The organism is Vibrio sp. TMPB1044 (genome assembly GCF_030442075.1).
In the GTDB taxonomy this organism is placed as follows: domain Bacteria; phylum Pseudomonadota; class Gammaproteobacteria; order Enterobacterales; family Vibrionaceae; genus Vibrio; species Vibrio satsumensis.
This window is the reverse complement of record NZ_JAUJED010000010.1, coordinates 1-115,343: the sequence shown is the minus strand read 5'-3', so window position 1 is coordinate 115,343 and position 115,343 is coordinate 1. Positions and strand designations below refer to the sequence as shown.

The 115,343-nt window shown below is 45.7% G+C and carries 98 protein-coding genes and 1 pseudogene (1 of these 99 running past the window's edge); 53 read left to right on the top strand and 46 right to left on the bottom strand.

Features of this window, described 5'->3' with window-relative positions; translation table 11 throughout:
• The 10 genes from rpe to pilM form a co-directional block, all read right to left on the bottom strand.
• Nucleotides 1–64, bottom strand: partial view of a ribulose-phosphate 3-epimerase gene (rpe, locus tag QQ041_RS05955; RefSeq protein ID WP_017068835.1) — the 5' portion only. It extends 611 nt beyond the left edge of the window; the window shows 64 of its 675 coding nt (coding positions 1–64); it begins with the start codon at nt 62–64; its stop codon lies beyond the left edge, outside the window.
• Nucleotides 65–268: 204 nt separating this feature from the next.
• A complete protein-coding gene (locus tag QQ041_RS05950; protein WP_017632098.1) occupies nt 269–1,114 on the bottom strand; it encodes a Dam family site-specific DNA-(adenine-N6)-methyltransferase in 846 nt (281 codons plus the stop codon).
• 69 nt (nt 1,115–1,183) lie between these two features.
• Nucleotides 1,184–2,701: an AAA family ATPase gene (locus tag QQ041_RS05945; RefSeq protein ID WP_285953311.1), complete on the bottom strand. Its 1,518-nt coding sequence runs from the start codon at nt 2,699–2,701 to the stop codon at nt 1,184–1,186.
• A 79-nt stretch (nt 2,702–2,780) separates the two neighbouring features.
• Complete coding sequence (gene aroB, locus QQ041_RS05940) at nt 2,781–3,869, bottom strand: 3-dehydroquinate synthase (RefSeq protein WP_285953310.1); 1,089 nt, start codon at nt 3,867–3,869, stop codon at nt 2,781–2,783.
• Between the two features lie 25 nt (nt 3,870–3,894).
• Nucleotides 3,895–4,413, bottom strand: coding sequence for a shikimate kinase AroK (gene aroK / locus QQ041_RS05935; protein ID WP_017061125.1), 519 nt, complete (start codon nt 4,411–4,413; stop codon nt 3,895–3,897).
• A 176-nt stretch (nt 4,414–4,589) separates the two neighbouring features.
• Nucleotides 4,590–6,308 (bottom strand): type IV pilus secretin PilQ, encoded by a 1,719-nt coding sequence (locus QQ041_RS05930; RefSeq protein ID WP_285953309.1) that lies wholly within the window; start codon nt 6,306–6,308, stop codon nt 4,590–4,592.
• Between the two features lie 35 nt (nt 6,309–6,343).
• Complete coding sequence (locus tag QQ041_RS05925; protein ID WP_210446842.1) at nt 6,344–6,862, bottom strand: pilus assembly protein PilP; 519 nt, start codon at nt 6,860–6,862, stop codon at nt 6,344–6,346.
• On the bottom strand, nt 6,849–7,478 hold the full coding sequence (locus QQ041_RS05920; RefSeq protein ID WP_146492434.1) for a type 4a pilus biogenesis protein PilO: 630 nt from the start codon (nt 7,476–7,478) through the stop codon (nt 6,849–6,851). Before QQ041_RS05920 ends, QQ041_RS05925 begins: the two co-directional genes overlap by 14 nt.
• Nucleotides 7,471–8,085 carry a PilN domain-containing protein gene (locus QQ041_RS05915; RefSeq protein WP_285953308.1) on the bottom strand — a complete coding sequence of 205 codons (615 nt, stop codon included), beginning with the start codon at nt 8,083–8,085 and terminating at the stop codon, nt 7,471–7,473. The genes QQ041_RS05920 and QQ041_RS05915 overlap by 8 nt, the downstream gene beginning before the upstream one ends.
• Nucleotides 8,069–9,094: a type IV pilus assembly protein PilM gene (gene pilM / locus QQ041_RS05910; protein ID WP_285953307.1), complete on the bottom strand. Its 1,026-nt coding sequence runs from the start codon at nt 9,092–9,094 to the stop codon at nt 8,069–8,071. The genes QQ041_RS05915 and pilM overlap by 17 nt, the downstream gene beginning before the upstream one ends.
• Before the next feature lie 151 nt (nt 9,095–9,245).
• Between pilM and QQ041_RS05905 the strand changes: the two genes are divergently transcribed.
• On the top strand, nt 9,246–11,807 hold the full coding sequence (locus QQ041_RS05905; protein WP_285953306.1) for a penicillin-binding protein 1A: 2,562 nt from the start codon (nt 9,246–9,248) through the stop codon (nt 11,805–11,807).
• Nucleotides 11,808–11,918: 111 nt separating this feature from the next.
• Here the strand turns inward: QQ041_RS05905 and oxyR are convergent, their stop codons facing one another.
• On the bottom strand, nt 11,919–12,812 hold the full coding sequence (oxyR, locus tag QQ041_RS05900; protein WP_285953305.1) for a DNA-binding transcriptional regulator OxyR: 894 nt from the start codon (nt 12,810–12,812) through the stop codon (nt 11,919–11,921).
• Between the two features lie 222 nt (nt 12,813–13,034).
• Here oxyR and QQ041_RS05895 point away from each other — a divergent pair, with 222 nt between their 5' ends.
• The gene (locus tag QQ041_RS05895; RefSeq protein WP_017061133.1) at nt 13,035–13,763 is read left to right on the top strand and encodes a glutathione peroxidase; all 729 of its coding nucleotides are present in this window, start codon (nt 13,035–13,037) and stop codon (nt 13,761–13,763) included.
• 274 nt (nt 13,764–14,037) lie between these two features.
• Nucleotides 14,038–15,504 (top strand): dihydrolipoyl dehydrogenase, encoded by a 1,467-nt coding sequence (locus QQ041_RS05890; RefSeq protein ID WP_285953304.1) that lies wholly within the window; start codon nt 14,038–14,040, stop codon nt 15,502–15,504.
• 254 nt (nt 15,505–15,758) lie between these two features.
• Here QQ041_RS05890 and QQ041_RS05885 read toward each other — a convergent pair whose 3' ends face one another.
• Nucleotides 15,759–16,106 carry a RidA family protein gene (locus QQ041_RS05885; protein WP_285953303.1) on the bottom strand — a complete coding sequence of 116 codons (348 nt, stop codon included), beginning with the start codon at nt 16,104–16,106 and terminating at the stop codon, nt 15,759–15,761.
• A gap of 87 nt (nt 16,107–16,193) precedes the next feature.
• Between QQ041_RS05885 and QQ041_RS05880 the strand changes: the two genes are divergently transcribed.
• Nucleotides 16,194–16,442 (top strand): DUF3624 domain-containing protein, encoded by a 249-nt coding sequence (locus QQ041_RS05880; RefSeq protein WP_146492428.1) that lies wholly within the window; start codon nt 16,194–16,196, stop codon nt 16,440–16,442.
• Between the two features lie 254 nt (nt 16,443–16,696).
• On the opposite strand, the gene argH is transcribed toward QQ041_RS05880, so the two are convergent.
• The 4 genes from argH to argC form a co-directional block, all read right to left on the bottom strand.
• A complete protein-coding gene (gene argH / locus QQ041_RS05875; protein ID WP_048659175.1) occupies nt 16,697–18,571 on the bottom strand; it encodes an argininosuccinate lyase in 1,875 nt (624 codons plus the stop codon).
• Between the two features lie 347 nt (nt 18,572–18,918).
• Nucleotides 18,919–20,130 (bottom strand): argininosuccinate synthase, encoded by a 1,212-nt coding sequence (locus QQ041_RS05870; protein WP_017061137.1) that lies wholly within the window; start codon nt 20,128–20,130, stop codon nt 18,919–18,921.
• A gap of 113 nt (nt 20,131–20,243) precedes the next feature.
• Entirely contained in the window at nt 20,244–21,032 is a 789-nt protein-coding gene (gene argB / locus QQ041_RS05865) for an acetylglutamate kinase (protein WP_017061138.1), read from the bottom strand.
• 12 nt (nt 21,033–21,044) lie between these two features.
• On the bottom strand, nt 21,045–22,049 hold the full coding sequence (gene argC, locus QQ041_RS05860) for an N-acetyl-gamma-glutamyl-phosphate reductase (RefSeq protein ID WP_017099991.1): 1,005 nt from the start codon (nt 22,047–22,049) through the stop codon (nt 21,045–21,047).
• Between the two features lie 154 nt (nt 22,050–22,203).
• Here argC and argE point away from each other — a divergent pair, with 154 nt between their 5' ends.
• From argE to QQ041_RS05845, 3 genes are all read left to right on the top strand, one after another.
• Nucleotides 22,204–23,340 (top strand): acetylornithine deacetylase, encoded by a 1,137-nt coding sequence (gene argE, locus QQ041_RS05855; RefSeq protein WP_285953302.1) that lies wholly within the window; start codon nt 22,204–22,206, stop codon nt 23,338–23,340.
• A 251-nt stretch (nt 23,341–23,591) separates the two neighbouring features.
• On the top strand, nt 23,592–26,228 hold the full coding sequence (gene ppc / locus QQ041_RS05850; RefSeq protein ID WP_017063683.1) for a phosphoenolpyruvate carboxylase: 2,637 nt from the start codon (nt 23,592–23,594) through the stop codon (nt 26,226–26,228).
• 349 nt (nt 26,229–26,577) lie between these two features.
• On the top strand, nt 26,578–27,117 hold the full coding sequence (locus tag QQ041_RS05845; protein WP_010435321.1) for a PadR family transcriptional regulator: 540 nt from the start codon (nt 26,578–26,580) through the stop codon (nt 27,115–27,117).
• 120 nt (nt 27,118–27,237) lie between these two features.
• Here QQ041_RS05845 and metF read toward each other — a convergent pair whose 3' ends face one another.
• From metF to QQ041_RS05830, 3 genes are all read right to left on the bottom strand, one after another.
• Nucleotides 27,238–28,137 (bottom strand): methylenetetrahydrofolate reductase, encoded by a 900-nt coding sequence (gene metF, locus QQ041_RS05840; protein WP_004729683.1) that lies wholly within the window; start codon nt 28,135–28,137, stop codon nt 27,238–27,240.
• A gap of 255 nt (nt 28,138–28,392) precedes the next feature.
• Nucleotides 28,393–30,804, bottom strand: a complete 2,412-nt coding sequence (locus QQ041_RS05835; protein WP_285953301.1) for a bifunctional aspartate kinase/homoserine dehydrogenase II — start codon at nt 30,802–30,804, stop codon at nt 28,393–28,395.
• 2 nt (nt 30,805–30,806) lie between these two features.
• Complete coding sequence (locus tag QQ041_RS05830) at nt 30,807–31,988, bottom strand: O-succinylhomoserine (thiol)-lyase (protein ID WP_285953300.1); 1,182 nt, start codon at nt 31,986–31,988, stop codon at nt 30,807–30,809.
• A gap of 208 nt (nt 31,989–32,196) precedes the next feature.
• Between QQ041_RS05830 and metJ the strand changes: the two genes are divergently transcribed.
• The gene (metJ, locus tag QQ041_RS05825; RefSeq protein WP_004415993.1) at nt 32,197–32,517 is read left to right on the top strand and encodes a met regulon transcriptional regulator MetJ; all 321 of its coding nucleotides are present in this window, start codon (nt 32,197–32,199) and stop codon (nt 32,515–32,517) included.
• A 207-nt stretch (nt 32,518–32,724) separates the two neighbouring features.
• On the opposite strand, the gene QQ041_RS05820 is transcribed toward metJ, so the two are convergent.
• Together QQ041_RS05820 and rpmE are read right to left on the bottom strand one after the other, a co-directional pair.
• A complete protein-coding gene (locus QQ041_RS05820; RefSeq protein ID WP_048663011.1) occupies nt 32,725–34,014 on the bottom strand; it encodes a malic enzyme-like NAD(P)-binding protein in 1,290 nt (429 codons plus the stop codon).
• Nucleotides 34,015–34,346: 332 nt separating this feature from the next.
• Entirely contained in the window at nt 34,347–34,565 is a 219-nt protein-coding gene (gene rpmE / locus QQ041_RS05815) for a 50S ribosomal protein L31 (protein WP_076656772.1), read from the bottom strand.
• A 331-nt stretch (nt 34,566–34,896) separates the two neighbouring features.
• Between rpmE and priA the strand changes: the two genes are divergently transcribed.
• The 7 genes from priA to rraA all read left to right on the top strand — a co-directional run bounded on the left by priA (nt 34,897) and on the right by rraA (nt 42,838).
• Nucleotides 34,897–37,098 carry a primosomal protein N' gene (gene priA / locus QQ041_RS05810; protein ID WP_285953299.1) on the top strand — a complete coding sequence of 734 codons (2,202 nt, stop codon included), beginning with the start codon at nt 34,897–34,899 and terminating at the stop codon, nt 37,096–37,098.
• A gap of 240 nt (nt 37,099–37,338) precedes the next feature.
• The gene (gene cytR, locus QQ041_RS05805; protein WP_048659182.1) at nt 37,339–38,343 is read left to right on the top strand and encodes a DNA-binding transcriptional regulator CytR; all 1,005 of its coding nucleotides are present in this window, start codon (nt 37,339–37,341) and stop codon (nt 38,341–38,343) included.
• A gap of 122 nt (nt 38,344–38,465) precedes the next feature.
• The gene (locus QQ041_RS05800) at nt 38,466–39,005 is read left to right on the top strand and encodes an SPOR domain-containing protein (RefSeq protein ID WP_050619833.1); all 540 of its coding nucleotides are present in this window, start codon (nt 38,466–38,468) and stop codon (nt 39,003–39,005) included.
• Between the two features lie 223 nt (nt 39,006–39,228).
• The gene (gene hslV, locus QQ041_RS05795; protein ID WP_004729692.1) at nt 39,229–39,777 is read left to right on the top strand and encodes an ATP-dependent protease subunit HslV; all 549 of its coding nucleotides are present in this window, start codon (nt 39,229–39,231) and stop codon (nt 39,775–39,777) included.
• A 58-nt stretch (nt 39,778–39,835) separates the two neighbouring features.
• A complete protein-coding gene (gene hslU, locus QQ041_RS05790) occupies nt 39,836–41,176 on the top strand; it encodes an HslU--HslV peptidase ATPase subunit (RefSeq protein ID WP_048605412.1) in 1,341 nt (446 codons plus the stop codon).
• A gap of 155 nt (nt 41,177–41,331) precedes the next feature.
• Nucleotides 41,332–42,249: a 1,4-dihydroxy-2-naphthoate polyprenyltransferase gene (locus QQ041_RS05785; protein ID WP_285953298.1), complete on the top strand. Its 918-nt coding sequence runs from the start codon at nt 41,332–41,334 to the stop codon at nt 42,247–42,249.
• Between the two features lie 73 nt (nt 42,250–42,322).
• A complete protein-coding gene (gene rraA, locus QQ041_RS05780; RefSeq protein ID WP_285953297.1) occupies nt 42,323–42,838 on the top strand; it encodes a ribonuclease E activity regulator RraA in 516 nt (171 codons plus the stop codon).
• Nucleotides 42,839–42,931: 93 nt separating this feature from the next.
• On the opposite strand, the gene zapB is transcribed toward rraA, so the two are convergent.
• On the bottom strand, nt 42,932–43,174 hold the full coding sequence (gene zapB, locus QQ041_RS05775; RefSeq protein ID WP_008219652.1) for a cell division protein ZapB: 243 nt from the start codon (nt 43,172–43,174) through the stop codon (nt 42,932–42,934).
• 324 nt (nt 43,175–43,498) lie between these two features.
• Between zapB and glpX the strand changes: the two genes are divergently transcribed.
• The 3 genes from glpX (at nt 43,499) to QQ041_RS05760 (ending at nt 45,795) form a co-directional block, all read left to right on the top strand.
• On the top strand, nt 43,499–44,506 hold the full coding sequence (gene glpX, locus QQ041_RS05770; RefSeq protein ID WP_285953296.1) for a class II fructose-bisphosphatase: 1,008 nt from the start codon (nt 43,499–43,501) through the stop codon (nt 44,504–44,506).
• Nucleotides 44,507–44,704: 198 nt separating this feature from the next.
• Nucleotides 44,705–45,325, top strand: coding sequence for a metalloregulator ArsR/SmtB family transcription factor (locus tag QQ041_RS05765; protein WP_146492418.1), 621 nt, complete (start codon nt 44,705–44,707; stop codon nt 45,323–45,325).
• 122 nt (nt 45,326–45,447) lie between these two features.
• A complete protein-coding gene (locus QQ041_RS05760) occupies nt 45,448–45,795 on the top strand; it encodes a DUF3135 domain-containing protein (RefSeq protein ID WP_285953295.1) in 348 nt (115 codons plus the stop codon).
• A 61-nt stretch (nt 45,796–45,856) separates the two neighbouring features.
• On the opposite strand, the gene QQ041_RS05755 is transcribed toward QQ041_RS05760, so the two are convergent.
• Both QQ041_RS05755 and QQ041_RS05750 read right to left on the bottom strand, forming a co-directional pair.
• Nucleotides 45,857–46,285 carry a DUF805 domain-containing protein gene (locus QQ041_RS05755; protein WP_060983409.1) on the bottom strand — a complete coding sequence of 143 codons (429 nt, stop codon included), beginning with the start codon at nt 46,283–46,285 and terminating at the stop codon, nt 45,857–45,859.
• Between the two features lie 45 nt (nt 46,286–46,330).
• Nucleotides 46,331–46,678, bottom strand: coding sequence for a 5-carboxymethyl-2-hydroxymuconate Delta-isomerase (locus tag QQ041_RS05750; protein ID WP_017061157.1), 348 nt, complete (start codon nt 46,676–46,678; stop codon nt 46,331–46,333).
• A gap of 249 nt (nt 46,679–46,927) precedes the next feature.
• Between QQ041_RS05750 and tpiA the strand changes: the two genes are divergently transcribed.
• Nucleotides 46,928–47,698 (top strand): triose-phosphate isomerase, encoded by a 771-nt coding sequence (gene tpiA / locus QQ041_RS05745; RefSeq protein ID WP_146492416.1) that lies wholly within the window; start codon nt 46,928–46,930, stop codon nt 47,696–47,698.
• Nucleotides 47,699–47,849: 151 nt separating this feature from the next.
• Here the strand turns inward: tpiA and pfkA are convergent, their stop codons facing one another.
• The 3 genes from pfkA to QQ041_RS05730 all read right to left on the bottom strand — a co-directional run bounded on the left by pfkA (nt 47,850) and on the right by QQ041_RS05730 (nt 50,709).
• Nucleotides 47,850–48,812, bottom strand: a complete 963-nt coding sequence (pfkA, locus tag QQ041_RS05740; protein WP_017061160.1) for a 6-phosphofructokinase — start codon at nt 48,810–48,812, stop codon at nt 47,850–47,852.
• Between the two features lie 315 nt (nt 48,813–49,127).
• Entirely contained in the window at nt 49,128–50,036 is a 909-nt protein-coding gene (fieF, locus tag QQ041_RS05735; protein WP_210446822.1) for a CDF family cation-efflux transporter FieF, read from the bottom strand.
• Nucleotides 50,037–50,199: 163 nt separating this feature from the next.
• Nucleotides 50,200–50,709, bottom strand: a complete 510-nt coding sequence (locus tag QQ041_RS05730; RefSeq protein ID WP_285953294.1) for a CpxP family protein — start codon at nt 50,707–50,709, stop codon at nt 50,200–50,202.
• A 178-nt stretch (nt 50,710–50,887) separates the two neighbouring features.
• Between QQ041_RS05730 and QQ041_RS05725 the strand changes: the two genes are divergently transcribed.
• The 4 genes from QQ041_RS05725 (at nt 50,888) to trmL (ending at nt 54,207) form a co-directional block, all read left to right on the top strand.
• Nucleotides 50,888–51,577 carry a response regulator gene (locus QQ041_RS05725; protein ID WP_285953293.1) on the top strand — a complete coding sequence of 230 codons (690 nt, stop codon included), beginning with the start codon at nt 50,888–50,890 and terminating at the stop codon, nt 51,575–51,577.
• Complete coding sequence (gene cpxA, locus QQ041_RS05720) at nt 51,577–52,956, top strand: envelope stress sensor histidine kinase CpxA (protein ID WP_285953292.1); 1,380 nt, start codon at nt 51,577–51,579, stop codon at nt 52,954–52,956. The genes QQ041_RS05725 and cpxA overlap by 1 nt, the downstream gene beginning before the upstream one ends.
• Nucleotides 52,957–53,032: 76 nt before the next feature.
• Complete coding sequence (locus tag QQ041_RS05715; protein WP_285953291.1) at nt 53,033–53,650, top strand: superoxide dismutase; 618 nt, start codon at nt 53,033–53,035, stop codon at nt 53,648–53,650.
• Nucleotides 53,651–53,727: 77 nt separating this feature from the next.
• Nucleotides 53,728–54,207: a tRNA (uridine(34)/cytosine(34)/5-carboxymethylaminomethyluridine(34)-2'-O)-methyltransferase TrmL gene (trmL, locus tag QQ041_RS05710; RefSeq protein ID WP_060983415.1), complete on the top strand. Its 480-nt coding sequence runs from the start codon at nt 53,728–53,730 to the stop codon at nt 54,205–54,207.
• 167 nt (nt 54,208–54,374) lie between these two features.
• Here the strand turns inward: trmL and QQ041_RS05705 are convergent, their stop codons facing one another.
• Complete coding sequence (locus QQ041_RS05705; RefSeq protein WP_060983416.1) at nt 54,375–54,899, bottom strand: FxsA family protein; 525 nt, start codon at nt 54,897–54,899, stop codon at nt 54,375–54,377.
• Nucleotides 54,900–55,183: 284 nt separating this feature from the next.
• On the opposite strand from QQ041_RS05705, the gene aspA reads away from it, so the two are divergent.
• From aspA to QQ041_RS05650, 11 genes are all read left to right on the top strand, one after another.
• Nucleotides 55,184–56,635 (top strand): aspartate ammonia-lyase, encoded by a 1,452-nt coding sequence (gene aspA, locus QQ041_RS05700; protein WP_146492410.1) that lies wholly within the window; start codon nt 55,184–55,186, stop codon nt 56,633–56,635.
• A 180-nt stretch (nt 56,636–56,815) separates the two neighbouring features.
• Entirely contained in the window at nt 56,816–58,123 is a 1,308-nt protein-coding gene (locus tag QQ041_RS05695; RefSeq protein WP_017630904.1) for an anaerobic C4-dicarboxylate transporter, read from the top strand.
• A 508-nt stretch (nt 58,124–58,631) separates the two neighbouring features.
• Nucleotides 58,632–60,080 (top strand): YfcC family protein, encoded by a 1,449-nt coding sequence (locus QQ041_RS05690; RefSeq protein ID WP_052880307.1) that lies wholly within the window; start codon nt 58,632–58,634, stop codon nt 60,078–60,080.
• An 808-nt stretch (nt 60,081–60,888) separates the two neighbouring features.
• On the top strand, nt 60,889–62,112 hold the full coding sequence (arcA, locus tag QQ041_RS05685) for an arginine deiminase (protein ID WP_146492409.1): 1,224 nt from the start codon (nt 60,889–60,891) through the stop codon (nt 62,110–62,112).
• Between the two features lie 71 nt (nt 62,113–62,183).
• The gene (gene arcC, locus QQ041_RS05680; RefSeq protein ID WP_285953290.1) at nt 62,184–63,095 is read left to right on the top strand and encodes a carbamate kinase; all 912 of its coding nucleotides are present in this window, start codon (nt 62,184–62,186) and stop codon (nt 63,093–63,095) included.
• 141 nt (nt 63,096–63,236) lie between these two features.
• Nucleotides 63,237–64,247 carry an ornithine carbamoyltransferase gene (locus QQ041_RS05675; protein ID WP_017063666.1) on the top strand — a complete coding sequence of 337 codons (1,011 nt, stop codon included), beginning with the start codon at nt 63,237–63,239 and terminating at the stop codon, nt 64,245–64,247.
• A 484-nt stretch (nt 64,248–64,731) separates the two neighbouring features.
• Nucleotides 64,732–65,661 (top strand): aspartate carbamoyltransferase, encoded by a 930-nt coding sequence (gene pyrB, locus QQ041_RS05670; RefSeq protein ID WP_285953289.1) that lies wholly within the window; start codon nt 64,732–64,734, stop codon nt 65,659–65,661.
• Nucleotides 65,662–65,676: 15 nt separating this feature from the next.
• On the top strand, nt 65,677–66,141 hold the full coding sequence (pyrI, locus tag QQ041_RS05665) for an aspartate carbamoyltransferase regulatory subunit (RefSeq protein ID WP_060983419.1): 465 nt from the start codon (nt 65,677–65,679) through the stop codon (nt 66,139–66,141).
• A 326-nt stretch (nt 66,142–66,467) separates the two neighbouring features.
• The gene (locus QQ041_RS05660) at nt 66,468–66,956 is read left to right on the top strand and encodes an arginine repressor (RefSeq protein ID WP_285953288.1); all 489 of its coding nucleotides are present in this window, start codon (nt 66,468–66,470) and stop codon (nt 66,954–66,956) included.
• 175 nt (nt 66,957–67,131) lie between these two features.
• Entirely contained in the window at nt 67,132–68,961 is a 1,830-nt protein-coding gene (locus QQ041_RS05655; RefSeq protein WP_285953287.1) for a protein-disulfide reductase DsbD, read from the top strand.
• A 211-nt stretch (nt 68,962–69,172) separates the two neighbouring features.
• Nucleotides 69,173–69,802, top strand: coding sequence for a response regulator transcription factor (locus QQ041_RS05650; RefSeq protein ID WP_012604978.1), 630 nt, complete (start codon nt 69,173–69,175; stop codon nt 69,800–69,802).
• On the opposite strand, the gene QQ041_RS05645 is transcribed toward QQ041_RS05650, so the two are convergent.
• On the bottom strand, nt 69,799–71,550 hold the full coding sequence (locus tag QQ041_RS05645; RefSeq protein WP_285953286.1) for a potassium/proton antiporter: 1,752 nt from the start codon (nt 71,548–71,550) through the stop codon (nt 69,799–69,801). The two genes, QQ041_RS05650 and QQ041_RS05645, sit on opposite strands and share 4 nt — an antisense overlap.
• 438 nt (nt 71,551–71,988) lie before the next feature.
• Here QQ041_RS05645 and QQ041_RS05640 point away from each other — a divergent pair, with 438 nt between their 5' ends.
• The 4 genes from QQ041_RS05640 to QQ041_RS05625 all read left to right on the top strand — a co-directional run bounded on the left by QQ041_RS05640 (nt 71,989) and on the right by QQ041_RS05625 (nt 75,956).
• Nucleotides 71,989–72,255, top strand: a complete 267-nt coding sequence (locus tag QQ041_RS05640; RefSeq protein ID WP_010435433.1) for a DUF4212 domain-containing protein — start codon at nt 71,989–71,991, stop codon at nt 72,253–72,255.
• 10 nt (nt 72,256–72,265) lie between these two features.
• Nucleotides 72,266–73,969: a sodium:solute symporter family protein gene (locus QQ041_RS05635; RefSeq protein WP_017062715.1), complete on the top strand. Its 1,704-nt coding sequence runs from the start codon at nt 72,266–72,268 to the stop codon at nt 73,967–73,969.
• A 202-nt stretch (nt 73,970–74,171) separates the two neighbouring features.
• Nucleotides 74,172–74,558 carry a hypothetical protein gene (locus QQ041_RS05630; RefSeq protein ID WP_017630893.1) on the top strand — a complete coding sequence of 129 codons (387 nt, stop codon included), beginning with the start codon at nt 74,172–74,174 and terminating at the stop codon, nt 74,556–74,558.
• Nucleotides 74,559–74,570: 12 nt separating this feature from the next.
• Nucleotides 74,571–75,956 carry a lyase family protein gene (locus tag QQ041_RS05625; protein ID WP_285953285.1) on the top strand — a complete coding sequence of 462 codons (1,386 nt, stop codon included), beginning with the start codon at nt 74,571–74,573 and terminating at the stop codon, nt 75,954–75,956.
• A 77-nt stretch (nt 75,957–76,033) separates the two neighbouring features.
• On the opposite strand, the gene QQ041_RS05620 is transcribed toward QQ041_RS05625, so the two are convergent.
• A complete protein-coding gene (locus QQ041_RS05620; RefSeq protein WP_285953284.1) occupies nt 76,034–79,465 on the bottom strand; it encodes a PAS domain-containing hybrid sensor histidine kinase/response regulator in 3,432 nt (1,143 codons plus the stop codon).
• Between the two features lie 131 nt (nt 79,466–79,596).
• Complete coding sequence (locus QQ041_RS05615) at nt 79,597–80,778, bottom strand: 3-phenylpropionate MFS transporter (RefSeq protein WP_285953283.1); 1,182 nt, start codon at nt 80,776–80,778, stop codon at nt 79,597–79,599.
• Between the two features lie 229 nt (nt 80,779–81,007).
• Here QQ041_RS05615 and QQ041_RS05610 point away from each other — a divergent pair, with 229 nt between their 5' ends.
• The 9 genes from QQ041_RS05610 to fis all read left to right on the top strand — a co-directional run bounded on the left by QQ041_RS05610 (nt 81,008) and on the right by fis (nt 90,794).
• Nucleotides 81,008–82,840, top strand: a complete 1,833-nt coding sequence (locus tag QQ041_RS05610) for a DUF294 nucleotidyltransferase-like domain-containing protein (RefSeq protein ID WP_285953282.1) — start codon at nt 81,008–81,010, stop codon at nt 82,838–82,840.
• A gap of 11 nt (nt 82,841–82,851) precedes the next feature.
• Complete coding sequence (locus tag QQ041_RS05605) at nt 82,852–83,484, top strand: 3'-5' exonuclease (RefSeq protein ID WP_048663023.1); 633 nt, start codon at nt 82,852–82,854, stop codon at nt 83,482–83,484.
• Nucleotides 83,485–83,702: 218 nt separating this feature from the next.
• Nucleotides 83,703–85,652, top strand: a complete 1,950-nt coding sequence (gene acs / locus QQ041_RS05600; RefSeq protein ID WP_009844693.1) for an acetate--CoA ligase — start codon at nt 83,703–83,705, stop codon at nt 85,650–85,652.
• Nucleotides 85,653–85,974: 322 nt separating this feature from the next.
• Complete coding sequence (aroQ, locus tag QQ041_RS05595; protein ID WP_010435475.1) at nt 85,975–86,424, top strand: type II 3-dehydroquinate dehydratase; 450 nt, start codon at nt 85,975–85,977, stop codon at nt 86,422–86,424.
• Between the two features lie 74 nt (nt 86,425–86,498).
• The gene (accB, locus tag QQ041_RS05590; RefSeq protein ID WP_248388910.1) at nt 86,499–86,948 is read left to right on the top strand and encodes an acetyl-CoA carboxylase biotin carboxyl carrier protein; all 450 of its coding nucleotides are present in this window, start codon (nt 86,499–86,501) and stop codon (nt 86,946–86,948) included.
• 15 nt (nt 86,949–86,963) lie between these two features.
• Nucleotides 86,964–88,307, top strand: coding sequence for an acetyl-CoA carboxylase biotin carboxylase subunit (gene accC, locus QQ041_RS05585; RefSeq protein ID WP_017062706.1), 1,344 nt, complete (start codon nt 86,964–86,966; stop codon nt 88,305–88,307).
• Nucleotides 88,308–88,477: 170 nt separating this feature from the next.
• A complete protein-coding gene (gene prmA, locus QQ041_RS05580) occupies nt 88,478–89,365 on the top strand; it encodes a 50S ribosomal protein L11 methyltransferase (protein WP_146492401.1) in 888 nt (295 codons plus the stop codon).
• A 140-nt stretch (nt 89,366–89,505) separates the two neighbouring features.
• Entirely contained in the window at nt 89,506–90,474 is a 969-nt protein-coding gene (gene dusB / locus QQ041_RS05575) for a tRNA dihydrouridine synthase DusB (protein ID WP_032546269.1), read from the top strand.
• Nucleotides 90,475–90,497: 23 nt separating this feature from the next.
• On the top strand, nt 90,498–90,794 hold the full coding sequence (fis, locus tag QQ041_RS05570; RefSeq protein WP_004729744.1) for a DNA-binding transcriptional regulator Fis: 297 nt from the start codon (nt 90,498–90,500) through the stop codon (nt 90,792–90,794).
• Between the two features lie 89 nt (nt 90,795–90,883).
• Here fis and zntR read toward each other — a convergent pair whose 3' ends face one another.
• The gene (zntR, locus tag QQ041_RS05565; protein WP_146492400.1) at nt 90,884–91,324 is read right to left on the bottom strand and encodes a Zn(2+)-responsive transcriptional regulator; all 441 of its coding nucleotides are present in this window, start codon (nt 91,322–91,324) and stop codon (nt 90,884–90,886) included.
• Nucleotides 91,325–91,649: 325 nt separating this feature from the next.
• Between zntR and purH the strand changes: the two genes are divergently transcribed.
• Together purH and purD are read left to right on the top strand one after the other, a co-directional pair.
• Nucleotides 91,650–93,242, top strand: a complete 1,593-nt coding sequence (gene purH, locus QQ041_RS05560) for a bifunctional phosphoribosylaminoimidazolecarboxamide formyltransferase/IMP cyclohydrolase (protein WP_010435512.1) — start codon at nt 91,650–91,652, stop codon at nt 93,240–93,242.
• A 294-nt stretch (nt 93,243–93,536) separates the two neighbouring features.
• A complete protein-coding gene (gene purD, locus QQ041_RS05555; RefSeq protein WP_061019206.1) occupies nt 93,537–94,826 on the top strand; it encodes a phosphoribosylamine--glycine ligase in 1,290 nt (429 codons plus the stop codon).
• A gap of 170 nt (nt 94,827–94,996) precedes the next feature.
• Here the strand turns inward: purD and QQ041_RS05550 are convergent, their stop codons facing one another.
• Nucleotides 94,997–95,695: a DUF1481 domain-containing protein gene (locus QQ041_RS05550; RefSeq protein WP_285953281.1), complete on the bottom strand. Its 699-nt coding sequence runs from the start codon at nt 95,693–95,695 to the stop codon at nt 94,997–94,999.
• Nucleotides 95,696–95,742: 47 nt separating this feature from the next.
• The gene (hupA, locus tag QQ041_RS05545) at nt 95,743–96,015 is read right to left on the bottom strand and encodes a nucleoid-associated protein HU-alpha (RefSeq protein ID WP_004729753.1); all 273 of its coding nucleotides are present in this window, start codon (nt 96,013–96,015) and stop codon (nt 95,743–95,745) included.
• Between the two features lie 270 nt (nt 96,016–96,285).
• Here hupA and QQ041_RS05540 point away from each other — a divergent pair, with 270 nt between their 5' ends.
• Nucleotides 96,286–97,449 (top strand): CNNM domain-containing protein, encoded by a 1,164-nt coding sequence (locus tag QQ041_RS05540; RefSeq protein WP_285953280.1) that lies wholly within the window; start codon nt 96,286–96,288, stop codon nt 97,447–97,449.
• Between the two features lie 80 nt (nt 97,450–97,529).
• Here the strand turns inward: QQ041_RS05540 and QQ041_RS05535 are convergent, their stop codons facing one another.
• Nucleotides 97,530–98,117 (bottom strand): YjaG family protein, encoded by a 588-nt coding sequence (locus tag QQ041_RS05535; RefSeq protein WP_017062699.1) that lies wholly within the window; start codon nt 98,115–98,117, stop codon nt 97,530–97,532.
• A gap of 71 nt (nt 98,118–98,188) precedes the next feature.
• Between QQ041_RS05535 and QQ041_RS05530 the strand changes: the two genes are divergently transcribed.
• Nucleotides 98,189–99,115 carry a D-2-hydroxyacid dehydrogenase gene (locus QQ041_RS05530; protein WP_285953279.1) on the top strand — a complete coding sequence of 309 codons (927 nt, stop codon included), beginning with the start codon at nt 98,189–98,191 and terminating at the stop codon, nt 99,113–99,115.
• The gene (locus QQ041_RS05525; protein WP_146492394.1) at nt 99,115–99,708 is read left to right on the top strand and encodes a uracil-DNA glycosylase family protein; all 594 of its coding nucleotides are present in this window, start codon (nt 99,115–99,117) and stop codon (nt 99,706–99,708) included. Before QQ041_RS05530 ends, QQ041_RS05525 begins: the two co-directional genes overlap by 1 nt.
• A gap of 103 nt (nt 99,709–99,811) precedes the next feature.
• On the opposite strand, the gene hemE is transcribed toward QQ041_RS05525, so the two are convergent.
• Together hemE and nudC are read right to left on the bottom strand one after the other, a co-directional pair.
• Nucleotides 99,812–100,879, bottom strand: coding sequence for a uroporphyrinogen decarboxylase (hemE, locus tag QQ041_RS05520; protein WP_146492393.1), 1,068 nt, complete (start codon nt 100,877–100,879; stop codon nt 99,812–99,814).
• A gap of 299 nt (nt 100,880–101,178) precedes the next feature.
• Nucleotides 101,179–101,988, bottom strand: coding sequence for an NAD(+) diphosphatase (nudC, locus tag QQ041_RS05515; RefSeq protein WP_285953278.1), 810 nt, complete (start codon nt 101,986–101,988; stop codon nt 101,179–101,181).
• Between the two features lie 165 nt (nt 101,989–102,153).
• On the opposite strand from nudC, the gene QQ041_RS05510 reads away from it, so the two are divergent.
• Nucleotides 102,154–102,651: an Rsd/AlgQ family anti-sigma factor gene (locus QQ041_RS05510; RefSeq protein ID WP_048605474.1), complete on the top strand. Its 498-nt coding sequence runs from the start codon at nt 102,154–102,156 to the stop codon at nt 102,649–102,651.
• A gap of 344 nt (nt 102,652–102,995) precedes the next feature.
• Here the strand turns inward: QQ041_RS05510 and rpoC are convergent, their stop codons facing one another.
• From rpoC to QQ041_RS05465, 9 genes and pseudogenes are all read right to left on the bottom strand, one after another.
• Nucleotides 102,996–107,198, bottom strand: a complete 4,203-nt coding sequence (gene rpoC / locus QQ041_RS05505; protein ID WP_017060527.1) for a DNA-directed RNA polymerase subunit beta' — start codon at nt 107,196–107,198, stop codon at nt 102,996–102,998.
• Nucleotides 107,199–107,289: 91 nt separating this feature from the next.
• Entirely contained in the window at nt 107,290–111,318 is a 4,029-nt protein-coding gene (gene rpoB, locus QQ041_RS05500) for a DNA-directed RNA polymerase subunit beta (protein ID WP_017060526.1), read from the bottom strand.
• A 235-nt stretch (nt 111,319–111,553) separates the two neighbouring features.
• A complete protein-coding gene (gene rplL, locus QQ041_RS05495) occupies nt 111,554–111,922 on the bottom strand; it encodes a 50S ribosomal protein L7/L12 (protein ID WP_017631516.1) in 369 nt (122 codons plus the stop codon).
• Between the two features lie 57 nt (nt 111,923–111,979).
• Entirely contained in the window at nt 111,980–112,474 is a 495-nt protein-coding gene (rplJ, locus tag QQ041_RS05490) for a 50S ribosomal protein L10 (RefSeq protein WP_010435550.1), read from the bottom strand.
• A gap of 250 nt (nt 112,475–112,724) precedes the next feature.
• The gene (gene rplA, locus QQ041_RS05485; RefSeq protein ID WP_048659214.1) at nt 112,725–113,429 is read right to left on the bottom strand and encodes a 50S ribosomal protein L1; all 705 of its coding nucleotides are present in this window, start codon (nt 113,427–113,429) and stop codon (nt 112,725–112,727) included.
• 4 nt (nt 113,430–113,433) lie between these two features.
• Nucleotides 113,434–113,862: a 50S ribosomal protein L11 gene (rplK, locus tag QQ041_RS05480; RefSeq protein WP_010435555.1), complete on the bottom strand. Its 429-nt coding sequence runs from the start codon at nt 113,860–113,862 to the stop codon at nt 113,434–113,436.
• A gap of 213 nt (nt 113,863–114,075) precedes the next feature.
• On the bottom strand, nt 114,076–114,624 hold the full coding sequence (gene nusG, locus QQ041_RS05475; protein WP_010435556.1) for a transcription termination/antitermination protein NusG: 549 nt from the start codon (nt 114,622–114,624) through the stop codon (nt 114,076–114,078).
• 13 nt (nt 114,625–114,637) lie between these two features.
• Nucleotides 114,638–115,015: a preprotein translocase subunit SecE gene (secE, locus tag QQ041_RS05470; RefSeq protein ID WP_010435558.1), complete on the bottom strand. Its 378-nt coding sequence runs from the start codon at nt 115,013–115,015 to the stop codon at nt 114,638–114,640.
• Between the two features lie 223 nt (nt 115,016–115,238).
• Nucleotides 115,239–115,343, bottom strand: a pseudogene (locus QQ041_RS05465) (elongation factor Tu); the annotation flags it as partial.

The window sequence follows — 115,343 nt, the reverse complement described above, 5'->3', positions numbered from 1 at the left end:
CGTCTTCACCAAGACGAGCAAAATCTGCAGACAAAATCGATGGAGCGATTAGAAAATCTTTCATACCAAACCTCTTAAGAGTGAGTAAATTGCGAATGTCACCGCCTTAGTGAGCTCTCATACACAAATACAAGACTCAAGCCCAAGACTATTTGGTGTGCAATTCTACCTAAGCACCTAAGCAGATCCTAGCAGTTCGAAAGATTAGTTTAAGAAAGTATCCGTTGGTCACTCAATTTAATGAGTTTGGCGGTGATTCTGACCAGTACTATTCCGCTGATACGTGTTGCTGGTTTTTCTCTTTATGGAAAAGCGCCAGTAACTCATCAACTTTATTACGCCCAGCGCCGTTACGGCTGATGGTGCGCTTCACCTTCACCACGTTCAGTTCCGCACCATGATATAAGCGACGCGTTAGTGTCGTATCGTGGTTTGAAATCAAAACTGGAATACCACGTTCCATTGCGGCTTTTTCAGCGACATCAGCCAAGGCTGCCTGATCATCTAAGCTGAAGCCATTACCTGCGTAAGAGGTAAAGTTAGCGGTATTTGATAGCGGTGCGTACGGAGGGTCACAGTAAACCACGCAGCCTTTGCGAGCACGGCTAAAGGTTTCATGGTATCCCTCACAGACGAAGGTGGCCTTTTTCGCTTTCTCAGCAAAAAACTCCAGCTCTGCTTCTGGGAAGTAAGGTTTTTTGTAAGAACCAAACGGAACGTTAAAACCGCCCTTCTTGTTGTAACGACACAAGCCATTGAAGCCAAAACGGTTCATATACAAGAAGGCAAGCGAACGATACATGACGTTGTCGGTATCGTTGAACTGAGCACGAATATCTAGAAAGGCTTCTTTGCGATTATTCTCAGGACAGAACCAGCGCTTCGCTTCCGTGATATACGTTTCAGGATCGGTTTTAAGTAGATTATACAGGTTGATAAGATCGGGATTGATATCAGCTAGTAGGTACTGTTCAAAGTCAGTATTCAGAAATACTGAGCCGGCACCGACAAACGGTTCTACCAATTTACGAGCAGGTGGCAGGTGACGTTGGATGTCTTCAACTAGGCCATATTTACCACCAGCCCATTTTAGAAAGGCACGCTGCTTTTTCATTTACTGCTCTATCTATCAACTCAAAAATAAGGCTGCGGAATGTAACATATTTTGAGGCTAAGCTCAGGGTTATTTCGCACGTTCTATCTCTCGATGTACTTGATTCATCGATTTTGCCCAAGGTTCCAACTGTTGAAGTGGTTTTGATAACGCACTTACCGCATCTCGCGCCACTTGAATCGTTGGGTAATCTTGATAAGTGATAATAAACCACTTGGTGTCGTTACGAAGTGTTGGGTAAATACGAACCTTGTTCTCAAGGTCATACTCTTCAATGAAAGATTGTACGTCTTCCAATGAAGTCATCGCACTCAACTGCAAGGTATACGCGCGCGGCGAGATAGCTTGTAACTCTTCACGAGCAAATGAGAAGGTGATCTTTTTGGTCGGCGGTGTTGAGTCAGTTAGGTCTGATTCTTCATCGACTGTTGGTTGTGGTTCGGCTTGTGCAGAATCAGGTTGCGCGCTAACCACTGCAGCTGTGTTTTCTTCAACTGCAGCATCAATCGCACTGGTATCCGCACTCTCAGGTTTATCATCAAGCAGAGCATCAACCACGTCAGAGGTGATCACAACACGCTGCTGATCTTGTTCGACTTCTCCAACACTCGCGGTATCTTCAACGACAGTCGGTGGCAGAGACGAACTATCATCATCGGCACCTTGGTAACTCATGTCGGTTTCAGCTTCCGAATCAACAGAACCATCGACGCCAGTTTGTTCAGTGCCACTTTCCACTTCAAAGGTTGGAATAGCCGTCTGTTCAATCGGTGCGATAAGCGACTGCGCTTTATCGTCTGGTGTTGGTTGACTAAGCATCCACCAATAACCACCACCAATTAACAACAATAACAAAGCCACCACGATCGCGATATTGATGGGTGAGCCAATGATTGAGCGAATAATAATCCTTTTTTCCACTTTCAATTCTCCTAAAGCCATTAACTCGCCGGGCAGAGGTTGCGCTTTACTAAACGCACGTCGCACGCGAGTTTCAGACTCATCATCAACATATCGAATCACCAGTGATTCAAAGAAATGTTCAGCTTCTGGTTGTGAAAGGTCATCGATCTCAAGATCGATAGGCTTGTGTTGTTGACCGTAACTCAAACGCGTTAACAACGTATCTAAGTGGCCAGGTTCCGAGAAGAGAACGATATTGATCGTCCATTGAGGGTTTGATTGAGCTTCTAGTACCAACATCCATAATTCGGATACCAATAGCTCAGAAAGTCGTTGGGCATCATCAACGACGATAACCACACTGCACGGCTCTCCATCCAGCAACCTTGTCAGGCTATCTGATAAAGAATCATGTTGATTAAACAGGGGGTCAGAAACAATTTGGCTAAGAATAAGTGCGCGACGTTGTTGATCGTCCTGGCTTGGATGACAAAGCAGTAAACACTGATTTTTTTCTGTCGACCATGCTTCAAGATAACACTGAGCCAACCAAGATCGGCCAGAGCCAACTTTGCCAGCAACCGTCACAAGGTTTGAACCAAAGTTAGTCAAAAGCTGTAAGCGCTCTAGCAGCTCAACTTGAGACTCTAACTCCAATACTCTTAATTCATGAGCCAAACTCATTGGGGATCCCTACTGATAAGATCGATCAGTAAAACGCTTCAGTTGCCTAGAGTTTAGCTAGGCAACCTCACAACCAAATTTAAAGAGTACGGCAGAAATCGATCGCTTGTTTAATGATGTCTTGAGGCACATCAGCAACCACTTCAGCAGTACCAATACTTGTTGGTAATACCAAACGTAATTGACCAGACAGCACTTTTTTATCGCGCATCATATGCTTCATAAAGTCTTCAAAAGACATGCTTTCTGGCGTATGGATTGGTAGTTTCGCATTCTTGAGTATAGAAATAATTCGCTCAAGTTGCTGCTGAGAGATCAGCCCCTGTAATTGAGCTGTTTTAGCTGCCATTACAGTGCCTGACGAAACAGCTTCACCATGTAGCCAATTACCATAGCCTAGTTCTGCTTCAATCGCATGACCAAATGTATGACCTAGGTTCAATAACGCTCTGATTCCTGACTCTTTTTCATCTAGAGCCACCACTTCAGCCTTAATTGCACAACAACGAGCAATCGCGGTGATCAGTGCTTCTTCATCAAGTTGATAAAGTTTCTCTAGATTCTGCTCCAACCAATCAAAGAAGGCTTCATCGTAAATGATGCCGTATTTGATCACCTCAGCAATGCCCGCTGCAAACTCACGCTCTGGAAGCGTTGATAAACAGTTGGTATCGATGATCACAGATTTCGGTTGGTAAAAAGCACCGATCATATTCTTACCAAGAGGATGGTTTACTGCGGTTTTACCACCAACAGAAGAGTCCACTTGAGAAAGAAGGGTCGTCGGGATTTGAATGAAATCAATACCGCGTTGGTAACAAGAGGCAGCAAAACCGACCAAGTCACCGATTACACCACCACCTAAAGCAATCACCACCACATCGCGGCTGTAATTTCCTTCAAGCATGTAGCTCATCACTGAATTGAACGTTTCAAGGGTTTTGTACTGTTCACCGTCTGGCAGCTCGAGAAGAGATGTCTGACAGCCGACTTGAACCAATAGCGATAAAATTTTATCAGCATAAAGAGGCGCTACTGTCACATTACTGATAACAACAACTTTCTGCTTACCTGATAAAAAAGAAAGGTACGCCGGGTCTTCAAATAACCCGGCGCCAATAGAGATAGGGTAGCTACGCTCAGCTAGATTGACCGTAATCCGTTCCATGGGTTTGCTCTCCGAAAAAATGAACTTAACGTTCTTCTAGCATTTTTACGATCTGGTTGGCTACCACTTTTGCACTTTGGTCGTCAGTACGAACTGTGTAGTCCGCCACTTCTTCGTATAGTGCGTTGCGAGATACAGCTAGATCTTCTAGCACATCACGCGGGTTGTCTGTTTGAAGTAGAGGGCGTTTCTTGTCGCGGTTAGTGCGAGCAAGTTGCTTTTCAATTGTTGTCTCTAGGTATACAACAATGCCTCGTGCAGATAGACGGTTACGGTTTTCTTTGCTCAACACTGAACCACCACCTGTCGCAAGAACAATACCTTGTTCTTCTGTCAGATCATTGATTACAGATTCTTCGCGCTTACGGAAACCTTCTTCGCCCTCAACATCAAAAACCCATGCGATGTCTGCGCCAGTGCGCTCTTCGATCACAGTGTCAGAGTCTAGAAACTCCATATGAAGTTGGGAAGCTAGGTGTCTACCAATTGTACTTTTGCCGGCGCCCATTGGGCCAACAAGAAAAATATTGCGTTTCTCAGCCATGTTTTTAGCAGTAATTTACAACGTTAATTCAATGACATCGCCACAAGGTAGGTCAGTACAAGTACTGAAATTAAAAGGCCCGTGGCACCGATTCCTCACAGATAATTCGTGATAAGACCCGAAATTATCAAGGTTAGGTGCCACTAATGCAACTTTATTTTTAATCTAATTGTTCATTACTGAATCACAACTTTAGGTGTGACAAAAATAAGCAGTTCACTTTTACCCACATTTTCATAGCTGCGACGGAACAATGCACCCAAAACTGGCAGGTCTCCTAACAGAGGAACTTTATCCACCGTACTGCTCACGCTGTGTTGAAATATCCCGCCAAGCACGACAGTTTCACCATTATTAACAAGCACTTGCGTACCTATTCTTTGCGTATCAATTGCGACCGCCTCACCGGTTCCGGTTTTTACCACTTGCCCTGGTCTATCTTGAGTCACGCTCAAATCCAATACCAAACGATTGTCGGGCGTGATCTGCGGTGTCACCTTAAGACTCAACACGGCTTTCTTAAACGCGACCGACGTAGCGCCACTTGAAGAGGACTCTAAATAAGGAATTTCAGTACCTTGCTCAATATAGGCGGGCTTTTTATTGGTGGTGATTAAGCGTGGGCTCGAAATAATTTCAGCTTTCGACTCTTGTTGCAGTGCTGACAATTCAAGATCAAGCAAGGTATCCGAACCCAACTTGGCTACCTGAAACGCAATACTCGAAGCGTTCGGCGATGTTGCTCCTAAATTTACGTTGAGATAGTCATCAATCACGCTGCTGCCGCTATCGTCGTCATACGGCGTAATCGCTGATGGGTGGTTACCTTCAATTGAACCGCCAACGGTGAAGCTTCCGTTGGTTGATGAAACACCCCAGCGCACACCAAGCTCATCCAGGTTACCCTCGGTAACAGTGACGATACGCGCCTCTATCTGTACTTGCTTCACTGGAATGTCTAACGATTCAATGATGCCTCGGATCACGGCAATGTTTTCTTCCAGCTCACGAATGAGTAGTGAGTTGGTGCGCTCATCAATGGTAATTGAGCCACGATCGGACAACATACTGACCGCGCCTTCACCGCCAATCATGTCGGCAATGTCGGTGGCTTTAGCAAAGTTAATCTTGATGATTTCCGACTTAAGCTCCCCTAACTCCTCTTCCAAGCGAGATTTCTCTAACGCTTGTTGCTCTCGAAGATCGAGTTCCGCTTTCGGCGCGACCAAGATAACATTGCGATCAACACGCTTATCCAAGCCTTTAACTTGCAAGATAATGTCGAGAACTTGCTGCCAAGGTACGCCATCTAAACGTAACGTCAGGTTTCCGGCTACCGAATCAGACACCACGAGATTGAAATCGTTATAGTCGGCAATCAACTGCAGGACATTTCGTACTGGGATATCTTGGAAGTTAATCGATATCAGCTTGCCCTCTTTCTCTAGAACGCTTTTTTCTTTGGTCACTTCATCAATAACCGGTTTGCTGATCACCACCTCAATAAAGCGCCCCTTTAGATTATATTCATACTGATAGTCATTGCTAATCGTCGCTAGAAGCCGAGTGCTTGGTGTCTCTTTGTAGACCTCAATACCTTCAACCAAGGTGGCGAAGTCTTTCACATCCAGTAGGTAAAGCTTGTCATCATCAACCTGAGTATTGATTAACTCGATACTTAACCCTTCCTGAGCACGTTGAACATCCACCACAGCGGTACTGGTCGCCAGCTCAATGATGATGACGGCGTCTTTATCCTTGTTCACTCTAAAATCAATATTCTCTAATTTATTAGGTAAGCTCTCGGCATAGCTGAGCACGCTAACAACCAACATCACAGACACAGCAAAACCTTGTAGAGCCTTGCTTACTAATCTACTTATTCCTTTAATCATATTTACATCTCATATCCACATCATGTGACATTGGTTTACTTCAGAGCCAGCCTAACGTTGCGCTTATGCCAACAACCTAAGCCATCTGGAAGAGTTTCATTAATCTGAACGTACTGGCTCGTCACCTTAGTAACTCGGCCATTGTTTAAGCCGATAAACTGGCCTTTCTTGACGTTTACCACGTTGCCTTTGGGTGTTTGCACTAAGCCAAATACACTTGTTCCGCTTCCCATGACGCCTCTTAAACGAAGCTTACTCAACGGGTACTTCTCTAACTTGCCATTACGAGAACGAGCGCTGGGTTGCCAACAGTCTTTTTTCACCAAGGGTTGATTTTGCACAATGGCTTCTTTAGGCAGTTCAAAGGGAGGACGAAAAGCTTGGCGCTGATAGGTCGCCGCCGTGAATTCAGTTGCTGGGACAAGTTGCTCAACGTCTTTTCTGGCCTTGGCTTCAACTTGCGCGACAAAGTCTGGCAGTGAGTCTTGATTAGCCTTGCAGCCTGATAACGCAAGCAGCAACACGATTGAGTAAAACGCACTATTGGGTTTCATCATTGACCTCCGATTTAAACTGGTAGGTATAAGCTCGAACCCTAAAGTGCAGCGTGCTGCTTTCTTGACTGACTCGCTGCCAATTCACATCATCAAAGCTGATAATGCGCGGCAGCTTGGCGATGGCAGCAGAAAAGTCACCAATCTCGTGATAGTCACCTGTCAGCTCAATATTGAGAGGCAATCGATAGAGGAACTCCTTGTTCTGCTTTTGCCCCCAATCAATTCGCGTGAAGGTCAGCGAGTTATCCAAGCCGAGCTCATTCACTGACGCCAACATACTGGCCAGTTCTTTTTGAACGGGCAGCTGCTCTAACAAGTAATCGTAACGGCTGGTTAACTCCTCTAATTGGCTCTGGAGTTTAGGTAAGGCTGCAACCTTATTCGCCTTTATTCGCAAGGTCGTTTTTAAGGTGTGCTCCTGTTGCTTCATCTGTTGCAGTTCATCGTCGAGCGGCAGCACATAAAGCCAAGTGCCAACACCTTGGATTAACACTATCAACACCAGAATCACGAGAAGCTGAGGCAACAATGGCCATTCGGTGATCTCATCAACATCGAGATCTTGCAAGCTCATCCTATTTTGCCAACTAATCCTATTTTGAAGGTTAGCCATGATGTGCCCCCTTCTCTTTTCTGCTCGCGGCAGTGCTCTCTGCGGTTGTGTTTTCTAAAGACACAGGGCTGAACACAAAAGAGACCTTGAAGGTCTGAAACTCTTTATTGAAGCGTTTGCGGTTATGAACGATAGAGTGCATCTCAACCCCTTTCAGAGAATCTGAACGCTCGAGGTTATCCAACATCGTGGCGAGACGAGCCGTACTGTCGCTGATACCCGACATTTCAATCTCCTGACCATTCATCTTTATCTTGTCGACATATACACCCTCAGGAATCAGCTCCGGCATTAGGTTCATGAAGTCGGTGGTCTTATTGCGGCCAAGCTGTAAAGACTCCACCACATCTAGTCGAGTGAGAATGGCTTTGTGCTCTTGTTCGGCGACTTTTAATGACTGAATCTGTCGGTCGAGCTCAGCGATGTATTGATTGAGATAGCTAAGGCGCGCTTGCTGCTTGGCTTGTTGGTCGTGAAAATAGTTACCGACCGCCCATTGCCCACCAAGCGCAATGATGACACCGAGAATGACCAGATGAACAAAACGCTTCTTATGCTGAGCACGAATCTCATCACGCCAAGGCAGCAGGTTAATTTGATGCAACATGCTTTTCTCCCTGCCACTTGAGTCCACTCATCGCCATACCCGCGGCAATGCCAAAGTGTTGCCAGTCCATTGGCAGTCGACGTCTCTTGGCGACCTTGTTCTCAAACAGAGACAAAGGATTCAATGACTCACAGCTCAGCTGAAAATGGCGCTCTAGCTCTTCGGTTACCATAGGAATGCTGGCACCCTCACCCATCAGCCAGATCCCAGAGATAGGTTGCTGCGCATTTCCCGATGAATAAAGCTGTAATTGACGCTTGAGCTTCTCAATCAAATTAACAATGAATTGATGGGTATCTTCAGCCGTGCCGAGCACACCTTCTGTATCACTTGGGTTATCCGAGCTGCGAAGATCTTGAGTACCAAAAGCGATGTCTTTATAGAAAGGCACTGAATTCTGCGGGATAACTCCTAGCGACGTTTGGTCGATGCCAACATCCACCAGCAGCCAGTTTTTCTTTTCGGGATACAGACGCGAGGCTAGTTGCCAGATATTGAGCAGCCCATGTGCCTGTGTATCTACCACCACAGGTTTAAAACCAGCCTTAGTTAATGCATAAGCTCGGCTATCCACCACTTCCTTACGAGTGGCGTATACCTGATAACTGCTTGTCGAACCTTTACCAAATCGTTTGTCTTCCAGCTTTACAAAATCTAAACTCAGCTCCTCGATAGGAAAGGGAGATTGATGGGCGAAGGTTTGATAGATAGAAAACTCTTTTTCTCTGTCTTCTAACTCACTCTCTATTTGCAGTACTTTGCTGATCACCGTGTTATCAGGTACCGAAATGGCGACGTTGCGACAGCCAAAAGGCAGTCCTTTCCTAAGTTCTTTAAGTTTCTTAACAGTTTTCTGATACTCCAAAGTATGGTTAGCTGTAAAAATGTCGTCCGAAATCGGCAGCTCTTTGTATCCCACTAGGGCATACAACTCCCCCACGGGTTTTAGTACCACGGCTTTGATGCTGTGATGATTTATATCTATACCTGTAATTAATGATGAACCCATGTGACCTAGCTCCTGAAGTGCCAAGCATTTCGTTGATTATCTAGGGGTTGTGATTATTAGTTAAATAAGCGTTAATAAACGAAAGCTAAGTTTTTAGCCTAGAGTACAAGGGTTTGCTGCTTATCAGCCTTAACTAATCAGGGATTATCCGGTGAAGTTCATAAAGCGATTATTCATATTTACATTGATTTGCATGATTCTTGGAGTCAGTACAATTTTCGGGTTTTATTATTACGTAAAACCAGAGTTGCCTGATGTTGCCACTTTGCGCGACGTAGAACTCCAAACGCCGATGCAAGTCTTCAGTCAAGACGGTAAGTTGATCTCTCAATTTGGTGAAAAGCGTCGTAACCCGGTGACTTATGACGAGATTCCTCGCCACTTAGTTGAGGCTCTGATTGCCACCGAAGATAGCCGTTTCTACGAACACCCAGGTATTGACCCAATCGGTATTACTCGTGCAGCGATCGTGGTTGCTATGTCGGGTTCTGCAAAACAAGGTGCGAGTACCATTACTCAGCAGCTTGCGCGTAACTTCTTCTTATCTAATGAGAAAACGTACATGCGTAAGATTAAAGAGATCTTCATTGCGATCCACATTGAGCAACTGCTTAGCAAAGAAGAGATCATGGAGCTGTACGTAAACAAGATCTTCCTTGGCCACCGCTCATATGGCTTCGGCGCAGCAGCGCGTGTTTACTTCGGTAAAGATCTTCCAGATCTAACCCTAAGTGAGCTAGCTACGCTTGCAGGTATGCCAAAAGCACCATCAACAATGAACCCTATTTATTCTGTCGAGCGCGCGACTAACCGTCGTAACGTTGTATTACGTCGTATGTTAGACGAGAAATACATCACTCAAGCAGAGTTTGATGAAGCTCGCAGTGAAAAGCTGATCTCGAAGTACCATGGTGCAGAAATTGAACTGAGCGCACCGTATGTTGCAGAAGTTGCACGTGCTTGGATGGTGGAACGCTATGGCGAAGCCGCTTATACATCAGGTATGAAGGTCTACACCACCGTTGATTCAAAACTACAGAAAGCAGCGAACCAAGCAGCGATTAAGAACCTGCTTGGCTACGATGAGCGTCACGGCTACCGCGGTGCTGAAAAAGTCTTATGGCAAACCGAGCAATCAGCTTGGGACCACGACAAGATCGTTAAACACCTTAAGTCTCAGCCAACCTATGGTGACCTAGTCCCTGCGGTTGTAACTTCAGTTGACTCGAAAAGCGCTCAGGTTTGGGTTAAAAACCAAGGTGAAGGCACAATTGAATGGCAAGGCATGAACTGGGCACGTAAGTTCCTAACAGACAATCGCCAAGGCCCTGCTCCATCTCAAGCAAAAGAGATTCTAGCTGTTGGTGAGCAAGTTTGGGTTCGCCATGAAGCCGTAACAGGCGACGAAGTCTCTGAAGAGCCGACAGAAGAGTCAGCAACGGCAGAATCAAAAACGCCGATTGTATGGCGACTAAGCCAAGTACCTAATGCGAATACCGCATTTGTTGCAATGAACCCGAACAACGGCGCGGTATTGTCGATGGTCGGTGGCTTTAACTTTGTTCACAACAAGTTCAACCGTGCAACACAATCTATTCGTCAGGTGGGTTCTGGTATCAAACCATTTATCTACTCAGCAGCGATTGAGAAAGGCTTAACGCTAGCCTCACTAATCAACGATGCACCGATTAACCAATGGGATAAGAGCCAAGGTACAGCATGGCGACCAAAGAACTCGCCACCGACTTACGTGGGTCCAACTCGTTTACGTATTGGCTTAGCTCAATCTAAAAACGTAATGGCGGTACGTGTACTGCGTGAAGTTGGCTTAGATGACACTCGTAACTACCTAACTCGCTTTGGCTTTGATATTGACGAAGTACCGCGTTCTGAAACTATTGCGCTAGGTGCTGGTAGCTTAACGCCAATGAAAGTAGCGCAAGGTTACTCAGTATTCGCTAACGGTGGTTACTACGTTGAACCTTTCTACATCAGCCGCATTGAGACACCATTTGGTGAGACTGAGTTTGAAGCGACACCAAAAGTAGTTTGTAAAGACGATTGCCAACAGCAAATAACCACAGACCCAATGGCTGATGAATTTGCAGAACAAGATGTGGATGCCAAAGTACAATACGCACCTCAAGTTATCTCTGAACAGAACGCATTCCTTGTTCGTGAAATGATGTACAGCAACATCTGGGGTGGCGGTGATTGGAGCGCTGGCACTGGTTGGAACGGTACTGGTTGGCGTGCGCAGCCGTTGAAGCGTCGTGACATTGGCGGCAAAACGGGTACCACCAACGATTCAAAAGATACTTGGTACAGCGGCTACGGCCCTGGCATGGTTGCAACGGTATGGGTTGGTTTTGATAACCACAACCGCAACCTAGGCAGAACCAAAGCGAACTCGAACCTTGGTAAGAATCAGATTACTGGTGCAGAAGCTGGCGCGAAAACAGCAGAACCTGCATGGGTTGATTTCATGGGTACGGCGTTAGCGGGCGTTCCTGCTGAGCGTAAAGAGCTTCCAGAAAACATCGTTCGTGTTCGTATCGACCGTGAGACTGGCTTACTGACCAACAAGTTCGATAGCTCATCAATGTTCGAGTACTTCGAGAAAGGCACAGAGCCAACCGAATACATCACTGAACGTTTCAATGACGACATCTACTCAACCTCATCAGGTGAAGCAGTAGAAGAGCTGTTCTAACTAGGGTTTGTTGAACCTAGTAACATGAACCAATAAAAAGGGTTGATATGCATTCATATCAACCCTTTTTTTATATCTATATCTGACCAGACTAGGCTCTAAACTCAAGCACTAAGCCGTCTTCTCCAGTTGAGTTCGAATCGTATCAGCCAATTGCTCGAAACGTCCCTTCAATGGAGAGCCCGGACGGTAAGCCACGACAATTCGACGTGAAGGTGTTGGATTCACCGCAGGTACGTAACACACACCATCTTTCTGCTTTTCCTTTGGCACCGATAACTGAGGTAGCAAGGTAATGCCCGCCCCTGCTGCCACCATGTTACGTAGCGTTTCTAAGCTGGTCGCTTTAAAGCGCTCGTCATCTTTTGCACCCGCAGCAAAACAGAACCCTAGGGCTTGGTCTCTTAAACAGTGACCGTCACCTAACGCCAATACTGTCTGTCCATTGAGTTGGAGCATATCAACGGTGTCCTGCTGAGCCCACTCATGGTCACATGGAACCGCGACACTTAATGGTTCGTCATACACATCAATCTCTTTGAACACCGCGGTTTCATCAACCGCAGCCAGTACCAAGCAGTCCAGCTTGCCATCTTCAAGCTGGCTCACTAATTGATGAGTTTGGGCTTCATGCAGGTATAGCTCTAACTCAGGAAAGCTCTCTTTCAGGTGAGGGACAATCTTAGGCAGAATGTAAGGACCCACGGTTGGGATGAAACCAATGTGCATTGGTCCGGTCATCGCTTCACCGTGTCCACTCGCCATATCCTTAAAAGTTTTCACTTCATTGAGAATACGCTTGGCTTGTTCAACAAGTTGTAACCCTGATTCTGTAAATATTACCTTCCTTGGACTACGCTCGGTTAACTGAAGTCCAATTTCATCTTCTAGTTTGCGTATTTGACCGCTTAGTGTCGGCTGACTGACAAAGCACGCTTCTGCCGCTTTTCGGAAGTGTTTATGCTCTGCGAGCGCCACCAAGTATTCAAAGTCACGAATGTTCATGATCAGTCTCTTACCTCAGGTTTAAATAAGAACAAGGGTTCTAATAGAAACATTTAAAAGAAAAATGCTCTTGATAGAATTTACCTATCAAAACCATAACATTAAACGATTAGAGCTATCAAAGGATTTATCTAATAATGGGCTCAACGAAACGAAACAGAGCGAAGAAAAACGTTAAGCTCTGATAGAACAAAATTAAAAATACTATTTAAGGAAATCAATATGTTTGCATCTAAAGAAGGTCAATCAATCCCTCAAGTAACATTCCCAACTCGCCAAGGTGATGCATGGGTTAACGTAACGACGGAAGAGCTATTCAAAGACAAGACAGTTATCGTATTCAGCCTACCAGGTGCGTTTACACCAACATGTTCGTCAAGCCACCTTCCTCGTTACAACGAGCTACACTCTGTATTCAAAGAGAACGGTGTTGATGACATTCTGTGTGTTTCAGTAAACGACACATTCGTAATGAACGCTTGGAAAGCAGACCAAGAAGCGGAAAACATCACATTCATCCCAGATGGTAACGGTGATTTCACAGACGGCATGGGCATGCTAGTTGAGAAAAACGACATCGGCTTCGGCAAACGTTCATGGCGCTACAGCATGCTGGTTAAAAACGGCGTGGTAGAAAAAATGTTCATCGAAGAAGACGTACCAGGCGACCCGTTCAAGGTTTCTGATGCTGATACTATGCTTAACTACCTTGCTCCAGAGCACAAAGAGCAAGAGTCAATCACAGTATTCACTAAGCCAGGCTGTCCTTTCTGTATGAAAGCAAAACAGAACCTAATCGACAAAGGTCTGAACTACGAAGAAGTAGTTCTAGGTAAAGATGCAACAACAGTAAGCCTACGTGCAATCTCTGGTCGCACTACCGTTCCTCAAGTATTCATCGGTGGCAAACACATCGGTGGTAGCGAAGAACTAGAAACTTTCCTAGGCTAATCGCTTCATCGCCGATATAGACTTAGAAGTATCAGCTAACCCACCCTCTTGTGGGTTAGCCATTCCAAACGCTCTTATCTGAGTTTTGGAAAAAAGAATATAGCTGGTGACTCGCCTGTCTTTTACTAACCTATAATTAGCAATAAAAGCAGAGTCACAAGCTAAACCTAATAAAACAGAATCACAAAACTGACCCACTATCCTGACTCTCAAAAAATCACCAGAGTTGGAGGGGTTCGTTCAAACAAAATTTAGCCATTGCGAGAAAATTATTATGAAACAAGTCAATGTAGATGTAGCAGTTATCGGGGGCGGTACGGCAGGTTTAGGTTCTTACCGCGCTGCAAAAGCACACACTGACAGTGTCGTGATGATTGAAGGCGGCCCTTACGGTACAACCTGTGCTCGTGTTGGTTGTATGCCATCTAAACTGCTTATTGCAGCTGCAGAAAGCGTACACCAAATTGAGAAAGCTCCGGCTTTTGGCGTTCACCCACAAGGCAATATCGTGATTAACGGCCGTGAAGTGATGGGCCGAGTAAAGTTTGAACGTGACCGTTTTGTTGGTTTTGTTTTAGAAGGCGTTGATGAAATCCCAGAGCAAGACAAGATCTCTGGTTACGCAAAATTTTTAGACGACAACACGCTGCAAATTGATGACCACACGATTGTGACGGCTAAGCGTATTGTTATCGCGACAGGTTCGCGCCCTGCATACCCTGCAGTTTGGAATGAACTTGGTGACCGCCTGATCATTAACGATGATGTGTTCAGCTGGGATGACTTACCAGAATCGCTTGCCGTATTTGGCCCTGGTGTTATTGGCCTTGAGCTTGGTCAGTCACTACACCGCTTAGGTGTGAAGACCAAATTGTTCGGTTTGGGTGGTCAAGTTGGCCCAATAACCGACCCAGAGATCATGGCGTATGCAGATAAAGCCTTCAATGAAGAGTTCTACCTAGATGCCGACGTGAAAATCGAAAGCATGAAGCGTATTACCACTGAGTCAGGTGAACCACGTGTCGAAATCCAGTTTATCAATAAGCAAGGTGAGCTAGAAACTAACGTCGTTGAGTACGTACTGGCAGCAACAGGTCGTCGTCCTAATACAGATAAACTTGGCCTAGAGAATACCTCTCTTGAGCTTGATGAACGTGGTGTTCCTATCGCTGACCACTACACGCTTCAAACATCACTACCATCAGTATTTATCGCTGGTGATGCAAGCAACCAACTGCCTCTACTGCATGAAGCAGCAGACCAAGCACGTATTGCGGGTGATAATGCAGGTCGCTTCCCTGAGATTCGCGCAGGCTTGCGCCGCTCTAAAATCTCTGCGGTATTCTCTGACCCACAAATCGCGATGGTTGGTGAAACATACAAAGAGATCATAACCCGCTTAGGCACATGTGGTTGTTTCGCAACGGGTGAAGTGTCTTTCGAGAACCAAGGTCGTTCACGAGTGATGCTACGCAACAAAGGTATTCTGCACGTTTACGGCGAGCAAGGTACAGGCCGTTTCCTTGGTGCTGAGATGATGGGACCAAACGCAGAACATTTGGCTCACTTACTCGCATGGGCACACCAGAAAAAGATGACGGTTTCTGAAATGTTGGATATGCCATTTTACCACCCAGTAATTGAAGAAGGTGTACGAACAGCGCTGCGTGACCTCAATGCGAAACTGCACCTTGGTCCAGAGATGGTGAAACACTGTCTAGATTGTGGCCCTGGTTGTTAATCTCAGGTCATTGAGACAGGTAGCAGTTTGATCTGTAAACAAAGACTAGATACTAAAAAGGAAAGCCATTGGCTTTCCTTTTTGTTTTTGGTAACGAGCAAATAATAGATTCCCGACCACGCTCCTTCGTCACTACCGGGAATGACGTTGATTTATTTATGCATCTAAACCAAAACTTAATCCGTCATTCCAGCACTGAGGGACGAAGTATCTGGAATCTCTTAAACCGTTACTTATTGCTAAATGCGAGAGAATTACTTCTCAGCTGCAATCACAGAGATCTCAACCAGTAGTGCCTCACGAGCCATGTCGCCAGTCACACATGCGCGAGCTGGAGCGTGACCTTCTGGAATCCATGCATCCCATACTGCGTTCATTTCTTGGAAGTCTTTCATGTCTTTCAAGTAAATGGTTGCTGACAGCATGTGCTCTTTGTCGCTGCCTGCTTGCTCAAGTAACGCTTCTACTTTATCCAGCATCGTCTGTGTTTGCTCTGTAATGCCTTTTGTTGCATCCGCACAAACTTGGCCACATAGGTAGATAGTACCGTTGTGTTTAACAATACGGCTCATGCGTTGCTTGGTTTCTTGGCGCTCAATCATCGATCTTCTCTCTCTATGTCACCGTGATCCAATATCTTGTGACGTGGTATTATCAGGGCAATAAGCATAACGCGAATCAAGCCCAAGATGACATGTCTTCATTGCAATAAAAATGAAAAAATCTTCAACAAACTCGGTCGTTGCCAACGTTGTATGAATCAGCTCACGGTGTTGTCGATATTAAGTTGGGGAGTATGGTGGCTGTTTTTCAGGGAAGACCCAAAAACCATCAACGCCATCGCTTTGATGATGGCAGCTTTCGCATTCAGTGGCTTATTGTCGTTGCATTGGATAATGAAGTTTTTGGTGCTACCTTTAAGGAACAAAAAGCGTTAGCAGCAGTGTTTGTTAGATAGGCAATAATGGTTAGATGATAGGTTCAATACTCCGATAATTGGTCACAACAATCGAACGAGTATAATTTCCCAAACAGCAGATAGAAAAAAGCCCCAGAACCAATCGATTCTAGGGCTTTCTTAGAAAATTCTAAGAAAAAGCAGTGGTACTTTAATAGACCGGGCTTTTCTTAGTTTGTTCCCAAAAAAGATCAGATTTTTGATCTTTTTTTTAGGGACTATAAAATCAATGCCTTATGCAACATTCACCTTAGCAATTATCTGCTCGACCAAGTTCACTTCCAAGGCCACTTCATCACACGCATGTTGACGAGGGCACTGGTCACAATCTTTCAATACCTTCTCAGGTAGCAGAGATTTCGATGTCGGTAAGAAGTCATGCTTCATAAAGAACTCAGGAGTACGAGTCAGTACGAACACTTTCTTGATTGCCATTTGGCGAGCCTTCTCAACAAGGTGCTGCACGATTGCAGTCCCCTGCCCTTGACCTTGCCAGCCAGCTTCAACACCCAACGAACGAATTTCCGCTAAGCCAGAGTCATACACATAGAGCGATGCACAACCTGTCACTTCACCATGATGTTCTGCGACAGCGAATGAGCCAATATCACGCACCAGTTCATTACGAGAGCGAGGTAGGTTTTCACCCATGTTCGCCCAGTAAGCCACCATGCCTTCCAATGCTTCAATGTCAGTCAAACGAGCAGGACGAACCTTGACGATGGAAGTATCACGCTGCGCCAAACGTTTCTCAGCTTGGTCAACCGCGTAAGCCACTTGCTGTGGAGATACACCACCTAGCGCGCTACGTTTTTCAAGACACGATTCAATGGTCAGGATGTCATACACATCCTCTTCAATCACCTCAGAGAACTCTTTCATCTCTGCGATGGTTAATTCTTCTAGTGCACAGCCTTTAGCAATCGCCGCGACGACTGTTACACCAACAATGTGGTGAGCTTCACGGAAAGGAATCCCTTTCGCTACTAGGTAATCAGCCAGCTCTGTTGAGTTCGCGTAGCCTTGTTTCGCTGCTTCAAGTGTACGTTCGCCGTTCACTTTAATGCCGTCAAAACAAAGAGCAGCCATTTCCATACAGTCATTCCAAGTATCTAAAGCGTCGAATAAACCTTCTTTATCTTCTTGCATGTCTTTGTTGTACGCCAAAGGCAGAGCTTTTACTGTCATCATCATTGCAGCTAATGAACCGTATACACGGCCCGTTTTGCCACGGATAAGCTCTAGCGCATCTGGGTTTTTCTTTTGTGGCATCAGAGATGAACCTGACGTCACGGTGTCTGCTAACTCGATGAAGTTCGATTCACCTGAGTTGTAGAAAATCATATCTTCTGCAAGACGCGAAAGGTGAAGCATAGAGATAGAAGCGATCGACATTAGCTCCATCACATGGTCACGGTCAGATACAGAATCTAGAGAGTTGCGCGTTGCACGACGGAAACCTAAGTTGTGAGCTAACTCTTCACGGTCCATCGGGTAAGCGGTTCCAGCAAGGGCACCAGAACCCAGCGGACATGTATCTAGACGCTTAATCGCATCATTCAAACGTGAATAGTCACGCTCAAGCATTTCAACGTAAGCCAAGCACCAGTGAGCAAAAGTTACCGGCTGGGCACGTTGTAAGTGAGTGTAGCCAGGCAGCACGGTTTCTTGATGCTGAGAAGCAACATTCACCATCTGGCTTTGCAGGCGATCCAACGCCAATAGCAGTTGGTTACCTTGCTGACGACACCATAGTTTCAGGTCTGTCGCCACTTGGTCATTACGAGAACGGCCAGTGTGAAGCTTTTTGCCCAAATCACCGACTTTGCCGATAAGTTGTTGCTCAACCCAGCTGTGAATATCTTCTGCATCAGAACGTAAAATCTGTTCAGGATCTTCCATCACCTCAAGTTTTAGCTCATTCAGCGCTAACTCAAGCTTCTGTTGCTCTTCTTCTGTTAATACGTTGACCGACAATAGAGCTTTAGACCAGGCAATTGAGCCCACAATGTCTTGCTCAGCCAATCGGTAATCAAAACGAAGAGAATCGTTAAAATCTTTGAACCGGGTGTCTGCTGCTTGGGTAAATCTACCGCCCCATAATGCCATTGTGTATCTCCTAATTGCACAGTGCTCACTGTTTTTGCAAATGATAATTCTGATTAAGATTCAGTATTTTTCTGATGGTTTAAACTTACGGCAATTCAAAATGAAAATAAAGTATTAATTCATTATTTTCACATATTTATTCACCCAAAGTTGAATCCATTGATTATTTTCAGTGTGGAGCGCGAATTATATGCCATTCGATAGTAAAAACCGAAGCTGATTTATTAGGCGATTAGAAAGTAAAAAGCCCACTCACTAATCAATAGTGAGTGGACTTTGCATAATCATGTCTGTTTACTGACCTTCAATATTTCAGTGAAGGCTAGCTCGCTAACTCATTGTTAGCATTACTTTTGGCTATTCAGAGCACGGATACGGCTTGATAGAGAGTAAAGACGGATGAAGCCTTCAGCGTGGCTTTGGTCGTAAACTTCATCTTCACCAAAAGTAGCAAACTCTTCAGAGTATAGGCTGTTGTCAGAACGCTTCTGAGTTACCGTTGCATGGCCTTTGTAAAGCTTGATAACCACTTCACCATTCACGTCTTGTGCTAGCTCTTCTGTCGCTGCAAGGATTGACTTACATAGCGGAGTGAACCAACGACCATCGTATACAAGGTGAGAAGCCTTAACACCTAGCTCTTCACGGAATTCGAATGCCGCCTTATCAAGAACCAGTTGCTCTACTGCACGCAGTGCTTCCATCATGATTGTGCCACCTGGAGTTTCGTAACAACCACGAGACTTCATGCCAACAAGACGGTTTTCTACGATATCGATACGACCAACACCGTGCTTAGCACCTTTCTCGTTTAGGTAAACCAGTGCGTTGTATGGCGTCATTGTTTCGCCATCAACCGCAACCACTTCGCCTTTTTCAACTTTAAGCGTCACTGTTTCAGATTCGTTTGGCGCTTGCTCTGGGTCTACAGTCCAAGCCCAGCAATCTTCGTTAGGTGCATTCCATGTGTTTTCAAGAACGCCACCTTCTGTTGAGATGTGCCATGCGTTTGCATCACGCGAGTAAATCTTAGTAAGAGAAGCCGTACAAGGGATGTTACGCTCTGCTAGGTAATCTAGACACTCTTCACGACTCACTAGATCCCATTCACGCCAAGGTGCAATTACGTGTAGGTCCGGGGCTAGTGCAGCGAATGCGCCTTCAAAACGAACTTGGTCGTTACCTTTACCTGTACAGCCGTGACACAGTGCGTCTGCACCTACTTTACGTGCGACTTCAACCTGTGCTTTCGCGATGATTGGACGAGCCATCGACGTACCTAGTAGGTATTTGCCTTCGTAGTAAGCGCCTGTTTTTAGTGTTGGGTAGATATAATCTGCCACCATCTCTTCTTTAAGGTCTGCGATGTAACACTCAGAAGCACCAGAAGCTTTCGCTTTCTCCTCGATACCAATCAACTCTTCGTCGCCTTGACCAACATCCGCGACAAACGCAACCACTTCACAGTCATAGTTCTCTTTCAACCATGGGATGATTACGGATGTGTCTAGACCGCCAGAGTAGGCTACTACAACTTTCTTTACGTTAACTTTGCTCATTTTCTTTCTCCTAGTTTCCATACTGCACATGGCGGTCAGCGTTGGAAATGACTTCATAATTATATGTTTATTTAATTTGTCTAAATTCTTTAAGCAGTGACTCGTTGTGAGACCTACTGAGGTAAAAACTGTGTTCCTATGCTTTTACCTGAAAACAGTTGTGTTAGCTTTTCTGGATATCGCCAAGTGGCAACTTCGATTGGTCGTCCAAGGTCGTTAGCGGCTTCTAGTGCGGCTTGAACCTTAACGATCATGCCATCGGTAATCACTTTGCCTGTAATAAGGTCATCAGCTTGCTGTTGATTAAGGCTTGGAATGAGGTGGCCTTTGCCATCCAACACACCACTTACATCAGAAAGAAGCACCAGTTCAGCATCAAGTGCGCCAGCTACGGCAACCGCAGCTTGGTCGGCATTGACGTTCATCAGTTGGCCTTGTTCAGTTAGGCCAATTGAACTGATGATTGGCAGTGCGCCAGCATTAAGAATCGCTTGCAGGACGGTTGAGTCGCCCGGCTCCGCTTTTCCTACTGCACCCAGCTCAGGGTTCAGTTCACTCACTTTGCATAAACCACCATCAGCTAGGCTCAAACCAACGGCATTGATACCGTCTTTAATCGCCTGACCTTGCAGTAATTTATTCGCCGTACCCGCTAGTGCACCAGCAATCACAGGGATCTGATCATAAGGAGTAACACGTAATCCTTCTTTCTTAACGGTTTCGAGGTTCAATTTATTCATCAAATCATCAACAAGGTAACCACCACCGTGAACAATCACGATTGGTCGTTGTGCCTGTTGTTGGTAAGCAGAGATAGCACCAAATAACTTGCTAAGTGTTTCACCACAAGATAGCGCAGCGCCACCTAACTTTATGATTAATGGTTGATTATTAAGGCTCATATCTAGATTTCCTTACACTAACGCAGTTAATGGCGCAAAACCATAACGTAAATTTAAACACTGCATCGCTTGGCTAGATGCACCTTTTAATAAGTTATCAATCGCTGAAACAACGATGATGTGTTGACCTTGAACCTTCCAACCTAAGTCGCAGAAAGGCGTCTGTTCTACATCTTGAATTCTTGGCAATGTCTCTTCGAGCAATCTCACAGCTGGCTTACCTTGATAAGCTTGCTCGAAGGCATCTTGTATCTGTTGTTCTGTCACACCGTCAGCCAGTTTCATGGTGATGGTCGCTAAAATGCCACGCTTAAAGTTGCCGAGGTGCGGGGTGAAAATCACATCACATCCTAAATGTGCGGCCATTTCAGGTTGATGACGGTGATTGAAGACGCCATAAGCTTGCAAGCTCACTTCGCAGAAGCTGTTAACCATGGTCGCCTTGCGGCCTGCACCAGTCACACCGCTGGTTGCGTTAATCACTGGCCATTGGTTCTCATCAAGTAACTTGGCTTCAACCAAGGGCTTAATCGCCAGTTGTGATGCCGTTGGGTAACAACCCGCTACCGCAACAAGCTGAGCTTCTTTTATTTCTTGTTCGTTCCATTCCGCTAAACCGTAAGCCGCTTTGTCTAGCCATTGTTCGTGTTGATGTTCAAAACCGTAAAACTCTTGATAGAAGTTTTCACCTTTAACTCTGAATGCACCCGATAGGTCGAAAACTTGGCAGTCGTTCTCTAGAAAAATTGGCGCTAGGTCGTGACTGACTTCGTGTGCCGTTGCTAGAAAAATCACATCAGACTGTTTGGCCACTTCTTCCGGATTTGTTAAAGGTTGTACTGGCATATCAATCAGGCCAGCTAACTTACCGTGCAGTGCAGCGATAGGTTTGCCCGCATCTACACTATTGGCTGAGACATATAAACCTGATAGCGTGAGCTCAGGGTGTCTGTTTATCATTAGAGCCAGTTCTGCTCCTGTGTAGCCGCTTGCGCCAATGATCGTGGTTTTCAACATCTCAACACATCCATTTCTGAGGTAAGTTACATTTCAAAATTTGACTATTCATACTTAATTTTTAGCTTTATTTGATTTCTTATGCATTAAATATGATTTAATATGTGTTTTACCGACTTATAGTTTTCCTGTCAATAGTAGAAGTGAAGATATTATGCAATTACCGAGTTTCCTTGAGGTCTATAAAGGCCTAATTTCCACCGACTCTATTAGTTCTACTGATCCAAGCTGGGATCATGGCAACGAGAAAGTGATCGAAAAAATGGCTCAATGGTTTAAAGACCTAGGCTTTAGCGTAGAAGTCGTGGAAGTTGAGCCTGGCAAGCATAATATGATCGCAAAAATGGGCTCGGGTGAAGGCGGCTTATTATTGGCCGGACACAGCGATACCGTGCCATTTGATGAAGGGCGTTGGAATTTCAACCCTCATGCACTGACAGAGCACAATAATCGCTTCTACGGATTAGGCACGGCCGACATGAAAGGCTTCTTCGCTTTTGTTTATGAAGCGGCAAAGAAGATGGATTGGAGCAAACAGGCGAAGCCACTTTACGTACTGGCAACCTGCGATGAAGAGACCACCATGCTAGGTGCTCGTCACTTCACGGAGAATGCACCATTTAAACCGGATTACTGCATCATTGGCGAGCCGACTAGCCTAGTGCCGATTCGCGGACACAAAGGCCACGTGGCAAATGCCGTACGAGTAACCGGTAAATCAGGTCACTCTTCTGATCCTGCACTGGGAGTCAACGCTATCGAAATCATGCATGAAGTGTTGTTTGCGTTAATGCAACTGCGTGACAAATTAGTCAAAGAGTACCATCACCCGGGGTTTGCAATTCCAAGCCCTACTCTAAACCTTGGCCATATTCATGGTGGCGACAGCGCGAACCGTATCTGTGGTTGCTGTGAGCTGCACTACGATGTACGTCCTTTACCGGGTATCAGCTTAGATGGTTTGGATAACATGCTGCGCAGCGCACTCAAAGAAGTGGAAGCAAAATGGCCGGGCAGAATTGAGATTACGCCACTACACGAACCTATCCCGGGTTACGAGTGCCAACACGACCATCCATTTATCGGTGGCATGGAATCAGTTTGCGAAACTGAATCACAAACCGTGAACTACTGTACAGAAGCACCTTTCCTTCAAGAACTTTGCCCAACCTTAGTTTTGGGTCCAGGCTCAATCGACCAAGCCCACCAGCCGGATGAGTTCTTAAGCTTCGATTTTATCGACCCAACGATTGATGTTCTGAGTAAATCGATCCGTAAATATTGTTTCTAGTTATTACTAGCTATCCGATATTTTTGTATAAAAGTCACCCGAAAAGGTGGCTTTTATTCTGTTATCCCGAACACAGCCTGATCTTGTAATTAAATTTCACTTTATTCCGAAGTATTGAAAAATTTACTTCTCCCGCATTTCTAAACCTAATAATTGCAAACTTAGAATGCTTTATTTGACTAGATACAGCAGTTTTCGCTAGATTGTGTACTTAACAAGGAACAATGGATGTAATTTTTTTACGAGGCAGGATGACAATGAACGAGAAATACGCCGCTCTCAAGAGTAACGTAAGCATGCTGGGACGCTTGCTAGGTAACACAATCCAAGATGCACATGGTGACGTTATCTTAGAGAAAGTGGAGACTATCCGTAAACTTTCCAAATCCGCCCGCGCAGGCAACAAAGCTGACCGTGACAGCCTAGTTGAAGAAATCAAAAACCTGCCGAACGAACAACTCACTCCTGTTGCTCGTGCATTTAACCAATTTCTCAACCTCACCAACATGGCAGAGCAGTACCACACGATCTCTCGCCACTGTGAGGAGCATGTTTGTGAACCAGACGTGCTGCAATCTCTATTTTCCAAATTAAATCAGAATGACATCAGCAAGCTAGACGCGGCACAAGCCGTTCGCGACCTGAACATTGAACTCGTTCTAACGGCACACCCAACAGAAATCACTCGCCGTACCATGATCAACAAACTGGTTAAGATCAACGAGTGTCTATCTAAATTAGAATTAAGCGACCTATCACACAAAGAGCGCGTGAAAACAGAACGTCGCCTAGAGCAACTTATCGCTCAAGGTTGGCACTCTGATGTAATTCGTCAGCAACGCCCGACTCCACTTGATGAAGCTAAATGGGGCTTTGCGGTTGTCGAAAACTCGCTTTGGGAAGCTGTGCCAGATTTCCTACGTGAAATGGACGGCCGACTAAAAGGTTACCTTGGTGAAGGCCTGCCAATCGATGCTCGTCCAGTACACTTCTCATCTTGGATGGGCGGTGACCGCGATGGTAACCCATTCGTAACACACACCATCACTAAAGAAGTACTGCGCCTATCTCGCTGGAAAGCCGCAGACCTTTACCTAGGCGACGTGAACGAGCTGATTACCGAACTGTCGATGACCAAGTGTAATGATGCCGTTCGTGAGCTAGCGGGGGACGAGCACGAAGCTTACCGTGCAATCCTAAAGAGCCTACGAACTCTGCTGAACAACACGTTAGAAGTGCTTGATGCGAAACTGCATGATGCGGAAGTACCAAAGAAAGAAACACTACAGAACATCGACCAACTTTGGACACCGCTGTACGCGTGTTACCAATCGCTGCACGAATGTGGCATGGGCGTAATCGCGGACGGTTCTCTGCTTGATACCTTACGCCGCCTAAAAGCATTCGGTGTACACCTAGTGCGTCTCGATGTTCGTCAAGAAAGTACACGTCACTCAGATGTGCTGTCTGAACTGACTCGCTACCTAGGCATTGGCGATTACGACCAGTGGAGCGAGCAAGACAAGATCGCTTTCTTAACCAATGAATTAAGCTCAAAACGCCCACTACTTCCTCGTGATTGGGAGCCATCTGAACAGGTTAAAGAGGTTTTAGACACCTGTAAGGTCATTGCTGCTCAACCTCGTGAAGCGTTTGGTGCTTACGTTATCTCTATGGCTCGTACTGCATCGGATGTACTGGCTGTTCACTTGTTGTTGCAAGAATGTGGTTGCCCATACCGCATGGACGTATGCCCGCTGTTCGAAACGCTAGACGACTTGAACAACTCAGAAGCAGTAATGAAGCAGCTAATGAGCATCGACTTGTACCGTGGCTTTATCCAGAACCACCAAATGGTGATGATTGGATACTCTGACTCAGCAAAAGATGCTGGCGTAATGTCTGCAGGCTGGGCTCAATACGATGCGATGGACAAGCTGGTTAAGGTTTGCGACGAAGAAGGCATTGAACTGACTCTATTCCACGGCCGTGGCGGTACGGTTGGTCGTGGTGGTGCTCCAGCGCACGCTGCTCTTCTTTCTCAGCCACCTAAGAGCTTGAAAGGCGGTCTACGTGTAACTGAACAAGGTGAAATGATCCGCTTTAAACTTGGCTTGCCAGATGTTGCGGTAAACAGCTTCAACCTATACGCAAGTGCGATTCTAGAAGCGAACCTTCTGCCGCCACCAGAGCCTAAACAAGAGTGGCGCGACCTAATGGAAGTGCTGTCTCAAGTCTCTTGTGAGGCTTACCGTAACGTGGTTCGTGGTGAAGAGAAATTCGTACCTTACTTCCGACAAGCGACGCCTGAACTGGAGCTAGGTAAACTGCCTCTTGGTTCTCGCCCTGCTAAGCGTAACCCGAACGGCGGCGTAGAAAGCCTACGTGCGATTCCATGGATCTTCTCTTGGAGCCAAAACCGTTTGGTACTTCCAGCATGGTTAGGCGCGGGTGAAGCGATTCAGTACTCTGTAGACCAAGGCCATCAAGCTCTGCTTGAAGAGATGTGTCGCGAGTGGCCGTTCTTCTCTACCCGTCTAGGTATGTTGGAAATGGTGTACTCGAAGTGCAACATGGAAATCGCTAAGTACTACGACCAACGTCTTGTTGACGAAGAGCTATTACCGTTAGGTGAATTGCTGCGTGAACAGCTGCAAAAAGACATCAAAGCAGTGCTGAATGTAGAAAATAACGAGAACTTGATGCAGAGCGACCCTTGGGGACTTGAATCAATTCGCCTACGTAACATCTACGTTGAGCCACTAAACATGCTTCAAGCAGAGCTGCTTTACCGTACTCGTAAGTGTGAAACACCACCAGCAGAGCTAGAAGAAGCGCTAATGGTGACGATTGCAGGCATTGCAGCAGGCATGCGAAACACTGGTTAATTAGTGATTCCTACTATTCAATAGACAAAAGGTCGCCTAGTGCGACCTTTTTGTTTCACAAAATAAGCAATACTGAGTTTTTTGTCAGTTTTTTGGGTTATTTTGTCCATGTATTCTACTTTATGCTTATTATTTAGATATACTACTGCTCCGCTGCGGAAACACTCCAAAAAAATAATCTGCAGCAACTTGACCAATAAACTGGTCAACCTAGGTGATAAACGGCTTTGTAAGGTGACATAACCAACCGATGAGTTGGTGCTACTTAGACATAACCAATATAACGTGCCATTAGAAGCACACTTGTTGTTTAAGTATTTGTTTACTGTTTACCATTTGGATTTCAGACATGTCATTACCACACGTAATTCTAACCGTTTTAAGTACACGCGATGCTACTGGTTACGATATCACAAAAGAATTCTCCGCAAGCATTGGTTACTTCTGGAAAGCTAGCCACCAACAAGTTTACCGCGAGCTAAATAAAATGGCTCAGAACGACCAGGTAACTTGCGTGCTTGAGCCTCAAGAAGGCAAACCTGATCGTAAAGTTTACTCTATCACCGATGCTGGCCGTGGCGCGCTAGGTGAATGGTTTGAACAACCAACTGCACACCCAACAGTTCGTGACGAGTTCTCAGCTAAGCTAATGGCTTGTGCTGTACAACCTTCTGACGCTTACCGTGTACAACTTGCTGAACTAGTAGAAGAGTCTCGCAAACTGGTTTCTCACTACAAAGAAATCGAAGCAGCTTACTACGCAACGCCATCGACACTAGATAAGCAAGCACGTCTTGAACGTCTAACACTTCGTCGTAACCTACTTATCCGTGAAGCATGGATTGTATGGGCTGAAGAAGTACTGCTTGAACTTGGCGCTCTAGCTTAAGCTAGAAGCTAGAAGCTAGAAGCTAGAAAAGCAAAAGGCTTGAACTCTATGAGTCCAAGCCTTTTTTGTATCTATAGGATTTGAAAGTTTGCAGCCAGAGGCTGTTTACAAACGCTTTAATTACAGCGCAGCAACCTGTGGGCGAACGCCTAACGTATGGCAAAGTGCGTAGGTCATTTCTGCACGGTTTAGGGTGTAGAAGTGGAAATCTTTCACACCTTCACGGCTCAGCGTACGAACCATATCGATCGCTTGGCTAGCACCAACTAACTGACGAGTGGTTGGATCATCATCCAAACCTTCAAATTGCTTCGCCATCCAACCTGGTACTTTTACGTTGTTCATCGCAGCAAAGCGCGACGCTTGCTTAAAGTTAGACACCGGTAAGATGCCCGGTACAATCTCAACATCCACACCAGCCGCTACACAACGGTCACGAAAACGTAGGTAGCTTTCTACATCAAAGAAGAACTGAGTAATTGCACGGTTAGCACCGGCATCCACTTTACGCTTTAGGTTAATAAGATCTGATTGAGCGCTTTTTGCTTCAGGGTGAACCTCAGGGAATGCCGCTACTGAGATATCAAAATCGTGGCGAGATTTAAGTAACTCTACTAGGTCAGATGCGTACATCTCTGGCGCACCACCACCTGCTGGAATATCACCACGTAGCGCAACAATACTCTCGATACCATTCGCCCAGTAATCGTCAGCGATTTGAATCAGCTCTTCGCGGCTCGCATCAATACACGTTAGGTGCGGTGCAGCCACTAGGCCGGTTTGGTTCTTAATTTCTTTAATGATTGAGTGGGTACGATCACGCTCACCCGAGTTTGCACCGTAGGTTACCGATACAAATTTTGGTTGAAGTGTTTTAAGACGGTGAACAGAGTTCCACAGGGTCTCTTCCATCTTCTCACTGCTTGGTGGAAAAAACTCAAATGACACATTGATGTTGTCAGAAAGCTCAGCGATATTCTGATTTAAAGCGTCGATATGACTAGCGTGTGTGTATCCCATCTTACTCTCCCTGTGGCAAAAGCAACCACTAAAAACTCAAATCCTTAAACGACGTTTAGACGTCTATATGTCTGTAGAATGTATTGAATACGATTTAATGTCAACAGATCCATTATGAATTTTTCTCAAGTAGATCGTGAGTAAAACTCAAGTCGTTAGATCGATCGCAAAGCAGAAATAATGCAGAAAAAAGGCTGAAAAACACATCCTGCTTTCAGCCTCATTTATCTTAGTGAATAGTATTCTATTTAGGATTTAAAACAGGCTAGACATTCTGTTTAGGTCAGATTGAATTGCACCAGCCGTTACTTCACGACCAGCACCCGGGCCACGAATAACCAATGGATTATCTTTGTACCATTTGCTCTCAATCGCAAAGATATTATCGCAAGGCAGCAAGTTCGCTAGAGCGTGTTCTTTAGACAGAGCTTCAACGCCTACGGTTGCCTTACCGTTCTTCTCCAAACGCGCTACGTAACGCAGAACTTTCTGTTGAGAGTGCGCTTTTTCCAAACGCTCAGCCAACTCTTCGCTCAGTACAGAAGCTTTGTCGAAGAAGTCATCCACAGATAGCTCTTGCAGCTCTGCAGGTACGAGAGATTCTACTTTTACGTTTTCAGGTTCGATATCCAAACCCGACTCACGCGCCAGAATCACCAGCTTACGCATCACATCTGAACCATCTAGGTCAGCACGCGGGTCTGGTTCAGTCAGGCCTTGTTGCCATGCTAAGTCGACTAACTCGCTGAACGGCACCGTGCCATCAAACTGCTGGAACAACCAAGACAGCGTGCCAGAGAAAATACCCGACAGCGCAATGATGTCATCGCCACTTTCACGTAGGTCACGTACCGTGTGGTTAATCGGTAAGCCTGCACCCACTGTCGCGTTGTACAACCAATGACGGCTGATCTTAGCGAAAGCATCTTGTACTTGATGGTAATACTCACTCGATGCAGAACCAGCCACCTTGTTCGCCGAGATCAGGTGGATACCTTGTTGTGCAATTTGCAGGTACTTTGCTGCAAGCACAGGGCTTGCAGTCACATCGAGAACCACTGCTTCGTCATAACCCTGAATAGAGCCTAAACGCTCTAACCAGCCGTTACCATTGTTAGCAATCGCTTCATCATCAAAACGCTTACCTACCGAAGTCGCATCTATGCCTTGGTCATCGAACCAATAGGTTTGGCTATCAACCACCGCAACCAATTCAAAGTTCATTCCACGACGCTTTTCAAGTTCCGCTTTTTGCTCTGCAAACAGGCTTAACCAGCTTGAACCAATATTGCCCTTGCCACATAAAGCAATCGCAACACGCTTCTGCGCTTGGAATAGTTGAGAGTGAATACCTTTCACTAGGCTTGATGTTTCACTCTTACGAATCACAGCCACTAAGCTCAAGCCAGAGTTCGCTTCCGAGATGAACTCAACTGGCGAGCTCTTAAGCTGCTGGTAGAAACCGTAACAATGGTTCGGGTTCTTAGTCACGCCAGCACCCACGGCAGCAATCAAAGAGAAACCCTCTTTAAGCTTAATCTCAGCTTCAATCGCGTGATCTTGTAGATATTCTAAAGCGCCACCAGCGATCTCTTCTGTGTAAGCAAGACGCAAACAGTGCTGATCCGGTTCAAGCTCATAAGCAAGCGGCTCCAGTTGAGCACGCTTAAGCCCTTCAAGCACTTCACCCTCTAGGCGGTCGAAATCATGGCCGTGACCAAACGTCAGCTGCACGATCAGCACTTCATCTAAAGAGGTAATGATTTTTGCACCGCGACCCGATGCCAATACACGCTCTATCTGTGTAGAGCCCGCCTCCGGCTGATAGCTGCAGCGTAAGCTGAGATCCATAGCACTTTGAGCCACAGGCTGTAGCGTTCGGCTATGAAGCACTGGAGCGGCAAGACGCGCCAATTCACTGGCTTCATCAAGGCGAAGTAGAGGCAGTAAACACGCATCTGAAACCAAACGAGGATCTGCGCTGTAAACGCCCGCCACATCACTCCAAATCGTCACGCGTTCAACTTCAGCCAAAGCACCAATCACGGTTGCTGAGTAATCTGAGCCGTTACGACCAAGCAATACCGTTTCACCCTCGCAATTCTGAGCCATAAAGCCAGTAATAACGACACGGCAATGTGCATGCTGCGCCAAAGCTTCTTTAATCAGAGGATAAGAACGTGCGCGGTCAACTTCAGGTTGAGCACCTACTTCTGCACGCAAAAAGGCACGAGCATCTTGAGCAACCGCTTGTAAATCATGTTGGCACAACAAAGCGGCTAACAGACGTGAAGACCAAACCTCACCGTGTCCTAGCACTTGTGCTTTTTGCGCTTCGCTTAGAGGAGCCGTTAACTCACCCAAAGCGGTAAATTCTTGCTGAATAGTGGCCGTTAGCTGAGCCGCAGACTCACCTTCAAGCAGCGCTTCAATCAGCTCAAGTTGGAACTGACGAAGTGCTTGCAAACATTCGTGAGCGATACGACCATCTTTATCGAGCGCTTCAACAAACTCAATCAAGCGGTTAGTTGTTTTACCCGCTGCCGACACCACGACCAAGTCAGTGGCTGATGAGTATTCTCTAAGAATGTTGACCACGCGCTGGTAACACTCAGGATTCGCTAAGCTGCTACCACCAAATTTATGTAGCTGGCGAAAGGTTGCCATTATTAACCCTCCCCTTCAGCAAGAAAGCCTTGTGTCTTTTCAAACGCTTGCTTGAGGTCATCAATCAAGTCTTCTGCATCTTCAAGACCAACAGAAAGACGCAGTAACTGTTGAGAAACACCCGCTTCTGCCAGCGCTTCTTCGCCCATTGCACGGTGAGTCATCGACGCAGGGTGACAAATCAAGCTTTCCACACCACCCAGCGATTCCGCCAAAGAGAACAGCTCTAACTTATCAACAAAGTATTTAAGCGCCTCGAATGAGCCCGCAAACTCAAAGCTCAGCATTGAACCAAAGCCAGACTGCTGCTTCTTCGCGATATCATGACCCGGATGTTCAGGAAGGCTTGGGTGGTAAATCGTGCCGACGAGCTCTTGCTGCTGCAGAGACGCCAGAATTTCACGTGAGCTTTCTTCGTGAACTCGCATACGCGCACCTAGCGTACGAATACCACGTAGAGTCATGTAGCTATCAAATGGTGTGCCGGTCGCACCAATACAGTTGCCCCACCATGCTAGCTCTTCAGCGTGCTCTTCAGTTTTCGTGACGACAACGCCACCAATAACGTCCGAGTGTCCGTTGATGTACTTGGTGGTTGAGTGGATAACAAAATCCGCACCCAGTTCTAAAGGCTTTTGGAACACTGGAGTCAAAAACGTGTTATCGACAGCAACCAGAGCACCAACCTCTTTCGCTTTACGGCAAGTTTCTGCAATATCAACCACACGAACCAAAGGATTCGATGGTGTTTCAATTAAGATCAACTTTGGCTTAAGCGCGATCGCCGCATCCAGCGCCGCTTGATCCGATTGATCAACGAACAGAACTTTAAAGTCACCTTTGAGTGAGCGAGTGTTAAACAGACGGTAAGTACCGCCGTAGCAGTCGTGTGGTGCGATAATAAGATCATCGCCGCCTAGGAAAGCAGAAACCCATAAGTTAAGCGCCGAGGTACCACAATTAGTGACAACCGCGCCTTTACCCGATTCAAGCTCAAACAGTGCCGTTTCTAATAAACCGCGATTTGGGTTACCAGAACGGGTGTAATCGTACTTTGGCACTTCACCAAAAGCGGGAAACCCATAGTTAGTCGAAAGATAAATAGGTGGGACAACGGCATGGTGTTGCGTGTCTGACTCGATACCAGTACGTACTGCGATGGTTGCTGGCTTCCGGCTGCTCATAGGTGCTTCCTTACAAGTTTTGCGTCTGAGAATCACAGCTGCTTGTCGGCATTTTGCGGCTGTGTTAGATATATGTTATTCACTTTACTTTCATAAACGTGAGACGTCAACACTTCTAGACGTCTATATGTCTTTGCTTATGGCGGTAAATCCCGCTAAAATCACCACTATTAATTTATTCTAACAACTAAAGTGATGAAGGTACGCAATGGCCGACTGGAATGGTGAATACATAAGCCCATATGCTGAGCATGGAAAGAAAAGCGAACAAGTAAAGAAGATTACAGTTTCTATCCCTCTAAAAGTGTTAAAGGTTCTAACTGACGAGCGTACTCGCCGCCAGATTAACAACCTACGCCATGCAACAAACAGTGAGCTACTGTGCGAAGCCTTTCTACATGCGTACACAGGCCAACCACTACCAACGGATGAAGACCTTCGTAAAGACCGTCCTGACGATATCCCTGCTGAAGTGAAAAAGCTGATGACAGAAATGGGCATCGAGTTCGAAGCGTTTGACGAAGAATAAAAACAACTCAGTCACTGCCTTCATTATTGATTCGCTCTAGCTGAACCCTATTTATCACACCGCGCATTGTTTTTTATGACTGCGCTGTGAATGATAGACATAAAAAAACCGACTCCAGATGAGTCGGTTTTTTATTATTCTTTTCGTCTCGATAACGAAACGACGATACCAGAAGATTATGTCATCCAGTCTCTATGCCATATGCTTCTATGCCATGTAGTTAGCAGGCATCTCGATACGAGCTACGCCAGATTCAACAGCCGCTTCTGCTACTGCTTTTGCTACGCGAGGAAGTAGACGTGGGTCCATTGGCTTAGGAATGATGTAACCCTTACCGAACTCCAGTGCAGTCTCGCCCGCAGCTGCTAGTACTTCAGCTGGAACTTCTTCTTTCGCCAGTTCACGAATCGCTTTAACCGCCGCTAGCTTCATTTCGTCATTGATTTCGCTCGCACGCACGTCTAGTGCACCACGGAAAATGAATGGGAAACAAAGTACGTTGTTTACTTGGTTAGGGTAATCACTGCGGCCTGTACCCATGATAAGGTCAGAACGAACTTCGTGAGCAAGCTCTGGCTTGATCTCTGGATCTGGGTTTGAACATGCAAACACAACTGGCTTATCAGCCATCAGCGTTAGAGCTTCTGCTGGAAGCAGGTTAGGACCCGATACACCCAAGAACAGGTCAGCGCCTTCGATAACATCTTCAAGCGTACGCTTGTCGGTATTGTTTGCGAACAGCTCTTTGTATTCGTTTAGGTCATCACGACGAGTGTGGATCACACCTTTACGGTCAAGCATGTAGATTTTTTCACGCTGAGCGCCACACTTAATCAGTAGTTCCATACAAGCAACCGCTGCTGCGCCAGCACCTAAACAAACGATCTTACACTCTTCAAGTTTCTTACCTTGAAGTTCGATCGCGTTCAGCATACCCGCTGCTGTCACAATCGCAGTACCGTGTTGGTCATCGTGGAATACCGGAACATCACAACGTTCAATCAGGCGACGTTCAATCTCAAAACAGTCTGGTGCTTTGATGTCTTCCAGGTTAATACCGCCGAATGTATCTGCGATATTTGCAACCGTATCAACGAACTCATCGATTGTGCGGTGTTTTACTTCAATATCGATAGAATCTAAACCAGCAAAACGCTTAAACAGGAGCGCTTTACCTTCCATAACAGGTTTAGAAGCAATAGGACCAAGGTTACCTAGGCCAAGAATCGCTGTACCGTTAGAGATAACTGCAACCATGTTGCCTTTACCTGTGTACTTATAAACGTTATCGACGTTCTGTGCGATCTCGCGAACAGGCTCGGCTACGCCTGGGCTGTATGCAAGTGCTAGGTCTTCTGCAGAGTTTGCAGGCTTCGTCAGTTCTACGGCAATTTTGCCAGGAATTGGGAACTCATGGTAATCAAGAGCTTGCTGACGGAATTGTTCTTGAGGCGATAATTCTTGAGAGGATTGAGCTTGGCTGCTGTCTTCAGACATAGGTGTAGGTTCCTAGGATATTATTATTTGGGGGATCTTGTTCATGTTAATGGATGTACTTCAAAGTTCCTAGGTGGTTGAAGCCTCTGTCTCATTAAAAAACGAGATTTCACTACTAATAAGACCAGTGAGCAGTTGAAATTACTGTCGCTTGTTGAACTTTCGAGCTGAATTTGGTGAAGAGAGGTACGCAAGGAATTGCCCTGCAATAGAAAGGTAGGCACCTTATCGTTAGGCGGGATTGAAGCTTGAATGAAAGTCACTGCTTTCTCAAATTACAGGCAACAAAAAAGGACACCGAAGTGTCCTTTTTCATGTCTAAATAGCGAGAATTACTTCTTGCTAGAAAGAGCACCGAAACGCTTGTTGAAGCGATCAACACGGCCGCCAGTATCTACGATACGTTGCTTACCAGTGTAGAACGGGTGACATTTGTCACATACGTCTAGGTGGATTGATTCTTTTGCTAGCGTTGAGTTGAACTCAAATGTGTTGCCGCAAGAACAAGTTGCAGAAACTGCTTTGTATTCTGGGTGGATTCCAGCTTTCATGGGATAACCTCAAGTAGGCCGTGTCGCTATACGATTCTAAGCCGCACACCACACGTAGTTTAAAAAAGAAATAAAGACACCGCATCGACACAAAAGAGTGATGAAGCCATACCTTTAAGGCGCAGTATAGTAATGAATCTAAAAGGCAGGATCAACTGATTTGATACATTTTTCACCAATTCTCTCTTTATTTCCTTTATCGCCCTGAGATTTCGAGCTGTCGTTGTCTGTATACGTTAACTCTCCGCCTTCATCCAAACTGCTTCTCGAATTTAACCGCCTTATCCTTTAGACTGTTCGCTCTCGTCAACTCAGATAAAGCCGTCCCTTTATGCGTCCAATGATTGCCCGCGTGGCACTGCCTGTTCCACTCGACAAGCAGTTCGATTACAAGATTCCTAGCCATCTATTTCCGATTATTGGTGGACGAGTCTCTGTGCCTTTTGGACGACAAACCTTAACCGGTATTGTAACGGCTCTGGTTAACGAATCTGAATTCGAGCTAGACAAGCTCAAACCCATTAAAGCCCTATTAGACAATCAGCCTGTTTGGCCGGAATCTGTCTATTCACTGTTAATGTGGTGCAGTCAATTTTATCAGTACCCTCTTGGCGAGACCTTTGCTAACGCCCTTCCGAGCGCTCTAAGAAAAGGCAAAGCCGCCGACTTCGCAACGCTGGTTGAGTGGCAGTTAACGCCATCAGGCAAAGACCAACTGATGCAAGGTTTTGGTCGCGCAGTCAAACAAGCCAAAGTGATGCACATGCTTGAGCACGGCCCCGTTCCCCATCAAGAGTTCATTGATGAAGAAGTTGGCAGCGCCGTACTCAAGACACTAGAAGAGAAAGGCTGGATTGAATCGGTAGAGAAAAAGCCGAAGCGTCAGGCGTGGCCAGTTGATCTTGAAAACGACCAAGACAAACCTAAGCTCAATGCTGAACAAGCCATCGCGATTGCGACCGTAAATAGCCAAACCGACTTTGGTTGTTTCCTGTTAGAAGGCGTCACTGGCTCAGGTAAGACCGAGGTTTACCTGAATATGATTAAGCCGATTCTCGATCAAGGTAAACAAGCGTTAGTACTCGTGCCTGAGATTGGCCTCACCCCTCAAACGATTAACCGCTTTAAACGACGCTTTAATGTGCCTGTTGAGGTTATCCACTCAGGTTTAAACGATTCTGAGCGACTGAATGCTTGGTTATCGGCGCGTGATAAAATAGCGGGCATCGTGATTGGTACCCGTTCGGCTCTGTTCACGCCGTTTGCGGATCTGGGCATTATCATTGTCGATGAAGAACACGACGCCTCTTATAAACAACAAGATAGCCTGCGCTACCACGCTCGAGATGTGGCGATCATGCGTGCTCATAAAGCACAGATTCCAATAGTGTTAGGCTCGGCGACTCCGGCCTTTGAAACACTGCACAACGCTCAGATTGGTAAATACAGTTATCTCACCCTTACTTCACGTGCGGGTGTTGCACTGCCAACCACCAATAAAGTGCTAGATGTAAAAGGTGAATACCTAGAAAGCGGCTTGTCTGCGTCGTTGATTGCAGAGATGCAAAGACACCTCAAAGCAGGCAACCAAGTGATGTTGTTTCTCAACCGCCGCGGGTTTTCTCCGGCATTGATGTGTCACGATTGTGGTTGGACAGCCGAGTGTAAGCGCTGTGATGCGTACTATACCTACCATCAATACAGTAATGAAATGCGCTGCCACCATTGTGGCTCGCAACAGCATATCGTGCACAATTGCCAAGGTTGTGGGTCTGCGAACTTAGTGACTGTGGGTGTCGGTACCGAGCAGTTAGAGGCTCAGCTTGGCCAACTATTCCCTGAATACAAAACCATTCGTATTGACCGTGACAGCACCCGCCGTAAAGGCAGTTTAGAAAGCGCACTAGAGTCGATTCGTAAGGGGGAATACCAAATTCTTATCGGTACGCAGATGCTTGCTAAGGGCCACCATTTCCCTGATGTGACACTCGTGGCGTTATTGGATGTCGATGGCTCTTTATACAGCAGTGACTTCCGAGCCTCTGAGCGTCTTGCTCAGCTTTTTATTCAAGTTGCTGGTCGTGCAGGTCGTGCTAGTAAGCCAGGTGAGGTGATCTTACAAACGCACCACCCAGAACACGGGTTGCTGCAGGCGCTACTACATAAAGATTATAACCACTTTGCTCAAACGGCCTTGGCAGAGCGTAAACAGGCTATGTTGCCACCTTATACCTTTATGACGCTGTTTAGAGCAGAAGCGAACGACACGCGCTTGGTGGAAGAGTTCTTACGTCAAGTTCGTCACACATTGGAATCGCATCCACTGTTTGATCAATATTGCATGGTGTTAGGGCCAACCCCGGCCCCGTTAGCAAAACGAGCGGGCAAATCTCGCTGGCAGTTAATCTTACAAACTCAGACGCGCTCGTTAATGCATAAGCTATTAATGAGTGCCAAGCCGGCCATCAATATGTTACCTGCTGCGAAAAAAGTCCGTTGGTCACTCGATATTGAGCCGCAAGATTTGAGCTAAACCTACTTGGGTTAAAACTAATGATAAGTTTGTTCACAAATATTTCATATTTATCGTGATCAACTTCACACTAGTCATGTGATTTTTGTTAATCTAGCCGTAACTTTACACGGGCTAAACGAATAAAATATTGCAATAAAAAAAGTGTTAGCAACACTTTCATAATATCTATTCGATTACATTTATTATTCATGCCTTAGATACTTAGGCAGCAAAGGAACTTAAAAGAGGGTTTAATTTATGGCGACAATGAAGGATGTTGCCCAGCTAGCAGGCGTCTCAACAGCCACAGTATCACGTGCATTGATGAACCCTGAGAAAGTCTCAGTTTCAACTCGTAAACGAGTGGAAACAGCAGTACTTGAAGCTGGATACTCACCCAATACATTAGCTCGAAACTTACGTCGCAACGAATCAAAAACCATCATCACAATCGTTCCTGATATCTGTGACCCTTATTTCGCCGAGATCATTCGTGGTATCGAAGATGCTGCAGTAGAAAATGACTACCTTGTCTTACTGGGTGATAGCGGCCAACAAAAGAAGCGTGAGTCTTCGTTTGTTAACTTAGTTTTCACCAAACAAGCTGACGGCATGCTGTTACTTGGCACTGACCATCCATTTGATGTCAGTAAGTCTGAACAAAAGAACTTACCACCAATGGTGATGGCGTGTGAGTTTGCCCCTGAGCTTGAACTTCCTACCGTACACATCGATAACCTGACCTCGGCATTTGAAGCGGTTAACTACCTAGCTCAGTTAGGTCATAAACGTATTGCTCAAATCTCAGGCCCAGTATCAGCAACACTTTGTAAGTTCCGTCAACAAGGCTACCAACAAGCGCTACGCCGTGCTGGAGTCTCAATGAATCCAGCCTACAGTACCGTCGGTGATTTTACCTTTGAAGCGGGTGCTCAAGCAGTTCGTCAATTGCTAGCACTACCTGAGCAACCAACCGCTATCTTCTGTCACAACGATGCGATGGCCATTGGCGCTATTCAAGAAGCGAAGAAGCTAGGCTTACGCGTTCCTCAAGACCTATCGATTGTCGGCTTCGATGACATCCAATTTGCTCAATACTGCGATCCACCGCTCACCACCATCTCTCAACCTCGTTATGAGATTGGACGCCAAGCGATGTTGATGATGCTTGATCTACTGAAAGGCAACGATGTGCAAGCAGGTTCGCGTCTACTTGAAGCTAAATTAGTGGTTCGAGGCAGTACAGCACCACCTCGAATGTAACCCTCAAAAATACCCTTACAAATCTGCGGCACATTTTGATGTGCCGCTTCCATTTCTACACTATTATCCTCGCGCAATCTGGATTACCATGAGGGCAGAATCAGCAACTATTGAATTGTCTTGTGGCTAATAGAGATTATGTAAAGCGCGGTCGTGGTACGAAAAAGCCGACCAAGAAACAAGCCCCTCGCCGTAAACCTTGGCGCAGTGGTCTTTTGGCGATCCTCCTTGCCGGTGGTTTTGGTTACGGACTTTACCTATTGAGTAATGATCCTGAGCCGCCAGCACCAACACCTGTGGCTACCAAACCAAAACCTAAGCCAAAACCAGCGAAAGTGATTCCACCGCCTCCTGAAGAGAAGTGGGACTACGTTGAAACGCTGCCAAGCCGCGAAATTGAAGTAAAAGCCAAAGAACAACAGATCTCTAAGATCCCTTACATCATGCAGTGTGGCGCTTACAAAACCTCGTCGCAGGCAGAAGCACGTAAGTTGGATATTGCGTTCCAAGGTATCTCGAGTGAGATCCGCAAGAAAGATGGTAGTAGCTGGTACCGTGTGGTTCTAGGACCCTACAAGTTGAAGCGTGACGCCGAGCGCGATCGCCATAAGCTGCAACGAGCAAAAATCGAACCTTGTGCTATTTGGAAAGACACCGAGTAGTTTTGAGTTCAGCGTCAGTCTCTGTCTTAGTAAAAGCCAAAACCAAACACCGAAAACCTCCCATTGTGGAGGTTTTCTTTTATCCCCCTCCCCTTTAGCCAAATTTCCTTACAACTTCCACCGATAAGTTGCACGACATCACTCCCCCTTCCTTGAATTATCCGAGCACCATCCTCATATACTTTTTATACCCAAAGATAAGAAATATTAAGAGGCCCTACTCGTGACTACCATTGTATCTGTACGTCGTAATAATAAAGTCGTCATCGCGGGTGATGGACAAGTATCTCTAGGCAATACTGTAATGAAGGGCAATGCCCGTAAAGTACGTCGCCTATACAACAACAAAGTACTGGCAGGTTTTGCTGGCGGTACCGCTGATGCTTTCACGCTATTCGAAAAATTTGAAAGCAAGCTGCAAATGCACCAAGGCCACCTGACCAAAGCTGCCGTTGAGCTAGCGAAGGATTGGCGTAGCGACCGTGCTCTACGTAAGTTAGAAGCACTGTTAGCAGTAGCGGATGAGACCGCTTCACTGATCATCACAGGTAACGGTGACGTAGTTCAACCTGAGAACGACCTGATTGCGATCGGTTCAGGCGGTAACTTTGCTCAAGCAGCAGCTACTGCACTATTAGAAAATACTGATTTAGATGCGCGTGAAATCGCAGAGAAGTCGCTGAACATTGCAGGCGATATCTGTGTCTTCACCAACCATCACCACACTATTGAAGAACTAGAAAGCACCGTTGAGCTGCCAAAGCCAGAGTAACGACCGCTTCCATCAATAACGTTGTATTCAACAGTGATTAAAGAATTAAGGAAAAACCATGTCTGAGATGACTCCTCGCGAAATTGTTCACGAACTCAATCGCCACATAATCGGCCAAGACAACGCTAAACGTTCAGTTGCCATCGCTCTGCGTAACCGCTGGCGTCGTATGCAGCTTGAAGAAAGCCTGCGTGTTGAAGTATCACCAAAGAACATCCTAATGATTGGCCCAACGGGTGTGGGTAAAACTGAAATTGCTCGCCGTCTAGCGAAACTAGCAAACGCGCCTTTCATCAAGGTAGAAGCGACTAAGTTCACCGAAGTTGGCTACGTTGGTAAAGAAGTTGAGACCATCATCCGTGATCTAACGGACGTTGCAATCAAGATGACACACCAACAAGCGATGGAAAAAGTACAATACCGCGCTGAAGAACAAGCGGAAGAACGCATTCTTGATGCCCTTCTACCACCTGCTCGTGATGCGTGGGGTCAGAACGAGCAATCAACTGAAGACACCACCTCTTCAAACACTCGTCAGATTTTCCGTAAGAAACTGCGTGAAGGTAAGCTAGACGACAAAGAGATCGAAGTTGATGTAGCTGCACCGCAAATGGGCGTTGAAATCATGTCACCTCCAGGTATGGAAGAGATGACAAACCAGCTGCAAGGTATGTTCCAAAACCTAGCGGGCGACACCAAGAAAAAACGCAAGATGAAAATCAAAGACGCATTCAAAGCACTGACGGAAGAAGAAGCTTCAAAGCTTGTGAACCAAGAAGAGCTAAAAGAGAATGCGATCTTCAACGCAGAAAATAACGGTATCGTCTTCATCGATGAGATCGACAAAATCTGTAAGCGTGGCGACAGCTCAGGCCCAGACGTATCTCGCGAAGGTGTGCAACGTGACCTACTGCCTCTTATTGAAGGCAGCACAGTATCAACGAAGCACGGCATGGTTAAAACTGACCACATATTGTTTATCACATCAGGCGCATTCCAAGTGGCTAAGCCATCTGATCTGATCCCTGAACTACAAGGTCGTCTGCCAATCCGCGTAGAGCTTGAAGCGCTTTCAGCACATGACTTCAAACGCATCCTGACTGAACCAAAAGCATCTCTAACAGAGCAATACATTGCCCTAATGAAAACAGAAGATGTCAGCATTGAGTTCACTGAAGATGGCATCAACCAGATTGCGGACGCAGCATGGCGCGTAAACGAAACCACTGAGAACATCGGTGCGCGTCGTCTACACACTGTAATGGAGCGCCTAATGGATGAGATTTCATTCGAAGCAACAGACAAAGCTGGCAGCAAGCTAGTGATTGATGAAGCTTACGTAACATCAAAACTTGGTGAGTTCGTAGAAGACGAAGACCTAAGTCGCTTCATCCTGTAGCACACCAAACTCCAACTTATTGCTCTATCTCAAAGAAATAGCAGCTAATAAGCGAATTCAAGGCCCACTTTCGAGTGGGCTTTTTATTACCCGAAAAATGGGCGTATACTCAAATCACAGTATGAAACGAAGACTTACAAAGAATTAGACCTACGATGAAACAATCTCTACTGATTTGGCTTGATGCCGCACGACCAAAAACTCTGCCTCTCGCACTTGTCTCTATTCTTACAGGAAGTAGTTTAGCGTTCGCCGGTGGTCAGTTTTCTTTATCAATAGCATTACTGGCTTTTTTAACCGCCACCCTATTACAGATTCTATCGAACCTCGCCAATGACTATGGCGACGCCGTAAAAGGCACAGACAACGAAAACCGTCTGGGGCCTACACGTGCCATGCAATCTGGCGCGGTAACAGCGAAAACCATGAAGCAAGCGATCATCCTCAACATCATGTTTACCGTGATTGCCGGGCTGATTCTTATTTTTCATGCGCTGAGCTCGCTCGAAAGTATCTTATCTTTCATTGCGTTAGGCATATTGGCCATTGTTGCAGCCATCGCTTACACCGTCGGTAACAAACCTTATGGCTATATTGGCCTTGGTGACTTATCGGTGTTTATCTTCTTCGGTTTGTTAGGTGTTTCAGGGACTTACTTCTTACACACTGGCCATGTTGAACCCAGCCTGTTTTTGCCTGCTTTAGGCTGCGGACTGATGGCGGTGGCGGTACTCAATATCAACAACATGCGTGATATCGAAAACGACAGCGAATGCGGTAAGCGCACCATGGCGGTTCGCCTAGGACAGCGCAAAGCCAAGCACTATCATTTTGCACTGCTTGGCCTCGCCCTTGCGTCTTTCGCTATCTACCTACTTATTCAAGAAAAACCGGCCTGGATCAGTCTGCCGTTTTTACTGAGCATTATTATCGTTTATAAGCATGGTAAGGCTGTTTGGGAAACCGAAAAACCAGCACAGATCGCACCAATGATGCCTGTGATTGTGAAATGTTCATTGGTCACTAACCTATTGTTTGCAGGGGTTGTCGTAGCTCAAACTCTATTGAGTTAATTGAGACTAATCATTGCAAAGGGATCAAGCACCGATATACTCAAAGTAAGCTCATTGTTCAAAAGGTATACGAATGGAATACAACACTTCAGCACTGTGCGACATATATTTGGATCAAGTTGATGTCGTGGAGCCAATGTTCAGCAACTTCGGTGGACGTGCATCCTTCGCAGGACAGATCACGACATTAAAGTGTTTTGAAGATAACGCTTTAATTCGCTCCGTATTAGAACAAGATGGTCTAGGGCGTGTACTGTTAATCGATGGTGGCGGATCACTACGCAAAGCGCTGATCGATGCTGAAATTGCCTTACTTGCCGAAGACAATGAGTGGGAAGGGATTGTAGTTTACGGCTGCGTTCGTGAAGTCGATGAGCTTGAAGACATGAACCTAGGCATCCAAGCCTTGGCTTCTATCCCTGTTGGAGCGAGCCAAGAGGGTGTCGGTGAGTTAGACGTTCCTGTGAACTTTGGCAGCGTGACCTTCTTACCCGAAGATTACCTCTACGCAGACAACACCGGCATCATTCTTTCAGCAGAACCTTTGGACGTAGAACTCGATCTGGATGTTGAAGAAGAGGTCGAGTAATTCACTCGGCTTTGAATAATAAAACAAAGATTAAGAACAAACAAAAACGCCCGCTACTGAGTAGCGGGCGTTTTTTTAAACCTGAAGAGTCGATTACTCTACTTCATCCATTTTACCAAGAAGGTTACGGATGCGATCTTGCCATGCTGAATGCTCTTCCTGCATTTGCTGAGTTTTTTGCTCTAGCTCGTGACGGCTTGCTTTAAGCTCACCAGCTTCTGTTGCTAGTGCTTGTTTCTCTTCTTTAAGCTCTTCCACTTCCATTTGAAGAAGTGCAATTGTATCTACTGCTGTTTGAATTTTTGCTTCTAGCTGCTCTAGTACTTCAAAAGACATTCTGGCCTACCTTTAAGTTATCCGTTTGATGGTGAAGGTTCACTCCACTTATTTCCCCATTCTACTCAGCAGAGCAAGGATAAACACTCAATATATTCGATATTTTGCGCCATTCGATGAAAAAAACAGCGCTTTTTACCGAATATTGACGTGAATGATTACCACCACAACGGCAAACCGATTATTTTGATGAATAATAACTGTTTTCCACTGCGAATTGATCGAGAGCAATCTCCAAAAAACAAAAAGGCAAACGTTTCCTTTTGGATATGGTAAAATTCGCCGCGAAATTTCTATTCCCCCTTTGAAAATTTTGGAGTCCGCATGAAACGCGATTTAGCAATGTCATTCTCTCGTGTCACAGAAGGTGCAGCACTAGCTGGTTACAAGTGGCTTGGCCGTGGCGATAAAAACGCTGCAGATGGCGCTGCTGTAGAAGTAATGCGTAGCCTATTAAACAAAACCGAAATTAGCGGCGAGATTGTTATCGGCGAAGGTGAAATCGATGATGCACCTATGCTGTACATCGGCGAAAACGTAGGTGTAGGCGGCGACGCTGTCGACATCGCAGTTGACCCAATTGAAGGGACACGCATGACAGCAATGGGCCAATCAAATGCATTGGCTGTATTGGCGGCAGGCGAAAAAGGCAGCTTCCTTAAAGCGCCTGATATGTACATGGAAAAGCTAGTTGTTGGCCCTGGCGCTAAAGGCGTGATTGACCTAGAACTGCCACTCACAGAAAACCTAGAAAACATCGCTAAAGCACTAGGTAAAACACTCGATACTTTAGTAGTAACCACACTTGCGAAGCCTCGTCACGATCAAGTAATTGCCGATATGCAAGCCATGGGCGTTCGTGTATTCGCAGTACCAGACGGTGATGTTGCAGCGTCTATCCTAACCTGTATGCCAGACAGCGAAGTAGACGTCATGTACTGCATCGGCGGCGCACCTGAAGGTGTGGTTTCTGCTGCGGTAATTCGCGCACTCGACGGCGACATGCACGGGCGTCTTCTACCTCGTCATGAAGTTAAAGGCGACACAGAAGAAAACCGCAAGCACGGTGAACTTGAGCTTGAGCGTTGTGCTGAAATGGGCGTAACGGCGGGTATCGTGTTGAAGATGGAAGACATGGCTCGCAGCGACAACGTTGTGTTCTCAGCAACGGGCATCACTAAAGGTGACTTGCTAGAAGGCATTTCTCGTCAAGGCAATATCGCGACAACAGAAACCCTGCTTATCCGTGGCCGCTGCCGTACTATTCGTCGTATCAAGTCTATTCACTACCTAGAGCGTAAAGACCCAGAAGTGATTGGTCACATCCTGTAAACCTAAACTAGGTTCAACAGAACACGCGAAGGCTGATACCAAGTATCAGCCTTTTGTTTTATTAGCGCACCAGAATCTGACCATGGCTGCCAATAGAGTAAAACGCTAGCTATAGAGTAAATCCCCATCAATATAGTAAATAGTTTGCTTTATAAACACCTTACCTCATAATAGTAAGGTTCATAAGGTAGGGATAGTATGAAAACAAGCGACAAAATCTTACAGACCATCAAACGTCAAGGTGCGGTAACCGCGAAACAACTGTCAGAAGAGTTTGGCATGACGACAATGGGTGCAAGACAACATCTGCAAAGCCTGGAAGATGACGGTATTCTTGCGTTTCATGATGTGAAAGTAAAAGTGGGTCGCCCGACTCGCCACTGGTCCCTGACGCAACAAGGTCATAGTCAATTTTCCGACCGACATGGTGAACTCACCATTCAAGTGATTGATGCTGTAGAAAACCTATTTGGTAAAGAAGGATTGGCTAAGGTTGCTGCCGAACGTGAACAACACACACTCAAGCAGTATCAAACTGCGCTGTCTGATTGCGACTCACTCATCAGCAAACTTAAAAAACTCACCCAACTTCGTGAAAACGAAGGCTACATGGCAGAACTTCAAGAGCATGACGATCACTACATCTTGATCGAGAACCACTGCCCTATCTGCAAGGCTGCGACTCGTTGTCCTAGCCTGTGCCAATCTGAGCTCAATGTGTTTACTGAGTTACTCAAAGATGAGTGTCATGTGAGCCGTACAGAGCACATCATTGCTGGCGAGCGACGCTGTACTTATACCTTAACACCCACACTTTGATCATCACGGTAAGCGGTTAATGACGTCTCAATATTGAGAAAATACAAATAGATTAAAATTTGTACAAATTTCTTTCTTAAGCTTATAGCATATGAAACACGCTTAATGCTAAGGAAGGAATGATGGCGCATCCACAACCCGCTCAAAAACTGCCACCCTTTGATGAACTTGTCCAACTCGCGAAAAGCGATCCTAAAGCATTCAACCAATTCAAACACGAGATGTGCGAGCAGATGATTTGTTCGGCTTCTGAAGCCATGCAAGACAGGCTACGCGCTCAGCAAAGTCACATCGACTTAGTGGTTAGCCGTTGTAAAAACCCACACCATGCCAATGTTGTGCTCATGCAAGAACTTCGTTGTCAGGTATGTAAATTCCAAGATGCACTCGAAGGACGTTGCAGATTCGAAGAACCTCTACCTGAGAATGTTGTGCCCTTCAGGCCGAATACAGAGCCAAAAATGTACTGAAAGTAGAATAGTATAAAAAAGAAAAAAGGGAGCGCGATGCTCCCTTCTTATCTATTCCTTGTTAATACTTACACGGGTCTTCGCCGTAGTCGTTGCGGCCTTCTGTACCTTTCAACAAGCCACACTCAATAAGAATCCATAAACCACACACTAATGCCGCAACGGTTGCCGCCATATGAACTGGCGATACCGACTCTGTGGTAGTCGCAGCCATTGGTGAAGCTAAGCGACCCAGAACTAGAGGCACATTTAACAATAACCAGTAATTCGACTTATTGCGATCGTGCCAGCGCTTAGCGGTAACCGCTAGATCTGGGATCACTAGCAGCAATAGGAAGATTGGTAGCAGGATATAAGAGTAAGCAGGGAATAATACAGAGATACCAGAAGCAAAACCAGTAATCGCTATATAGTAGAAAATATTCCAAATCCAGTAAGTCTTACGACCAATTCTCCCCTTGAAAGAGAGCAGTAATTCTTTCATCGACATCTTAAATACTCAAATTTATACGCCGCTAAAAGTCAGCAGCAATGGTTAGTTTATTACTTTTTGAAAGCAACTTTTATCCATATCACGAATATTCACCGTTAAGCTTCTTACATGACTCGCTTGTTCTTGCAGGATCTGCATTAACGATCGTGACAATTCTCGCTTTTGCTCTTCCGTTCGTCCCGAAAGTAACTCAAAGCTGATATGAATAAAGTCTACACTATCTTCCTCATCACCGACCAACCAATTATGGCAACGCAGTGAACGAGACTTCACTGACGGCACATCAAACAAGCCACATGTGAGAGCGACTTGATGGAGATCTTCCAGTAAGCCTTGGATATTTACTCGCTCATCCACTGAATTGGAGTACTCAAGAACTAGATTCGGCATTGTTACTTCCTGTTGTTAACGCAATCGTTTGTCCCTTAATAACAACTAACGGTGAAAAATCCGAGAAGTTAGCTATTATTCTGTCTGCCGGATCACTGATATATGCTCAAAATCTACTCTGACCATTGAGTAAGATCCAAGAAAGTCATGACCACAGTCATGATCTGTTGATATTATTCTGTTATATTATTTCGTAATAAAGTTTACTTTTTTACATTCGATTTATTTAAATACTTTGGAGATATTCCTATGCGTCATCCTGTAGTTATGGGTAACTGGAAACTAAACGGCAGCAAAGAAATGGTTGTTGAACTACTAAACGGTCTTAACGCTGAACTTGAAGGCGTAACAGGCGTAGACGTAGCAGTTGCTCCACCAGCACTTTTCGTTGATCTAGCAGAGCGTACGCTTACTGAAGCGGGCAGCGCGATCATCCTAGGTGCTCAAAACTCTGACCTAAACAACAGCGGTGCATTCACTGGCGACATGTCTCCAGCAATGCTTAAAGAGTTCGGCGCATCTCACATCATCATCGGTCACTCTGAGCGTCGTGAATACCACAATGAATCAGATGAGTTCGTAGCTAAGAAATTCGCATTCCTAAAAGAGAACGGCCTAACTCCAGTTCTTTGTATCGGTGAATCTGAAGCACAAAACGAAGCAGGCGAAACTGTTGCAGTATGTGCACGTCAACTTGACGCAGTTATCAACACTCAAGGTGTTGAAGCTCTTGAAGGCGCTATCATCGCTTACGAACCAATCTGGGCTATCGGTACTGGTAAAGCAGCTACAGCTGAAGATGCACAACGCATCCACGCTCAAATCCGTGCACACATCGCAGAGAAATCTGAAGAAGTTGCTAAGAAAGTTGTTATCCAATACGGCGGTTCTGTTAAGCCAGAAAACGCAGCAGCTTACTTCGCACAACCAGACATCGACGGTGCTCTAGTTGGCGGTGCAGCTCTAGACGCGAAAAGCTTCGCAGCTATCGCTAAAGCAGCAGCTGAAGCAAAAGCTTAATTTAAACGTCACCGTTTAGATTAGATGAAAGGTCAACTTAGGTTGGCCTTTTTTATTGCCTGTCATTTCTGAAATCTCAAACGACAGGTACAAAAAAACCGCTGATAAATCAGCGGTTTTTAAATATTTTCAAGCGAACGCTAAGCGTGGCTTAGAACAACTCTTCTGCAACGCGGAATAGCTCAGAACGGTCTGGGTTCTGCATGTTCTCGATACAATCGATGATATCGTGGTGAACAAGTTCTTCTTTCTCGATACCAACACAACGACCACCGTGACCTTCTTGAAGAAGGTGAACAGCGTAGTTACCCATGCGTGAAGCCAGTACACGGTCAAATGCAGTAGGACGACCACCGCGTTGGATGTGACCAAGAACCGTTGCACGAGTTTCACGACCAGTTGAAGATTCGATCTCTTTAGCCAGTTCGTTCGCATCCATCATTAGCTCAGTTAGAGCGATGATTGCGTGCTTCTTACCTTTAGCAATACCATCTTGGATGTTGCTGATAAGCTGTTCTTTATCTAGGCCAGTCTCTGGAGTAATGATGTACTCACAACCACCCGCGATTGCTGACATAAGCGTAAGGTCACCACAGTGACGGCCCATGATTTCAACAATAGAAATACGTTGGTGAGAAGAAGACGTGTCACGTAGACGGTCAATTGAATCGATAACAGTGTTAAGCGCTGTTAGGTAGCCGATTGTGTAGTCAGTACCCGCGATATCGTTATCGATTGTGCCTGGAAGACCGATACATGGGTAACCCATTTCAGTCAGTTTCTTAGCACCCATGTAAGAGCCGTCACCACCGATAACAACTAGTGCTTCGATACCGTGCTTCTTAAGGTTCTCGATGCCTTTCTCACGAACAGCAACGTCTTTGAACTCAGGGAAACGTGCAGAACCTAAGAAAGTACCACCACGGTTGATTACGTCAGATACGCTTGAACGGTCAAGCTTTTCGATACGATCTTCAACAAGGCCTTGGTAGCCATCGTAAATGCCGTAAACTTCAATGCCAACTGATAGTGCAGTACGAACTACGCCGCGAACTGCTGCGTTCATGCCTGGAGCGTCACCACCACTGGTCAAAACACCGATCTTCTTAATCATGCTCACCCTCGATTTTTGGGAATCTATTATTCAATTCTTTTGCTTGCTGACTGTATATCAACAAGATTTTAAATCTGTATTTGTGCTTTATGTTACATTTCCTCAAAGGGAATAGCACTTAAATCGCGTAAATTTATGTAACATTTCTACTTCTGTAAGAGTATTACAGTTTTACTCAATAACTTTGTTGATTCACATCAGAATCAACATTAATTGTTATCAGCTGTATTTTGTCTCACCAAAGAACTAGCAATTTTTACTCACTTTAGTTCAAAAGCCACTCACTTACCATTTGCTACCCATTTCTTAGCACGCTTACCATGAGTGGGATTTCTGCTGCTTCTCTGGTCCAAATACGACCGAGTATGGATCTTGATGAATTAATACATCAGCATCAGGGAAAACAGAGATAAGCTTGTCTTCTACTTCGTCAGAAATGCGGTGCGCTTCAATAAGTGGGATATTATCTTCGAGTTCTAAATGTAATTGAATGAACCGAACAGGCCCTGAACGGCGCGTTCTTAGTTGATGCACACCCAATACCCCTTCCACACTCAACGATGTCTCTTTAATTAGCTTGAGCTCTTCATCAGGCAACTTCCTATCAAGCAGAGATTGAATCGCCTCCATCGCCATTTGATAAGCGCTGTAAAGAATGTAGATACCGATACCAATCGCGAATACTGAGTCTGCTTGACCGATGCCAAACCAACTAAGTGCCAATGCCAGCATGATCGCCGCATTCATATAAAGATCAGACTGATAATGAAGAGAATCGGCAGCTATCGCCTGGCTACCTGTTTGGCTCACAACGTACTTTTGGAATCGAACCAAACCAAAGGTCATTACAATCGCGAACAAGCTGACATAAATACCAACTTCTGGAGAATTCAGCTCATGTGGTCGGAAGAAACGCTCTATACCATTAAGAATAAGGAAACAAGCGGAACCAGAAATAAACATCGCTTGTGCTAATGCGGCAAGAGATTCAGCCTTACCATGGCCAAAGGTATGCTCTTTATCAGCGGGTTGCAGAGAGTAGCGAACAACGACGAGGTTGACTACAGAAGCAGCGATATCCAACAGTGAATCAACAACAGAAGCTAATAAACTGACTGAACCTGTCACCCACCACGCTGCAACCTTCACAACCAATAATATGGTAGCAATGATGGTGGCTGCCCAAGCGGCGAGCGTAACTAAACGTGCATATTTTTGTTTCATAAATTGGCTATAAAGTGACTGATAGCACAAAGTATAACCCGCAAACAACCGATTGAATATGACAGCCATGATGTAAAATATTCATTTTTAAGGATCAAAAAAAGCGGCACACAGCCGCTTCTTTGCAAACACCTTCATTCAACTAGGTTTTTCAAACCATGAATTACTGATTTTTGTTCATATGCTTTTCCATTTTGTCCGCACACTTCGCCATGCGCTCTTGCTGGATTTCTTTCAGTTGAGTCTTTTGCTCAGGTGTTAGTACGCTCATCATTTGATGTTGTTTCTTAAGCATTGCTACGCGACGCTCAGTTTGCTTCTCAACCATTTGGCTTGCTAGGTCGTTTGCTGCCGCTTCGTCAAAGTTGTCTGCAAGTACCAATGCTTGAACTTTCTCGTGATGCGCTTTCATTTGCGCGATCTTGTCAGCTTTATTGCCTGAATGTTTTGCTTTCATCTCAGCGCGATTCGCTTCACGCATCTCTTTTAGTTCTGCTTTTTGAGCATCCGTTAGGTCTAGCTGACGCATCACTTTCTTATCGAAGCCGCCACATTTGCCGTGCATACCTTTGTGGTCGCCTTTATCACCACCACCGTAAGCATACGCGCTTGCTGTACCAAAGATAAGTGGAAGTGCCGCAGCTGCTAGTACAAGTTTCTTAGTCATTTTCATAATTGTTGCCTCAATTCGGTATAATAAGTCATGTGTTGCGTCTGTTTCTCAGCGCTTGAATATAGATTAGTCTTTCCCTCGTAAAGTGACGTTTAGAAAGCGTAAAGAATCGTAAAGAGTGAAAGTTGACGAATAATTAGCAGTATTATTAACCTAACTAAATGATTAAGGCTTCCCAATGGCGAACATTCTTCTTATTGATGACGACACCGAGTTAACCAGCTTACTCAAAGACATTCTGAGCTTTGAGGGCTTCACTGTTTCCGAAGCCAATGATGGCTACGCGGGGCTCGAGGCGATCAATGATGAGATTGATTTGATTCTTTTGGATGTGATGATGCCGCGTCTTAATGGCATGGAAACACTAAAGAAGCTGAGAGAAAATTGGGAAACACCCGTGCTCATGCTGACCGCAAAAGGCGAAGAGATCGACCGTGTGATTGGCCTTGAACTTGGCGCGGATGATTACCTACCTAAGCCTTTCAGTGACCGCGAATTGTTAGCGCGTATTCGAGCTATCTTGCGCCGAACGCAGACCACTGCGGCACCTAAAAGCACCAGCGATAAGGTTCAATATCAAGACATCGAGGTATTCCCTGGCAAACAAGAAGCTTATTGTAATGGCCAGCTTATCGACCTAACCACTACCGAGTTCGCCCTGCTGAGCCACCTAATCCAGAACCCGGGGCAAGTGATCACCAAGGAAACGTTGAGTTTAGATGTGCTCGGTAAAAGACTAGCAGCATTTGACCGTGCGATAGACATGCACATATCCAACCTGCGTAAAAAAATTCCTGAACGCAGTGACGCCAAACCTCGCATCAAGACCTTACGTGGCCGTGGTTACTTATTGGTAGAGGAAGATTAATGCGTATACCTAAAATCACCAGCTTATATGGACGTATCTTTGCTATCTTTTGGTTCACCATGTTACTGGTGCTTTTGTCGGTACTGTCGCTTCCCCATTTAGACCCGCGTGTAGCACGCGATGTACCCGCGGATCATCTCAATAAATTAGAGCGTATCGCTAAATTCACAGAGAAACGCTACGCCAAAGAACCGAATCTGGGCAAAATTGTATTCCAACTTGAGGCACCACGTAGCCGCAAGGACTCACGAGCTCGCATCTACTTAACCGACCTTGAAGGAGCCGTCCTTACCTCTAAGAGACATTCAGACTACAAGTTGAAGGCAATTCGCAACTTTGTGACCTCAATTGAGAACCCTGAAGTGCCGAAACAAAAGCTCTACGGACATTACATGGTGGCCGGTCCAGTACCGATCAAACTGGCAGGTGAAGAGTTGTTGATGTATGCCGGAGTGAAATGGAATCAACCACCGCCATTCTTGTTACGCCTATTTGATAGACCTTTACAGCTATTGCTTGCTGTCATGTTAGCGAGTACTCCGCTATTACTTTGGCTAGCTTGGGCACTGAGTCAACCAGCTCGCAGGCTAGAACGCGCTGCGCAACGTGTAGCGAAAGGCCAGTTTGAGGTCGACCCAACACTTGAAAAAGGTACCTCTGAATTCAGACAAGCGGGTGAAAGCTTTAACCAAATGGTCGAAGCGGTAAACCAGATGATTTCGGGGCAACAGCGACTACTCTCTGATATATCACACGAACTCCGCTCACCACTGACTCGTCTGCGCATGGCGAATGCGCTGGCAATTCGTAAACAAGGTGAGAGCCAAGAACTTGAACGTATTGATACCGAAGCACAACGTCTTGAACAGATGATCAGTGAGCTACTGACGTTATCTCGTATGCAAGTCGACAGCCACATTACTCGTGAGGTTCAGCCTATCTCGAGCCTATGGGAAGAGATCTTGAAAGACGCACAGTTTGAAGCCGAACAGATGGGCAAACAACTGACGTTCTCAGAGATCCCTGAGCGTTCTATTTCGGGTAACCCTAAGCTGCTGATGAGCGCGCTAGACAACATTACACGCAATGCGATCTACTACGGCAAAGACCAAGTGGATGTGCAATTCCATGTGGTTCAGGATCAGCTAACAATTTGCGTCAATGATAATGGTGATGGTGTACCAGAGGATGAACTGGATTCTATCTTCAGGCCTTTCTATCGAGTTTCCACTGCTCGTGATCGTAACTCAGGCGGCACAGGGCTTGGGTTAACCATAACTGAGAGTGCGATTCGTCAACACAGCGGAACCATCACTGCAAGCCGCAGCACGTTAGGCGGATTACAACTCGAAATCACCCTACCTATCTTACCGGTGTAATATCCCTACAAAGATCATAGTTGATAATGATTGTCATTATCATTATGGTAAATCCTCTAATTAAGGAGGATTTACCATGTCTCATACTTTCCCTGCTCTGCCCTACGCTTACGATGCCCTAGAACCTTACATCGATGCCAAAACGATGGAGGTGCATTACAGTAAGCACCATAAAACTTACTACGATAAGTTTATTGCGGCTGTCTCTGGCAGCGAACTTGAACAGCAATCACTGACTGAAATCTTCGCCAACATCTCCCAACACAGCCCTGCCGTTCGTAACAATGGTGGTGGTTACTACAACCACATCTTGTATTGGAACTGCATGTCTCAAGACGGCGGTGGTGAACCAACGGGTCAACTCGCTGAGGCTATCAATAGCACGTTCGGTGATTTCGAAACATTCCAAGACGAGTTCGCTCAAGCGGCAATCAACACCTTCGGCTCTGGCTTTGCTTGGCTAGTGGTAGAAGAAGGACAACTCAAGATCGTCTCAACCTCAAACCAAGATAATCCTTGGATGGATACAGTTGCCAGCGATGGTGAGCCGATTCTCGCGCTCGATGTTTGGGAACATGCTTACTACATCAGCTACCAGAACCGTCGTCCTGATTACATCAATGCATGGTGGAACGTGGTGAATTGGAATGCAGTATCAGAAAACTACGCACAAGCATTAGCGAACAACGCGTAAGCTGATGGTGGCGAACTGTACTCACTCAGCTTGCCACCGTATACTCTGGCTATCTTTGATTATTCTTGTGAACCAACATGTTTGATATCGCTTTATACGAACCAGAAATTGCACCCAATACGGGTAACATCATCCGCCTATGTGCTAACTGCGGCGCAAACCTTCACCTTATCGAACCGCTTGGCTTTGATTTTGAAGAGAAGAAAGTTCGTCGTGCAGGCTTGGATTACCACGACCTAGCGCGAGTTAAACGTCACAAGAACCTAGAAGCCTTCCTTGAGTATCTAGAAAATGAGCGCGAGGGTGGTTTCCGCATCTTTGCTTGTACCACTAAAACAACAGGTCACCACGTTGATGCAAAATTCCAACAAGGTGATGTGTTGATGTTTGGCCCAGAAACACGCGGCCTGCCAGCTGAGTTCATCGAAAGCATGCCGATGGAACAACGTATTCGCATTCCAATGATGCCAGACGCACGCAGCCTGAACTTATCAAATGCTGTAGCAATCATCGCGTTTGAAGCATGGCGACAAATGGGATTTGAAGGCGCGGTATAATGCCAATCGCAGTAAATAACCGCTCATCCGCCCTGTTATTTATTACTTGATATCACGAGTAAGTAATACTCAATAAAAAAGGCTGTTACCGTTATCACTTTCTGACGAAGGATAAAGGTAACAGCCTTTTCTGTTTTTCCCTCTATATAAAGAAGAGGGAAAGTGGATTAGTTTAGTCGGTTACGATCATTATCGTCGTCTTTCTTCTCAAACTCACCTTCAAAGGTGTTGCCATCTTTTGACTGGTCAAATGGGTCACGATTGAATGGGTCTTGTCCAAAAGGACTCTGACCAAAGCCAGTTTGCCCACCCGCATGGAAACCACCAGACATATTTTTAACCACCATTTTTTCCATCATTTTCTTGGCAATCATCGCTCTTGGTGCTGGTAGCAACACCAACATACCCAGCGCGTCTGTCATGAAACCCGGAGTCAGCAGTAATACGCCTGCAACCGCAAGCATCACGCCTTCAAGAATCTGTTGTGCCGGCATTTCGCCTTGTTGCAATCGACCTTGAACAGACATAAGTGTCTGAATACCTTGGCTACGAACAAGAGATGCACCAACAAATGCAGTAATCAAAACCAACGCAATAGTTGGCCACAATCCTAAGAAGCCACCAACTTGAATAAATAGCCCAATCTCAATGATGGGTACGAAGATAAATAGTAATAATAAGATAGGAAACACACGCCCTCCTTTGTTACTTGCAGTTTACGCTGAAAGCCCTACCAATCTCAAATTTATCCTGTAAATGAGCGTGTTTATTGACCCGGAATAAGTTTGCTGAATATTGACGAAACAAAACCGAAAAAGGTGATCAACTTAATATTTTTATGCGCTAAGTACAGTATCATGTGCCACATAAGTCAGGACGGATTTATCAGCCCAATATTCTAGCGAACGGAGTATTTGCACACAGAATAGGCTAATAACTAACTATATAATCAGAATAATTCTCTAAGGATCCTGTTATGGCTACTCAATCAGAAGCTCAAATTGAAGCTCCTCAAGCTACTCGTCTCGAAGAAGATCTATTAGGTCAACGTCATGTTCCGGCTGATGCTTACTACGGCATCCACACTCTACGCGCAGTTGAAAACTTCAACATCTCAAATGTAACGATCTCAGATGTACCTGAATTCGTTCGCGGTATGGTAATGACCAAGAAAGCGGCGGCTTTAGCAAACAAAGAGTTAGGTGTAATCCCAAGCGAAGTGGCTAAATACATCATCCAAGCTTGTGACCTAATCCTAGACACGGGCAAGTGCATGGATCAGTTCCCATCGGATGTTTTCCAAGGTGGTGCTGGTACTTCTGTAAACATGAACGCGAACGAAGTTATTGCGAACGTGGCACTTGAACTGATGGGCAAAGAAAAAGGCCAATACGAGTTCATCAACCCAAATGACCATGTAAACCGCAGCCAATCGACAAACTGTGCTTACCCAACTGGCTTCCGTATCTCTGTTTACAACAGCGTTCGTAAACTGATCGACGCTATCGAATACCTAAAGGGCGCATTCGAGCTTAAGAGCCAAGAATTCAATACAATTTTGAAGATGGGTCGTACTCAACTTCAAGACGCAGTTCCAATGACGGTTGGCCAAGAGTTCCATGCTTGGGCAGTAACCATCAATGAAGAAATCAAAAACCTAGAATACACTTCAAAACTACTGCTTGAAGTAAACCTAGGCGCAACAGCTATCGGTACCGGTCTAAACGCAGCACCAGGCTACCAAGGTCTTGCAGTGAAACACCTAGCAGAAGTAACTGGTCTTGAATGTGTCGCGGCTGAAGATTTAATCGAAGCAACGTCTGACTGTGGCGCATACGTAATGACGCACGGCGCACTTAAGCGTCTAGCGGTTAAACTGTCTAAGATCTGTAACGATTTACGTCTACTTTCTTCTGGCCCACGTACTGGCCTGAACGAACTGAACCTACCTGAACTACAAGCTGGCTCTTCAATCATGCCTGCTAAAGTAAACCCAGTTGTACCTGAAGTAGTAAACCAAGTTTGCTTTAAAGTTCTAGGTAACGACAACACGGTTTCTTTCGCTGCAGAAGGTGGTCAACTGCAACTGAACGTTATGGAACCTGTAATCGCACAAAGCATGTTTGAGTCTCTAGACATCCTAACAAACGCATGTGTGAATCTACGCGACAAGTGTGTAGACGGCATTACTGTAAACAAAGAAGTATGTGAATCACACGTATTTAACTCTATCGGTATCGTAACTTACCTAAACCCATACATTGGCCACCACGAGGGTGACATTGTCGGTAAGATCTGTGCTGAAACAGGTAAGAGTGTACGTGATGTGGTTCTAGAGCGCGGTTTATTAACCGAAGAAGAGCTTGATGACATTTTCTCTGTTGAAAATTTAATGCATCCTCAGTATAAAGCAAAACGCTACGAATAACGTTAGCGAAAAAGGGCTCCAAGCGGAGCCCTTTTTTAGGCTCCAATACGGTTAACCCTGCTTATTATGTGGATTTCCATTGGTTGCGTTTTTGCTAAATTGAATCTAAACCATAGAACTATTATGTGAACATTCCATCGGCGAATGTTCACATAATAAAATCTAAATGAGGTGTTACTTATGATTGCAGTAGAACTATTTATCGTCCTGCTCTTTATCTTTTTGGGGGCCAGAATTGGCGGTATCGGTATTGGTTTTGCCGGTGGTGCTGGTGTTATTGCCCTTTCACTTATTCTTGGCGTTCCAACAAGCCAATCTTTCATCCCGATCGACGTAATCTTGATCATCATGTCGGTTATTACCGCTATTGCTGCAATGCAAGTTGCTGGCGGTATGGACTGGTTGGTGCAAATTGCAGAAAACTTTTTGCGTAAACACCCTGAACGCATCACCTTTTACGCGCCGATTGTGACCTTTGTAATGACACTAATGGCGGGTACTGGTCACACAGCATTCTCTACGCTTCCTGTTATTGCAGAAGTAGCGAAAGGCCAAGGTGTTCGTCCTTCGCGTCCACTGTCTATCGCGGTTGTCGCTTCTCAAATTGCCATCACAGCTTCGCCAATCTCGGCAGCGGTTGTGGCTTTCGCAGCAATGCTGGCACCATTTGGTGTTGATTACCTAACGCTATTGATGGTTTGTATCCCAACAACCTTCATCGCTTGTATGGTTGGTGCTGTTGTTGCGAACTACATGGGTAGCGAACTGAAAGACGATCCTGTTTACCAAGAACGTTTAGAGAAAGGTCTAATCAAACTGGCGACAGAAGAGAAACGCGAAATACTTCCAACAGCGAAGAAAGCAACGTACATCTTCCTAGCTGCAATTGGTTTCGTGGTTTGTTACGCAGCGGCTATCTCTAGCTCTGTTGGCCTAATTGAAAACCCAGCGCTAGGTCGTAACGAAGCGATCATGTCTGTGATGCTGGCAGCGGCAGCGGCTATCGTGATGTTCACTAAGATTGATGCAGCGAAGATCTCTTCAGCGCCAACGTTCCGCTCTGGTATGACAGCGTGTGTTTGTGTACTTGGTGTGGCTTGGTTAGGTTCAACGTTTGTGAACGCACACGTTGCTGAAATCAAAGACGTAGCAGGCGCTCTACTGGCTGATTACCCATGGATGCTGGCTCTTGTTCTGTTCTTCGCTTCTATGCTGCTTTACTCTCAAGGCGCAACAACGGTTGCACTGATGCCTGCAGCACTAGCAATTGGCGTAGCACCACTAACAGCCGTTGCTTCTTTTGCTGCGGTAAGTGCTCTGTTCGTACTGCCAACTTACCCTACACTACTAGCGGCAGTTGAGATGGATGACACAGGCTCAACACGTATCGGTAACTACGTATTCAACCACCCATTCTTCATTCCAGGTGTGGTAACAATCAGTACTGCGGTAGCACTAGGCTTCGCATTCGGCGGTCTGTTTATCTAACATACGCTGGCGTATTGAACATTTAAAAGGAAGCTTCGGCTTCCTTTTTTGTTTTCTGCTCAATGTATTATTTGATACGCATCAAATAACCATTATAAAATTTAAAAACGGCTTAAAAATAAAGTTTGAATAAAATTCCAAGATTATTCTAACCGTTCATAAACAACACCTACCAAATCAATCATCCCCCACTTACCCTTAATCCACAACGAATATTAATCCAAGCTAACTAACCAAAAAACCTTGCCATTTTTTTACCATTTTCTAACCCATTCATTGGCCATTATTTTTGTGAACAGCACCAAACTTAAATTCCAACGTAAGGAATAAAATAACCGCAGCTAAAATAAATCTAACTTCATTTGGATTGGTAAATATAAAAACATTATTTTAAAACATCCAACTTTATATCGTTGGATATTTTATAAGTGTCAATGTATTTACAATCTATAAATCATTAGTCGCTAATTCACATCACTTCTATTTAAGATGATGTAAGGAGATAGCCATGACAGCTCAAACGATACCAAGCGAGAAAAAAAAGGGCGGCTTCTTTGCCAACTTTAAATTCCCTTCTGCCTACACCATTCTATTTATTCTCATTGCGTTCGTCGCTCTGCTTACCTGGATTGTTCCAGCAGGCCAATACGATCGCGCAATGAATGAAGAGCTAGGTCGAGAAGTACCCGTAACCGGCACCTATCAAGCGGTAGAAGGTAACCCTCAAGGCGTGATTGATGTACTGCTAGCGCCTATTGATGGCTTCTACGACCATAATAGTTATGAAGCGGCCGCAATCGACGTTTCACTATTCATTTTAATCATTGGTGGCTTCTTAGGACTAGTAACCAAAACTGGCGCCATTGATGCGGGTATCGAGCGCGTCACCGCCCGCTTAGAAGGGCGAGAAGAGTTGATGATACCAATCCTGATGGCACTGTTTGCCGCTGGCGGTACTGTCTACGGCATGGCGGAAGAATCACTCCCCTTCTATACATTGCTAGTGCCTGTAATGATGGCTGCTCGCTTTGACCCTCTAGTTGCCGCTGCAACCGTACTGCTTGGCGCAGGCATTGGGGTGCTGGGTTCAACAATTAACCCATTCGCAACCGTGATCGCTGCTAACGCCTCTGGTATTCCATTTACAGACGGTATCGTGTTGCGTATTGCGATGTTGATTATTGGTTGGGGTATTTGTGTTGCCTACGTGATGCGTTACGCAAGAATGGTTCAAGCCGATCCAACAACATCAATTGTCTACGATAAATACGAAGAGAACAAAGCGCACTTCTTAGGTAATGCGAGCGGAGAGAAACTTGAATTCACCGCGACTCGCAAACTGATTCTGACCATTTTTGGTGGCTCGTTCGCTGTGATGATTTACGGTGTATCCGTTGCTGGATGGTGGATGGCAGAGATCTCAGCAATGTTCCTAGCAGCAACCATCATCGTCGGTATTGTGGCTCGTATGAGCGAAGAAGAGTTTACCACCAGCTTCATTGATGGTGCCCGCGACCTACTTGGCGTTGCGCTTATCATTGGTATTGCACGGGGTATCGTGGTGGTGATGGACCGCGGTATGATCACTGATACAATTCTCTTCTCTGCAGAGCAAATGGTAACGGGGCTTTCTTCAGTTATCTTCATTAACGTGATGTTCTTCTTAGAGATTCTACTGTCGTTCTTAGTTCCATCGACGTCTGGTCTAGCAGTATTGACCATGCCAATCATGGCACCACTGGCTGACTTTGCCGGTGTAGGTCGCGACTTGGTTATCACTGCGTACCAATCTGCATCCGGCTTGGTCAACCTAATCACCCCGACCTCTGCGGTGGTGATGGGCGGCTTGGCGATTGCTCGCGTCCCTTATGTACGCTGGGTTAAATGGGTGATGCCATTAGTCGGTATCTTGATGGTGTTCTGTATTGTTGTACTGAGTATTGGTGCGCTGATCTAACTAACAGCACTTCACTCCTTTCTCATCCAAAGCCGCTTCTCACAGCGGCTTTTTTATTGCTTCCTCTCCCAATGTAACCCTCTGCTACTAAAACAGCTCCTCAAAGCCATACACGCGATATTCAAGCTATCTTCTGTTCGTAGCAAAGCTCAGCCAAACCCAAAGCACTCGCAATAGAAGAATCAATCCGACTTTTAAACATCAAATTAGCTTGAGGAAATAACACTCTATTTTCAACTGTGATGTTTAAACAAATAGTTAGTCACTTATTAGCGTTAATTATATTTAAAGTAATTTACATACTAATAGACAAACGATAGTTAATGCCATTTTTTATCAAAAAACACACTTAAACAGACGATTTTAAAATGTGATCACAACAGCTTTATTCGCATTTACTTTGTTAATAAATAATTAATTCCATATCCAAAATTAAATATCTAAATAAAAACACTGCATACTTCCAAGCTAAGTACACTCTTATCAATAAAAACATTCTGCATATAATCCCTCGTAAATTAGATTCTAGTAAGTTTCGTCAAAAAAGCGTGCATAAAGTTCCCAAACAGCTAACTATTTAGAATGTATTACTCATAACTAAAAGTGCATAAAGTTTGTTAAAACCCTTAATTTTAAAGGGCTGCGGGATAAAAAACGATTTGTGATAGATCTCTAAGAATACCTGACTAGCAGGCGTAATATTAATTCCAGACAAGAGATGTGAATAAATAATTCATTCTTCTCAACTGAAAATAAATAATTACTCTTAGCGATAAAAGTAATTCAAATATATAAGAGAGAGACGATCATGAGTAAGTTCTATGTTGGTTCTGAAATAGGTCAATTACGCCGCGTTCTAGTTCACCGCCCAAGACGCGCACTGACTCACCTAACACCCTCTAACTGTCACGATTTGCTATTTGATGACGTACTGGCTGTTGAACGCGCAGGTAAAGAGCATGATGCATTTACTAAAACGCTACGTGATCAAGGTGTTGAAGTTCTTCTTCTTACTGACCTACTAGCAGACACACTAGCAGTGCCAGAAGCGAAAGATTGGCTTTTGAATCATCAAGTTTCTGATTACCGCTTAGGTAAAACTTTTGCTAATGACGTGCGTTGCTACTTAGGCGACTTACCGAACTTAGAGCTAGCAAAAATCCTAACGGGCGGTCTGTCTTACGCTGAAATGCCAATGAAATCATCTTCAATGATGCAAGGCATGCACGCACCGACCGACTTCATTATCGAACCGCTACCAAATCACCTATTTACTCGTGACACATCTTGCTGGGTATACGGTGGCGTATCTATCAACCCGATGGCGAAACCTGCTCGCCAACGTGAAACCAACCATGTTCGCGCTATTTACCGCTGGCACCCAACATTCGCAGGCCAAGACTTCATTAAATACTTTGGTGATGAAGAAAATATCAGCTACGACAACTCAACGATTGAAGGTGGTGACGTTCTTGTTATCGGTCGTGGCACAGTTCTTATCGGTATGTCTGAGCGTACAACAGCACAAGGTGTTGAGCACTTAGCGTCTAGCCTATTCAAACACGGTCAAGCGAAACAAGTTATCGCAATGCAACTACCAAAACACCGCTCTTGCATGCACTTAGACACCGTTATGACTCACATGAACGAAGATACCTTCTCTGTTTACCCTGAAGTTGTAAGTAAAGACGTGCAGTGCTGGAACCTAACTGGCGATGAGTCTGGCGCAGTGAAAGTGAAAGAAGAGGGCTACTTCGTAACGGCTATCGAAAAAGCACTTGGCGTAGACAAGCTAAACCTAATCACGACCGGTGGTGACAACTTCCATGCAGAACGCGAACAGTGGAACGATGCGAACAACGTTCTTACCGTTAAACCAGGCGTTGTTATTGGCTACGAAGGCAATACATACACCAACGAAAAATACGACAAAGCAGGCATCACGGTTCTTCCTATCCCTGGAGATGAACTTGGCCGCGGTCGCGGTGGCGCACGCTGCATGAGCTGCCCAATTGAGCGTGATGGTATCTAATCACTAAGACGAAACGGCCAAGTTGAACGACCTTAAATAATCTCAGCTTGGCCAAATGAGAGAACACAATTATGACTAAGCAAACTGTTGTTGTCGCACTCGGTGGAAACGCCCTACTTCGTCGTGGTGAGCCGTTAGAAGCCGATGTTCAGCGCCGTAATATTGAAACAGCTGTTAAAACCATCTCTGAAATCGCGAAAGTGTACAACGTGGTTTTAGTTCACGGTAATGGCCCACAAGTTGGTTTACTTGCTCTGCAAGGTTTGGAATACAAAAAAGTAAATCCGTATCCATTGGATGTGTTGGGCAGTGAGACTCAAGGCATGATCGGCTACATGTTGATGCAGGAGTTCAAAAACTATCTGCCTAACCGCAACATCTCATGCATGTTGACGCAAATGACAGTTGATCCAAACGATCCTGCATTCGCAGATCCAACCAAGCCGATTGGTCCGATCTACGAAGAAGCTGAAGCGCGTGAATTGGCTGAGAAATTCCACTGGATCGTTAAACCAGACGGCCAACACTTCCGTCGCGTGGTGCCAAGCCCACGCCCTACTGGCATTGTTGAGCACGAAGCAATCACCCAACTTATCGGTGCCGGCCACCTAGTAATTTGTACTGGCGGCGGTGGCATCCCAGTCAAAAAAGAAAACGGCAAATTAGTCGGTGTTGAAGCGGTTATCGACAAAGACATGTCAGCGGCTTTCTTAGCGAAACAACTGGATGCGGATGCGCTGCTTATTTTGACCGACGCTGACGCTGTTTACCTTGACTGGGGCAAACCGACTCAACACGCACTGCGTAGCACTACACCAAGTGAACTGGCGCAATTCGAATTTGATGCAGGCTCAATGGGGCCAAAAATTGAAGCGTCGTGCGAATTCATCCAACAAGGCGGCAAGGTCGTCGGTATCGGTGCGCTCGAAGATGGTTTGCAAATCCTGCAAGGCCTGGCGGGCACCAATATCACCAAAGATTAATCCACTCGCGAGCTTTTCAAGCCTTGCGAGAAAACTGAATCACCGTTTGAACTGAAATTAATACACAAAAATTGAATCGCGCTTTCTTGAATTTTCTTTCCCTGTAACAGGAAAGCGCCTAAATCTAAGAAGGAATACATCATGGCTTTTAACCTACGCAATCGTAACTTCCTAAAACTACTAGATTTCACTCCACGCGAAATTCAACACTTGTTAGATCTTTCTATGGAGCTAAAAAAAGCGAAGTACAACGGTTACGAACAGCCGACACTGACTGGCAAAAACATTGCACTTATCTTTGAGAAAACCTCAACTCGTACTCGCTGTGCATTCGAAGTCGCGGCATTCGACCAAGGTGCTCGCGTGTCTTACTTAGGTCCATCTGGCTCTCAAATTGGCCACAAAGAATCTATGAAAGATACCGCTCGCGTTCTTGGCCGTATGTACGATGGCATTGAATACCGCGGCTTCGGTCAAGAGATCGTTGAAGAACTAGGCGCTTACGCTGGTGTACCTGTATGGAATGGTCTGACTGACGAATTCCACCCAACTCAAATCTTGGCTGACTTCCTAACCATGACGGAATACGGCCGTGGTAAACAACTGCATGAAATCAGCTTTGCTTATCTAGGCGATGCTCGTAACAACATGGGCAACTCTCTGATGGTTGGCGCTGCGAAAATGGGTATGGACATCCGCCTTGTAGCTCCAAAGCAATTCTGGCCACAAGAAGAGCTACTAGCTCAATGTCGTGAAATCGCAGAACACACTGGCGGCAAAATCACGCTAACAGAAGATGTTCAAGAAGGCGTGCAGGGTTGTGACTTCCTATACACCGACGTTTGGGTATCCATGGGCGAAGCGAAAGAAGCATGGGCTGAGCGTATCAACCTAATGATGCCTTACCAAGTGAACATGGAAATGATCAAAGCAACAGGCAACCCACATGTGAAATTCATGCACTGCCTACCGGCTTTCCACGGCGAAGATACAACAGTCGGTAAGCAACTTGCTGCTGAATATCCGCAACTTAAAGATGGCGTAGAAGTGACAGATGAAGTAGTCGAGTCTGAATACTCAATCGTATTCGATGAAGCAGAAAACCGCATGCACACCATCAAAGCAGTCATGGTTGCGACACTAGGCAGCTAATAAATTAAAAAGTTACGAAGTTAAAAAGTTAAGCACTCACTTGTTCGCAAGACATTGACAAGTTAAGTGCAATAACAGGGAAATGCGGGTGGCGTTCTTGGGATTTTGACCTTGGATAAAACCCGCATTTTTTTTCATGTACTAAAAAAGATTATTACCTGAAAAACCCTGAGATTCGCAGTTCCGACAAAGGCTTAAATGGAAGCTACAAACGGACGTGATTTCGCATAAAAATCCATTAAATGAATACTTTACAGAAAGTATTGCATGGCCTTTTTATCTGAGTATAATCCTCCGCAATTTGTCTAAAGAGAGCAAAAAATGAACCGCAGTTCTGTCGCACATAATTGTCAAACTACACGCCAAAGAGTGGCGTTAGTGTCATTTTTATTTTGCTCTATTGATCGTTTCGAAGCCTCCTATTTTTAGGGGGCTTTTTTTTGTCCGCAATTTGACTGTATGCATAGAAAAAGGAAGACCCGTTATGGCGCATTCGTTATTTAATAAGCACATCATCTCCATTCCAGAGCTCTCTCGTGATGAACTGGAGCTTATCGTCGATACTGCAGCAAGACTCAAAGCAGAGCCAAACCCAGAGCTGCTGAAAAATAAGGTGGTTGCGAGCTGCTTCTTTGAGCCTTCAACTCGAACTCGCCTTTCATTTGAAACCGCAGTTCAACGCCTAGGTGGCACTGTCATCGGTTTTGATAATGGCGGTAACACGTCATTGGCGAAAAAAGGCGAAACACTTGCCGATTCGGTGCAAGTTATCTCTTCTTACGTTGATGCCTTTGTGATGCGTCATCCACAAGAAGGCGCAGCACGTTTAGCCTCTGAGTTCTCTAACGGTGTGCCAATTGTGAATGGTGGCGATGGTGCCAATCAGCACCCAACACAGACCTTGTTGGATCTATTCTCGATTTACGAAACGCAAGGCACGCTCGACAACCTCAATGTGGCATTCGTTGGTGACCTAAAATATGGCCGCACCGTACACTCATTGACGCAAGCACTATCAAAATTCAATAACGTACGTTTCTTCTTTATTGCGCCAGAAGTGTTAGCGATGCCTGATTACATCTGTGAAGAACTGGAAGAGATGGGTATCCAATACAGCACCCACAGCAGCATTGAAGAAGTGGTGCCTGAGCTGGATGTTCTGTACATGACTCGCGTACAGAAAGAGCGCTTTGATGCATCAGAATACGCGCACATGAAATCGGCTTACATTCTAACAGCTGATACGCTGAAAAATGCACGCCAAAACATGAAAGTGCTTCACCCACTACCACGTGTCGACGAAATCACAACTGATGTAGATAAAACGCCACACGCTTACTACTTCGAGCAAGCTGAAAATGGTGTGTATGCTCGCGAAGCCCTATTGGCCCTAGTTCTAAACGACACTTTATAAGCAGGAGAAACAGTCATGGTTAAACAAACTCAGCTACAAGTAGAAGCCATTCGTAACGGCAGCGTCATTGACCACATCCCTGCTCACCTTGGGATCAAAATCCTCAAGCTGTTTAAATTGCACAAGACCGAGCAACGCATCACCATGGGATTAAATTTGCCATCATCAGCACTGGGTCATAAAGATCTGATCAAGATTGAGAACATCTTCCTAACCAAAGAACAAGCCAACCAATTGGCTCTGTATGCTCCGCAAGCGACGGTGAATCAAATTGAAGAGTACAAGGTGGTCAACAAGTTAACACTGGTACTGCCAGACCAAATCAATAGTGTGTTCGCTTGCCCAAATAGCAACTGTATTTCGCATGGTGAGCCTGTTGAAAGTAGCTTTAAAGTACAGCTTAAACAGGAAAACGTGCAGCTAAAATGTCACTACTGTGAAAAAGTATTCTCTCGCGAGATCATGAGTGAAATTCGCTAGCCCTTAGCGCTATTACCTCCGCAACAAAAACCCTTTATAACTTATGGATATTTATTCCCAACTCGGAATAAATATCCACTTAACCAAAGAATAAAACTCCACAATAAAAGCAATTAACCAGAATTTTGTTTGGTGATCGCCTTCAAAAAGATAACTATCCTTTAGTGGTAGACTCAATGAATAGATGATCATACATCTCGCATACCCTCCCTCTTATTTCGGGGTTCATCGGTAAGCCCTAATTAACAATCGTACTCTACGGCTTTGGGAGTGCGTTCTGCGCTATGGACAAGCGATATCAACACGTTGACCTTAAGGAGTTGTTCATGAACCCAATCACTGAGCACGGTTGCTTGTATTCAGCTGAAGATAAAACACTGACTGCCGCGTGCAAACGCTTACTACAACAGCAAAGCTTCTCGACCCAGAACCAACTGCGCGAGAAACTCGTCGATATTGGCTATACAGGCATTAGCCAATCGACCGTCTCTCGCATTTTGTCACAGCTTGGCGTTGTCAAAATTCAGAATGCCTGTGGCAAAAAGGTTTACTGCATCACGGTTGAAAGCGCGCCTGTGCGTGTCGATGCCTCAATCTCATCACAAATCGAATTAATTACTCACAACCAAGCGATGGTGATTGTAAAAACAAACCCTGGTTGCGCACAGTTGGTCGCAAGATTAGTCGATATCGACCCACATACCGAGATTATCGGTACGGTTGGCGGCAATGACACCGTGCTCATTATTCCGAAAGACACGATGAACATTGATGCTTGTGAACAAGTAGTAAGAGCACGCTTAGGTGTTGCCTAAATGTCTTATTGGCAAGGGCTGTTCACTGCAGTTGCGCAGCTAACCCTCTCTCGACTGCCTAAGAAAGTGGCTCACCCGCCCTAGCGGATATTTGCTGGTCGATGAAACTAATCACAAACTATTACGGTCTGATTGAGTTAAGATACCTTCAACTCCATTTTGATGACTAAATAGTATGCGACGACTTGCCACATTACTTTTTGTTTGCGTTTCCCTGTTCACCCAGCCTGCGTGGGCGCTTTTTGGAAACGACAACGCCGAGCCAAGCTTCGGAGGCAATAACAACGGTTTTGTCCCTGTAGACCAAGCTTTCCCTTTCAATTACTACCAGCAAGACGGCAAGGTCCTTCTCGACTGGCAAGTAAAAGAGGGCTACTACCTCTATCAACATAGCCTCTCGTTCACTGGCCAAAACCTCGCTATCGGCAACGTTGAAATGGAAGATGGCCAACCACACCAAGATGAATTCTTCGGTGAGGTGAGCATTTATACTCAGCCGTTATTCGTGCAAGTTCCGCTACAGAGTTACCAAGATGGCTCACAGCTGATCGTTAAGTATCAAGGCTGTGCAGATGCTGGTTTCTGCTACCCACCCGAAACTCGAGTCATCGACATTGCACCGTTTGAAGCAACGGGTTCAAGCGACACTGCTGCCGACACTACCAGCAACCAAGCGAACACCGCACCACAAGTTGCTTCTCCAAAAGCAGATGTGGCAAATAACACGACACCACAATCAAGCGCACCCGTTTCAAAAGAAGCGAGCCTAGCCGATAAACTCGGTGACAGTTGGTGGACTCCATTATTATTCTTAGCACTCGGTGTTGGCTTAGCCTTTACGCCGTGCGTTCTGCCTATGTACCCAATTCTGACGGGTATCGTATTGGGTGGCGGCAAGCTCAGCCAAGGTCGCGCTTTGATGTTGTCCTTCATCTATGTGCAAGGCATGGCGTTAACCTACACCTTATTAGGTTTAGTGGTTGCTTCTGCAGGCATGCAGTTCCAAGCTGCTATGCAACACCCTTACGTGCTGATCGCGCTGAGTGTTCTATTCGTGGCGTTAGCGATGTCAATGTTTGGCGTTTATAACCTGCAACTGCCAAGCAGCATCCAAACTTGGCTTAACAATCAAAGCAACAAGCAGCAAGGTGGCAATAGCTTGGGCGTGTTCGCGATGGGTGCTATCTCTGGCTTGGTATGTTCACCTTGTACCACGGCGCCATTGTCAGGTGCGCTGCTGTATGTAGCTCAGAGTGGCGACCTATTTACCGGTGCGATTGCTCTGTATGCGTTAGCTATGGGTATGGGTATCCCGCTGCTCTTGGTTGCGGTATTTGGTAATAAGCTACTGCCAAAAGCAGGCAGCTGGATGGATAAGGTGAAGATCGTATTCGGCTTTATCTTGCTGGCAGCGCCTATCTTCCTGCTAGAGCGCATCATCCCAGAGCTATGGGCAACCGTGCTTTGGTCTGCCCTTGGCTTCATTGCCTTCGGTTGGTTGTATCACAGCAAAAATGCACTGCCATTTGGCGGCTGGAAACAGAGCGCAGTGGGTATCATCGCAATGCTCGGCCTATTCGCTTCTGCGCAACCTGCGTTGAATTACTGGTTTTCAGAAAAGAGCGTGGTGGTTGAACAGCAAATCCAATTTGCACGCATCAACACGGTTGAAGAATTAGAAATCCAGCTCATCGAAGCCAAGAAACTGGGTAAGCCTGTAATGCTCGATTTCTACGCCGATTGGTGTGTGGCGTGTAAAGAGTTCGAGAAGTACACCTTCCACCAAGCTGATGTGGAAAACAAGCTTTCTGACTTCGTACTGCTACAAGCGGATGTAACGAGAAACATGCCTCAAGACATTGAACTGCTTAAACAATTACAGGTGCTCGGCTTACCGACGATTGAGTTCTGGGATGGTGAGGGTAACCATGTTCCAAATGCTCGTGTAACCGGTTTTATGCCTGCCGATGTATTCTTAAAACACATGCAAAACCACCAGCTATAACGGTAATATTCACTAAAATATAGCCGAATCGAAAGCCGCACCGCTCCTCCGTAACGAGATGGCAGTGCGGCTTTTTTGCTATTCAGAGTAACGCTTTCTTATTCCGGGGATAAAAGTCGATATGGTTCAGACTTTTAATGCATAGATATTGTCCACATACTCAATCAGGATGATAATAAATATTAACTAAATTGTTAAAAGTATGAACGTCATGGACTCGACCTATACCATCATCATTGCTGATGACCATCCTCTCTTTCGCAACGCCCTGTTTCAGTCAGTTCATATGGCGATCAGTGGTGCGAACCTGCTTGAGGCTGATTCCCTCGATGCCTTACTGACTCTGCTAAAGAAAGAAGATGAACCAGACCTGTTGCTTCTCGACCTTAAGATGCCGGGTGCCAATGGGATGTCTGGCTTAATTCAACTGCGAGCTGAATACCCAGATTTACCGATTGTAGTGATCTCTGCCAGCGAGGATGCCAGCGTTGTCACTCAAGTTAAGAGCCATGGTGCCTTTGGCTTTATTCCTAAGTCGAGTGATATGCGTGAATTGGTCAGCGCACTCAATCAAGTGCTGAATGGCGACCCGTTCTTTCCTGAAGGGCTGATCACCAACAATGCAGCCTGTAGCGACCTTGCGGAAAAGCTTTCCACATTGACGCCTCAGCAATACAAGGTATTAGGGATGCTTTCAGACGGCCTGCTGAACAAGCAAATCGCGTATGAATTGAATGTTTCGGAAGCGACCATCAAGGCACATATGACAGCCATCTTCCGTAAACTGGATGTGAAAAACCGAACTCAGGCGGTTATCTTGCTACAAGAAGTCCACAACTAAGCTTCACTGATATCCTCTTCTAAAGTCGTCTTTGGTAAACATAAACCCAACCTGACGACTTTATGATCATCTATCTCTGCAACCACCCAAGTAATGTCATGCCACACAAAACTATCGCCTAATACAGGATGTGCACCAAGCTCTCGCTCAGCCAATTGTTTTAGCGTTATTTCTCGCTCTTCTTCCGAGCCAAGTTCAATACCATAACAATCACTGACCGCTCCAACCGATAGTTCGACATCCAAGAAGAAATCACCAAAGAATCGAGCGGTCTCTTCAGCTAGAGGAGCCTCACTGAATAGCGCACTTAAGCTATCTAGGTCTTTATCTTGGCCAAGCACACAAAGAATATCGTTCGCCTCTAACACGGTGCTACCCGATGGGTGAAGCAAAGCATCTTTTCTAAACAGTGCCGTAATTCGTGTCCCTTCAGGCATGGACAAACGCTTAAGCGGTTCACCAACACACCACTTTTCCTCTTTCAGCTTGTAGACAAACATCTCCCACTCACTGGTCGGATAAATCTCCATGCCGGTACGAGAAATTGGGGTTGGTGTCGGTGGTAAGGTCACCTGAGCCAACCTCGCAACTTTCATCAAGCTACCGCCCTGAACAATCAGCGAAACCATAACCACGAAGAAGGCGATATTGAAGTAAAGCTGGGCATTAGGCAGGCCAGCCATCATCGGGAACACCGCCAAAATGATCGGCACAGCGCCACGTAAACCTACCCAAGAAACAAACCAACGTTCTTTGGTGGTAAAGCTTCTGAACGGCAGTAAACCCAACCAAACAGACAACGGGCGAGCAAACAAAATCATACCGAAAGCCAATGCTAACGCAGGAAGTGCAATGTCCATCAATGTCGATGGCGTCACCAATAACCCCAGAACCAAGAACATCACGATCTGGCTTAGCCACGTCATGCCATCAAGAACATTAAGGATAGAGTGTCGAGAGCGAGTTGGACGATTACCAATGAACAAGCCAACGAGGTAGATCGATAAGATACCGCTGCCGCCAAGCATGTTAGAGAACGCAAACAGAGCCACACCGCCACTGAGCACCAGAATAGAGTAAAGACCATCAGCCAGTTGCACTCGATTGATAAGACTCCATAGCACCCAGCCACCACCAAGACCGATAAGAGTGCCGATACCAAACTGCATCGCGAAGCTTTTCAGTAGGAAGTTCATCCCCATTTCAGCATCAGGAGTGCCCAGCAGCGCAATTAAGGTCACCGTCAGGAACACCGCCATTGGGTCATTGGTACCGGATTCGATCTCTAGGGTTGAGCCAACACGTTCATTGAGGCTCTGCCCTTTCAACAAAGAAAATACCGCAGCTGCATCGGTCGAACCCACAATCGCACCAACTAAGATACCCTGCATCAATGACAGATCGAACAGCCAAGCCGCCATTAAGCCCGTTAGGGTTGCAGTACAGGCTACGCCTATTGTTGCTAATGAGAGCGACGGCCAAAAAGCGACCTTAAAGCTCGCGACCTTAGTTCGCATACCACCATCAAGCAGGATCACAGCCAGCGCAAGGTTACTCACCAAGTAGGTCAGCGAGTAATCATTGAAATTAATGCCACCGGGGCCATCTTCACCGGCTAACATGCCAACGAACAAAAAGATTAAAAGAATCGGAACGCCCAATCGAGAGGACACTTGTGAGAAAAGTACACTGATGGCGATGAGTACGGCACCAGTCAAAAATAAGTGATTAATGGTTATTGCGTCCAATTCGTTCCCCCAAAGAATAAAACTCGAGCTTTAAGCCTGTTGATCTTTTGCCACTAGCTTGTTGATCTTCTGCCGTTAAGCAAGTCACAGCCGGTGAAAGTACCGTAGTTACTATAACAAACTTATGTTTCGCTTCGTGTCATAGGCAGGACTAAATACCGTTTCTCGGTCATTTAGTTGTTAAATTTTATGACTCGCCGCCTAATTCATACGTTTTTGTTAGACCTTAGGCTAATTTAACAACATTGCAACATCACACTTTTCTATGGTTATGCCTTCTAACTCCCATATTTCAGTGGATTAGCGCTAATAGCGTCCCGACTAAAGTTGCACAGATCACTTTACTTATCCTTGCTACATTCTAAATCGTAACATTACGTTAACACGGTAATTTTCTACAGAAACAGTTTCTACGGAAACGAAATAAAGGAGAAGGCAATGGCGTTCGAATCTACGGAACATGCTCAAGCCTACTGGAAGGAAAACTTGGGAATTATGGGAACACTGCTCGCGGTCTGGTTTGCAGTGTCTTACGGCGCTGGCATCTTATTTGTGGATGCCCTCAATACCGTTCAGTTTGGCGGGTTCAAGCTAGGGTTTTGGTTCGCTCAGCAAGGTTCGATATACACCTTCGTGGCGCTGATATTTATTTACGTTGTTCGCATGAATGCGCTCGACAAAAAATACAACGTACAGGAAGACTAGAGGCTAGAACATGGATATTCAAACTTGGACGTTTATTCTCGTCGGTATTACTTTCGCGGTATATATCGGCATCGCAATCTGGGCTCGTGCAGGGTCTACCAGTGAGTTCTACGTTGCTGGCGGTGGTGTACACCCAGTAGCAAACGGCATGGCGACCGCCGCTGACTGGATGTCGGCAGCATCATTCATCTCAATGGCAGGTATCATCTCATTCGTTGGTTACGACGGTGCGGTTTACCTAATGGGTTGGACAGGTGGTTACGTACTACTTGCGCTATGTTTAGCACCTTACCTACGTAAGTTCGGTCAGTTTACGGTTCCTGATTTCATCGGTGAGCGTTACTACTCGAAAACAGCACGTATGGTAGCGGTATTCTGTGCAATCTTCGTATCATTCACGTACGTTGCAGGTCAGATGCGTGGTGTGGGCGTTGTATTCTCTCGTTTCCTAGAAGTCGACATTAACCTAGGTATCATCATTGGTATGGGTATTGTGTTCTTCTACGCAGTACTTGGTGGCATGAAAGGCATCACTTATACGCAGGTAGCTCAATTCTGTGTCCTCATTTTCGCCTTCCTTGTTCCAGCAATCTTTACATCAATTATGATGACAGGTAACCCACTTCCACAAGTTGGTATGGGTTCTACGCTATCAGGCACAGATGTTTACTTACTTGATAAACTGGATGGACTCACAGAAGAACTCGGATTTACCGCCTATACCGAAGGTAACAAGAGCATGGTGGATGTATTCTTCATCTGTGCGGCTCTAATGGTCGGTACTGCAGGTCTTCCACACGTAATCATTCGTTTCTTCACGGTACCAAAAGTACGTGATGCTCGTATCTCAGCGGGTTGGGCTCTACTATTCATCTCATTGCTATACACAACAGCACCAGGTGTTGCAGCCTTCGCTCGTGTAAACATGATCGAAACAATCAACGGCCCTGACATGCAAGGTGTCGCAGCAGCAGATGCACCAAGCTGGTACAAAAACTGGGAAAGCACTGGCCTAGTGGGTTGGGAAGATAAGAACGGCGATGGCAAAATGTTCTACTCGGGCGATGAACGCAACGAGATGAAGATTAACCGTGACATCATCGTACTGGCTTCTCCAGAGCTAGCGAAACTACCAAACTGGGTTGTAGCACTACTAGCAGCAGGTGGCCTAGCAGCCGCACTATCAACAGCCGCGGGTCTACTATTGGTAATCTCAACGTCGATTTCACATGACTTGCTGAAGAAAGGCTTCAGACCAAACATGACCGACAAGCAGGAGCTATTAGCCGCTCGTCTAGCAGCCATGGTCGCGATTGTCGGTGCTGGTTACTTGGGTATTAACCCACCAGGCTTCGTAGCACAGGTAGTAGCGTTTGCCTTCGGCTTAGCCGCAGCATCCTTCTTCCCAGCGATTATCCTAGGTATCTTCTACAAGAAGATGAACAAGGAAGGCGCAATTGCAGGTATGTTGTCAGGTATTGCCTTCACAGCAAGCTACATCATCTACTTCAAGTTCATCAACCCAGCAGCAAGCACACCTGAAAACTGGTGGTTTGGTATCAGCCCAGAAGGCATCGGTACGCTAGGTATGTGTCTAAACTTCGTAGTATCGATTGCTGTAAACAAAGTAACAGCTGAAGTACCACAAGATGTACAAGATATGGTTGAGAACATCCGTTACCCGAAAGGTGCTGGTGAAGCTCACGACCACTAAGCACGACCACTAAATAAAGATGTTTAGCAAAAAATGAATCAGTACTTACATTGTAGGGATTAGGTACTGAATCTCAGAAAGCCGATACGTTATGTATCGGCTTTTTCTTTTCCCGTTTCATTTTATAAAAAGACAAACAAAGGGTTGTTTTTAAAATCTCACTTGATAATAATTATCATTAACATCCAATAAAGAGATGCAAATGATGATGAAAGAACAGCAGGGTCTCTATTCGAGGTTTTACAAAGCACAAGATCGCTTTGCTTCATTAGAACAAGTTCAAGGCCATGAGCCATTTGTGATTCGAGACTACATCGAGTGCGCACTGACGCTTTCCGCTTACTATGAAAAGCACGCCGCCCAAGAAAACATCTTGTTGTGCGAGCTGTACCTGCGCCAAGTTTTCTTCCATTTGATTGAAGCGATTGAGTCTCCTGAGCGCAGTTTCGCCTTTCGTCATATCTGCCTAGACTCTATTCACTCACCACTATTTTATTTGAAACGCCACTACTGCCAGCAGCCTCAAGGCCAAGCGCGTTTTTTGAATCTCAGCCAAACACTACAACAAGTCCAAGCCCCACTTGGCTAACAAGGATAGAAGATGACCCTACAATATCGAATTGAGAAAGACAGCATGGGGGAAGTGAAGGTCCCTGCCGATGCGCTATATCAAGCACAAACTCAACGTGCTGCAGATAACTTTGCTTTTAGTTCACACAAGATGCCAACCAGCTTCATTCAAGCACTGGCATTCATTAAACAGGCGGCCGCAGACACCAACGCTCAGTTAGGTTTATTGGAAGGTGATATTGCCAATGCGATTGCCGAAGCGAGCCAAGAGATCATCGATGGTAAATACCTAGATCAATTCCCGATCGATGTTTACCAAACTGGCTCTGGTACTAGCTCCAACATGAATGCCAACGAAGTGATTGCAACACTCGCTTCAAGAAGTTTGCAAGGGGACGTGAATCCGAATGATCACGTCAATATGGGCCAAAGCAGCAACGATGTGGTACCAACCGCAATTCAAGTCAGTGTCGCCCTTATGGCTGAAAACAAACTGCTACCGGCATTAACTCACCTTTCAGAAGCACTTACCGTTAAACAGCAAGAGCTGGCTGAGGTAGTAAAAACAGGCCGTACTCACCTAATGGATGCGATGCCAATTACCTTTGCTCAAGAACTTGGTGGTTGGAAGTTCCAGATTGAACACGCTAAGCAAGCCATTGAAAGCACCCTGCCCGCTATTAAAGCACTTGCTCAAGGTGGAACGGCGGTAGGAACGGGGATCAATGCCGACCCACGCTTTGCCGATAAGTTTGCAAGTAACTTGTCTCAATCGACAAAGATCAGCTTTAACGCGAGTGAGAACTTCTTTTTTAATCTCAGCAGCCAAGACGCGATCGTTGCATTCTCGGGTCAGCTCAAAACTGCAGCCGTTGCGATCATGAAGATCTCAAACGATCTTCGTTGGATGAACTCTGGCCCATTGGCAGGCTTAGGTGAAATTGAATTGCAAGCACTACAGCCAGGTTCTTCTATCATGCCAGGCAAAGTAAACCCTGTGATTCCAGAAGCCGCAGCTATGGCGGCAGCACAAGTAATTGGTAACGACACCACCATTACTGTCGCAGGCCAATCTGGTAACTTCCAGCTAAACGTGATGCTGCCAGTGATTGCTCATAACGTATTAGAAAGTATAGAGCTTTTAGCTAACAGCTCCGTCGCCCTAGCAGATAAAGCCATCGCGACCTTCACGGTACGCCAAGACAATCTCGATTTGGCACTGTCAAAAAACCCAATCCTAGTGACGGCACTTAACCCTGTGATTGGCTACTTGAAGGCAGCTGATATTGCAAAGAAGGCCTACAAAGAAGGCTTACCAATTCTGGATGTGGCAGAACGAGAAACGGACCTCAGCCGGGCAGAGCTCAGCAAGTTGCTTGACCCAACCGCCCTCACCCAAGGTGGTATTGCGAGTTAAATCGGTAACCCATAACATAGCGACCAGATCGAAAAAGGCCTCATACGAGGCCTTTTTCACACTTGGCGTTAATTTAATTAACTCACACGATTCAATACCGCTCTGAGTTTTAACGGTTTCACTGGCTTGGCAATGAAGCTAAAGCTGTTGGCCTTTATCGCAGCCAACATGTCATCGGTTCTATCGGCACTAATGATGACCCCTTCAAAAGAGTCTCCAAGGCGCAAGCGACACTGTTGTAAGACTTCAAGCCCGGTTCGACCATTGTCGAGACGATAATCCGAGAAAATTACATCCGGCTGCCAGCCATCGTCGAGACACTTCAAGCTTTCGACCAGATCAACCGCCGTCTTAACCTCACAGCCCCAACGTCCAATCAAGTTTTCCATACCGACTAAAATTTCTCGTTCATTGTCGACACACAATATCTTGAGATGCTCGATGTCGCTGGTCACCATTGGCGTTGAAGCTTGCACAACTGGAGCCACTTTTTCCGCTCGAGCTAAGGTGATGGAAAAGACGCTACCTTGACCCGGCCATGAGCGCATCGAAATTTGATGACCAAGTACATGAGCAATACCTTTAGAGATAGCTAAGCCTAGTCCCAATCCTTGATCAGCACGAACTTGGCTGCCACGAGTAAACTCTTCGAAGATCTCTTGTTGCTTGTCTTCATCGATACCGGTTCCATTATCCCACACATCGATTCGAACCTGACCATTCACTCGTCTCGCACCGAGTATCACTTTCCCTTCAGGGTTATAGCGGAAAGCATTGGTCAAAAAGTTCTGAATCACACGCCTTAATAACTTAGGGTCTGAGTGAATGAACAATGACGATGGGATCATCTGAAACTCAATTTTTTGTTGTCTCGCTAACGCGCTAAATTCCGCGTTCAAGTTGGTTAGCACATCGTGCACGGCAATCGCGTGAATGTTGGTTTCTAATTTCCCTGACTCCAAGCGAGAGATATCCAACAAGTCGCCAATCAGATCTTCTGCGGCCCCTAACGCACTCTCGATATGAGATGACAACTGCTTCACCTCTTGCTCTTTTGCCACCTCAGAAAGTGACGAAGCAAACAAGCGCGCAGCATTGAGCGGCTGCATTAAATCGTGGCTTACCGCGGCTAGAAAACGACTCTTGGATTGTGATTCTTGATCCGAAATCTGAGTTGCTTTTACCAAGCGATGGTTCAGTTTTTCAAGCTCTTGAGTTCGCTCATGTACTCTCGACTCCAAGCTTTCATTAGCATCTTTTAGCGCTTGCTCTGCTTGCCTAAATACCGTGATATCGGTAAAGCTCATTACAAAGCCACCACTTGGCATCGGGTTACCTTGCACCTCAATCACTCGACCATCAGGACGAATACGAGAAGAGGTGTGTCTAGTGCCTTGTTCAAGGTGATAAACACGGCGGCGAACGTGATCTTCTGGGTCACCCGGACCACACAAACCTTGCTCGGCATTGTGACGAATCACATCTGAAATGGGTCGTCCAACCTGAATCAAACCCGCAGGAAATTCAAACAGTTCTAAGTAACGTTGGTTCCACGCCACCAGCCTCATTTGCTTATCGATCACTGCGATGCCTTGACCAATGTGTTCAATCGCACCTTGTAGTAAACCACGGCTAAAATCGTACAGCTCAGAGGCCTCATCAACGATGGTCGCGACCTCTTCAAGCTGCATGTTTCTGCCCTGTAAAGCAGAAGTAAGTACTAACTTAGCGGAAGAGGCACCGAATACACCCGCGAGTACGCGCTCTGCATGTCGAATCAAACTCGCAGGTGCTTGTTGATTGGGAAGCAGCGGTTGTCCGTGTTGTTGCCAATAGCTGTGTAAGGCGCTTTTCGCTCGCTTTCGACCGACAAAGCGTGATGCCAACATCTCTAGTTCCGCAACCGTCACACGATTCTGGTAAAGGCTGATGTTTTCATTCTCAGGCAGCGGTGTACCAACAAATGCTGCTGATTGTAAGCGCTCACTTAGGCTTGGTCTTGTCGACATCGAAACCACGGCATAGCACAAGGTATTAAGCACAATACTCAGCACAATTCCCCAGTTTGAACTACTGATATCCCAACTGCTGAGCAACTCTGGTGGCGTGATAATCCACAGTAAAAGGTTACTTTGGCTGTCGCCTGCCAACATGCTAGTTTGACTCATTAAGGTGATAAGCCAAATCAACGAGCCCACCATTAAGCCGACATACACACCCTTGCGGTTACCCGGGCGCCAGTACAAACCACCAATCAATGCTGGCGCGAATTGAGCAATCGCAGCAAACGAAAGAAAACCAATCGCTGACAGTGAATGAATGGTATCGAGAGCCTGATAAAACAGCCAAGCACCCAGTAACAGCAGTAAAATTAGCCCGCGACGAATCACTAATAACAGGCCTGAAAAGTGTCGATGTGTTCTTTGGGTTAGACGCATACGGCGCAGTAGCAATGGCATCACTAAGTCATTCGATACCATGATCGCCAGTGCAATGGTCGATACAATCACCATGCCACTCGCCGCAGAAGTACCACCTAGGAAAGCGAGCAAGGCAATGTGATTAGCGCCTTCTGCCATTGGTACACTGATCACGTAGGTATCCGCAGGCATGCCAGTAAGTAGCCCTTGCCCTGCCCAAGCAATTGGCAGTACGAACAGTCCCATCAAAATCAGGTAAAGCGGAAATAACCAGCGAGCGGTATGCAAATCTTGCGGACGTTCGTTCTCTACCACCATGGTGTGAAATTGACGCGGCAGACAAACAATCGCCAACATGGTTAAAACGGTATGAATAATTAATGTCGGAATATTGGGCGATTCGTAGGTGGAAGCAGCCACATCAAGCAAATCAATTTTATCGCTGCTCAACGCCAGATACATGATGAATAAGCCAACAATCAAAAACGCCGCCAGTTTAACGATGGATTCAAACGCTACCGCCATCATCATGCCACGGTGATGCTCTGTGTTATCAATGTGCCTTGTACCAAACAGCATGGTAAAAATGGCCAAAGCACCGACCACGAACCAAGATACGTGATAGTCCTGATAACCGAAATCAGCCGCTAGGTTTGGCGCAACAATATCCAGCCCCATGGTGATACCACGCAATTGCAGAGCGATATAGGGAAGGATACCGACCACTGCAATAACGGTCACTGCTACCGCTAAGCCCTGAGATTTTCCGTAACGAGCCGCGATAAAGTCGGCAATAGAGGTGATATGTTCACGCTTCGCGATGAGGATCAGCCGAGCTAAGATCCGCCACCCCAACGTGAAAACTAAAATAGGGGCAAGATAAATGGGTAAGAATGACCAAGGATTGTTACTGGCCTGCCCGACCGTTCCGTAGAAGGTCCAAGAGGTACAATACACTGCAATCGAAAGGCTATAGATCCACGGGCGCCAACGTGATAGCCAACGAACCTGCCGGTCTCCATACCACGCGATCAGAAACAACACGCCCAAGTAAGCTAAAGAGACTGGAATTACTACCCATCCTTGCATTGAAAACCCTTTCTTCATCCATAAAAAAACCTCTCCATAAGGGAGAGGTTTCATTTAACTAGGGAAGTGCGTTTAACTCAATCGCATCGCTTAAATTCTGTGCTTTAGACTCTAATAATCACGATTGGCTATCAGCTATGAACTTCTGACTCAGGTTGATTAACTTCAACCACAGAGCTTCTTTCATCAAGCTTGATAAACAGGGCAATGGCACCCATCGCAGCCATTCCCCAGAAGATATTCGCGCCCCACAGTTCGTAACCCCAACCACTTAAGGTCGTCATTAACGCGATAAAGGCGCCAAGTGGTATCGCATTGTAAAGTGCCTGCAGTGCCACCATTTTGTTCGACTCTTGAGACTGAATGTATTGAATCGCAGCGATATGTGCCATCGCAAATGTCACCCCATGCAGCAGCTGGGCCACTATCAATACTGGAATCGCAGTCGTTGATGCCGTAATACCCCAACGAGCCATTACTCCGATACCAGCAATCACAAACAAAGTGCGTAATGATAATCCAGCAAACAGTCGCTTGCTCAGAGCAAATACTGCCACCTCAGCAACCACAGCCAAGCTCCACAGATAACCGATGATCGCCTCAGAGTGCCCCGCCTCTTTCCAGTAAATCGCACTAAAGCTGTAATACGCGGCGTGGCTTCCTTGAAGCAGTGCCATCAATGCAAGAAACTTCACTACCGACGATTCACGTAATAGTTGACCAAGTTTAGGTCTTTCAGCGACTTGCTCTGATTCTGTCACCGGCATTACGTTCGGGTTTCTCATCGCGAACAACAGAGAAACCAAAACTCCTGCCAGCGCAGTATACAAAATCATATCCGTGCCAAATTCAGCCACCAGATAACCAACCACCGTTGAACCTGCAATAAATGCCACTGAACCCCACAAACGTGTACGTCCGTAATCGAGCATCTTGAGACGGCTGTAATGGTTCGCCATTGCATCAGAAAGCGGAATAATCGGTCCGTAGCAGAGGTTGAACATTATCGTTGCTAGCAGCATCAATAAAAAGCTACCACCAGTAAAGAAATGGAAACCAACAAATAATAGCGCGACAAAACTGAGGCAGCGTAATGCTGGTATTAAATGCTCAACTTTATGGATACGCGGTGTTATCACAAAGTTGGCAACACAACGCGTAGCCAAGCCCACACCAATCAATACGCCAATGTCCCCAGCAGACACGCCTTGGTCTTCAAACCACAACGCCCAAAATGGCAAGTACACGCCATACGCAAAAAAGAAACCAAGAAAATACTGGGATATCCAGCCATAAGGGGAAGGATTAAACATAGGCGACCTATAAAATGTACGGAACAAGGAAGCGCCAATTATGCCTAGGTCACAAAAGATGAAAAAGGGAATTATTGAAGAGATAGTATTCCTGTATTCAATGAATATCGATATCCCATTTGACTGAGGTATCCGGCGCTCACCCGCACCCACGATCGCATTTAGACTAAAGTCGTCTGGAGCTTCGCTGGTAATTTGTCAGACTGAAAAGAGACTCCTACTTCTTTCGATGCTTATGCCTGATAAATTTAATATGCAGCACCCGCCTTTCGATAGCCTGTCCGACACGGAGCAGTTAATGCTGCGTTCCTCATTGGATGTGGTTTATTACCGAGCACACGAGGTGATATTGGAGGCAGACCGCCCTAGTCGCCATCTGCATATTCTGATTAAAGGGGTCGTCGAAGAGCGTGCTAGCAGCGATGGTGAGATCTACGCGCACTATGCCAATGACGATATTTTCGATGTGCGCAGCCAGTTTGAGCCTCACACCAAGCACCAATATATGGCACTGGAAGATACCTTAAGTTATCTATTACCAACCGATATCTTCCTTGAGCTTTACCACGCCAATGGCCAATTCGCGGCTTACTTTGATAGTAACCTATCAACCCGAAAAGCACTGATTGAAGCCGCTCAGCAGCAACAGAATCTTGCCGAGTTCATACTGACCAAAGTCGACGACTCTATTTATCACCCACCACTGATACTCGAACCCGAACAACCGATTAACCAAGTGACTCAAACCCTGAAAGAGCAAGGCTTAGACTCGGCTCTGGTTCATTTAGATCATGATGTTCCAAAAGCTTTTGGATCATCATGTACCCTTCCGTATGGAATCGTCACACGGACCAATTTGTTACATGCGGTTATGCTCGATAATCATCCGCTCGATACCGCGGTTGGCGAGATAGCAACGTTCCCGGTACTGCACGTTAATCAAGGGGACTTCTTGTTTAACGCCATGATCACCATGACCCGAAATCGCGTAAAAAGGCTGATGGTTTGTGATGGTACAAATGCTGTTGGTATGGTGGATATGACGCAGATTTTGAGTGCATTCTCTACTCATTCTCACGTCCTTACTTTGCGTATTGCGCGAGCGACCAGCATTGAAGAGCTGGCATTAGCCTCCAATAAACAACGTCAATTGGTCGAAAGCCTACTCAGTAATGGCATTCGTACACGCTTTATCATGGAGCTAATTTCTGCGGTCAACGAACAGATCATTGAGAAGGCTTTTGAGTTGATTATCCCACCTGCACTGCACAATCATTGTTGCCTCATCGTGCTGGGTTCTGAAGGGCGCGGGGAGCAAATCCTCAAAACCGATCAAGACAACGCTCTGATTATTCAAGATGGTTTGGAATGGCACCAATGCCAAAGTGCCATGAACGACCTCACCCATACCCTTCAACAATTGGGTTACCCGTTATGCCCGGGCAACGTGATGGTCAACAACCCGAAATGGGTGCATTCAGAGCAAGAGTGGAAACAAACCCTCACCCGTTGGGTAAGAAAAGCCACGCCAGAGACAGTGATGGATATCGCCATCATGGCGGACGCACACGCTGTGGCGGGTAACAGGGAACTACTCAAACCGGTCAAGCAGCACTTGAGTGATTTGATGCTCGGACAAGAATTGATTCTGACCGAGTTCTGCCGCCCTGCTCTGAACTTCTCGGTTCCCCTGACCTTGTTTGGTAATGTGAAACAATCCAAGTCAGGACTCGACATCAAACAAGGCGGTATTTTCCCAATTGTTCACGGTGTGAGAGCGCTGAGCCTTGAACATGGTGTGACAGTCAATAACACCTTTGAACGCATTGAGCACCTCGTGAACAAAAAGGTACTAGAGCAAAGCACCGCGGATAACCTCAATGAAGCGCTCAAGCAGTTCTTTAAGTGGCGCTTATCACAGCGCCTATCGCAACAGCACAGCAGCAATAAAATCGACGTCAAACTGATGGAGCGAGCAGACAGAGATCTGCTTCGTCATAGCCTGCACGTGGTGAAGAAATTCAAGCAATGGCTCGGCTACCACTATCAGATACGGGATTAGGCAATTGAACGATGAATAGGTTGGTTCGCTATTACTGGCATCACAAGCTCAAAGGCTCTCTCTATCAGCCTCTGTTTACTGCGCCTATTGATCATGAATATGTATCACTCGATTGTGAAACCACCAGCCTAGACCCCAATCAGGCAGAATTAGTCACTATTGCCGCGACCAAGATCATCGGTAACCGAATCATTACCAGCCAACCTTTTGAAGTCCGATTGCGCGCCCCTCAATCGCTCGATTGCAATTCAATAAAAATCCACCGCATTCGTCATCAAGACCTAAAGCACGGTATCGAAGAAAAACAGGCTTTAGTTGAGCTACTGAACTTCATTGGAAATCGTCCTTTAGTCGGCTATCACATCCGTTATGATAAAAAAATTCTCGACCGCGCCTGTTTAAAACAGCTTGGATTTCCACTGCCTAACCGATTAGTCGAAGTGAGCCAACTCTATCAAGATAAGCTCGAAAGACAGCTGCCCAATGCCTATTTTGATCTCAGTATGGACGCCATTTGTCGCCAGCTCGATTTACCTATTCCGGTCAATAAACATGATGCATTACAAGATGCTATCTCCGCTGCGCTGATCTTTGTGCGCCTAAAACATGGTGACCTGCCCCGTTTCAACTCTTCTTATTCTTAATTCAACCACTGGCGCTTCACATAGAGAGCAACATCTCAAAAATGAACTTAACTCGCTATTTTGTAAGTGGAAAGCAGCGTCTCATCCTAAAGTCTAATTGTGGAAATCGCCGTCCTAGCCGAGAGTGATAACACAAAGACGGTTCTGTAATAGACCTAGAAACTGAACACAAAGGAAGTTGCCAGTTCATTAGGAATGTAGGCACAAGGAGAGATGCAATGAGTGAAGCCCACGTTTATCCGGTAAAAGAAAATATTAAATCAACCACACACGCGGATAATGACACTTACCTAGCCATGTACCAGCAATCTGTTTCTGACCCTGAAGGCTTTTGGGGTGAACACGGAAAAATCGTTGATTGGATTAAACCTTTCACACAGGTAAAAAATACTTCTTTCGACCCAGGCCACATTGATATTCGCTGGTTTGAAGATGGCACGCTTAACGTTTCGGCTAACTGTATCGACCGCCACCTTGCTGAGCGCGGTGATGAAGTCGCTATCATCTGGGAAGGCGATGACCCGGCTGATGATAAAACTCTAACTTTTAATGAACTACATAAAGAAGTGTGCCTGTTTTCAAACGCTCTGAAAGAGCAAGGCGTACGCAAAGGTGATGTGGTTTGTTTATACATGCCGATGGTGCCAGAAGCAGCAGTAGCAATGCTGGCATGTACCCGTATCGGTGCGGTGCACACGGTAGTATTTGGTGGTTTCTCACCAGAAGCACTGTCTGGTCGTATTATCGATTCAAATTCTAAAGTCGTTATCACTGCCGATGAAGGCGTGCGTGGCGGCCGTGCGGTTCCACTGAAGAAAAACGTCGATGAAGCTCTGACTAACCCTGAAGTTAAGAACATCGAGAAAGTTGTGGTATTCAAACGTACTGGTGGCGATGTTGCTTGGCATGAACACCGTGATGTGTGGTGGCACGATGCTATTGCTAATGTATCTGCAGATTGCCCACCAGAAGAGATGAATGCAGAAGATCCACTATTCATCCTTTATACGTCAGGCTCAACAGGTAAACCTAAAGGGGTTATGCACACCACAGGTGGCTACCTTGTTTATGCAGCGATGACATTCAAATATGTATTCGACTACCAAGAGGGCGAAACCTTCTGGTGTACGGCTGATGTGGGTTGGATTACCGGTCACACATACCTTGTATACGGGCCGCTAGCTAATGGTGCAAAAACCATTCTGTTTGAAGGCGTGCCGAACTACCCGAACACCAGCCGCATGAGTGAAGTGGTCGATAAGCACCAAGTGAATATTCTTTATACTGCGCCAACGGCTATTCGTGCACTAATGGCGAAAGGCAACGAAGCCGTTGAAGGTACTTCTCGTGACAGCCTAAGAATCATGGGCTCAGTGGGTGAACCTATTAACCCAGAAGCGTGGGAATGGTACTACAAAACAATTGGTAATGAGCAATCTCCAATTGTCGATACGTGGTGGCAAACTGAAACGGGCGGCATCTTAATCGCACCACTACCGGGCGCAACCGATCTAAAACCGGGTTCAGCGACGCGTCCATTCTTCGGTGTGCAACCGGCGTTAGTTGATAACATGGGTAATATCATTGAGGGTGCAACAGACGGCAACCTAGTGATTCTAGATTCTTGGCCGGGCCAAATGCGTACCGTTCATGGCGATCATGACCGCTTTGAACAGACTTACTTCTCTACATTTAAAGGCATGTACTTCACCAGTGATGGCGCTCGTCGTGATGAAGACGGCTACTACTGGATTACTGGCCGTGTTGATGACGTACTTAACGTCTCTGGTCACCGTATGGGTACTGCAGAAATTGAATCGGCTCTAGTCGCGTTTGATAAGATCGCAGAGGCCGCGATTGTGGGTATCCCTCATGATATTAAAGGCCAAGCGATTTACGCTTACATCACGCTGAATGATGGCGAGTTCCCAACTGCTGAACTTCATAAAGAAGTGAAAGACTGGGTACGTAAAGAGATTGGCCCAATCGCAACGCCAGATGTGCTGCACTGGACCGACTCATTACCGAAAACTCGTTCAGGTAAAATCATGCGTCGTATCCTGCGTAAGATTGCTACCGGTGATACAGGTAACCTAGGTGATACCTCTACTTTGGCAGACCCAAGTGTGGTTGATAAGCTGATTGCCGAGAAAGCAGAACTGGCATAAGCAACCGGTCACACCCTGAATTACTGTTTAAAACAGACCTTACCTAAACCGTCACCTATGTGGCGGTTTTTTTATGGCTGATCTTGATCTCAAATATCCAGCCCCAAATTAAGGCTAAGGCGCTTTTTTGTTAAGTTGGTAACAATTCCACGCTGTATCAATAGGAGATTAGACCAGTAAATTGCTGCGATTTGCGCTGAATTAGCTATAATCTGGTTCTAATTTTTAAATTTGGGTTTTTCTCACTAGAAATTAACCGCAAATTTTCAATAAAATGGCAACATTCACGTTCGTAAACACGATAAAGGAAGATAGCCCCACGATGTCTACAAAGTTTCGCATTCTAGTTTTAAATGGCCCAAACCTTAACCTGTTAGGCCTAAGAGAGCCGGCACACTACGGTTCTCAAACACTTGACCAGATTATTAGCTCATTGACCGAGCAAGCGAAAGCACACGATGTTGAGCTATCTCATTTACAGTCAAATCGCGAGTATGAACTGATTGAAGCGATCCATAGTGCTTATCAAAATGTTGATTTTATCATTATCAACCCAGCAGCCTTTACACATACCAGTGTGGCACTGCGTGATGCACTACTTGGCGTTGCAATCCCATTTATTGAGGTTCATCTATCGAATGTTCACGCGCGTGAACCATTCCGTCACCACTCTTACCTATCTGATAAAGCAGAAGGTGTGATTTGTGGCTTAGGTGCCCAAGGTTATCAATTTGCTTTGACCGCTGCGCTCAGCAAGCTCAACTCAAAGTAAACATAAACAACGAACTATTACTAACCTACTCAGTCAAAGAGTAAGTTCAATTAACAGATAAAGAGAAAGAAACAATGGATATTCGCAAAATCAAAAAGCTAATCGAATTGGTTGAAGAGTCTGGTATTTCTGAGCTAGAAATCTCTGAAGGTGAAGAGTCAGTACGAATCAGTCGTAACAGCACTGCACCTGTAGCACCTGTTCAATATGCAGCAGCTCCAGCTCCTGTAGCAGCAGCTCCTGCGGCGGCACCTGTAGCAGCAGAAGCAGCGGCTCCTGCAGTTCCAGCTGGTCACCAAGTTCTTTCTCCAATGGTTGGTACTTTCTACGGCGCTCCAAGCCCAGACGCAAAACCATTCGTTAAAGTTGGTCAATCTGTAACTGCTGGCGAAACTCTATGTATCGTTGAAGCAATGAAAATGATGAACCAAATCGAAGCTGATAAATCTGGTGTTGTAACAGCTATCCTAGTTGAAGACGGTCAACCAGTAGAATTCGACCAAGCTCTAGTAATTATCGAATAATAGAGAGCACTCATTATGTTAGATAAATTAGTAATCGCGAACCGTGGTGAAATTGCACTACGTATTCTGCGTGCATGTAAAGAGCTTGGCATTAAAACGGTAGCGGTTCACTCAACTGCTGACCGTGATCTTAAGCACGTACTGCTTGCAGACGAAACCATTTGTATCGGTCCAGCTCGTGGTATCGATAGCTACCTAAACATCCCTCGTATCATCAGCGCAGCTGAAGTGACAGGTGCAGTAGCTGTCCACCCTGGCTATGGCTTCCTATCTGAAAATGCAGACTTTGCAGAACAGGTAGAGCGCAGTGGCTTTATCTTTGTTGGCCCTAAAGCTGAAACCATTCGTATGATGGGTGACAAAGTGTCAGCTATCACGTCAATGAAGAAAGCTGGCGTACCTTGTGTACCAGGTTCTGACGGTCCTCTTGACGATGACGAAGCGAAAAACAAAGCACACGCTAAGCGCATTGGCTTCCCAGTTATCATCAAGGCATCTGGCGGCGGCGGCGGTCGTGGTATGCGTGTTGTTCGTTCTGAAGCAGAACTAACAGAAGCTATCGCGATGACTCGCGCTGAAGCGAAAGCATGTTTCAACAACGACATGGTTTACATGGAGAAATTTCTAGAAAACCCACGTCACATTGAAGTACAAGTGCTTGCAGATGGTCAAGGCAATGCTATCCACCTAGGTGAGCGTGACTGTTCAATGCAGCGTCGTCACCAGAAAGTTGTGGAAGAAGCACCAGCTCCAGGTATCACTGAAGAGATGCGTAAGTACATCGGTGAACGCTGTACTCGTGCATGTATTGAGATCGGTTACCGCGGCGCAGGTACATTTGAATTCCTATACGAAAACGGTGAGTTCTACTTCATAGAAATGAACACTCGTATCCAGGTTGAACACACGATTACTGAAATGGTAACGGGTATCGACCTAGTGAAAGAACAGCTACGTATTGCAGCTGGTCAGCCTCTATCATTCACTCAGGATGATATTAAGCTGCGCGGCCACTCAATCGAATGTCGTATCAATGCTGAAGATCCAGTTCGCTTCCTGCCTTCACCAGGTAAGATTGAACGTTTCCACGCACCGGGCGGCATGGGCGTACGTTGGGAATCCCACATCTACACGGGTTACACAGTGCCACCACACTACGATTCAATGATTGGTAAGCTGATCACTTACGGTGAGAACCGTGATGTTGCTATCGCTCGTATGAAGAACGCATTGGGTGAAATGATTGTTGAAGGTATTAACGTTAATACCGAGCTTCAATTGTCTATTATGAACGACGAAAACTTCCAACACGGTGGTGCAAACATCCACTACCTTGAGAAGAAACTTGGTTTGTCATAACCCGTTCGTTTAAGAACAGTCAAAATGCTCACTTCGGTGAGCATTTTTGTTTTTGAGCCGCCGAAAAAATCAATCTTTAATCCCCATTATATTCCGTGGGGTTTTGGTGAATTTGCTCATATTTTCTGCTAGACTCGCCATCCAATTTTTCTCATATAGAAGATGCAGCCATGCCTTGGATTCAAATCAAGCTTAATGCTACCAATGAAAATGCCGAACAAATCGGCGACATGTTAATGGAAGAGACTGGTGCTCTTTCTGTAACTTTCCTGGATGCACAAGATACCCCTGTATTTGAGCCTCTGCCGGGCGAAACTCGCCTTTGGGGTGATACTGACATTCTCGCGCTTTACGACGCTGAGACTGATACTAGTGTCGTTCTAGCGCAGATTAAAGCAAGCAACATGTTCCCTGCAGACTTTGCTCATAAAGTAGAGCAAATTGAAGACAAGGATTGGGAACGTGAATGGATGGACAACTTCCACCCAATGAAGTTTGGTGAGCGTTTATGGATCTGCCCTAGCTGGCGCGATATCCCTGAACCTGACGCTGTCAACGTAATGCTAGACCCAGGTCTTGCATTTGGTACAGGTACCCACCCGACAACGGCATTGTGTCTTGAGTGGCTTGAAGGCTTAGACCTGACAGGCAAAACCGTGATCGACTTCGGTTGTGGCTCAGGCATCCTAGCGATCGCTGCGATCAAACTAGGCGCGGCAAAAGTTATCGGGATCGATATTGATCCTCAAGCTCTGCTTGCATCAAAAGACAACGCACAACGCAATGGCGTTGCTGAGCAACTAGAGGTGTTCTTGCCACAAGATCAACCGGAAGGTTTGCTAGCTGACGTGGTTGTTGCCAACATTCTTGCCGGTCCATTACGCGACCTTTCTGGCATCATCAAAGGCCTAGTTAAGCCAAATGGTGTGCTTGCGATGTCGGGTGTTTTAGATACACAAGCAGAAGATGTTGCGACTTATTATCGTGATGAGCTTCACATTGATCCGATCATTGAGCAACAAGAATGGTGTCGAATCTCAGGTCGCAAGCAAGGCTAGACAAGACTTTGGGTGCTAATTGACTGAAATTTAAACAAATTACAAAAACAAATTGTAAATGCTCAAATATTAGTCTTTTCACGCAGCGAAAAAATGCGTAAAATGCGCGCCCTTGCTGGTACAGAACTGTGATGACATTTTTGAAAATCGGAAATTATCAACTTAAGAACAATCTAATCGTCGCTCCTATGGCTGGCGTAACGGATAGACCATTCCGTGAGTTGTGTCTTCGCTACGGTGCGGGGATGGCAGTCAGTGAAATGATGTCCTCCAATCCGAAGGTTTGGAAAACGTCAAAGTCTCAGCAGCGTATGGTACATGAAGGCGAATCGGGCATTCGTTCAGTACAAATCGCTGGTGCAGATCCACAGCTTATGGCCGAGGCTGCTCAATTTAATGTCGATAACGGTGCGCAAATCATCGATATCAACATGGGTTGTCCAGCCAAAAAAGTGAATAAGAAGCTTGCGGGCTCAGCCCTACTGCAGCATCCAGAACTCATTGAAGACATTCTGAAAGCGGTGGTAAATGCTGTCGACGTTCCAGTAACGTTGAAAACGCGCACAGGCTGGGATACAGACAATAGAAACTGTGTCCAGATCGCGAAAATAGCCGAAGACTGCGGCATACAAGCTCTTGCCCTCCATGGAAGAACTCGCGCTTGTATGTACAAAGGTGAGGCAGAATACAAACACATTAAAGCAGCGAAACAAGCAGTATCTATTCCGGTTATCGCTAACGGTGATATCGATAGTCCGGAAAAAGCGAAGTTTGTGCTGGAGTACACCGGCGCTGATGCTTTAATGATAGGTCGACCTGCCCAAGGACGTCCTTGGATTTTTAACGAAATCCTACACTATTTGGAAAACGGCACCACGATGGACCCACTCCCGATTTCGGAAGTGAAAGACATCATGCTTGGTCATGTGCACGCTCTACATGAATTTTATGGAGAGTTTTTAGGCCCTCGCATCGCTCGTAAGCATGTGGGTTGGTATCTGAAAGAACATGAACAAGCGAGTGAGTTTCGCCGTACCTTCAACGCATTCGAAGCAGGTGATCTGCAGCTTGAAGCGCTAGAAGGTTTTTTTGATAACGTTGCACCATAATTACGAGAAGAGCTAGACCGAATATGTTCGAACAAAATCTGACTTCAGAAGCATTGACAGTAACTACAGTTACATCACAAGACCAAATCACGCAGAAGCCACTACGTGACTCAGTTAAAGCATCATTGAAAAATTACCTTGCTCAATTAAACGGTCAAGAAGTCAGCGAGTTATACGAATTAGTATTAGCTGAAGTTGAACAGCCACTACTAGACACTATCATGCAGTACACTCGCGGTAACCAAACTCGCGCAGCAACCATGATGGGTATTAACCGCGGTACTCTTCGCAAGAAACTAAAAAAATACGGCATGAACTAATCATTCTTTCGTAATTTATTGAATTGAAAGCCAAACTCATTTTTGAGTTTGGCTTTTTTTTGGCTTGTATAGCCCTGCTCGGTGGCTGACTACTCCCCAGTGCGACAGCAGCGCCTTTTGTCGACGTTTGCGGAATCCAAGGCTGCTAGAATCGAACAATGGCTTGCATCGTCGTCTACATGGCCACAACACGCATCATTAATCTTTTTAAGTGCGGTGCGAATCTTAGTTAATTCGGTAATCTTCTCATCAATCATCTCTAGCTTTGCTGAGGTAATCGACTTCACTTCAGCGCAACTGTGCTGTGTGGCCTCGAGGCGAATCTCAAGCAATTCTTTAATCTCGTCCAAACTCAGCCCCAACGCTTTAGATTTGAGAATAAATGTCACCTGTTTCTGGTTATTTTCATCATATAGGCGATAACCCGACTCACTGCGACTGGCTGGCGCGATCAGGTTATTCTTCTCATAAAATCGCAAGGTATCGGCTGTCACACCGCATCGTTTCGCTAATTCACCGATCTGAAACATGTTTTTTCCTACTGTTTCGTCCATTCCACAATTAACCTTATCGTTACTTTTCAGGCTGAAATGGCACTTTTCATAATTAATTTTGAGATGCCAAACGATTGCGCGAGCTTTTTTGTAATAAATTAGTTAGAATCTGCGCCATCAAATTTGGAGTTGGTTATCTTATAGCTTAATCATAAGACTAACCCAAAAGGTCTTTACCAAAACTGGCCAATATTTTATCTCTTACTGGTATCTAAGATAATCCACGCTAAGAAGATAGAAACAAGTTCTTTTTTGGCAAATATCTTTATTTTAACCCCATGAATTTGAGGAAGATGGAAGCATGAATAACGCTCGTCCAATTCGCCGCGCTCTAATCAGCGTATCAGACAAAACTGGTATCGTTGAATTTGCACAAGCTCTTGCTAACCGTGGTGTAGATATCCTATCTACCGGTGGTACTGCTCGCCTGCTTGCTGAAAAAGGCATCTCTGTTACAGAAGTATCTGACTACACTGGTTTCCCAGAAATGATGGATGGCCGTGTTAAGACTCTGCACCCAAAAGTTCATGGTGGTGTTCTAGGCCGTCGTGGTCAAGATGATGACGTGATGGAAACTCACGGTATCAACCCTATCGATATGGTTGTTGTAAACCTATACCCATTCGCAGAAACCGTTGCTAAAGAAGGTTGTACTCTTGCTGACGCTGTTGAGAACATCGACATCGGCGGTCCAACAATGGTTCGCTCTGCAGCGAAAAACCACAAAGACGTCACTATTGTTGTTAACGCACACGACTACGAGCGCGTTGTCGCTGAAATGGACGCGAACGAGAAATCTCTAACACTAGAGACTCGCTTCGACCTCGCTATCGCAGCATTCGAGCACACCGCTTCTTACGACGGCATGATCGCAAACTACTTCGGCACTATGGTTCCATCTTACGGTGAGAACAAGGAAGGTGACGAAGAAAGCAAATTCCCTCGCACGTTCAACCAACAGTTCGAGAAGAAACAAGACATGCGCTACGGTGAAAACAGCCACCAAGCAGCAGCATTCTATGTTGAAGCAAACCCTGAAGAAGCATCAGTTTCTACTGCTCGCCAAATTCAAGGTAAAGCGCTTTCTTACAACAACATCGCGGACACTGACGCAGCACTTGAGTGTGTGAAAGAGTTCGACCAGCCAGCATGTGTGATTGTTAAGCACGCCAACCCATGTGGTGTAGCACTAGGTGAAGACATCCTAGAAGCTTACGACCGTGCATTCAAAACAGACCCAACGTCTGCATTTGGCGGCATCATCGCTTTCAACCGTGAACTAGACGCAGCAACAGCAACGGCTATTACTGAACGTCAATTCGTTGAAGTAATTATTGCACCTTCTGTTTCTGCTGAAGCAGTAGAAATCGTAGCGGCTAAGAAAAACCTTCGCCTACTTGAGTGTGGCGAATGGACAACTAAGACAACTGGCTTTGACGTGAAACGCGTTAACGGTGGTTTGCTAGTTCAAGACCGCGACCAAGGCATGGTATCTGAAGACGACCTTAAAGTGGTTTCTAAGCGCCAACCTACAGCTGAAGAGCTAAAAGACGCGCTATTCTGCTGGAAAGTAGCGAAGTACGTGAAATCTAACGCTATCGTTTACTCGAAAGGCGATATGACGATTGGTGTAGGCGCAGGCCAAATGAGCCGCGTTTACTCTGCGAAAATCGCAGGCATCAAAGCGGCAGACGAAGGTCTACAGGTTGAAGGTTGTGTGATGGCATCAGATGCATTCTTCCCATTCCGTGACGGTATCGACGCGGCAGCAGAAGCTGGCATCAAGTGTGTTATCCAACCGGGCGGCTCTATGCGTGATGACGAAGTCATCGCAGCAGCAGACGAACACGGCATGGCGATGATTTTCACAGGCATGCGTCACTTCCGCCACTAATTTCCTCTTCGTATTTGGCACTGTGGCGTCGTTAGCTGCTTTCGCCCACCCCGGTCACATAGCAGACTATGCTCCCCGGGGATGGGCTCAATTGCTGCCTAGCCACATCACCAACTACTTTGAGCAAAACTTATTTAATTTAGCTAATTTGAAATACTCTTAGTTTTAGAAATTTTCATTTTAGAGCAAAGCCATATTGATAAGGTCAAGGAGAGCTCGCGGAATTTATAAGTATAAATGAGCAAGCTCGACACAGAGATTAGCAATATGGCGCAGCTATCAAAGGATAAATAAATGAATGTATTGATTATTGGTGCTGGCGGTCGTGAGCACGCACTTGGTTGGAAAGCGGCACAAAACCCAAATGTTGAAACGGTATTCATCGCTCCAGGTAACGCTGGTACTGCACTTGAGCCGAAACTTGAGAACGTAAACATCGGCGTTGAAGACATCGCTGGTTTAGTCGCGTTTGCTCAAGAGAAAAAAATCGAACTGACCATCGTTGGCCCGGAAGCACCATTAGTAATTGGCGTGGTTGATGCATTCCGCGAAGTGGGTCTGCCAATCTTTGGTCCAACTCAAGCAGCAGCACAGCTTGAAGGTTCGAAAGCATTCACTAAAGACTTCCTAGCTCGCCATGACATCCCAACGGGTTACTACGCAAACTTCACTGAGATTGAGCCAGCTATCGCTTACGTCCGTGAGCAAGGCGCTCCAATCGTAGTAAAAGCAGACGGTCTTGCGGCAGGTAAAGGCGTTATCGTTGCGATGACGCTTGAAGAGGCTGAAGACGCAATCAAAGACATGCTAGCAGGCAACGTATTTGGCGAAGCTGGCAGCCGCGTGGTTATCGAAGAGTTCCTTGAAGGCGAAGAAGCAAGTTTCATCGTAATGGTTGACGGTTCTAGCGTGCTTCCTATGGCCACCAGCCAAGATCACAAACGTGTTGGCGACAAAGACACTGGTCCTAATACTGGCGGCATGGGTGCTTACTCTCCTGCTCCAGTTGTGACGCCTGAAATCCACAACCGTATCCTTGAGGAAGTTATCTACCCAACGGTACGTGGTATGGATGCCGAAGGCGCACCTTACACGGGTTTCCTTTACGCTGGCCTAATGATCGATGCTGACGGCACACCTAAAGTTATCGAATACAACTGCCGCTTCGGCGATCCAGAAACGCAACCTATCATGATGCGTATGGAGTCAGACCTTGTTGAGCTTTGCCTAATGGCGATCGACGAGAAACTAGACGAAGCAGAGTCAAAGTGGGATCCACGCGCTTCTATCGGTGTTGTTCTTGCGGCTGGCGGTTACCCTGCTGACTACGCAAAAGGTGACGTTATTTCACTACCAACAAGTGAAGTTGAAGGCCAAAAAGTTTTCCACGCGGGTACGACAAATAACGAAGCTGGCGATGTGGTGACAAACGGTGGTCGTGTACTTTGTGCAACGGCACTGGGTAACACGGTTTCTGAAGCTCAAGAGCGCGCTTACGCGTTGACTAAGCAAGTTAGCTGGAATGGTATGTTCCACCGCAATGACATTGGTTACCGTGCGATTGCGCGCGAGCAAGAGCAGTAATCAATCTTGTTACTCGCTTACTTTCCAATAACAGTAAGCGAATAACAGCAAAAGGCACCTCAATAGGCGCCTTTTTTATTACTCAATCTTTACTAAGAATCTGTACCTGTACAGACAAATCAGCATTTGGCCTACAGTAGGCTAAACACTCTCAACCCTTGAATTGATCGCTATTCTTTCAACAATGATGGCCTAACGACACAATCATGGCTGTCTTCAGCTAGCATCAGCAACTCTTCCACACTCATCTTACCCAGTGAATCACTGCCAAGAAACGCTGCATAACTTTCCACAGTTGCTAGTCGGTTGATCACGAAGCTTGGTAAGGTCTGGTTAAATTCAAAGCGATCAAACTCACCACCAGCGCACGTTTCAAAAGAGCTGCCATTCCAATACCCTTGAACCAGTCTGAGCCCTTCGTCATCCTGTTTCATCGTAGTTTCTAGAACCGATTTAGCTTCTTTCTGATAGTTTTCAAGTTGCTTAGCTTGGATAGGTAAAATTTTGCTGTCGATACGATACTGTTGATACACAGCTTCGCCTGACTTATTGAAACGCACATGGACACGATAAGGAACAAGCTCATTCGAAGAATTACGCTGCTCGCCTTCACGAATAAATTCACGAAGCACGCCTTCTGACCAAGCATAGTCGGTTTGATACCAGCCGTAATCACCGACAGTGACGTAGTCAGCTGAAGTATGAGGTTGTGTTAGCTTGTTTGTAACCCAGTAGAAACTTGTCGCGTCGCCCATGACTTGGCCGCCGGTGTGAGTTTCAAATTGCTCTAGGTTTTTGCGAGGGCTTGTTGAAGAACAGCCAATAAGAAATGTAGATAATAGTGAAACGAGAAGAAATGCTTTTTTCATAAAAACCTGTACCGAGGTGGAATACGACTACCTCGGTACAGTTTAGATTATTTCACTGAATCTTTCAGCGCTTTACCTGCAACAAATGCTGGAACATTTGCAGCAGCGATTTGGATCTCATCACCAGTTTTTGGGTTACGACCAGTGCGAGCTGCACGGTGGTTTACTTTAAAAGTACCAAAACCAATTAGCTGAACTTGATCGCCATCTTTAAGAGCATCTGTAACACCGCCAAGAGTCGCTTCTAGAGCAGCTTTAGCTTGTGCTTTAGAAAGGTCCGCTTTTTCAGCAATAAAGTCGATTAATTGAGTCTTGTTCATTTTAGGTTTCCCTTCTTTGTATTTTTGAATTCAATTCACTCTAAAACATAAATGCCCCATCTGGCAAAGGTTTGTCGTCGATCTTTAGCTCTAATGCCGTAGTTTTAGCCATAATATGAGTAATAACTCACAATTTGTTACTGATTTTATTAAGCAAGTCCTTGTTTAAAAGGGGCTGAGAGCAAAATTAATGATGACCTAGCCACTACTTTTTCACTATAATCCACGCTGAATCGCTGCTAAAGCGTACAATTTAATTTAAGGGCAAACATGCTGCTGCTAACTATTTACGTCTCCATTGCTATTGGAGTTTCTTTCATTTGTTCTGTTTTGGAAGCTGTACTTTTGAGTATTAGTCCGAGCTACATTGCTCAACTAAAACAAAATGGGCACCCTGCAGCAGAGTCTTTAGACAAACTGAAAACAGATATTGACCGCCCGCTTGCGTCAATTTTAACGCTCAACACCATCGCGCATACTATCGGTGCTGCGACAGCAGGTGCACAAGCGGCTGTCGTTTTTGGTAGCCAATGGTTAGGTGTCTTCTCTGCCGTGCTAACGCTGGGTATCTTGGTATTGTCTGAAATTGTTCCAAAGACCATTGGCGCAACCTACTGGCGTCAACTTGCTCCTGCTTCGGCAAGCGTGCTTCGTTGGATGGTGTTCTTCCTAACACCGTTTGTATGGTTCTCAGAACAGATCACCAAACGTCTTGCTCGTGGCCACCAAGCACCAAAAATGCGTGATGAGTTATCTGCAATGGCGATCTTGGCAAAAGAGAGTGGCGAGTTTGCAGAAGGCGAATCAAAAATCCTGAGCAACCTACTGGGTATTCAAGATGTACCCGTGACTCAGGTAATGACGCCGCGCCCAGTAGTATTCCGTGTTGATGCGGAAATGAGTGTGAACACGTTCCTAGAACAACATAAAGACACGCCATTCTCACGTCCGTTGGTTTACAGTGAGCAGAGTGACAACATCATCGGTTTTGTTCACCGCCTAGAGCTGTTTAGATTGCAGCAAGCCGGTTGTGGTGAAAAAGCTCTGGGTGAAGTAATGCGCCCTATCCACGTGTTGCTGAACAACATGGGCTTGGCTAAGGCCTTTGACCAGATGATGGCAAACCGCCTGCAACTGTCTTTAGTTGTGGACGAATACGGCACTATTCAGGGCATCATCACCCTAGAAGATATCTTTGAGCACCTTGTAGGTGAAGAGATCGTCGACGAAGCGGATAAAACCACCGACATGCAAGAACTGGCGTTTCAACGCTGGGAGAAGTGGAAAGAGACACACGGTGTTATCGAAAACCGCGATGAAGAGGACGAGCTAGAGGAAGAAACTCCAACAGACAACGATGCCTCAGACGCAAAATCAACGGACGACGACGCCTCAAAAGATAAAGCGCAGAACGAAGACAAAAAAGACGCTTAATCTAAATTTGAGACCGTCAGATACAACAAAGGCTCCCTAGGGAGCCTTTGTTTTTATTCATGCTTTGGTGCAATTGCGAATTATAGCGCAACACCAATGTTACTGACTGGGTCTTCACGCAGTTCGTGGCGTAGATCTTTGATCAGCTCTAAGTCACGCTCAGTCGTTTCACGTAGAGGTCGGAAAATGGCCCACTGAACGTCCCACTCTTCACATACCGCTTCGTTTTCTTTCTGGTTTTCGTTGGTCACTTCTTCAGCGCCTTGAGCAAACTCAAGCTCAGCAACCGTCTTCACCGATTGTTGACTCACTTTAATTACCGCTTCCAACATATGTTCACGGTCAAGCAGGCCATGAATTAGCGTTGCTAGGCCTTGGCATGCGTCCATTGCTGGGTAAACACCATAAAAATCAAAATCATCACCGCTAGGGAATAGCTCTTCAACCTTCTCAAGTTGACGCTCAAAGTTCACCTTTGCTGTTTTAACCGTCAAGATTTCCCAAATGCTATCCAAAACATCACGATAGATTCGAGCTTCCGCAAATTCTGTATTCTCACAAAACATGGCATAGTTAGGGTACATACGCTCACATAGACACGCCATAAAGGTAATTTGTTGCCAAGGTTCTAACTTTTCAAGACGAACCTGCAGTGGATTCTGAAGCATAGTCACTCAATAATTGCAGAAAAAGACAGCGAAAGTGTACTTGATAAACCCTGGGGGGAAAAGGTAAGCCGATGAACAATTTTACGAATAAGCTCTATATTCTTACTGAGCATGACGATACCTATACGCAACTGATTCTAAACCAGGATTTACCCGACCTAGAAATCACTCGAAACCCCAAATCAGCACAGATTGTCTTGGCATCACCGCCTCTAATCGCAGAACGCCTCGGCGAGTTTAAAGAGCTAGACTGGGTACAGAGTACCTATGCTGGAATCAATAAACTCACGCAGCCAGATCTGCGTCAGGACTATACGCTAACCAACGTCAAAGGCATCTTTGGCCCGGCTATCGCAGAATACGTGTTGGGTTACACAATCAGTCACTGTAGACACTTCCCTCATTACCACCAGCATCAACAACAACGAAACTGGCAGCCACAGCTTTATACTAGCTTAACTGACAAAACTATGGTGATTTTAGGAACAGGGTCAATTGGCAGTCATTTGGCAAAAACCGCGGCGGCTTTTGGTATTCATACCATAGGTGTCAACCGTACGGGTATCCCATCCAAACAAGAAGCCTTTAAAGAGACTTTCCACATCAATGAGATAGAGGCTGCCCTTAAGCAGGCCGATATTGTGGTGAATACTTTGCCATCAACGCCTGAAACCTATCAATTACTCAATCAAACGACCTTAGGTTACTGCTCGAATGTGCTGCTGTTCAATGTCGGTAGAGGTGAATGCCTAGACAATAAGTCCTTGCTGCTCGCCATAAAAAACAGATGGGTAGAACACGCATTTTTAGATGTATTTGAAAGTGAGCCCCTCTCTCAGGAACACCCTTTCTGGAAACTACCGCAAGTGACGATTACGCCACACATTGCTGCACTCAGTGAGCCAAGACAGGTGGTAGAGATCTTCGCAGAGAATTACAAACAGTGGCGAGATGGTTTTACACTTAATCATGTCATCGATTTTGATAAAGGTTACTGATGTCCTCTTCGTTACTTAAAGAGATACGACAATGCCGAGCATGTGAGCCTCACCTCTCGCACGGCGCCAATCCAGTGATTCAAGCACACCCAAACGCACGCTTACTGATCATAGGTCAAGCACCGGGCATCAAGGTGCATGAGTCGTCGATCCCTTGGAATGATGCCAGTGGTGAGAGATTAAGAGAATGGTTAGGGATAGATAGCGATACTTTTTACGACGAGCAAAAGGTCGCGATTGTGCCTATGGGGTTTTGTTATCCAGGTAAAGGAAAGAGTGGCGATCTGCCACCACGCAAAGAGTGCGCGGAGCTTTGGCATAACAAAGTGCTGCAATCTCTACCCAATATTCAAATGACACTGCTGATTGGCCAGTACGCACAAAACCATTACCTAACAAACAAAACCACCAGCACACTGACCGAAACCGTGCGAGATTGGCAAAGGTGGGCGCCTGAGTTTTTGCCATTACCTCACCCTTCGCCACGCAATAATATCTGGCTAAAGAAGAACCCTTGGTTTGAAAGTGAAGTCATTCCCTATATCAGGAAACATATCTCAGAGCATTTGGCCTACCATGATCCAAATGCCTAATTAACTGCACACAACAAGATTAAACCGCGATCAAATACCAATTTCAGGCAATAAAAAAGCGCCGTTGGTTTCCCAACAGCGCTTTCAATCATCTTACTCAGAATTACTTGTGGTAAGGCTTAGATAATTCGTGAACAGCGTCAACGAATATACCTGCGTTCTCTGGCGGTACATCTAAGTGGATACCGTGGCCTAGGTTAAATACATGACCTGTACCACCGTCGCCGAAGCCTTCTAGGATGCTGCCCACTTCTTCACGAATACGTTCAGGCTGAGCGTAAAGCATTGAAGGATCCATGTTGCCTTGCAGAGCAACTTTGTCGCCGATGCGAGCTTTTGCATCTGCGATGTTGATTGTCCAGTCTAGACCAACCGCATCACAACCTGTTGCTGCGATAGATTCTAGCCACATGCCACCGTTCTTAGTGAACAGAGTCACTGGTACACGACGACCTTCGTTTTCACGGATTAGGCCATCAACGATTTTGTGCATGTATTGCAGTGAGAATAGGTTGTAGTCACGAGGAGTCAGCACACCACCCCATGTATCAAATACCATTACCGATTGAGCACCCGCTTTAATTTGCGCGTTCAGGTATTCGATAACACTGTCAGCCAGCTTGTCTAGAAGCAGATGCAGCGTTTGTGGTTCTGCGTACATCATCTTTTTGATCTTAGTGAATGCTTTAGAGCTTCCACCTTCAACCATGTATGTCGCTAGAGTCCATGGGCTACCAGAGAAACCAATCAGAGGCACTTCGCCTTTCAGGTCTTTACGGATCTGACGAACGGCATTCATTACGTATTGAAGCTCACCTTCTGGATCAGGTAGGCCAATCTTCTCTACGTCAGCTTTACACGTGATAGGACGCTCAAACTTAGGACCTTCACCTGTTTCAAAGTACAAACCTAAGCCCATTGCATCAGGGATAGTTAGGATGTCTGAGAACAAGATTGCCGCATCAAGCGGGAAACGACGTAAAGGTTGAAGTGTTACTTCTGATGCCAGTTCAGCGTTTTTGCACAAAGACATGAAATCGCCTGCTTCAGCGCGCGTTGCTTTATACTCAGGAAGATAGCGGCCAGCTTGGCGCATCATCCATACCGGTGTGTAATCAACAGGCTGTTTTAAAAGTGCGCGTAAATAGCGATCGTTTTTTAATTCGGTCATTCCGTTAAATTCCAATTCAATCTTGTCTAGTTTTGATGGCAAGTATTCTAACACTGATTGAAGGGTAAAAGCTGTGTGCTTTGCAACCTAGATCAAGTTATTAACTTTTAAATCAATGCTTAATTTGCACCCAATTGCGGGGGCATGTTAAAAATTTGTTCGCTAGCGAAAATTACAATTATAACATCTGAGTAGTCACTACTCAGCATCTCATAACGACATCTTACTTACCCCCTCCACTTGTGGAGGGTTTTTTTTCGCTTTTGACCACTTATAGGCCAAATACTATCACAGGCAAATTAGTGCTCTAACACCTGCTCCATAACGGCATCTTTCATCGCGTCATCAACGGTTTTCTCAATCAACTGTCTCGCAATGGTTCCTACAGGGGCAACATCAGGTAGGCTTGTTACGTCAAACCATTGAGCATCCGATAACTCGCTGTAGTCTGGCTTAAGCGTACCACCAGCATAATCTGCAAGAAAGCCCATCATCATACTCGATGGAAACGCCCACGGCTGGCTGCCAAAGTAACGAATATTATCGACATCGATACCCGTTTCTTCTTTTACTTCTCTTGCCACACACTTCTCTAGGGTTTCTCCGACCTCTAGGAAGCCCGCTATCACGGTATACATACCTGTTTTATGTCTTGGGTGCTGTGCAAGCAATATCTTGTTGTCCTTTCGTACAGCGACAATGATGCATGGGAAGATACGAGGGTAATGAAGTGTGCGGCAATCTCCACACTGCATCGCCACCTGGTTATGGTTGAGATGATTTCGACCACCACACTGAGGGCAAAAACGCATACTTTGAGTCATATGCCCATATTGGATGGCTTTGCTTGCAGTCAAGAAACTCGCTTCAGGCCAGTGCAGTAACTCTCTTAGGCTGACCATGCTCAGCTCATTCTCCACATCACAGTCGTTGAGCCAATACACCTTACGACCTTGATGCTGACCAATACAGATTGCATGCTCAACACTCAGCCCAAGCTCTTCAGCAGAGCCAAACGGAAACTGATCATTATTAACCCAAATATCACTACCAGAAACGACGCACCAATAAGCTTGCTCTGTCATTTTGTTATCACTTTTTTTTAACATCCCTATGCCTCATTGCTTGCAGTTCGTTCATTTTACTGGCAATCTAATTTCATACTAGAGTTGTAGCAGAGAATATTTCAAGCTATTACTTTTAGTAGCTACCAATAAAACGGACCCTGCTTAGGCAATTACTTGATCACAAGGTTGTGATCAGATCATGAGGACATGGTCATGCTAAATAAATTCAAACAAATACAAGAACAATGGGGTGGCTCTAATGAGGTCATCGATCATTGGCTCGAAACTCGACAGTCTCTAATCGTTGAGTATTGTAAGCTTGCCGCTCTACAGCCTTCATCGTCGAAAGCAACTGCAATCACCGAACTGCCTTCTCCAGAAGAGCTCCAAAAATTCAGCCAACATCTTGTTGATTACATCTCCGAAGGTCATTTCAAAATCTATGACATGGTGATGGACAAATGGCAGTCTACTGGCTTCAAAGCAACAGACGAAATCAACCAATCTTATGGTCATATCGTTCTTACCACAGATCCACTGCTCAACTTCACCGATAAATACGCTGCCATTGAAGCGACCGATACATTAGAAAGCTTTGATAGTGAGCTGTCACTCGTTGGTGAGATTCTTGAGGCGAGGTTTGCGGTTGAAGACCAGCTGATACAACAAATTGCCGACAGTCTAGCGGTTCCACCAGGGGCGTAATGGCTTAACACCTTCTAAGCTTGCCTCAGTGCAAGCTTTTTGTTTTGTCTGTAGCGTTACCTAAAACATCCAACTCTTCTACCAGAGCCTATTGATTCGTCCCTACTCTGATGTTTTGCGACAACCAGACGTAACACTTGTCACCAGTTTCATCCTCATGATCTCCCTGCAAACACCCAAAAATGCCTTCGAGAAAGTACTCGCGACTAAGTCCACCAGCTAAGAAAGCAATCAAACCTATCTGATTCTGAACGATAGGCCTCTCGTTAAACACCTATGCGCCAGATACAAAAAAGGCACCCGAAGGTGCCTTTTTCTTATCTCTTAGAGACTACTCGTAGAGCTTACTCTTCTGAAGAGAAACCAGCGTTTAGAAGTGCTGCTAGATTGTCAGTAGCTTGTTCAGCTGAAGGACCTTCTTGCTCTTCTTCACGTTGCTTTTGACGCTCTTGGTGGTATGCGAAACCAGTACCAGCTGGGATCAGACGACCAACAATTACGTTCTCTTTCAGACCGCGAAGGTCATCACGCTTACCAGAAACCGCAGCTTCTGTTAGTACGCGAGTCGTTTCTTGGAACGATGCAGCTGAGATGAATGACTCAGTTGCAAGAGATGCTTTAGTAATACCTAGTAGGTCACGTTCGAAACGTACTAGTTCTTTACCTTCAGCTTCTAGCTTACGGTTAGCAATCTTAACATTGTGGTACTCAACTTGTTCGCCAGGTAGGAACGGAGAGTCACCAGAATGAGTGATTGTACACTTACGTAGCATTTGACGAACGATAGTCTCGATGTGCTTATCGTTAATCTTTACGCCTTGTAAGCGGTAAACTTCTTGAACTTCGTTCGCGATGTACTGAGTTACTGCGTGGATACCACGTAGACGCAGAATATCGTGTGGAGTTTCAGGACCGTCGGCGATTACATCACCACGTTCAATCTTCTCACCTTCGAACACGTTCAATTGACGATGCTTAGGAATCATCTCTTCGTAAGCGTCACCGCCTTCACGAGTGATTACTAGACGACGCTTACCTTTCGTTTCTTTACCGAAAGACACAGTACCTGTGTGCTCAGCAAGGATCGCAGGCTCTTTAGGCTTACGAGCTTCGAATAGGTCAGCTACGCGTGGTAGACCACCGGTGATATCTTTGTTTCCGCTCGATTTTTGAGGGATACGAGATAGTGTGTCACCGATGCCAACTTCAGCGCCATCTTCGATGTTTACAATCGCTTTGCCAGGTAGGAAGTAGTGAGCTGGCATATCAGTACCAGGGATCATTACGTCGTTACCTTGCTCATCAACAAGTTTGATAGCTGGACGCATATCTTTACCTGCTGCTGGGCGAGCTGCTGCGTCTGTAACTTCACTTGAAGAAAGACCAGTTAGATCGTCAGTTTGACGAGAAACTGTAATACCATCGATCATATCTACGAATTGGATACGACCTGCCACTTCAGTGATGATTGGCATGGTATGCGCTTCCCAGTTAGCTACAACTTCACCAGCAGTAACTGCTGCGTTGTCGCCTTTGGTTAGCATCGAACCGTAAGGAAGTTTGTGCTTCTCTTTAGTACGGCCGAATTCATCAATAATCGTCATCTCAGATGCACGAGAAGTGATAACCAGTTTCTTATCTTTGTTAACTACGAACTTAGCATTGTGAAGTTTCACAGTACCAGTTGTCTTAGCTTGGATGCTGTTCTCTGCTGCTGCAGTAGATGCCGCACCACCGATGTGGAACGTACGCATCGTTAGCTGTGTACCCGGTTCACCGATAGATTGTGCAGCAATAACACCAACTGCTTCACCTTGGTTCACTAGGTGACCACGTGCTAGGTCACGACCGTAACACTGTGCACAACAACCGAAGTCTGCATCACAGGTAACTACAGAGCGCACTTTCATGCTATCTACTGAGTTATCTTCCATGATTTGACACCACTTCTCATCAATCAGAGTATTACGTGGAATCAGTACATCTTCAGTACCAGGCTTAAGAACGTCTTCAGCTACTACACGACCAAGAGCAAGCTCAGAAAGTGCAACTTTAACGTCACCACCTTCGATGTGAGGCATCATGTCGATACCTTCATGCGTGCCACAGTCATGTTCGTGTACTACAACGTCTTGAGCAACGTCTACTAGACGACGAGTTAGGTAACCCGAGTTTGCTGTTTTCAGTGCTGTATCCGCAAGACCCTTACGAGCACCGTGCGTTGAGATAAAGTACTGAAGGACGTTTAGACCTTCTTTAAAGTTCGCTGTGATCGGCGTTTCGATGATTGAACCATCTGGACGCGCCATCAGACCACGCATACCTGCTAGCTGACGAATCTGAGCTGCAGAACCACGTGCGCCCGAGTCGGCCATCATGTAGATGCTGTTGAACGATTCTTGCTGTTCTTCTTCGCCGTCACGGTTGATAACTGTTTCAGAAGATAGGTTATCCATCATTGCTTTCGCAACGCGGTCATTCGTAGATGCCCAGATATCGATAACTTTGTTGTAACGCTCACCCGCAGTAACAAGACCAGATTGGAATTGCTCTTGGATTTCGCGAACTTCTTCTTCAGCAGATTCAATTTCATCGTATTTCGCTTGAGGTACAACCATATCGTCGATACCTACAGAAACACCAGAAAGTGCAGCGTATGCAAAACCTGCGTACATGATTTGGTCAGCAAATACTACTGTATCTTTTAGACCAAGCTTACGGTAACACTCGTTAAGAAGAGTAGAGATCTGCTTCTTACCTAACTTTTGGTTAACGATGCTGTACGGTAGGCCTGCTGGAACGATTTGCCATAGCATTGCACGGCCGACAGTTGTATCAACCATCTTCGTTTCAGTAGTGCTGTTACCATCTTCGTCTACTACAGTCTCGGTGATACGTACTTTAACGCGAGCGTGTAGCTCAGCAGTCTTAGTACGGTATGCCTTTTCAGCCTCAGCAGGGCCAGCAAGGTACATACCTTCGCCTTTCACGTTGATCTTGTCACGTGTCATGTAGTAAAGACCCAATACAACGTCCTGAGAAGGTACGATGATCGGATCACCTGACGCTGGCGACAGAATGTTATTCGTCGACATCATCAGTGTACGTGCTTCAAGCTGTGCTTCTAGAGTTAGAGGCACGTGCACCGCCATTTGGTCACCATCGAAGTCGGCATTGTATGCCGCACACACTAGTGGGTGAAGCTGAATCGCTTTACCTTCGATTAGTACTGGTTCAAACGCTTGGATACCTAGACGGTGAAGTGTAGGTGCACGGTTAAGTAGTACTGGGTGTTCACGGATGACTTCGTCTAGGATATCCCAAACGATAGCTTCTTCGCGCTCTACCATCTTCTTAGCAGCTTTGATTGTCGTAGCCATGCCACGAGTTTCTAGCTTGCTGTAGATGAACGGCTTAAATAGCTCAAGTGCCATCTTCTTAGGAAGACCACACTGATGTAGACGAAGGTATGGACCTACTGTGATTACAGAACGGCCAGAGTAGTCTACACGTTTACCTAGAAGGTTCTGACGGAAACGACCTTGTTTACCCTTGATCATATCAGCAAGAGATTTCAGAGGACGCTTGTTAGAACCAGTGATAGCACGACCACGACGACCGTTATCTAGAAGTGCATCAACAGACTCTTGCAGCATACGCTTTTCGTTACGTACGATGATGTCCGGAGCAGCTAGCTCTAGAAGACGCTTCAAACGGTTGTTACGGTTGATCACACGACGGTAAAGGTCGTTCAGATCTGAAGTCGCAAAACGACCGCCATCTAGTGGTACTAGAGGACGTAGATCTGGCGGCAGAACCGGAAGTACAGTCAGAATCATCCATTGCGGATCGTTACCCGATGCAATGAACGCTTCAACTAGCTTCAGGCGCTTAGTAACTTTTTTACGCTTAGTTTCTGAGTTAGTTGTTTCTAACTCTTCGCGCATTTCTTCCACTTCTTGATGAAGGTCCATTGTTGCAAGCAGATCTTTGATCGCTTCAGCACCCATCTTAGCAGTGAATTCGTCACCCCACTCTTCTAGACGATCCAGATACTCTTCTTCAGTAAGCATCTGAGATTTTTCTAGATCAGTCATACCTGGTTCAGTTACTACGTACATCTCGAAGTAAAGAACACGTTCGATATCACGTAGAGGGATATCCATTAGTAGACCGATACGAGACGGTAGTGATTTTAGGAACCAGATGTGAGCAACTGGTGAAGCTAGCTCGATATGGCCCATACGGTCACGACGAACTTTAGTTTGTGTAACTTCAACGCCACACTTCTCACAGATAACACCACGGTGCTTCAGGCGCTTGTATTTGCCACAAAGACATTCGTAGTCTTTAACTGGACCAAAAATACGTGCACAGAACAGACCATCACGTTCAGGTTTGAACGTACGATAGTTAATTGTTTCCGGCTTTTTAACTTCACCGAAAGACCATGAACGGATCATGTCTGGTGAAGATAGACCGATTTTGATTGCATCAAATTCTTCGGTCTTATGCTGTGCTTTTAGAAAGTTTAATAAGTCTTTCACATTCAGCTCCTGTAAGGAGTTAAAGGAGCTCACTGCTGTAGCAAGCTCCCTTTTACCAAATAATCCTATCTTCTTTTAAAAAGAGGAGGGATTACTCTTCGTCTTCTAGCTCGATGTTGATACCTAGCGAGCGAATCTCTTTCAACAGTACGTTGAACGACTCAGGCATACCAGGTTCCATGCTATGGTTACCGTCTACGATGTTCTTATACATCTTAGTACGGCCGTTAACGTCATCTGACTTAACTGTTAGCATTTCTTGTAGAGTATATGCAGCACCGTATGCTTCTAGTGCCCATACTTCCATCTCACCGAAACGCTGACCACCGAACTGAGCTTTACCACCAAGTGGTTGCTGAGTTACTAGGCTGTAAGAACCAGTTGAACGAGCATGCATCTTGTCATCAACCAAGTGGTTCAGTTTCAGCATGTACATGTAACCAACAGTTACAGGACGCTCAAACGAATCACCAGTACGACCATCAAACAGTTTAAGCTGACCAGATTCTGGCAGATCACCCAGTTTAAGTAGTTCTTTGATTAGAGACTCAGAAGCACCGTCGAACACAGGAGTAGCAATCGGTAGACCGCCACGTAGGTTCTTGATCAGTGTACGAACTTGATCATCAGACAGTTCAGCAATATCAACTTTCTGACGAGTATCACCAAGATCGTAAACCTTCTGTAGGAACTCACGGAACTTATGCAGTTCTTGTTGTTCCTTAACCATTTGGTTGATCTTGTCACCGATACCTTTCGCAGCCAAACCTAAGTGAACTTCTAGGATCTGACCGATGTTCATACGCGATGGTACACCCAGCGGGTTAAGTACGATGTCTACAGGCTGACCTTTCTCATCGTATGGCATGTCTTCAACAGGGTTAATCTTAGAGATTACACCTTTGTTACCGTGACGACCGGCCATCTTATCACCAGGTTGGATACGACGTTTAACCGCTAGGTAAACTTTAACAATCTTAAGAACGCCAGGCGCTAGATCATCACCTTGAGTGATTTTACGACGCTTAGTTTCAAACTTCTTATCGAAGTCTGCTTTTAGCTCATCCCACTGCTCAGCAAGTTGCTCAAGCTGTGTTTGTAGCGCATCGTCTTCTAGAACTTGCTCTAGCCATTGCTTACGACCGATAGTATCAAGCTTAGCTTCAGAGTAACCACCAGACAGAAGTACAGCTTTAACACGGTTAAGAAGGCCACCCTCAAGAATTTGGAACTCTTCAGTTAGGTCTTTCTTAGCTTCTTTAAGCTGCATCTGTTCGATTTCAAGTGCACGCTTGTCTTTCTCTACGCCATCGCGAGTGAAGACTTGTACATCGATGATAGTACCCGAAACAGAGTTTGGTACACGTAGAGAAGTATCTTTAACATCAGATGCTTTCTCACCGAAGATTGCACGTAGTAGCTTCTCTTCAGGAGTCAGTTGAGTTTCACCTTTAGGGGTTACTTTACCAACTAGGATGTCGCCACCCTTAACTTCAGCACCAATGTAAACGATACCTGACTCGTCTAGTTTAGACAGAGCAGACTCACCTACGTTTGGAATATCAGCTGTGATCTCTTCAGAACCCAGCTTAGTATCACGAGCCACACAAGATAGTTCTTGGATGTGGATTGTCGTGAAACGGTCTTCTTGAACTACGCGCTCAGATACTAAGATCGAGTCTTCGAAGTTGTAACCGTTCCAAGGCATGAATGCGATACGCATGTTTTGGCCAAGAGCTAGTTCACCAAGGTCTGTTGAAGGACCATCAGCAAGAACATCGCCGCGTGCAACTGGTTCACCAGGAAGTACAGTTGGACGTTGGTTAATACATGTGTTTTGGTTCGAACGCGTGTACTTAGTTAGGTTGTAGATATCGATACCAGCTTCGCCAGGTACCAATTCATCTTCGTTAACCTTAACTACGATACGAGAAGCGTCTACAGACTGAACTTGACCACCACGTTTAGCAACCGCTGTAACACCAGAGTCAACTGCGATGTTACGTTCGATACCTGTACCTACTAGAGGCTTATCAGCCTTAAGTGTTGGTACAGCTTGACGTTGCATGTTGGCACCCATCAATGCACGGTTCGCATCATCGTGTTCTAGGAACGGGATAAGCGAAGCAGCGATAGATACTACTTGGTTTGTCGCAACGTCCATGTAGTCAACGTGATCGCGTGGGTGAAGACCAGATTCACCTTTTTGACGAGCTGTGATTAGCTCATCTGCAAACGTACCTTCTTCAGTAAGAATGGTGTTTGCTTGCGCGATTACGAATTGACCTTCCTGGATTGCAGACAGGTAATCAACTTCTTCTGTTACTACACCATCTACTACACGACGGTACGGAGTTTCTAGGAAACCGTAATCGTTACAACGTGCAAACGCAGATAGCGAGTTAATTAGACCGATGTTTGGACCTTCAGGCGTTTCGATCGGACATAGACGACCGTAGTGAGTTACGTGAACGTCACGTACTTCGAAGCCTGCGCGCTCACGAGTAAGACCACCAGGACCTAAAGCAGAGATACGACGTTTGTGCGTAACTTCTGACAATGGGTTGTTTTGGTCCATGAACTGTGAAAGCTGTGAAGAGCCAAAGAATTCTTTAACTGCAGCAGAGATCGGCTTAGCGTTGATAAGATCTTGAGGCATGATTGCATCAAGGTCACCAAGGCTTAGGCGCTCTTTAACGGCACGTTCTACACGAACTAGACCAACACGGAATTGGTTTTCTGCCATTTCACCTACAGAACGGATACGACGGTTGCCAAGGTGGTCGATATCGTCCACTTCACCAATACCGTTACGGATACCAATCAGTTTCTTCATCACTTCGATGATGTCTGATTCATCCAGAGTACCGCGCTCTTCTTCTTCTTCACGCTCGATAGAGCTGTTGAACTTCATACGGCCTACAGTTGATAGGTCGTAACGTTCTTCAGAGAAGAATAGGCTTTCGAATAGAGACTCTGCAGCTTCTTTCGTTGGTGGCTCGCCAGGACGCATCATGCGGTAGATTTCTACCAATGCAGAGATGCGATCTACTGTGCTATCTGCACGTAGAGTGTCTGACATGAATGGACCGTGATCTAGGTCATTCGTGAACAGAGTTTGTAGAGCCTTGTGACCGGCTTGAGACAGGTTAGCAAGTGCTTCTAGGCTAATCTCTTGGTTCGCGCCAACGATGATCTCGCCAGTTGCTTCATTGATGTAATCTTTAGATGCAACTTTACCAACGATGTACTCTACTGGTACTTCGATGTGCTCAACGCCATCTTTTTCAAGTTGACGGATATGACGAGCAGTAACACGACGACCAGTCTCAACGTAAGTTTTGCCGTTTGCTTCGATGTCGAATGACGCAGTTTCACCACGTAGACGATCAGGAACCAACTCCATAAGAAGAGTTTGGTCTTTCACTTCGAAGTTCACTTTGTCGAAGAACAGATCTAGGATCTCTTCAGTCGATTTACCAAGTGCACGAAGAATGATCGATGCTGGTAGCTTACGACGACGGTCGATACGTACGAATAAGTTATCCTTAGGGTCGAACTCAAAGTCTAACCATGAGCCACGGTAAGGAATTACACGTGCGTTATAAAGAACTTTACCTGATGAGTGGGTTTTACCCTTATCACTGTCGAAGAACACGCCTGGGCTTCGGTGCAGCTGGGATACGATAACCCTCTCGGTACCATTAATTACGAAAGTACCATTGTCTGTCATAAGCGGAATTTCGCCCATGTAGACTTCTTGTTCTTTAATGTCTTTTACAGTACCTGCTGGTGCATCTCGATCAAAGATAACTAGACGTAGTTTTACGCGTAGTGGCTTTGAGTAAGTAACACCGCGGATTTGACATTCTTTAACGTCAAAAACTGGCTCACCAAGACGGTAGCTAACGTATTGCAGCTCAGAATTGCCGTTGTAGCTCTGAATTGGGAATACAGAACGGAAAGCAGCTTCAAGACCGTATTGACCTTCTGGATCCTGTTCGATGAATTTGTCGAAAGAATCAAGCTGGATCGATAACAGGTATGGAATGTCCAAAACTTGTGGACGAGTACCAAAATCCTTACGGATGCGCTTTTTCTCGGTATAAGAGTAAACCATGGGGTTCCTCAGCTCGCTGATAAGTGACCCAAACCACCCAAAACACTCTTCAAGAGGGGGCGGTGACAAACAGCTGTTTACTGTAGTGAACAATCATTTCGAAAAAATGACTGTTTTTTTGCTCGGATTATGACGGTTAAACAGCGGAAAATTCGTCATAGCCCTACAGCGCAAAAAGGCCGGTGGTTAATAAACCACCAGCCATTAGCCTTGCGGCTAAGAAATTAAGTAATAATTACTTGATTTCAACAGAAGCGCCAGCTTCTTCTAGCTGTGCTTTAAGAGCTTCAGCTTCAGCTTTGTCAACGCCTTCTTTAAGCGCTGCAGGAGCTGAGTCTACAAGACCTTTAGCTTCTTTAAGACCTAGGCCAGTTGCGCCACGTACAGCTTTGATAACTTGTACTTTGTTAGCGCCAGCAGCAGTTAGGATAACGTCGAATTCAGTTTGCTCAGCAGCAGCGTCGCCGCCAGCTGCGCCGCCAGCTACAACAGCAGCTGCTGCAGTAACGCCGAATTTCTCTTCCATAGCTTCGATAAGCTCAACAACTTGCATTACAGACATTTCTGCAACTGCGTCTAGGATTTGCTCGTTAGTAATAGACATAACAATTCTCTTTTAAGTCAACAATAAGTTTAAATAGCAACCAGTGAAAAGCAAGGCTTATGCCGCAGCTTCTTCTTTTTGGTCGCGAACAGCAGCGATAGTACGAACCAGCTTGCCAGCAGAAGCTTCTTTCATGCACATCATTAGGCGTGCGATAGCTTCGTCGTAAGTTGGTAGTGTCGCTAGTACTTCAGCATCAGTAACTGCGCCTTCAAATGCAGCAGCTTTGATCTCGAAATCTTTATTCTCTTTAGCGAAGTCTTTGAAAAGACGCGCTGCAGCACCTGGGTGCTCATTAGAGAATGCGATCAGAGTTGGACCAGTGAAAGTGTCTACTAGACACTCGTAGTCTGTACCCTGAACCGCACGGCGTGCTAGTGTGTTACGAACAACTTTCATGTAAACACCCGCTTCGCGAGCTTGTTTACGTAGAGAAGTCATTGCGCCAACTTCAACGCCACGAGAATCAGCTACAACTGCAGAAAGTGCACCACTGGCAGCTTCGTTGACTTCAGCAACAATTGCTTTTTTGTCTTGAAGATTTAAAGCCATTTGGATTAACCTCTGGTTGTGATTACAGCACTCAATACAAAATGTAATGAGCGTTTACGATGTTATTTAAAAATGAATAAATTCACTTCAAACCACAACATCGCCTACGTAGGTTTTATTAAGCTATCAATAATCTAATGAAAATCGACAGCGCCTACGGTCTTGGGATAGATGATTTCAAATTGCTTTAAAACCACCCAACCACAAATATTAGGCGCAGAAGTATACACTAAATCTGCGCCTAAGCAAATTAGTTTGCTTGAGTGTCAAGACTAGCTTGATCAACAGCAACACCAGCACCCATAGTAGTAGAGATGCTTACTTTCTTCAGGTAAGTACCCTTAGCTGAAGAAGGCTTAGCTTTCTTAAGAGCAACTAGAAGAGCTTCTAGGTTCTCTTGAAGCTGGTTAGCTTCGAAAGATGCTTTACCGATAGTAGTGTGGATGATGCCGTTCTTGTCGTTACGGTAACGAACCTGACCAGCTTTAGCGTTCTTAACCGCTTCAGCAACGTTAGGAGTTACAGTACCAACTTTAGGGTTTGGCATAAGGCCGCGTGGACCTAGGATTGTACCTAGTTGACCAACAACACGCATTGCATCTGGAGAAGCAACAACAACGTCGAAGTTCATTTCGCCTTTTTTCACTTGCTCAGCAAGATCTTCCATACCAACGATATCTGCGCCAGCTGCTTTAGCTGCTTCTGCGTTTGCACCTTGAGTGAACACAGCAACGCGGATGTCACGGCCAGTACCGTGAGGTAGCACAGTTGCGCCACGAACGTTTTGGTCAGATTTACGAGCATCGATGCCTAGGTTAACAGCAACATCTACAGACTCAACGAATTTAGCAGTTGCTAGTTCTTTAAGAAGAGCAACAGCTTCGTTGATTTCGTATTCTTTAGTCGCGTCAACTTTGTCGCGGATTACGCGCATACGCTTAGTAAGTTTAGCCATGATCTTATCCCTCTACCACTAGGCCCATTGAACGAGCAGTACCAGCAATAGAACGCTTCATTGCTTCGATGTCAGCACCAGTCATATCAGCAGCTTTAGTTTCTGCGATTTCCTGAACTTGAGCGTCAGTTACAGTACCAACTTTCTCAGTGTTTGGACGACCTGAACCAGACTTAACGCCAGCAGCTTTCTTAAGAAGAACAGCAGCAGGTGGAGTCTTAGTTACGAACGTGAAAGAACGGTCGTTGTAAACAGTAATAACTACTGGAGTAGGTAGACCTTTCTCAACAGATTCTGTTTTTGCGTTGAACGCTTTACAGAATTCCATGATGTTCACGCCGTGTTGACCTAGAGCAGGACCAACCGGTGGACTTGGGTTTGCCATACCAGCTGCAACTTGCAGTTTGATATAAGCTTCAACTTTCTTAGCCATGATATTTCCTAATATTTTGGGTACATACGCTAGCCGCAAGGCGAGCTCCCCATAAATTCAATTAACTCTTTTTCGCTTCAACAGAAGCAAAAAGGCGCGAAATTATAATCATAATTCGCGCCTTTAACAACCCTAAAAAGGTGATTTTTTATACTCTTTTATTTTGAACAACTTATGAAGTATTTATCCACAGCTTGCTCAAAGGTCAGAGTTTTAGTCCAGTTTTTCAACCTGACCAAATTCAAGCTCAACCGGTGTTGCACGACCAAAGATCGATACAGATACCTTAATGCGGCTTTTCTCGTAATCTACTTCTTCAACAGTACCGTTAAAGTCAGCAAATGGACCATCGTTCACACGAACCACTTCACCCGCTTCGAACATTGTCTTAGGACGTGGAGACTCGCTCGCTTTCTCTAGACGGTTCAAGATAGCATCAGCTTCTTTATCAGTGATTGGTGCAGGACGATCAGAGGTACCACCAATGAAGCCCATAACACGCGGAATGCTGCGTACTAAGTGCCATGATTCATCATTCATGATCATTTGAACTAATACGTAGCCAGGGAAGAATTTACGTTCACTTTTACGACGTTGCCCAGCACGCATTTCCACTACTTCTTCAGTAGGTACTAGCACATCGCCAAATAGTTCTTCCATGTTGTGCATTTTAATATGCTCGCGTAGCGACTGTGCAACACGACCTTCAAAGCCAGAAAAGGCTTGAACTACATACCAACGTTTTTTTGGAGCTTCACTCATGAATCAGAACCCTCTACACTCCAGTTGCTAGAGAAACTAGACGGACCATGATGCCGTCAATTCCCCAAAGCACTAGAGACATAACAATACATACAGCTAAAACGATCAATGTAGTTTGCATAGTTTCTTGGCGAGTAGGCCAAACAACTTTACGAATCTCCATACGAGATTCTTTTGCAAAATCGATCGCAGCTTTACCTTTAGTTGTTGTTGCTGCAACGCCTAGTGCGGCAGCAATCAGCACAACTACACCTGCAGCGCGAATTACAACAGACAATTCACCATACAGGTAATTACCCACAACAGCAGCAGCCAACAGAACAAAAGCGACAATCCACTTCATTGTATCTGCTGCACCTGAGCTATCAGGAGTTTCAGCGTTTGCTTTCATAAAACCAACCTGTGATAAGTCTTAAATATAGACGACAATAACCCCGCTGTTGCAGGGCACATTCCTTTGCGTTGCAAAACAACACATCTAACAGTCATTTTAGTCAAAAAGACCGTTTAATTCTTTGCTAAGAGCAAAAATCGATGTCAAAACATCCAACTCTTTTTTTAGCGCAGAAAAAGGGCATCAAATGATGCCCTTTTTACTAGTGGTTCGTCAAATCTTATGCAAAGATTTTAGCTACAACACCAGCACCAACTGTACGGCCACCTTCGCGGATTGCGAAACGTAGACCTTCGTCCATTGCGATTGGAGCGATTAGCTCAAC

Coding starts and splice junctions, on each gene's coding strand:
- QQ041_RS05950 (WP_017632098.1), bottom strand. CDS start 1,114: ATGAAAAAGCAGCGTGCCTTTCTAAAATGGGCTGGTGGTAAATATGGC.
- QQ041_RS05945 (WP_285953311.1), bottom strand. CDS start 2,701: ATGAGTTTGGCTCATGAATTAAGAGTATTGGAGTTAGAGTCTCAAGTT.
- aroB (WP_285953310.1), bottom strand. CDS start 3,869: ATGGAACGGATTACGGTCAATCTAGCTGAGCGTAGCTACCCTATCTCT.
- aroK (WP_017061125.1), bottom strand. CDS start 4,413: ATGGCTGAGAAACGCAATATTTTTCTTGTTGGCCCAATGGGCGCCGGC.
- QQ041_RS05930 (WP_285953309.1), bottom strand. CDS start 6,308: ATGATTAAAGGAATAAGTAGATTAGTAAGCAAGGCTCTACAAGGTTTT.
- QQ041_RS05925 (WP_210446842.1), bottom strand. CDS start 6,862: ATGAAACCCAATAGTGCGTTTTACTCAATCGTGTTGCTGCTTGCGTTA.
- QQ041_RS05920 (WP_146492434.1), bottom strand. CDS start 7,478: ATGGCTAACCTTCAAAATAGGATTAGTTGGCAAAATAGGATGAGCTTG.
- QQ041_RS05915 (WP_285953308.1), bottom strand. CDS start 8,085: ATGTTGCATCAAATTAACCTGCTGCCTTGGCGTGATGAGATTCGTGCT.
- pilM (WP_285953307.1), bottom strand. CDS start 9,094: ATGGGTTCATCATTAATTACAGGTATAGATATAAATCATCACAGCATC.
- oxyR (WP_285953305.1), bottom strand. CDS start 12,812: ATGAACATTCGTGACTTTGAATACTTGGTGGCGCTCGCAGAGCATAAA.
- QQ041_RS05895 (WP_017061133.1), top strand. CDS start 13,035: ATGTTTGCATCTAAAGAAGGTCAATCAATCCCTCAAGTAACATTCCCA.
- QQ041_RS05890 (WP_285953304.1), top strand. CDS start 14,038: ATGAAACAAGTCAATGTAGATGTAGCAGTTATCGGGGGCGGTACGGCA.
- QQ041_RS05885 (WP_285953303.1), bottom strand. CDS start 16,106: ATGATTGAGCGCCAAGAAACCAAGCAACGCATGAGCCGTATTGTTAAA.
- QQ041_RS05880 (WP_146492428.1), top strand. CDS start 16,194: ATGACATGTCTTCATTGCAATAAAAATGAAAAAATCTTCAACAAACTC.
- argH (WP_048659175.1), bottom strand. CDS start 18,571: ATGGCATTATGGGGCGGTAGATTTACCCAAGCAGCAGACACCCGGTTC.
- QQ041_RS05870 (WP_017061137.1), bottom strand. CDS start 20,130: ATGAGCAAAGTTAACGTAAAGAAAGTTGTAGTAGCCTACTCTGGCGGT.
- argB (WP_017061138.1), bottom strand. CDS start 21,032: ATGAGCCTTAATAATCAACCATTAATCATAAAGTTAGGTGGCGCTGCG.
- argC (WP_017099991.1), bottom strand. CDS start 22,049: ATGTTGAAAACCACGATCATTGGCGCAAGCGGCTACACAGGAGCAGAA.
- argE (WP_285953302.1), top strand. CDS start 22,204: ATGCAATTACCGAGTTTCCTTGAGGTCTATAAAGGCCTAATTTCCACC.
- ppc (WP_017063683.1), top strand. CDS start 23,592: ATGACAATGAACGAGAAATACGCCGCTCTCAAGAGTAACGTAAGCATG.
- QQ041_RS05845 (WP_010435321.1), top strand. CDS start 26,578: ATGTCATTACCACACGTAATTCTAACCGTTTTAAGTACACGCGATGCT.
- metF (WP_004729683.1), bottom strand. CDS start 28,137: ATGGGATACACACACGCTAGTCATATCGACGCTTTAAATCAGAATATC.
- QQ041_RS05835 (WP_285953301.1), bottom strand. CDS start 30,804: ATGGCAACCTTTCGCCAGCTACATAAATTTGGTGGTAGCAGCTTAGCG.
- QQ041_RS05830 (WP_285953300.1), bottom strand. CDS start 31,988: ATGAGCAGCCGGAAGCCAGCAACCATCGCAGTACGTACTGGTATCGAG.
- metJ (WP_004415993.1), top strand. CDS start 32,197: ATGGCCGACTGGAATGGTGAATACATAAGCCCATATGCTGAGCATGGA.
- QQ041_RS05820 (WP_048663011.1), bottom strand. CDS start 34,014: ATGTCTGAAGACAGCAGCCAAGCTCAATCCTCTCAAGAATTATCGCCT.
- rpmE (WP_076656772.1), bottom strand. CDS start 34,565: ATGAAAGCTGGAATCCACCCAGAATACAAAGCAGTTTCTGCAACTTGT.
- priA (WP_285953299.1), top strand. CDS start 34,897: ATGCGTCCAATGATTGCCCGCGTGGCACTGCCTGTTCCACTCGACAAG.
- cytR (WP_048659182.1), top strand. CDS start 37,339: ATGGCGACAATGAAGGATGTTGCCCAGCTAGCAGGCGTCTCAACAGCC.
- hslU (WP_048605412.1), top strand. CDS start 39,836: ATGTCTGAGATGACTCCTCGCGAAATTGTTCACGAACTCAATCGCCAC.
- QQ041_RS05785 (WP_285953298.1), top strand. CDS start 41,332: ATGAAACAATCTCTACTGATTTGGCTTGATGCCGCACGACCAAAAACT.
- rraA (WP_285953297.1), top strand. CDS start 42,323: ATGGAATACAACACTTCAGCACTGTGCGACATATATTTGGATCAAGTT.
- zapB (WP_008219652.1), bottom strand. CDS start 43,174: ATGTCTTTTGAAGTACTAGAGCAGCTAGAAGCAAAAATTCAAACAGCA.
- glpX (WP_285953296.1), top strand. CDS start 43,499: ATGAAACGCGATTTAGCAATGTCATTCTCTCGTGTCACAGAAGGTGCA.
- QQ041_RS05765 (WP_146492418.1), top strand. CDS start 44,705: ATGAAAACAAGCGACAAAATCTTACAGACCATCAAACGTCAAGGTGCG.
- QQ041_RS05760 (WP_285953295.1), top strand. CDS start 45,448: ATGGCGCATCCACAACCCGCTCAAAAACTGCCACCCTTTGATGAACTT.
- QQ041_RS05755 (WP_060983409.1), bottom strand. CDS start 46,285: ATGTCGATGAAAGAATTACTGCTCTCTTTCAAGGGGAGAATTGGTCGT.
- QQ041_RS05750 (WP_017061157.1), bottom strand. CDS start 46,678: ATGCCGAATCTAGTTCTTGAGTACTCCAATTCAGTGGATGAGCGAGTA.
- tpiA (WP_146492416.1), top strand. CDS start 46,928: ATGCGTCATCCTGTAGTTATGGGTAACTGGAAACTAAACGGCAGCAAA.
- pfkA (WP_017061160.1), bottom strand. CDS start 48,812: ATGATTAAGAAGATCGGTGTTTTGACCAGTGGTGGTGACGCTCCAGGC.
- fieF (WP_210446822.1), bottom strand. CDS start 50,036: ATGAAACAAAAATATGCACGTTTAGTTACGCTCGCCGCTTGGGCAGCC.
- QQ041_RS05730 (WP_285953294.1), bottom strand. CDS start 50,709: ATGAAAATGACTAAGAAACTTGTACTAGCAGCTGCGGCACTTCCACTT.
- QQ041_RS05725 (WP_285953293.1), top strand. CDS start 50,888: ATGGCGAACATTCTTCTTATTGATGACGACACCGAGTTAACCAGCTTA.
- cpxA (WP_285953292.1), top strand. CDS start 51,577: ATGCGTATACCTAAAATCACCAGCTTATATGGACGTATCTTTGCTATC.
- QQ041_RS05715 (WP_285953291.1), top strand. CDS start 53,033: ATGTCTCATACTTTCCCTGCTCTGCCCTACGCTTACGATGCCCTAGAA.
- trmL (WP_060983415.1), top strand. CDS start 53,728: ATGTTTGATATCGCTTTATACGAACCAGAAATTGCACCCAATACGGGT.
- aspA (WP_146492410.1), top strand. CDS start 55,184: ATGGCTACTCAATCAGAAGCTCAAATTGAAGCTCCTCAAGCTACTCGT.
- QQ041_RS05695 (WP_017630904.1), top strand. CDS start 56,816: ATGATTGCAGTAGAACTATTTATCGTCCTGCTCTTTATCTTTTTGGGG.
- QQ041_RS05690 (WP_052880307.1), top strand. CDS start 58,632: ATGACAGCTCAAACGATACCAAGCGAGAAAAAAAAGGGCGGCTTCTTT.
- arcA (WP_146492409.1), top strand. CDS start 60,889: ATGAGTAAGTTCTATGTTGGTTCTGAAATAGGTCAATTACGCCGCGTT.
- arcC (WP_285953290.1), top strand. CDS start 62,184: ATGACTAAGCAAACTGTTGTTGTCGCACTCGGTGGAAACGCCCTACTT.
- QQ041_RS05675 (WP_017063666.1), top strand. CDS start 63,237: ATGGCTTTTAACCTACGCAATCGTAACTTCCTAAAACTACTAGATTTC.
- pyrB (WP_285953289.1), top strand. CDS start 64,732: ATGGCGCATTCGTTATTTAATAAGCACATCATCTCCATTCCAGAGCTC.
- pyrI (WP_060983419.1), top strand. CDS start 65,677: ATGGTTAAACAAACTCAGCTACAAGTAGAAGCCATTCGTAACGGCAGC.
- QQ041_RS05660 (WP_285953288.1), top strand. CDS start 66,468: ATGAACCCAATCACTGAGCACGGTTGCTTGTATTCAGCTGAAGATAAA.
- QQ041_RS05655 (WP_285953287.1), top strand. CDS start 67,132: ATGCGACGACTTGCCACATTACTTTTTGTTTGCGTTTCCCTGTTCACC.
- QQ041_RS05650 (WP_012604978.1), top strand. CDS start 69,173: ATGGACTCGACCTATACCATCATCATTGCTGATGACCATCCTCTCTTT.
- QQ041_RS05640 (WP_010435433.1), top strand. CDS start 71,989: ATGGCGTTCGAATCTACGGAACATGCTCAAGCCTACTGGAAGGAAAAC.
- QQ041_RS05635 (WP_017062715.1), top strand. CDS start 72,266: ATGGATATTCAAACTTGGACGTTTATTCTCGTCGGTATTACTTTCGCG.
- QQ041_RS05630 (WP_017630893.1), top strand. CDS start 74,172: ATGATGATGAAAGAACAGCAGGGTCTCTATTCGAGGTTTTACAAAGCA.
- QQ041_RS05625 (WP_285953285.1), top strand. CDS start 74,571: ATGACCCTACAATATCGAATTGAGAAAGACAGCATGGGGGAAGTGAAG.
- QQ041_RS05620 (WP_285953284.1), bottom strand. CDS start 79,465: ATGCAAGGATGGGTAGTAATTCCAGTCTCTTTAGCTTACTTGGGCGTG.
- QQ041_RS05615 (WP_285953283.1), bottom strand. CDS start 80,778: ATGTTTAATCCTTCCCCTTATGGCTGGATATCCCAGTATTTTCTTGGT.
- QQ041_RS05610 (WP_285953282.1), top strand. CDS start 81,008: ATGCTTATGCCTGATAAATTTAATATGCAGCACCCGCCTTTCGATAGC.
- QQ041_RS05605 (WP_048663023.1), top strand. CDS start 82,852: ATGAATAGGTTGGTTCGCTATTACTGGCATCACAAGCTCAAAGGCTCT.
- acs (WP_009844693.1), top strand. CDS start 83,703: ATGAGTGAAGCCCACGTTTATCCGGTAAAAGAAAATATTAAATCAACC.
- aroQ (WP_010435475.1), top strand. CDS start 85,975: ATGTCTACAAAGTTTCGCATTCTAGTTTTAAATGGCCCAAACCTTAAC.
- accB (WP_248388910.1), top strand. CDS start 86,499: ATGGATATTCGCAAAATCAAAAAGCTAATCGAATTGGTTGAAGAGTCT.
- accC (WP_017062706.1), top strand. CDS start 86,964: ATGTTAGATAAATTAGTAATCGCGAACCGTGGTGAAATTGCACTACGT.
- prmA (WP_146492401.1), top strand. CDS start 88,478: ATGCCTTGGATTCAAATCAAGCTTAATGCTACCAATGAAAATGCCGAA.
- fis (WP_004729744.1), top strand. CDS start 90,498: ATGTTCGAACAAAATCTGACTTCAGAAGCATTGACAGTAACTACAGTT.
- zntR (WP_146492400.1), bottom strand. CDS start 91,324: ATGTTTCAGATCGGTGAATTAGCGAAACGATGCGGTGTGACAGCCGAT.
- purH (WP_010435512.1), top strand. CDS start 91,650: ATGAATAACGCTCGTCCAATTCGCCGCGCTCTAATCAGCGTATCAGAC.
- purD (WP_061019206.1), top strand. CDS start 93,537: ATGAATGTATTGATTATTGGTGCTGGCGGTCGTGAGCACGCACTTGGT.
- QQ041_RS05550 (WP_285953281.1), bottom strand. CDS start 95,695: ATGAAAAAAGCATTTCTTCTCGTTTCACTATTATCTACATTTCTTATT.
- hupA (WP_004729753.1), bottom strand. CDS start 96,015: ATGAACAAGACTCAATTAATCGACTTTATTGCTGAAAAAGCGGACCTT.
- QQ041_RS05540 (WP_285953280.1), top strand. CDS start 96,286: ATGCTGCTGCTAACTATTTACGTCTCCATTGCTATTGGAGTTTCTTTC.
- QQ041_RS05535 (WP_017062699.1), bottom strand. CDS start 98,117: ATGCTTCAGAATCCACTGCAGGTTCGTCTTGAAAAGTTAGAACCTTGG.
- QQ041_RS05530 (WP_285953279.1), top strand. CDS start 98,189: ATGAACAATTTTACGAATAAGCTCTATATTCTTACTGAGCATGACGAT.
- QQ041_RS05525 (WP_146492394.1), top strand. CDS start 99,115: ATGTCCTCTTCGTTACTTAAAGAGATACGACAATGCCGAGCATGTGAG.
- hemE (WP_146492393.1), bottom strand. CDS start 100,879: ATGACCGAATTAAAAAACGATCGCTATTTACGCGCACTTTTAAAACAG.
- nudC (WP_285953278.1), bottom strand. CDS start 101,988: ATGTTAAAAAAAAGTGATAACAAAATGACAGAGCAAGCTTATTGGTGC.
- QQ041_RS05510 (WP_048605474.1), top strand. CDS start 102,154: ATGGTCATGCTAAATAAATTCAAACAAATACAAGAACAATGGGGTGGC.
- rpoB (WP_017060526.1), bottom strand. CDS start 111,318: ATGGTTTACTCTTATACCGAGAAAAAGCGCATCCGTAAGGATTTTGGT.
- rplL (WP_017631516.1), bottom strand. CDS start 111,922: ATGTCTATTACTAACGAGCAAATCCTAGACGCAGTTGCAGAAATGTCT.
- rplJ (WP_010435550.1), bottom strand. CDS start 112,474: ATGGCTTTAAATCTTCAAGACAAAAAAGCAATTGTTGCTGAAGTCAAC.
- rplA (WP_048659214.1), bottom strand. CDS start 113,429: ATGGCTAAACTTACTAAGCGTATGCGCGTAATCCGCGACAAAGTTGAC.
- rplK (WP_010435555.1), bottom strand. CDS start 113,862: ATGGCTAAGAAAGTTGAAGCTTATATCAAACTGCAAGTTGCAGCTGGT.
- nusG (WP_010435556.1), bottom strand. CDS start 114,624: ATGAGTGAAGCTCCAAAAAAACGTTGGTATGTAGTTCAAGCCTTTTCT.
- secE (WP_010435558.1), bottom strand. CDS start 115,015: ATGAAAGCAAACGCTGAAACTCCTGATAGCTCAGGTGCAGCAGATACA.